This is a genomic window from Clostridium thermobutyricum DSM 4928 (genome assembly GCF_002050515.1).
GTDB classification, from domain to species: domain Bacteria; phylum Bacillota; class Clostridia; order Clostridiales; family Clostridiaceae; genus Clostridium; species Clostridium thermobutyricum.
Window position 1 is genome coordinate 1 of sequence record NZ_LTAY01000010.1, and the last position, 93,109, is coordinate 93,109.

A 93,109-nucleotide genomic window follows, 5' to 3' on the forward strand; every position below is an offset into this window, starting at 1 on the left:
ATATTATTTTGAGTTTTCAAAAAAAAGTATTTTCATAAGTTGTATTATTTTTTTGATTCTTAAAAAAATATGATTATGATTTAAATTTTTATTAAGTATTTGGAAAAAATACAATATTATGAATAAAATAATCTAACTCATTAATAATATAAGATATAAACAAAAGTTAGGGGTGATATAGATGAACGAAAAAATATTAAATCTTATAGATGAGTATAAAGATACAGAACAATGTTTAACTTTAGGATTACAACAATTGCCACATAATCAAAATGCTAGAGCAAAATTAGAAGTTTTAAGAATGGTAATAATGGATTTAGAAGAATCAATAAAGTAGTTAGATAAAATCTTATGAATTGACTAATAATTGGAATGATTTTATAATTATTATATAAGTAAAATTAGAAATTTTGGTATTCATAGGAGGAAGGATTTAATGATAGAAAAAATAAGCACAAATAAGGCACCACAAGCTATAGGACCATATTCACAAGCTATAAAATTTAATAATATGTTGTTTACATCAGGACAAATAGCTTTAGATCCAGAAACAATGGAAGTTGTTGAAGGTGATGTAAAAGTTCAAGCTGAAAGAGTAATGAAAAATTTACAAGCTGTTTTAGAAGAAGCTGGAGCAAATTTTGATCATGTAATAAAAACAACTTGTTTTTTAGCTGATATGGGAGATTTTGCAGCTTTTAATGAAGTATATGGAAAATACATAACTAATGCACCTGCAAGATCATGTGTAGCTGTTAAAGAATTACCTAAAAATGTGCTATGTGAAGTAGAGGTAATTGCATATCTATAAATTTAATTTAATTACTATATAAAAAGCAACCTTTTATAGGCTGCTTTTTTTGATATAATAATTTTGGGAAAAAATTATAATTATGTTAAAATTTAAATGATTTATGTTATAGTATAATTATATAAATTTTATTAAAAAATTAGGTGATACATATGAATAAAAAGATAATTAGAAAAAATATTTCAGAAAAAAGAGATAATTTAATAGAAAGAGAAACTTTAGATAGAAAAATAATTAAAAAATTTATTAATCTAAAAGAATATAAAGAAGCAGAAAATATATGTATTTATGTTAATTATAAATCAGAAATAAATACAAAAGAGATAATAAAAATAAGCTTAGAAAAAGGAAAAAGTGTTTTTGTTCCAAGAATTAAGAAAAATAGAGAAATGGATTTTATAAAGATAAATTCATTAGAAGATTTAGAAGAAAATAAAATGGGAATTTTAGAACCAAAAGATAATTTTAATAAAAAACCAGATAAAATAGATTTAATGATATTACCAGGGTTAGCATTTGATTTAAATGGTGGAAGAATAGGATATGGTGGCGGATATTATGATAGATATTTAATGAATAAAAATGAAGTTTTAAAAATATCTTTATGTTATGAAATTCAGATAATAGATAAAATACCAATGGAAGAACATGATATAGAATACGATTATTTAATTACAGAAAATAGGGCTTTAAAAAGAAAATAATATTTTATGGGGGCGGAATTTATGGGAAATTATAAGAGAGGAACAGTTTGTGTACAAGGAGGCTATGAACCTAAAGTTGGAGAACCAAGGGTTCTTCCTATTTATCAAACTACAACATATAAATATGATGATCCAGATCATTTAGAAAGACTTTTTAATTTAGAAGAAGAAGGACATTTATACACAAGAATATCAAATCCTACAGTAGAGGCTTTAGAAAAAAAATATGCTGAACTTGAAGGTGGAGTAGGGGCGGTTTCTACATCTTCAGGACAAGCTGCTATATTAAATGCTATTTTAAATATATGTAAAGCAGGAGAAAATATTATATCTACAACTACTTTGTATGGTGGAACAATTAATTTATTTACTGTAAATCTAAAAAATATTGGGATAGAAGTTAGATTTGTAAATCCAGATGCTAAAGAAGAGGAGATAGTTTCATTAGCAGATTCAAAAACTAAACTTATATATGGAGAAACTATAGGCAATCCAAGTTTAAATATACTTGATATAGATAAGTTTTCAAAAGTAGCAAAAAATATAGGAATTCCATTAATTGTAGATAATACAGTTGCAACTCCAATACATTGTAATCCAATAAAGCATGGAGCAAATATTGTTATTCACTCTACAACAAAGTATTCTGATGGACATGCCCAAGCTATAGGAGGAATTATAATAGATGGGGGGAATTTTAATTGGAATAATGGAAAATTTCCTGAACTTACAGAACCAGATCCAAGTTATCATGGAATGAGATATGTAGATACTTTTAAAGAGGCAGCTTATAGTGTCAAGCTTAGAGTAACACTTATTAGAGATTTAGGAAATGGACTTAATCCATTTAATGCTTATTTAACGAATTTAGGATTGGAAACATTACATTTAAGAATGGAAAGACATTCATATAATGCATTAAAGTTAGCAAAGTGGCTTAAAAATCATCCAAAAGTTAGTTTTGTAAATTATCCTTTTTTAGAAGATAGTAATGAATATTATAAAGCAACAAAATATTTAGAAAATGGAGCTAGTGGTATATTAAACTTTGGAATAAAAGGTGGAATAAAGGAAGCTAAAGAATTTATGAAAGGATTAAAATTAACTTCTTTAGTTGTACATTTAGGAGATTCAAGAACATCAATTCTTCATCCAGCAACAACAACACATAACCAACTTGATGAAAAAGCACAAATAGAAAGTGGTGTTACAAAGGATATGATGAGAGTTTCAGTTGGAATAGAAGATATAAACGACATAATTATAGATTTTGAGAATGCGTTTTTAAAAATATAGTTTATAAAAATTTTTATGTATTATATAAAATTTTTTTTTAATATATACGATAATAAACAAGGGTATTTTTTAGGAGGAAGTTAAAATGGAAGATGTATCAAGAAAACTAGAGGTTATGTTATCTAAGTTACAGAAAATGAATATAAATATGTTAAATTTATGGTTTCCACATTTAGATAAAGAAGAGATTTTAAAAGTATTAAGAGAATCAAATAAATTTAAATTTGAAGGTGAATATGTAAGAGTAAAAACTTATGAAGAGATATATGAAGAAGAACTTAAAAGAAAAATAGAGGATATAGAAAACGGTGATTTTAATGAAAATAAAAAAGTAGTTAAAAAAGAGAATGAAGAAAAAATAGAAGAGATAGAAAATAAAATTGAAGAGCCTATAGTAAATAAAAATGAAACTATTAAAAAAGAGTCAAAAGCAAAAAAAATAAATTTTGCTAATAACATAATAATTGAAGAACAATCTTTAGATATAAATAGAATAAATGGTGCTGAATTAGAATATGATGATATTTTAAGAATAATAAAAGAGTACAATGAAAATGTGGAATTTAGATTAGAAAAATTTGATGGGAATTCTTTTGATGCAAAGTTAAAATCGATTTTAGAGTTCTATGGAAATAAATATAACTTAGAAGAAGAAAAGATTGATGACAAAGACTTAGGAATATCTATGTATTCACTAACTAATAAGAAGAAAAATTTAGAGGCTGGATATGTTGTTATTTCACCTGTTTTAGATGAAAAAATAGTTGAATATATGTCAGATAATTATTCAGATGAAGTTATTTATTTCTGTCCTATAAATGGAACTACAAAAGAATTTGAGTTTGATTTAAATGAGTTTTTCGTAAAAGATACAAGTAAGATATTTAAAAAGTTTTTAAAGAAATGTGTGGTGTCAGAAGAAAAAGAGATAAAAATAAAAAAAGTGGATATTATAACTGGAATATAAAAAAGACAGCTTAAAATAAGCTGTCTTTTTATATTAAAATATTAATTATTTACACATTCTTTCAAGTAATGAGAGAATTAATCCACAAATTTATAAAATATTGTGGAAAGAAAAATTTCTTTTTCTATTAGATTTCTTTAGTTTCTATTTCTTTTAATAGTCTAGCTTTGAATTCTTCAAAATTCATTGATCCTTCATCACCATTTTTTCTACTTCTTACAGAAACTGATTTTTCATTAGCTTCTTTTTCACCAACAACTATGATATAAGGAGCTCTTTCAAGTCTAGCTTCTCTAATTTTATATCCGATTTTTTCAGCTCTGAAATCACCTTCAACTCTAACACCGCTATTTCTTAAGCTTCTTATTACTTCATCAGCGTAATCATTGTATTTATCTGAGATTGGAAGTAATTTAACTTGTACTGGTGCAAGCCAAGTTGGAAGTGCTCCAGCATATTTTTCAATAAGCATTGCAAGAGTTCTTTCATAACATCCAATTGAAGATCTGTGAATTATATAAGGTAATTTTTTATCTCCATTTTTATCTACATAAGTCATATTAAATCTTTCAGCAAGAGCAAAGTCTATTTGAACAGTGATTATTGTATCTTCTTTTCCATGAACATTCTTGAATTGGATATCAAGTTTTGGTCCGTAGAATGCAGCCTCATCATCAGCTTCAACATAGTTTATTCCTAAGTGATTTAATATATTTCTCATTATATCTTGAGTTGATTCCCAAGCTTCTGGATTATCAATATATTTTTCTTTATTTTTTGGATCCCATTTTGAGAATCTGTAAGTTATATCTTTTTCTATTCCTAGAGTAGTCATAACGTAGTCTATAAGATCTACAACCCCTCTAAATTCATCTTCTAATTGTTCTGGAGTAACAACTAAATGTCCATCAGCAAGAGTAAATTGTCTAACTCTTATAAGACCATGCATTTCACCTGAAGCTTCATTTCTAAATAGAGTAGAAGTTTCAGCATATCTTAATGGAAGATCTCTGTAGCTGTGTTGTTCAGCATTGTATATTGTGTATTGGAATGGACAAGTCATAGGTCTTAAAGCAAGAACTTCATCATCTTTTTCTTCATCACCTAAAACAAACATACCATCTTTATAGTGATCCCAGTGTCCTGAAACTTTGTAAAGATCACTTTTAGCCATTAGAGGAGTTTTAGTTAAAATATATCCTCTTTTTTCTTCTTCATCTTCAATCCATCTTTGAAGTACTTGAACTATTTTAGCTCCTTTTGGCATTAATAATGGAAGACCTTGACCTACTTTTTCATCAGTCATAAATAATTTTAATTCTCTTCCTAATTTATTGTGGTCTCTTTTTTTAGCTTCTTCTAAAGCTTCTAAGTGTTCTTCTAAGTCTTTAGCTTTTAAGAATGCAGTTCCATATATTCTTGAAAGCATTTTATTTTTTTCGTCACCTTTCCAGTAAGCACCAGCGCTTCTAAGAAGTTTAATAGCTTTAATTGGTTTTAAAGCCATTATGTGTGGACCAGCACAAAGATCAGTAAAATCACCTATTTTATAGAATGAAATTATTTCTCCTTCTGGTAAATCATTTATAAGCTCAACTTTATAAGGTTCATCTTTCATAAGCTCTAAAGCTTCATTTCTTGGAAGTTCAAATCTTTCAATTTGAGGATTTTCTTTTACTATTTTTTTCATTTCTGTTTCAATTTTTTCTAAATCTTCTGCAGAGAAAGCATTTTCTTTATCAAAATCATAGTAAAATCCATTTTCTATAGCAGGTCCTATAGCAATTTTAGCTTCTGGGAAAAGTCTTTTAACAGCATAAGCTAAAACATGTGAAGCTGTATGTCTTAAAGCATCTTTTCCTTCTTGAGAATCAAAAGTGCAGATAGCAACCTCTGCATCTTCATTTAAAATATATCTAAGGTCAACAACTTTATCATTAACCATTCCGCAAAGTGCATTTCTTGCTAATCCTTCGCTTATTCCTTTTGCTACGTCTAATATAGAAACTCCAGCTTCAAATTCTTTAACTGAACCGTCTTTTAAAGTAACTTTTATCATTTTTAAAACTCCTCTCGTTATATATTCTTAATTGATTTCAAAATAAAAAAACTTCGGCTCTATAGAAAACTATAGAGACGAAGTAATATCCGTGGTTCCACTCTAATTATTCATATAAAATTATATGAATCACTTTTATTATCGTAACGTGATAAAACCGGACTGTATTAAAGTCGCTCGGAGGTGGTTTTCTGTTATGCTCAAATAAAAATACTTTCAGCTAATGTATTTTCTCTCTGGAAGTGAGTTGTATAACATACTCTTTCTCGTCAATGCGTTAATTATTGATTTTGTATATATTATAGTAATTACAATTGTATATGTCAACATATAAACTGTAAATATAATTATTCTATTTTGTATATTTCATTACAAATATTTTGTAATTCTAAAGTTTGAAGTAAATCTTCAGGATAATAAGAATTTCCCATTATTGAAAAAATTATATGATCTTTTTTATATCCTTCTTTATAAAGTTTAAGATCTTTTGTAATTCGTTTAACAATATTTTTAGATGCATTTAAAATAGTCATTAATTCTTTAATTGAATAATAAGGCTTATTTAATATTTTATAAAGTTTCTTTTGAAGATTTATCTTATATTCTATATCTTTTTCAATATTATGATGTGGTCCATTTTTACCTCTATGATGTTCATTACACAAGTGCATATAGTTAATTTCTATATCAAAGCCACCTTCAGAGCGATGAACTATATGATGTATATCAGCTGGTTTTTTACAAATCTCGCAAAAGTACAATATATATCCTCCTTTATTATAAAATTATGTTTAATAACTTTATAGGAAAATTATAAATTAATAAACAGGAAGAATCAAATCCATTTATTATAAAAGAAGGCAAATTGCTTGTGATGATATTCCAAGTTCTTCACCAGTAAAACCAAGTTTTTCTTCAGTTGTAGCTTTTATATTTATTTGGTCTATATTTATATTTAAAGCATTTGATATATTTTCTCTCATAATTTGAATATGAGGAGCCATTTTAGGTTTTTGGGCTATTATTGTGGAGTCAATATTTCCAATTGTAAATCCATTATCATATAGAAGTTTTCCAACAGCCTCTAAAAGCTTTATACTAGAAATACCTTTATATTTTGGATCAGTATCAGGGAAATGCTTACCAATATCTCCAAGGGCTGAAGCACCTAATAAAGCATCCATTATTGCATGAATTAAAACATCAGCATCAGAATGACCTAAAAGTCCAAGAGTATGGTCTATTTTAACTCCACCTAATATTAAATCTCTATCTTTTACTAAACGATGAACATCATATCCAAGTCCAATACGCATAAAAATATCACCTCTTTAAAAAATCTTCTTTAATTTTAACATAAATATTTGTAACAAAGAAGAAAGGGTATGGTACTTTAGCTTTTTTGTATTTAAAATCTACATAAATCACGTTTTTTCTCCTCATAATTAATCCTGATAAAAATAATTTATAGTATAGTATATTAAAATAAGTATAATATTGATAACATATAGTTTTTTCTTAACTATATTAGTTAAAAATTTTTTATTTTTAGGGTATAATTGTAAATATATAAAAGAAGTATGAGGATGGGGTATTGTGATAAAATTTAAGAGGAATAAATATGCTTTTTCAAAAGCAGCAAGTTTATTATCTGTAGGAAAAGAATTTGATAAGAAGAGAGGGGAACAACTTTCTTTACTAAGAAAAGAAGTATATCTTTATGATGTGCACATAAAAGAATTATCAAAATTAAATCCAACATATGATGTAAGGAATTTAATGTTGAATTTAGCTTTTTTTATAATGAATGATGTAGAGCTTTTAGAAATTTTAAATGAAAGAAGAAAACTTAATATAAGTCTTCTTAGTAGAAAAACGAGAATAGGAAAAAATTTTATAGATAAATGGTCAAAGTACATAATTTTTTATACTATTTTATTTTCAAATCCAAACTATAAATTTATTCAGGATTATTTTAGAATAGTAGATTTAGAAAAAACAAATTCTTCACAAAATTTAAGTGTTATGGAAGAAGAGCAGAATAGCAAAGGACTAGTTATAAAGAAAAATGAGCATTCAATTAATCTTTTAACTAGTACAGGTGAAATTATAAAGACAAAAAAAGTAGATGTAGAAATAGGGCAAGAGCATTATAGCAGTGGTAAAAGCTTTTTTAAAAAGAATAAGTTAAAGCTTTTTTTAGGATTTATTATAATTATGGTACTAGTAGGAGGGTTCTTTTATCAGTATAATAAAAAAATAACAACTATAATGATTCACACAACATCTCAAATTAAAATGGAAACAAATAGATTTAATAAAGTTTTATATTCATATTCAAAAACTGAAAAGGGAGAAGCTTTATTAAATGAAATAAAACCTAATGGAGAAAATTTAGATACAGCAATTTTGGATACAATAAAATATGCGGAAAAAAATAAAATGATGCCTGAAAAGGGATTGTTAATAACTATAAATGGAACATCTGTTAATATAAAAACATTAAAGAAAACAGGTGAATATATTTATAAGAATAAGATAAATGTAGATATAAATAATAATGGTATACAACATAAGTTATACACAATAATAAAAAACCAAAAGGAAGAAGATTAATGAATAGAACTAGATATAAATATATAAACAAAAGAGGAAAAGAAAAGGAAACTAGCAAAAAGGTTAATCAAAAAGTTATAATTCATGATGATAGACCAGAAGAGATTAGATTAAATAAATATATAGCTGAAACTGGATATTGCTCAAGAAGAGAAGCAGATAAATTAGTTGAAGAAGGTAAAGTTTACGTTGACGGTGAAAAAGCCTTAATGGGTCAGAAAATAAAAAAGGGTCAAAAAGTAGAAGTTAATGGGAAGGTTGTTAGTAAAGAGGAAGAACTAGTTTATATAGCTTTAAATAAACCAGTTGGAATAACTTGTACTTCAGAAAAAAAAGTAAAAGGAAATATAGTTGATTTTGTAAATCATGAAAAAAGAATATATAATATTGGGCGATTAGATAAAGATTCACAAGGTCTTATATTAATGACTAATGATGGAGATATAGTAAATAAGATACTTAGAGCTGGTAATTATCATGAGAAAGAATATATAGTAACTGTAAATAAAAAGATAACTCAAGAATTCATAAATAGAATGAGCAATGGAGTTGAGATATTAGATACTATAACTAATAAATGTTTTGTAAAAAAAGAAGGTGAGAAAGTATTTAGAATAATACTTACTCAAGGATTAAATAGACAAATTAGAAGAATGTGTGAAGCCTTAGGATATGAAGTTACTAAATTAGAGAGAATTAGAATAATGAATATTAATTTAGGTAATTTGAAAATAGGGGAATGGAGAAATCTAACTTATAAAGAGCTTAGAGATTTAAATGAATTAATAAAAAATTCTAGAAAATAGGAATAATAAATAGTCTACAGATAAATAATATCTGTGGGCTATTTTTTTTAATAAATTATATAATTATCAAAAAAAGTATGTTAATACAAAAAATTACTAACAGTGTCCACAGGTGCCTGTGGATAACTTGTTACAAGTTTGTTGATATTCCTGTAGATAAAATGTTTTTTAGTGCAGAATAAGTGAAAAATATGAGATTCTATGTAAAAAAATATACAAAAGGAGAAAAATTAGTATGGTAAAAAGGGCTTATAGACTTAACTTAAAGAGTTTGTGGATAATAATTTTATTAACAGTTTCCACACAATGTATGTGGATAACTTCATATGCTCTAGAGGATGGAACTATAATTGATAAAAAAATAAATCAAAAAACTAAATGTTTAAATGTAAATATGAATATTCCATATATAAAGGGAAGCATAGGGATAATTGCAAATGAAATTATAGATAATAATACAAATGTTTATATAGAAGAAGCAAAAAGAGCTGAACAAGATGCACAAGCTGGAGGTAATACTTGTTCGAATTATGAATTAAGTTCAGTATATTCTAAAACAAGAGAAACAGAAAATATTATAAGTTTGTTTATAGATTATTATCAATATTTTGGCGGAGCTCATGGTATGACATATAGAAAAGCATATAATATAGATAAGAAAACTGGACAAATTTTAAATTTAAGTGATTTGTTTAACATTAATTATGATTATAAGAGTAAAATAGATAATATTATAAGAGAACAAATAGCAAGCAATAAAGATAAATATTTTGACAAAGGTTCAAAATTTAAAGGAATAGATAATAGCACATTATTTTATCTAGATTCTACAAACTTAATAATATATTATGGATTATATGAACTAGCTCCTTATGCAGGAGGAATAATTCAATTTAAAATAAATTTAAATGATTTAAAAGATGGTTTAAATTATAATAAATTTTAAAGAGATTAAATGAGGTGAAGAGATGGGGAATTTAAAAAAAGTATTTTTAGATCAAAAAGAATTTTTTAAGACAGGGAAGACAAAAAATATTGATTTTAGAATAGATGCATTAAAAAAATTAAAAAAAGCAATTAAAGAAAATGAAGAGGATTTTTTGATAGCTTTAAATAAAGATTTAGGGAAAAGTAAATTTGAAGGATATGCAACAGAAATAGGTATAGTATATGATGAAATAAATATACACCTAAAAAATTTAAGATATTGGGTAAGAAAGAAAAAAGTTAAGAGTTCAATTATATATTTTCCAAGCAAAAATTATATTTATAAGGAACCTTATGGAGTTGCTCTTATAATAGGACCATTTAATTATCCATTTCAATTAGTTATTGCTCCATTAATAGGTGCAATTAGTGCTGGAAATTGTGCAGTTATAAAGCCATCAGAAAGTTCTCTTAATACAGCCTTATTACTTGAGAAAGTAATTAATAAAATTTTTCAAGGAAATTATATAAAAGTAGTTGCCCCAACAGAAGGAAAAGAAGCAGTAACTGAACTTATAAATACACCTTATGATTATATATTCTTTACTGGAAGTGTAGGTGTAGGGAAGATAGTTATGGAAGCAGCAGCTAAAAATTTAACTCCATTAACACTTGAACTTGGAGGAAAAAGTCCATGTATAGTTGATAAAGATAGTAAAATAGAATTAGCTGCTAAAAGAATAGTTTGGGGAAAACTATTAAATGCTGGACAAACTTGTGTGGCTCCAGATTATTTAATGGTTCATAAAGATATAAAAGATGAACTTTTAAAGAAATTAGTTGAAGAGATAGAAAAACAATATGGAAAAGATATAAAAAATAATGAAGAGTATCCAAGAATAATAAGAGAGCGTGATACTGAAAAGTTAAAAGAATATTTTAATGATGGAAAAATATATTATGGTGGAGAGTATGATATAAGTGATAGATTTATACATCCAACTATACTTACAGATGTACAAGCTAATAGCCCTGTTATGGAAAATGAAATATTTGGACCAATATTACCAGTAATAGAGTTTTCAGATATTGATGAAGCTATTAATTTTGTGAATAGTAGACCAAAACCATTAGCTTTATATTACTTTTCAGAAAGTTCTAGTAATATAGAAAAAGTATTAAAAGATACAACTTCAGGAGGAGTTACTATAAATGATACTGTTATTCATGTAGCACAAACATCATTACCTTTTGGAGGAGTAGGAAATAGTGGAATGGGTGATTATCATGGAAAAGCAAGCTTTGAAACTTTTTCACATAGTAGATCAGTTGTAAAAAGAGGTACATTTATTGAATTTAATATAAGATTTGCACCTTTTAAAGATAAAATAAAATTACTTAAAAAAGTTATGAAGTAAAAGGAAATGGGGGAGTTTATATGAGAAAAATATTAGCATTTGATATTGGAGGAACTAATATAAAGTTTGGAGTATTAAATGAATTAGGTGAAATTTTAGAAAAAGGGAAAATAAAGACAAGAGTAGAATCAGAAGAAGTTTTTATAAATAGTTTAATAGAAATAATTGAAGAAAAGAAAAATGAAATTGAAGGTGTAGCTTTAAGTATGCCAGGATTCATAAATGTAGAAAAAGGGATGCCAACAGCTTGTTATGCTATTCAATGTATGGTAAATAAAAGTATAACTGAAATTATTAAAGATAGGACAGGCTTAAATGCAACTATAGAAAATGATGGAAAATGTGCAGCGCTTGCAGAAAAATTTAATGGAAATGCTGTAGAATGTGATAATTTTATTTGCATAACTGTTGGAACAGGAATTGGTGGAGGATTATTTGTAAATGGAAAAATAGTTCGTGGATATTCTTTTAGAGGTGGCGAATTTGGTTTTATGGTTTGTGAAGGGCTAGAAAAAGATGATGTAAATGACAGCATTATGAGTAAAAAAGCTTCTACTATAGCATTGATAGATAAATACAAAAAATATAAAGGAATAGATTCTAATGTAGAGATTGAAGGCAAAGAGGTATTTTTAGAAGGAGAAAAAGATACTAAAGTTAAAGAACTTATAGAGGAGTGGTATACTTCATTAGCAATTGGAATAGCAAATCTATCAGCTATAATTAATCCAGAAAAAATAATTATAGGTGGAGGAATAAGTGAAAGAGAAAACTTTTTAGAAGGTGTTGAAAAAGCATTAAATAAAATTCTTTGGTGGAATGATATTAATGCGAAAATAGAAGTTTGTAAACATAAAAATGATGCAGGACTTATTGGAGCTGTATATAATTATTTAAATTCTTAAAAAGTTACGATCTATAATATTAATTATAAAAATATGTAGAATTTTATAGCAGAGAGCATTTATGTTTTATATTTAATAAATGTTCTTGTTATTATAGAATTATTATTTTTATTTTATACATTATGTATATTAGAAATATTAAACCAATACACTAAAACTAATATATATTATATATTTATTATATTGAAAATGGACTAGTTATTTAAAACTAGTCCATTAATTTTACTCAATTAAAAATTTTTCTTTACCATTTTTAGATATGAATATTGCTAATATAAGACCTATTATACAGAAAGCTGCAGAAGCCATAAAAAGATTAGCATATCCTTTGTCAAGTGTGCTTTGGAAAGCAGTTGTTATAGAATCTTTTGCACCAGCTAATTGGCTTAAATAATGTGTTTTAAAATTTATAAATTGTGGGTTATTACCCATAAGCTTTCCAACATGATCTAATTTACCTACAACTAAATTATGAATTAAATCATAAATATTATTAGATGAAGCATTTTGGAATGTGTTACTAACACTTCCTCCACTCATCAAATTAGCGCCATGAGTCATAGATTCAGGTAATTTAGGCATAGCCTTAGCAATATTTTTTGGAACATTTTGTGCAGCTGTTGAAATAAAGTTAACTAAAAAGTTAGGGCCAACAGCAACTCCAATTGAACGAACAAGCGCAACGGTAGATTGTCCCATTGTAGCCTGAGATTCAGGAACAAGTTTTAACATTAAATAGTTAAGTGGAGTTGCAAAAGTGAATCCAAATCCAAATCCAAGAATTGCTATACCTATAAGTAAATTAGCTAATCCTGGATGGTTAGAAGTTACTAATGCAAAATACAGACATCCTGAAATTGAAATTATAAATCCTAATAAAAGAACTATTTTAGCTCCAATTTTATCTATTAATTTACCACTAACAACAGATGATATTCCCATAAATACTGCAAATATAGTAGAGAAATATCCACCAGTACCAGAAGGTAATTTAAGAACATTATCACTATATTGTGGTAAGAATACTAATGACATAAGTCCACAACCAACTATTAAACTTATAGTAAGAGTTATTACTATATCTTTATTTTTAAAATAATTTAAATTCAATACTGGATCTTGAGCTTTTTTTTCAACAAAAATAAATAGTGGTATGCAAATTACAAATATAATTAAGTAAGGAAGTACATCCTTAGAAGTTAATGATTTGTAGAAATTATCAAATTTTAAATTAGTTAGTGCATACATTATAGAAAGTATTAAAACTCCAAGAACTATTGAACCTTTAAGATCAAGCTTAGATTTTTCTGTATCTCCAATACTTTCCTCAAGTTTTAATCCTAAAATAATTACTATAATACTTATAGGGATATTTATAAAGAATAAAACCCCCCAATTTTTATCACTAAATATTTGTAATAATCCGGAACCTAAAGTTGGTCCAACAACTGTACATATTCCAAATATTGCTCCTATAAAACCAAGAGCTGAACCTCTTTTTTCTGGTGGAAAAGATGTTCCAATATAAGTAGTAGCAATTGGCATAATACCACCGCCACCAATAGCTTCAATAACTCTAAATAATAGAAGCATTGAATAGCTTTCGAATATGTTTGAAAGTCCACAAAGAAGTGAACCTACAGCAAATAGTATAATTGAGATCATATAAATTTTCTTTCTTCCAAATTTGTCTGAAAGTTTACCCATAACAGGCATTGCTACAGCATAAGCAAGAGTATAGATTGTAATCATCCAAATACTAGATGATTGACTTACATTTAAACCACTGGCAATTATGTTTCTAGCTGGAGATACTATCCCAGAATCTAGTGCTCCCATAGCAATACCTAGAAGGAAAACTATCATAGCGACTTTAGTTGATGCTTTTTTCATTTGTTTTCACTCCTAAAAATTTTTTCTTTTGTATAATCAAGTGTCACATTTGTTACTTTTGATAAACTAGATTATAATTAAATAAGAAAATATAGTCAATAGAATAGAACTAACTTACACAGAAGGGAAGTTTGTGTGACATGGGAGATTTTAACATAAGAAAAAAGAGTGATAGATCCGTGAAGTTAATTTGCAATTCTATGTTTGAATTATTAAAAGAAAAGAATTTTGAAGATATTTCAATAACAGAACTTTGCAACAAAGCAGAGCTTGCAAGAAAAACTTTTTATAGAAATTTTAAATCTAAAGAGGATGTTATTAAAAAAAGTATTGATATGATGTTTAGAGAATTTTCAAATGAAGTTCATATTGATAAAGATATTGAAGCCGAAAAATTGGCATATGAATATTTTAAATTTTGGTACAGGCGTAAAGAATTTTTAAATTTAATTTTTGAAAATAATCTATTTAATATAGTTAATTGTCAATACGACTTATATATGCGGGGATTTAGACTCATGATGAAAGGTGAGGAAGAAATGAGTAAAGATTTAGAGTACTTTATAATTTTTATTTCAGGTGGATATTGGAATATGCTTCAACATTGGGTTAGAAAAGGTTTCTCAGATAATCCAGAAGAATTAGCAAAGATATGGGGAAAGCATTTAAATAAAATAAAGTGTGATATATAAAATAAAAGATAAAGAGGCTTTTTAGTAAGAATATATAAAATATATGATTAATATAAAAATTAGTTTTAGATTTTGAATTTTATTTATAAAATAAAGGACTAATCTTTAAGATTAGTCCTTTTAAATTATTTATTTATACTTTCACGTATCATTTTAGAAATTTGAATTATAACTGTTGGTAAGAAAGCGAATAAGTATATTAATCCAACATTACTAGCACTAAGAGGTGCAACTTCGAATAAATCAGTAACTCCAGGAACAAATAAAACAATATTAACTAAAACTACACCAGTTATAAATGCATACCAACTATATTTATTAGTAAATAATCCAAGTTTAAATATAGATTGTTTGCCTCTACAGTTAAATCCGTGGAATAATCTTGCTAAACAAAGTGTTGAGAATGCCATTGTACTAGCAACTTCTTTTCCAGATTTAAGACCAATATAAAATGCAAAAAGAGTAAATATAGTAATTACAATACCTTCAAAAGCAATTTCTTTTATAAATCCTTTTGTAAGAATAGATTCTTTACTATCTCTTGGTTTTTCATTTAATATATCTTTTCTTCCTTTTTCAACTCCAATTGCAATAGCAGGTAAACTATCAGTTACAAGATTGATAAATAATAAGTGTACTGGAGCAAATGGAGCTGGAAGAGCAGCTAAAGATGCATAAAGTACAGCGATTATAGCAGAAGTATTACCTGATAAAAGGAATTTGATTGAATTCTTTATATTAGCATAAACATTTCTACCATTAGCAACAGATTTTACAATTGTAGCAAAGTTATCATCAGTTAATATCATTGAAGAAGCATCTTTAGAAACTTCAGTTCCTGTAATACCCATTGCTATACCAATATCTGCTTGCTTAAGAGCAGGAGCATCATTTACCCCATCACCAGTCATAGCTACAATTTTTCCTTTGTTTTGCCATGCATTAACTATTCTTATTTTGTGTTCTGGAGAAACTCTTGCATAAACTGAAATATGTTCAAGTTTTTCCATAAGTTCATCTTCAGACATTCTATTAAGTTCTAAACCTTCAATAGCCATGTCACCTTCTCTAAGTATACCAATTTGTTTTGCAATAGCGGATGCTGTTATTTTATGGTCACCAGTAATCATAATTGGCTTAATTCCAGCAGATATACAATCTTTAACAGCTTCAGCAGATTCAACTCTTGGTGGGTCAATCATTGAAATTAAACCTATAAATGTATATCCAAATTCATCTTCAATAGTAATATCTTTAACAGAAGGAAGTTCTTTATAAGCAAAAGCAAGAACTCTTAAACCATTTTGAGAAAGTTCCATATTAACATCTATAATATTTTGCTTATCTTCAGAAGTTATTTCTCTAACTCCAGAAGAAGTTTTAATATATTTTAATCTATCTAAAAGAACATCAAAAGCTCCTTTAGTAAATAAAGTTGTTTTATCATTAAAATCGTGAAGAGTACTCATAAGCTTTCTATCAGAATCAAATGGAATTTCTCTTAAACGCTCAATTTTTTCTCTAAATTCTATTTCTTTTATGTTATATATATGACCAAGATTTACAAGAGCAACTTCAGTTGGATCACCTATTTCATTTCCATCTACTGAAGTAGAATCATTACAAAGAATAGAGCTAGTTAATAAATAATTGTGTACTTCATTAGTTAAATCTAAATCTTCTGAATTAATAAGTTTTCCATCAACATAAAGTTGTTTAGTAGTCATTTTATTTTGAGTTAATGTACCAGTTTTATCAGAACATATAATTGATACAGAACCAAGACCTTCAACAGCCTTTAAAGATTTGATGATAGCATTTTCTTTAGCCATTTTTTGAGTTCCTATTGCAAGAACTATAGTAACAATAGAACTTAAAGCTTCAGGAATAGCAGCAACTGCAAGAGCAACAGCAAACATTAAAGATTCAATTATTGGCATTTTTCTATAAATACTTAATCCAAAAACAATAGCACATATAACAAGAATTATAATAGCTAATTTTTTAGAAAAATCATCAAGAGTAATTTGTAATGGAGTTTTCTTCTCTTGTGTTTGCTCCATTAAAGTAGCAATTTTACCAAGCTCGGTATTCATACCAGTAGCAGTAACAACTACTAAAGCACGTCCATAAGTTACCAATGAACTTGAGAAAACCATATTTTTTTGGTCACCAAGAGCAACTTCATCCTTATCAATTAAGTCAGATATTTTAGTAACACTTTCAGATTCACCAGTTAATGCACTTTCATTAACTTGTAAAGAATAATTTTCTATTATTCTACCATCAGCACAAACTAAGTCACCAGCTTCTAGAATTAAAATATCTCCAGGAACTACTTCAGAAGATGGAATTTCTAATTTTACTCCATCTCTCATAACTTTAGCATTTGGAGCAGAGAGTGCTTTTAAACTATTCAAAGACTGTTCAGCTTTTACATGTTGGATAGTACCAAGAATTGCATTTAAAATAATAACTGCAAATATAACAATAGTACTTTCAACATTTTTAGCAAACATAGAAACAATACCAGCAATGATAAGTATAATTACAAGTAAGTCTTTAAATTGTTCAAAGAAAACTTGAACTGTACTTTTCTTTTTCTTTTCATTTAAAATATTCTTTCCATATAAATCAGAATTTTTCTGTAATCCATCCTTTGATAGACCATTTTTTGTAGAATTAAAAAATTTTAATATATCTACAATAGATTTGTTAAAAAAATTATTCATAAAAAAAACTCCTTTCAAAATTAATATTTCCAATAAAAAAGACTTTTAATATAAATTACGAAAAAATTTCGGAATTTATATTAAAAGTCTCGTAACCTAATTATATAGGTATATAACACCAGACGTTTAGTCGAGATTGTTGATGCTATATTTAATACTACTCCCTCTTAACAAGATTGGATTAAATTTCTTATTAATATAATATTAATTTAAATTCATATAAATGTCAAGATTTATTAATAAAAGAAAAATATATTAAATTAAATTGTAATAATTGGAATATGAAATAGAGAGTCAAATATTATATAAGCAATGTTTAAATTCACAAAATTTATTAAAAAACATAGACTAAAATATAACGCTAAATGGAGTTGGAAATAATGATATACGGACTTATATTAGCTGGAGGAAAAGGGAGTAGATTATATCCATTATCAAGGATGAATCGCCCAAAACAATTCTTAGATGTTATAAATGAAAAAAGCTTTCTAGTAAATACTGTAGAAAGAATAGCTCCTTTAATAGAAAAGGATAATATGTATATTGTAACAAATAAGGATTATGAAGATCAGATAAAAGATGAATTAAAAGACATCAATAAAGAAAATATTATAACAGAACCTATGAATAAAGAAACTGCAACATGCATAGGCTTGTCTGCAGTAAAACTTTTAAAAAAAGATCAAGATGCTGTTATGATAGTATTGCCTTCAGATCATTACATTGAAGATGAAAAAGAATATGTAAATACTTTAGCCCAAGCTATAGAATTAGCAAATAGAAGAAAAGCTATAGTAACATTAGGGATAGAACCTACTAGACCAGAGATTGGTTATGGTTATATAGAAATGGGCGAGCAGGTTAGTGGGGATATAGCCACTTATAAGGTAGCAAGGTTTACAGAAAAGCCAAATCTAGATGTAGCGAAAGAATTTATTTTTACTGGAAACTACCTTTGGAATTCAGGGATGTTTGTATTTAGAGCAGATATAATTTTAAGAGAAATAGAAAAGTATCTTCCTAATGTATATAAATCTTTAATGGAAATATATAGACACATTGGGGCAGAAGATGAAGATGAGGTTATTTTAAAAGAATATGATAGTATAAATGGTATTTCTATTGATTTTGGAGTAATGCAAAGAACAAGAAAAGCTTATGTTATAAAATGTAATTTTCATTGGGATGATATTGGAAGTTTTACAGCTTTAAGCAGATTTTTAGATAGAAAGGAAAGTAATTTTATATCCAAAAATTCTTATTTAGATGATTGTGAAAATTGTGCAGTTTTTGGAGGAAAAAATTTAATTATAGGTCTTGGCGTGAAAGATTTAGTTATTGTAGATGCCGGAGATGTATTACTAGTTATGGATAAAAAGCGTGATCAAGAGATAAAACATTTACTTACAAAATTGGAATCAGAAGAAAAATATAAAAAATACTTATAGGATATAATTAAGCTATCTCTAATTTTTGAGGTAGCTTTTTAAATTAATTAAAAATTCAATAAATTTTTCCACATAAAAAACTTTATTATGAGGTATAATTATTAATAGGGTTTAGATATATAATTAAAAAAATAAGGATGTGACCTTAAGTGTTAATGAATACTCATAAGTTAGTAGCTAACATATTATACGATAATATAGATGATAATAAGAAATTTTTAATAAGTAAGAATAGATTTATATGGGGAACAATAAAGCCAGATTGTGCGTCAAAGTATAAATTTACAAAACACTATTTTGATGAAAGTAGTGATATGATATTAGAAATGATAGAAGATTTAGCAAATATGACTCCAGATGAGGTTATTCAAAATGGAACCGGTAAATTTAGTGCAGAACTTGGAGTTATATGTCATTTTTTATGTGATTACTATTGTATACCACATGCCCAAAGATGGGAATTTAAGAATTCAATGAGGCAACATGTTAATTATGAAAGAGAACTTGCCAAAATTGCAAAACATTATGATGTATCTTTAATGAGACTTGATAGGTTAGAAGTAAAAGATATTAGAGAATTTATAGATAAAACTCAGGAAATGTATAGGAAAAAAGAAAGTTTTTTAAATGATTTAAATTTTGCATATTATATATGTAACAGTATAGTGCATATGATATTGAAAACAATTATGTCTAACAGTGAAAATATAAACAACTTAAATAATAAAACAATAGTAAATTAATTAAAATAATTAAAAGACTAAGAGGCTTGAATTCATGAATTCAAGCCTCTTAGTCTTTATAAAAATATTTTTATTTTACAGTAATATTTATTAAGTATAGTAACATATTTATTTATAATGACGTATAAAAAAATTAAAAAAACAAATTTTAAAAATAAAGTTGACAAAAACACTTCACATTCATATAATGAACATATGAACAATTACTCATATGAAAGAGAGGATGAAAGATGGGGTCCAATGAAATAAAGATAGATAAATGCAATTGTACAATAATTCATGAGGATACAATAACAAAAGTTAAAGATAAATTGCCTAAAGAAGAAACACTATATGATTTGGCAGAGCTTTTTAAAGTATTTGGAGATACAACAAGAATAAAGATAATATGCGCTTTATATGAGTCAGAGATGTGTGTATGTGATTTAGCAGCACTTTTAAATATGACACAATCAGCTATATCACATCAACTTAGAACATTAAAAGTAAATAGATTAGTTAAGTTTAAGCGTGTAGGAAAAGTGGTTTATTATTCTCTAGATGATGAACATATAATGAGAATATTTAATGAAGGTCTTAACCACGTAAATGAATAGGAGGTGAAATTATGAGTAAAATTAAATTGTCACTTAAAGGACTAGATTGTGCACATTGTGCAGGAAAAATTGAAAATATAGTTTCAGAGTTTAAAGAAGTAAAAAGTTGTACTTTAAACTTTGCATTTAAATTACTAATAGTTGAATATAGTGATTTAAATGAAGAAGAAATGATAAATAAGATAAAAGAAACTGTAAATAAGTTAGAACCAAATGTAGTTGTTGAAAAATATTCAATGTCACGTGGAAAAAATACACAAAGAACAGAAAGTGGACATGGGAATAGTAATAAAATTAAATTATCACTTAAAGGATTAGACTGTGCACATTGTGCTGGGAAAATTGAAAATATAGTTTCAGAATTTGATGAAGTAAAAAGTTGTACTTTAAACTTTTCATTTAAATTATTAATAGTTGAATATAGTGGTTTAAATGAAGAGGAAATGATAAATAAAATAAAAGAAGCTGTAAATAAGTTAGAACCTAACGTAGTTGTTGAAAAATATTCAATGACAAGTGGAAATGATATGCAAAGAAGTGATAGTGGACATGGTTGTAAAGATGGATGTTGTACAGGACATGAGCATGGACACAGTCATAAAGAAGATGAGAAAAAAGAAAATAAATTTATGAATATGATACTTGAAAATATACAATTAATAGTAGGAATATTCATATACATTGTAGGGATTTTCTTAGGAGAAAAAAGTAATATTTCTATATACTTCTTTATAATTGCTTATTTATTAGTAGGATATAAAGTAATATGGATTGCAGTTAAAAATATATTTAAAGGAAACTTTTTTGATGAAAATTTCTTAATGACTATAGCAACATTAGGAGCATTCGCAGTTGGACAATACCCAGAAGGTGTTGCAGTTATGGTATTTTATGAAATAGGAGAAATGTTCCAAAGTTATGCAGTAAACAAATCAAGAAAATCTATAAGTTCTCTTATGGATATAAAAGCTGAATATGCGAATTTATTTGAAAATGGAAATATAACAAAAGTTAGTCCAGAAGAAGTTCAGATAGATCAAATAATTTTAGTTAAACCAGGTGAAAGAGTTCCTTTAGATGGAGAAATAATAGAAGGAAATACAAGTGTAGATACTTCAGCTTTAACTGGGGAATCAATTCCTATGGAAAAGAAAGTTGGAGAAGAACTTTTAGCTGGAAGTATAAATATAACTGGTACAATAAAGATTAGAGTAAAAAGTGAATTTGAAGAATCAACAGTTGCTAGAATATTAGAGTTAGTTCAAAATGCAAGTAGTAAAAAAGCAAAAACAGAAAAATTTATAACTAAGTTTTCAAGATACTATACTCCAGTAGTTGTTTTTTCAGCTATAGCTTTAGCTGTAATACCATCATTAGTATTACCAGATGCAAATATAAGACAATGGATTTCAAGAGCACTTATATTCTTGGTAGTATCTTGTCCATGTGCATTAGTAATTTCAGTTCCATTAGGACTATTTGCTGGAATAGGTAGTGCATCTAAAAAAGGTATATTAGTTAAAGGTGGAAACTATTTAGAAATATTAAAAGATCTAGATGCAGTTGTTTTTGATAAAACAGGAACTTTAACAGAAGGTGTATTTAGAGTTACTAAAATTGAAACAGTTGAAGAATTTAAAAAAGAGCAAGTTCTTCAATATGCAGCAGCTTGTGAGAAGTTTTCTAACCATCCAATAGGAAAATCAATTGTAGATGAATACAAATTAAGCAAACAAAAAGATATAGACGAAATAGAAGTTACAAATCATAAAGAAATCTCAGGAATGGGAATAAGCGGAGATATTGAAGGTAATAATGTGCTAGTAGGTAACTTTAAGCTTATGAAAGAAAATAATATAAAAGTAAATGAAATAGAAAGTTTAGGAACAATAGTATATGTAGCAGTTAATAATGTTTTTAAAGGTTATATAACTATATCAGATAAAATAAAGAAAGATTCAAAAGAAGCAATACAAGCTCTAAAAGAAATTGGTGTTAAGAAAGTTGTAATGCTAACTGGTGATAATAAAAAGGTTGGAGATGCAGTTGGTAAAGAACTTGGATTAGATGAAGTGCATTCAGAGCTTTTACCTGTAGATAAAGTTGAAAAACTAGAAAATATAATAGAATCTAAAGAAGTTAATCGTGTAGCATTTATAGGAGATGGAATAAATGATGCTCCAGTACTTGCTAGAGCTGACTTAGGAGTTGCTATGGGAGGAATAGGTTCAGATGCAGCTATAGAAGCAGCAGATGTAGTTTTAATGAAAGATAATCCTTTAGCATTAAAAGAAGCAATATTGCTTGCGAGAAAAACAAATAAAATTCTATGGCAAAATATAATTTTTTCATTAGGAATTAAATTTTTAGTTTTATTAATGGCAGTATTTGGACTTGCTAATATGTGGGAAGCAGTTTTTGCTGATGTAGGAGTTACTTTAATAGCAGTTTTAAATTCAATGAGAGCGCTTAAATAACAACTAATTCCATTGACAAAAGTTCATTAAGTAAGTATAATTCTAAATGAACTTTCAGGCGAGAGGGAAAAGGCATTAGAGAATAATTTTATTCTCATCTTATAAAGCTTAATGCTTTATTATAAAACTGGGATGAAGTTTATGTGTAAATATATTTATGCATAAACTTTATTTTTTCTTTAAATTTAGCAATACATATTAAATAATAAATACACATAGTAAAAAGTTAATAGAAAAAGTAATTTTAAAAAAATGGATTAAATACATATAAATATGGTAGAATAAAAAATAATAGTTAAAAATTTCACATCTCAAGATTTTGGGAGAGAATTAGTAGAGTAAGGAGACATAGAGATGGAAAAGAAAAAAAATATTTCTATGGCTGTTATAAAAAGATTGCCTAAATATCATAGATATTTAAATGAATTATTAAAAAATGATGTTGATAGAATATCTTCAAAAGAATTAGGGGAAAAGATAGGATTCACTGCATCACAAATAAGACAGGATTTAAATTGCTTTGGTGATTTTGGGCAACAAGGATACGGCTATAATGTAAGAGAATTAAGTAGTAAAATAAGTACTATTTTAGGATTGGATAATGTGCATAATGGAGTTATTGTTGGAGCTGGGAATATAGGTCAAGCAATTGCTAATTATACTAGATTTGGAAAAATGAGCTTTGATTTAAAGGGGATTTTTGATGCAAATCCAAAGCTTATAGGAATAAAAATAAGAGATATATCAATTGAAGATATTGATGAGTTAGATAAATTTTTAGCAAACAATAAAATAGATATTGGAGTTGTTTGTGTTCCAAGAATAAATGCACAAAAAGTTTGTGATGTACTTGTAGCAGGTGGAATTAAAGCTATTTGGAACTTTGCACCTGTAGATTTAGTAGTTCCAGATGATGTTATTGTTGAAAATGTACATTTAAGTGAAAGTTTACTTACACTTATTTATCTTTTACATAATAAATAAAAAAATATAAATTTAATTATTGATTGGATGAAGGTAAAAAAATTGTATAATTTTTCACAAAGGATATTGCAAAAAATTTAACGAAGTATTATAATTGTAATTGAAGTTGAAAGACTTCAATTATTTTTTTGCTTTTGTTTGTTATATTATTAACAAACAGATAAAATTTACTATAAAATGTTAACAATGAACAAGAAAGTATAAAATTTGCTATTTAAAATAAAGAGGGTTGTATTAAGGAGGACTTTAGTATGGAATTAAAAAATGTACTTCTTGAAAAAGAAGGAAACTTAGCTATTGTAACTATCAATAGACCAAAAGCATTAAATGCTTTAAATTCAGAAACTTTAAAAGATTTAAATACAGTAATTGATGATTTAGAAAAAGATAATAATATCTATGCTGTAATCTTAACAGGGGCTGGAGAAAAGTCATTTGTTGCAGGTGCAGATATATCAGAAATGAAAGATCTAAATGAAGAACAAGGAAGAGAATTTGGAATCTTAGGAAATAAAGTTTTCAGAAGATTAGAAACTTTGGACAAGCCTGTAATTGCTGCTATATCAGGATTTGCTTTAGGTGGGGGATGCGAACTTGCAATGAGTTGTGATATAAGAATAGCATCAGAAAAAGCTAAATTCGCTCAACCTGAATCAGGACTTGGAATAACACCAGGATTTGGTGGAACTCAAAGACTACCTAGAATAGTTGGTCTTGGAAAAGCTAAAGAACTTATTTATACAGGAGAAATTATAAAGGCAGATGAAGCTTTAAGAATAGGATTAGTTAATAAAGTAGTAGCTTTAGAAGAACTTATGAATGAAGCTAAAGCTATGGCAAACAAAATAATGGTTAATGCTCCAATAGCAGTTAGACTTTGTAAAGATGCAATTAACAGAGGAATGCAAGTTGGAATGGATGAAGCAATAATGATAGAAGCAGAAGATTTTGGAAAATGTTTCTCAACAGAAGATCAAACTGAAGGAATGACTGCTTTTATGGAGAGAAGAGAAAAGAATTTCCAAAATAAATAATTAGTAAATTAGATAATAAAAACAAAGATTATTTTATATAAAAAATCAGGGTGTAATGAATAGGAGGGCAATTTAAATGAATTTCCAATTAACTAGAGAACAAGAATTAGTAAGACAAATGGTTAGAGAATTCGCTATAAACGAAGTAAAGCCAATTGCAGCTGAAATCGATGAAACAGAAAGATTTCCAATGGAAAACGTTGAAAAAATGGCTAAATTAGGAATGATGGGTATTCCATTTCCTAAAGAATTCGGAGGAGCTGGCGGAGACACTCTTTCATATATATTAGCAGTAGAAGAATTATCAAAAGTATGTGGTACAACTGGAGTTATACTTTCAGCTCACACTTCTCTTTGTGCTTCACTTATCAACCAATTTGGTAATCCAGCACAAAAAGAAAAATACTTAAGAGACCTTGCAACAGGTAAAAAAATAGGTGCTTTCGGATTAACTGAACCAGGAGCTGGTACAGATGCAGCAGGTCAACAAACTACTGCAGTTTTAGAAGGAGATAATTATATCTTAAATGGATCAAAAATATTCATAACAAATGGTGGAGTTGCAGAAACTTTCGTTATATTTGCTATGACAGATAAGAGTAAAGGAACAAAAGGAATTTCAGCTTTCGTAGTTGAAAAATCATTCCCAGGTTTCTCAGTAGGTAAAGTAGAAGATAAATTAGGAATTAGAGCTTCATCAACTACAGAACTTATAATGGAAAACTGTGTAGTACCAAAAGAAAACTTAATTGGTAAAGAAGGAAAAGGATTTGCAATAGCAATGAAAACTCTTGATGGAGGAAGAATTGGTATAGCAGCTCAAGCTTTAGGAATTGCAGAAGGTGCATTAGAAGAAGCAGTAGCATACATGAAAGAAAGAAAACAGTTCAATAGACCATTAGCAGCATTCCAAGGATTACAATGGATGATTGCAGAAATGGATACTAAAGTTGAAGCAGCTAGACATTTAGTATATAAAGCAGCATTCTTAAAAGAAGCAGGTCTTCCATACACAGTAGATGCTGCAAGAGCTAAACTTTTCGCTGCAGATGTAGCAATGGAAGTTACTACTAAAGCAGTACAAATATTCGGTGGATATGGATACACTAAAGAGTACCCAGTAGAAAGAATGATGAGAGATGCTAAGATAACTGAAATTTATGAAGGTACTTCAGAAGTTCAAAAAATGGTTATCGCAGGAAGCAAGTTAAGATAAAAAGGGGAGGCTTAAAAATGAATATAGTAGTTTGTTTAAAACAAGTTCCAGATACAACAGCAGTAAAGATTGATCCTAAAACAGGGACACTTATAAGAGATGGAGTTCCATCAATAATTAACCCAGAAGATAAACATGCATTAGAAGCAGCTTTACAAATAAAAGAAAATAGTGGAGCAAAAGTAACAGTAATAAGTATGGGACCTCCACAAGCTAAAGAAGCTTTAAGAGAAGCTTTATGTATGGGAGCTGATGAAGCAATTCTTATAACTGATAGAGCATTTGCTGGAGCAGATACATTAGCTACTTCAAACGCTTTAGCAGGAGCTATAAGAAAATTAGAATATGATATTGTATTTGCTGGAAGACAAGCAATTGATGGAGATACTGCACAAGTAGGCCCAGAAATTGCTGAACATTTAAATATTCCTCAAGTAACTTATGTTCAAGATGTTAAAGTTGAAGCTGATGGATTATTAGTAAACAGAGCATTAGAAGACGGACACGAAATGATAAAAGTTCAAACTCCATGTCTTTTAACTGCAATTGAAGAATTAAATGCTCCAAGATATATGAATGTTGGATTAATCTTCGATACAAAAGACAAAGAAATCACTATTTGGTCAGCTGATGACATAGATGTAGATAAAGCAGTTCTTGGATTAAAAGGTTCACCTACAAAGGTTAAAAAATCAATGACTAAAGAAGCTAAAGGTGCCGGAGAATTAGTTAAAGAAGGACCTAAAGACGCTGCAGCATATGTTGTTGGAAAATTAAAAGAAAAGCACTACATCTAATAGGAATAGGGAGGTAACTTGAAATGAATTTAGCAGATTTTAAAGGCGTATGGGTATTCGCTGAACAAAGAGGCGGAGAACTACAAAAAGTATCATTAGAATTATTAGGCGAAGGTAGAAAAATTGCAGATAAATTAGGAGTTGAATTAACAGCTCTATTATTAGGACACAATGTAGAAGGATTAGCTACTACTTTAGGTGAGCACGGAGCTGATAAAGTTATATTAGCAGATCACGAAGAATTAGCTAATTACACTACTGATGGATATACAAAAGTAATTTGTGATTTAGCAACAGAAAGAAAGCCAGGAATATTATTCATAGGAGCAACTTTCATAGGAAGAGATTTAGGACCAAGAGTTGCAGCTAGATTAACAACTGGATTAACTGCTGATTGTACTCAATTAGATGTAGTTCCAGAAGAAAACGGGGCTCTTTTAGCTACAAGACCTGCATTTGGGGGAAACTTAATGGCAACAATTGCTTGTCCAGATCATAGACCACAAATGGCTACAGTAAGACCTGGAGTATTCTCAAAAGTAGAAGAAAAAAATGAAAAATTTGAAATAGAAAAAATTGAAGTAGCTTTAACAAGTGCTGATATAAGAACTAAAGTTATAGAAGTAGTTAAAGATGCTAAAGATGTAGTAGATATCGGTGAAGCTAAAGTTTTAGTTGCTGGTGGAAGAGGAATGGGAAGCCAAGAAAACTTTGATAAATTAAAAGAATTAGCTGAAGTTTTAGGTGGAACAGTAGCTGCATCAAGAGGAGCTATAGACAAAGGATGGATAGAAAGAGATTACCAAGTTGGTCAAACTGGTAAAACTGTAAGACCAAGTATTTATATTGCTTGTGGTATTTCAGGAGCTATTCAACATACAGCTGGTATGCAAGATTCAGATATGATTATAGCAATCAATAAAGATGAATCTGCTCCAATTATGAAAATTGCTGATTATGCAATAGTTGGTGATGTAAATAAAGTATTACCAGAATTAGTTGCACAATTTAAAGCAGTAGTAGAATAGAACTTAAAATTGTCAGGTGATGAAGAAATCATCACCTGAATTTAAAAAATGTATAGGTATAAATGAATTTAAATTGAAATTAGGAGGCGGACCATTATGAAAAAAGTATTTGTATTAGGTGCAGGAACAATGGGAGCTGGTATAGTTCAAGCTTTCGCACAAAAAGGATATGAAGTTATTGTTAGAGATATAAAAGACGAATTTGTTCAAAGAGGAATTGCTGGAATAGATAAAAGTCTTACTAGATTAGTTTCTAAAGGAAAAATGACTGAAGAAGTTAAAGAAGAAATATTAGGAAGAATTTCAGGAACAACTGACATGAATATGGCAGCTGATTGTGATTTAGTAGTAGAAGCAGCAGTTGAAAACATGAAAATTAAAAAAGAAATTTTCGCTGAGTTAGATAAAATCTGCAAACCAGAAACTATTTTAGCTTCAAACACTTCATCATTATCAATAACTGAAGTTGCTTCAGCTACATCAAGACCAGAAAAAGTTATAGGAATGCATTTCTTTAATCCAGCTCCAGTAATGAAGCTAGTTGAAATTATAAGAGGAATAGCTACAAGCCAAGAAACTTTTGATGTTGTAAAAGAATTATCAGTAGCAATTGGTAAAGAACCAGTAGAAGTTGCAGAAGCTCCAGGATTCGTAGTAAATAGAATCTTAATTCCAATGATTAATGAAGCTTCATTTATTCTTCAAGAAGGAATAGCTACAGTTGAAGATATTGACACAGCTATGAAATATGGAGCTAACCATCCAATGGGACCATTAGCTTTAGGAGACTTAATAGGATTAGATGTTTGTTTAGCAATCATGGATGTTTTATTCAATGAAACAGGAGATAATAAATATAGAGCTTCAAACATATTAAGAAAATATGTTAGAGCTGGATGGCTTGGAAGAAAAACAGGTAAAGGTTTCTACGATTACAGCAAGTAATCTTATAGATTTTATAGAACTGCCAATTTGGCAGTTCTTTTTATATAAAGAGGAATGAATTTATTTATTCACTCCTCTTTTATTAATAATAAACAGATTTTGGCGGTTTTCTTTTTTTAGCTAATCTTTTAGGTGGTTGATTTTTATTTTTAAATTTTTTAATTCCTATTTTTATACCTATGTAAGATAGTTTTATTGCTACATATATAAAGAATACATATATAAATCCATATAATCCCCAAAAAACATCTCCAAATTCGGCTTGACCTTGCCCAGTTAGTTTTTGTTGTATTTCTATAGAAACTGTTATAAAAATAAGTATAGTAAAAGTATAAATAAAAGAAACCGCAGTAAGAGAATATTTAGCGACTATTTTAAATAAAAAATGTGATAGGGCAAATATTATTATTCCTAAAGCACCAATAAAAATAAAGTGTAATTGTTTATCTGTAAAGCCATATCCATTAGAACCAAGAATTTCAATAGATTTATGATGAATTGAATTCATGATATCAACTAATATTTTTAAAACCTCTATCAAGAAAATTCCCCCTTTTATGATATTTTATAGTAATATTTTACCATAAATACAAAATAAAAGTTTTATAAATATTGTTATATTTAAAATTTTTAAGCATATACACAATATTGAACCTTTATTACAATAAATGGTATAATATATAAAAATAGGTTAAGGGTAAGAGGGGGATGTTTGTGTTTAAAATTATTGAGAAAAAAGTTTTAGCAGATAATTTATTTTTAATGGATATTGAAGCACCAAGAGTTGCAAAATCAGCAAAGCCAGGTCAATTTATAATAATAAAAAATGGTGAAAAGGGAGAAAGAATTCCACTAACAATAGCTGATTTTAATAAAAAAAAAGGAACTGTAACTATAGTGTTTCAAACTGTAGGTGAAGGAACAAAAGAACTTTCAGAACTTAATGTGGGAGAAAGTGTATCAGACTTTGTTGGTCCATTAGGAAGAGAAAGTGAATTTGTTTTAGAAGATATAAATGAACTTAAAAATAAAAAATTTATTTTTATTGCTGGTGGAGTTGGAGCAGCACCAGTTTATCCTCAAGTTAAATGGATGAAAGAACATGGAATAGATGTTGATGTAATAGTAGGAACTAGAACTAAAGAGCTTTTAATTTTTGAAGAAGAAATGAAAAAAGTAGCTAAAAACTATTATGTTTCTACAGATGATGGTTCATATGGATTCAATGGTAGAGTTACTGATTGTTTATCTGATTTAATAAAAAATAAAGGGAAAAAATATGATCATGCAATAGTTATAGGACCTATGATAATGATGAAATTTATGTGCATGTTAACAAAAGAACTTAATATTCCTACAACAGTTAGTTTAAATCCTATTATGGTTGATGGTACAGGAATGTGTGGAGCTTGTAGAGTAACTGTTGGAGATGAGGTTAAATTTGCTTGTGTTGATGGACCAGAGTTTGATGGTCATCTAGTTAATTTTGATGAAGCAATGAGAAGACAGCAAATTTATAAAACAGAGGAAGGTAGAGCTTTCTTAAAGAGAAAAGAAGGGGATTCACATCATGGAGGATGTGGCAATTGTGGGGGTGAAGAATAATGAATATGGAAGATAGAATGAAGAGAATACCTGTAAGAGAGCAAGAAGCAAGTATTAGAGCTAAGAATTTTGATGAAGTTTGTATTGGATATAATGAAGAAGAAGCAATTAGAGAAGCAAGTAGATGTTTAAATTGTAAAAATGCAAGATGTATTCAAAAATGTCCAGTAAGTATAAACATACCTAGTTTTATTAGTAAAGTAAAAGAAGGAAATTTTGAAGATGCAGCAAAAATTATTGCAGAATCTTCAGCTCTTCCAGCAGTTTGCGGAAGAGTATGTCCACAAGAAACACAATGTGAAGGTAATTGTGTTTTAGGAATTAAGGGAGATTCTGTTTCAATAGGAAAACTAGAGAGATTCGTAGCAGATTGGTCAAGAGAGCGTAATATAGATCTTTCTGAAAGAGAAGAACTAAATGGTAAAAAAGTTGCAGTTATAGGAAGTGGACCAGCTGGACTTACTTGTGCGGGAGATTTAGCTAAGCTTGGATATGATGTAACTATATTTGAAGCTCTTCATGAAGCAGGTGGAGTACTTGTTTATGGTATTCCTGAATTCAGACTTCCTAAAGATACAGTTGTTAAAAGTGAAGTAGAAAATGTAAAAAAATTAGGAGTTAAAATAGAAACTAATATAGTTATAGGTAAGACCGTTACTATAGATGAGCTTATAGAAGATGAAAAGTTTGATGCTGTATTCATAGGTTCAGGAGCAGGACTTCCAAGATTTATGGGGATAAAAGGAGAAAACTCAAATGGTGTATTCTCAGCAAATGAGATATTAACTAGAAGTAATTTAATGAAAGCCTTTAAAGATGGTTATAAAACTCCTATAAGAGCAGGTTCAAAAGTTGCAGTAGTAGGAGGAGGAAATGTTGCAATGGATGCAGCGAGAACTGCTTTAAGGCTTGGAGCAGAAACTCATATAGTTTATAGAAGAAGTGAAGCCGAACTTCCAGCAAGAGTAGAAGAAATTCATCATGCAAAAGAAGAAGGAGTAATTTTTGATATTTTAACAAATCCAACAGAAATATTAAGTGATGAAAATGGATGGGTTAAAGGAATGAAATGTATAAAAATGGAGCTTGGAGAACCTGATGAATCAGGAAGAAGAAGACCAGTAGAGATAAAAGGTTCAGAATTTATATTAGATGTAGATACTGTAATAATGTCTCTTGGTACTTCACCAAATCCACTTATAACTTCTACAACTAAGGGATTAGATAAAAATAAAAGAGGATGTATAATTGCTACAGAAGAGTTTGGAAAAACATCAAGAAATGGTGTTTTTGCTGGAGGAGATGCAGTAACAGGAGCTGCAACAGTAATTCTTGCAATGGGGGCTGGAAAAAAGGCAGCAAAAGGTATACATGAATATCTAAAAACAGTATAAAATTTAAAAAGTATTTTATAAATTTATTATAAAAACACTCATGAAAATTATAATTCATGAGTGTTTTATTTTGATATTTAAATATATAAGTGAATTAATAAATTATATGAAATAATAGTGCTCTCACTTAAAAATAAGAACGTAATAATTAAAAAAATAATAAGAGAAGAGTTGAAATATAGTTATAAATAATTAAGTGTGGTATAATTAACAAAAAACATTATTAAATAATTATTATTCTAAAGCATTATTAAAAAAGATATGGTTAAACTAAAATAAATAGTTTTTTAGAATGATAAAATATTTTAATAGATTGGAGAAAAAATATGGATTATAAAGATATAAAATATTTAGAAGATAAAGTAATTTTAGAAGGAGTTAAAAATTTTAATATAAAGCAAATATTAGAGTGTGGACAATGTTTTAGATGGGATAAAGTTGGAGAAATGAACTATATAATAGTTGCTTTTGGAAAAGTATTAGAAATTCTTCAAGAAGAAGATAAGGTTACATTCTTAAATACTAATAAAGAAGATTTTGAAACAATTTGGTTTAAGTATTTTGACTTAGAGAGAGATTATAATGCAATAAAAGTAGCTTTAAGTTTTGATGATACATTAAAAAGTAGTGTTGAGTATGGTTACGGAATAAGACTTATAAATCAAGAAGCTTTTGAATTATTAATAAGCTTTATAATATCAGCAAGAAATAGTATTCCTTCAATCAAAAAGACAATACTTAAAATAAGTCAAAAATGGGGAAATGAAATACAATATAAAGGAAACATATATTATACTTTCCCAACACCAGAAATGTTAAAGGATGCAACTGAAGATGAAATAAGAGCAACAGGGGCTTCTTTTAGAAGTAAATATATAGTTGATACTGTTAAAAATGTAAATGATGATTTAAATAATCCAGAGGGAACATATAATTTAGAAAGAATTATTAGTTTAAGTGATGATGAATGTCATACTGCACTTCAAGCTTTTAAAGGAGTAGGAGCTAAAGTTGCAGATTGTATAATGTTATTCTCAATGGGAAAACAATCAGCATTCCCAGTTGATGTATGGGTAAAAAGAGCAATGATGCATTTCTATAATGCAGAAGAAGGTTCATTAAATAAAATAAGAATTTTTGGTAGAACAAAATTCGGACAATATGCTGGATTTGCACAACAATATTTATTCTATTATGCAAGAGAAAATGGAATAAAGTTATAATAAAACAAATTATAGCATAGTAAATTAGAGTGTGATTTTTAAAATCATACTCTTTTTATTATATATTTTAATTTTTTAGTATTAATAATAAATAAAAATATATGTTTTATGTGACTAAATGTCTTATATGTGAAATATTAAGTAAATAAATGATTAAACGAGTATAGAAATTAGATGGGAAAATTTTTATGAGGGATATTATGGGGATAAAAGAAAAGTTTTTAGAGTTAAATAAAAGAAAATTTGATAATGCTGAGGTTATAAATATATTATTACATATCATTTTATGTGTAATGCCTTTAATATTGTCTAGTAAAGGAACTGATAGATATTATTATCCAAAAGCTTTATTTTTGTATGGAATAGGAATTTTAATATTTATATTAATGATAAAAGAAAGAACAAAATTAAATACAGAGACAGATAAAATATTTATTTTGTTTTTTGGATTACTTGTTTTATCTACTATAAATTCTATGGATATAAGTAGATCTATAACAGGAGGAACTTGGAGATATGAAGGGATAATAACTTTGTTTATGTATGGAATTATTTTTATAGCTGCAAGTAAATATTTTAAGTTAAGTAAATTAGGAATAAACTTATTTTTATTTAGTGGATTAATAGTTGCTATATATTATATAATTCAAAATTTAGGTTATGAACCTTTAAATTTTTTGCTTAAAAATGCAGAAAAAATGAACTCAACTATAGGAAATAGAAATTTTTTAAGTAGTTATTTACTTATATTTTTAGCTTTATCAATGTGGGGTTTTATTTTTTACAAAAATAAAAAATGCTTTATATATTCTTTAGTATATTTTTTAGCTCTTATATATTCTAAGACAAGAGGAGGTTGGGTAAGCTTAGGAATTTTTAGTTTACTAGGTTTATATTTCATAATAAAAGATAGAAATAGATTAAAGAGAGCAATAATAATAGTTATTTCGTTTACTCTAATATTTTTTGTAGCGAATTTATTTAATAGTGGAGAATTTATGGAAAGATTAGAAACTGTAAAAGAAGATGCAATAAATATAAAAGATTCTAGTGCAGGAAGTGGAAGAGTAGGAATATATAAAGGTGCTATAAATATGATAAAAGAAAGACCATTTTTAGGAACAGGAGTATCTTGCTTCTGGGAAGGCTTTCAATTAGATGCTCCAAAAGATGTTTTAGATTCATGGAAATCTCAAAATATTATGGTTGATAAAGCACATAATGAAATATTAAATTATGCTGCGACTAGTGGAGTTCCAGCAGCTATATTATATATAATTTTAATTTTTTTAGTTTTCTATAGGCTGTGGAAAAATAAAGAAGATGATAGGGTTAGAACTATACTAATAATTTTATTTGGATATGTAGTACAAGCTAATTTGAATATAAGTGTGGTACCAGTTGCACCATTATTTTGGATTATACTTGGGATAGGATCAAATATAGAAATTATTAAAAATTTAAAAATGGAAGATAAAGAGAAAAATGTTATAATGTAATGAGAATTAGAGTAATATAGAAATATATTATTCTAATTAATTATAAAAAGAAAAAATAAGGCAATAATATTTAAAGAAATATTTGAATTTAGTTTTTAGAAAAGCTATTATAATAATTAAGGATTAGCACTCAAATGGATAGAGTGCTAATAATGAGAAAATTAAATTTTTATATTAAATATTAAAAGGGAGGGTTTTATTATGATTAAACCATTAGGTGATAGAGTTGTTATTAAAAGATTAGAAGCTGAAGAAAAAACTAAAAGCGGAATTCTTTTAACAGGTACAGCTAAAGAAAGACCACAAGAAGCAGAGGTTGTAGCAGTAGGACCAGGAACAAATGAAGTGAAAATGGAAGTTAAAATAGGGGACAAAGTTCTTTATGCTAAATATACTGGAACAGAAGTTAAAGTAGATGGAGAAGAATTTATTATAGTTAAGCAAGAAGATATACTTGCTATTGTTGAGTAGGAGGGGATTTAAATGGCTAAAATTATTAAATTTGGTGAAGAATCAAGAAGAGCTATGCAAGTTGGGGTAGATAAGCTTGCTGATACAGTTAAAGTAACTTTAGGACCAAAAGGAAGAAATGTTATATTAGATAAGAAGTTTGGTTCACCTTTAATAACAAATGATGGTGTATCAATTGCAAGAGAAATAGAATTAGAAGATCCATATGAAAATATGGGAGCACAACTTGTAAAAGAAGTTGCAACTAAAACAAATGATGTAGCAGGAGACGGAACTACAACAGCTACACTTTTAGCTCAAGCAATTATAAGAGAAGGACTTAAGAACGTAACAGCTGGTACAAATCCTATGCTTATAAGACAAGGAATAAATATGGCTGTTGATAAAGCAGTAGAAGAAATAAAAAATATTTCTAAACAAGTAGAAGGAAAAGAAGACATAGCAAGAGTTGCAGCTATTTCAGCCGCAGATGAAAACATAGGAAAGCTTATTGCTGATGCTATGGAAAAAGTCGGAAATGAAGGTGTTATAACTGTAGAAGAATCAAAATCTATGGGAACTGAACTTGATGTAGTTGAAGGAATGCAGTTTGATAGAGGATATGTTTCTGCTTATATGGTTACTGATACAGAAAAAATGGAAGCAGTTCTTGATAATCCATATATACTTATAACTGATAAAAAAATATCTAATATACAAGAAATTCTTCCAATATTAGAGCAAATCGTTCAATCAGGAAGAAAGCTTCTTATAATAGCAGAAGATATTGAAGGAGAAGCAATGGGAACTCTTGTAGTTAATAAATTAAGAGGAACATTTACTTGTGTTGCAGTTAAAGCTCCTGGATTTGGTGATAGAAGAAAAGAAATGCTTAAAGATATTGCAGTTCTTACTGGTGGAGAAGTTATCTCTGAAGAACTTGGAAGAGATTTAAAAGAAGTTCAACTACAAGAACTTGGAGAAGCTGAAAGCGTAAAAATTACTAAAGACAATACAACTATTGTTAATGGTAAAGGAAATGCAGAAGATATAAAAGGAAGAATAAATCAAATAAAAGCTCAATTAGAAGAAACAACTTCAGAATTTGATTCAGAAAAACTTCAAGAAAGACTTGCTAAATTAGCTGGTGGAGTAGCAGTAGTAAAAGTTGGAGCAGCAACAGAAACAGAGCTTAAAGAAAGAAAGCTTAGAATAGAAGATGCTCTTGCAGCTACAAAAGCAGCAGTAGAAGAAGGTATAGTTCCAGGTGGTGGAACAGCTTATGTTAGCGTATTAAATAAAGTTGCTGACTTAACATCAGATGTTTATGATATAAAAGTTGGAATAGATATAATAGTTAGAGCTTTAGAAGAACCAATGAGACAAATTGCAACTAATGCAGGAGTGGAAGCTTCAGTAATTGTAGATAAAGTAAGAAATAGTGAAGAATTAATTGGTTATGATGCTTTAAAAGGAGAATACAAAAACATGATAAAAGCAGGGATTGTAGATCCAACTAAAGTTACAAGATCAGCTCTTCAAAATGCAGCATCAGTTGCATCAACTTTCTTAACAACTGAAGCAGCAGTAGTTGATCTTCCAGAGAAAGAAACTGCACAAATGCCAAGTGCACCAGGAATGGAAGGAATGTATTAATAAAAATAAGAAATATTCAATAATAAAATCAGACTTGTAGTAATACAGGTCTGATTTTTTTTATATAAAATAATATGACCAACATCTAAAAACTTTTTTTGATAAAAAATACTAATTTTGACAAAACGATATTTAAAATTTAAGGTAAATATTGTATAATTTAATTATGTAATATAGGAGGAAAACTATGGGGATAAAAAAGAGACTTGGGGATTTATTAATTCAAAATGGAAAAATTACAGAAAGTCAGCTTAGAACTGCACTTGCAAAACAAGCAATGTCAGGAAAGAGACTTGGAGAAATATTAATAGAAAATAAGTATATTACAGAAGAAGATATAATAACTACTCTTGAAATGCAACTTGGAATAAAAAGAGTTAACTTAGAGTTTATAGATATAGATATGGATATAATAAACAAAGTTCCAGAAACACTTTGTAAAAAACATCACATAATACCTCTACAAGCTGATGAGTATAATATTTGTATAGTTACATCAGATCCTTTAGATCTTTTTGCAGATGATGATATAAACATTGTTACAGGATTAAGTGTAGTAAAGGTCTTAGATACAAAGACTTCAATAGATTCAGCAATAGCTAAATATTATAGAACTCAGTATGCAAAAGAAGTTGCAAGAGATTTAGAAAATGAGCAAATAGTAGAAGATGATGCAGACAAACTTGAAAATTTAGAAGATGAAGCTCCAATAATAAAATTTGTTAATACAATAATACAAAATGCAATAAGAATGGAAGCTAGTGATATTCATATAGAGCCAATGGAAAAAGAAATAAGAGTTAGAGTTAGAATTGATGGTGAGCTTACAACTATGCTTACTGCACCAATTAAATCTAAATCAATGCTTATTACAAGAATAAAGATTTTAGCAAAATTAAATATAGCAGAAAAAAGAGTTCCACAAGATGGAAGAATACTTCAAGAAGTAGATGGAATAAGAGTAGATTTAAGAGTATCAACTCTCCCAACAGTGCATGGAGAAAAAGTAGTTATAAGAATTCTTAAAGCTTCAAATGAACTTAAAGATAAGAGTTCTTTAGGTATGGATGAAGAAGATATAAATAAGCTTATAAAAATACTTTCTAATACATATGGAATAGTTTTAGTAACTGGACCTACAGGAAGTGGAAAATCCACAACACTTTACTCTGTATTAGGAGAATTAAACAGTATAGATAAAAACATAATTACAGTAGAAGATCCAGTTGAGTTTACAGTAGATGGAATAAATCAAGTAAATGTAAATCCAAAGGCAGGAATGACTTTTGCATTAGGACTTAAGTCAATTTTAAGACAAGACCCTGACGTAATAATGATTGGGGAAATTAGAGATACAGAAACAGCAGAAATAGCAGCAAGAGCAGCTATAACTGGACATATTGTTTTAAGCACACTTCATACAAATGATGCAGCATCAACAATAGTTAGACTTATAGATATGGGAATAGAACCATATCTTATATCAACATCTCTTGTTGGAGTTATTGCACAAAGACTTGTAAGAAAAGTTTGCAAACGTTGTGCAAAAAAATATGAAGCAAGTGATTATGAAAAAAAATTATTGAATGTACAAAAAGAAGAAAAACTACTATTAAAAAAAGGAGAAGGATGTTCATATTGCAATAATACAGGTTATAAAGGTCGTACAGGAATATACGAAATATTGAATATAAACCGCGAGCTTAGAGAAAGTATTATAAATAACGAAGATTCTGATTCATTAAAAGAGATAGGAATAAAAAATGGAATGAAAACGCTTAACAAAGCCTGTATAGAAAAAGTTATACAAGGAGTAACAACTATAGATGAACTTATGAGAGTGGCATATTTAAGGGAGTAAAGAGGGGTTAAATTTATATGGCTATCTACAAATATAAAGCAAAAAATATGCAAGGTGATGTTATAGAAGGTTCTCTTGAAGTAGCTAGTAAAGAATTATTAATGGAAAATATAAGAAGTAAAGGTTATTTTCCAATAAAAATAGAAATAGAAAAAGGCAATGACTTAGAAATAGATTTATTTAAAAAGAAAATAAATTTAAAAGAGCTATCAATACTTGCTAGACAGCTAGGATTCTTAATGCGTTCTGGAGTATCAATAACAAAATCATTAGAAATTGCACACGACCAAAGTCAAAATAAAAGAATGAAAGAGATTTTGGCAAAGTGTTCTGAAGAGGTTAATAAAGGAAGAAGTTTATCAGAATGCTTAAGTGATGAAAAAGATTTTCCAAAGCTTATGATAAATCTTATAAAGGCAGGAGAAATATCAGGAAGATTAGACACAGTAATGCTAGAACTTTCTGAATACTATAAAAAATTATATAAACAAAAACAAAAAATTTCACAAGCAACAATATATCCAAAAATATTAGTTGGATTTTCAATATTAGTAGTAACATTCTTATTAGCATTTGTTGTGCCTGAATTTGTTAATAACTTAATTTCAGGTGTTGGAGAAATTCCAGTTGTAACAAAAGCACTTGTAGTTATAGGAGATTTTATAAAAAATAATATTATTTATATTTCAGGTTTTGTAGTAGGAATAGTGTTAGCAAAGAAATTTGTTTTAGATAAAAATGAAAACTTTAGAATTTTTATGGGGAAATTAGTTATAACTGCAAAAGGCTTTGGACCATTAAATAAACAAATAATAGCAGGAAGATTTGCAAGTACATTTTCAATACTTATGGCTTCAGGTGTAAGTGTTATTGAAACTATAGACATATTAGGACAAGTTCTTGAAAATGACTATGTTCAAAAAAAACTTGAAGAAGGAAGAGAAGAGATTCAAAAAGGTCAACCTATAGGAATTACAATTCAAGAATTAGATGTATTTCCACTAATGTTAACTCAAATGATAACAGTTGGAGAAGAAACTGGTGTCCTTGATGAAATAATGATAAAAACAGCAGAGTTTTATGAAAATGAAGTTGAAGTTGCTATAGAAAAACTTATTTCAATGATAGAGCCAATACTTATAATAAGTTTAGCGTTTGTAGTATTATTTATAGTTTTAGCTATAATGCTACCACTTATGAGTATGATAGATACTGTTATGGTATAGAAATTTAAAGATATAAAATAAAATTTTATATAAATAATAAAAATCAGGGGGTATGATTATGAGAAATCTAATCAAAAACAAAAAGAAAAAAGGGTTCACACTTATTGAAATGGTAGCAGTAGTAGCTATTATAGGTATACTTGCGGCTATTTTAGTTCCTAAGATAACAGGATATATGAAAGAAGCTAAGAAAACGGGCGTTGTAGATCAAGCAAGAAAGGTAAGTCAAGCTTACGAAACAGCAAAAATGAAAAATAAATTGTTTGAAAAGGATGGAACAACAGCTACTGATGAAAGTACATTAGTTTCAGCAATATCAAATCCAACTATGTTAAGTCTAATAGATGGAGCTGATTTATCAAAAATATTAGGAGTTTCATCTGATGGAAAAGATAGCAAAACTATATCTATAGGAGATTGTATTAATATAACGAATGGAGCAGAATTTAATGTTACATCAGAGGGTAAGCTTATAGTTGGTACAATTACAACAAAATAGGAGGTGTAAATAATGAAAGGGGTAATTAAAAATAAAAAGAAAAAAGGATTTACACTTATAGAAATGGTAGCAGTAGTAGCTATAATAGGAATATTAGCTGCTATATTAGTGCCAAAGATAACAGGATATATGAAAGAAGCTAAAAAAACAGGAGTAATAGATCAAGCAAGAAAAGTTAGTCAGGCTTATGAAACTGCTCAAATGAAGGATAAATTAGCTAAAGATGATAATGGAACGGTAACAGAGACTCCAGATAATATTAAAGTTGCTACTATAAGCAATGAAACAATGTTAAGTCTATTAGATATGAAAACAAGTGATTTATCAAAAGAATTAGAAAAAATAATAGGTGTAACTAAAGCTGATAATGCAGTTGTTGCTACAGATATAACTGTTAAAGACTGTATCGACATAACTAATGGAGCAGAGTTTGAGGTAACTAGTGACGGAAAACTAATTTCGGGAAGTATAACAACTAAATAAAATATAATAAAAAGCTCCTTTAAAGAGGAGCTTTTTTAAAAAAGAGGTATTAAAAATGATTTTTTTAGTTTTTTTTATGAGCTTTTTCATTATGAATATAGTAAATAAATGTATATTAAAAGAAAAAAATGTATTTTTAGCTTTAGGAATTTCAATTTTATCAATGGGAATATTTTTTAAGTTTGGTTTATCAATTGAATTTTTAAAATTTTCAACTTTGGCTTTAGTTTTAGCTATTATTGGATGGATTGATTTTAAAACTCAAGATGTTTATACACTTCATATAATAATTGGATGTTTAATAGGATTAATTTTTATAGGAATAGAATTTTTCATAAGTGAAGGAATTAGTTTAAATACTATATTATCTTTTACTTTACTTATTATTTCTATAATTATTATTGGTGTTTTTGATATTAGAGCTAATGAAGAAAAATTGATTTATATTTCTATGATATGTATTTATTTATTATATTTCGTCTTAAAAGGAGATCTAAATTTTATAAATATTTTTTCTGCCTGTATTATTCCAAGCTTAGTTATAGGTGCTCTTGCCTTAGCTGGTGGAATGGGATGGGGAGATGTAGAGATTATATTTATGTGCGGATTATTTTTAGATTTTAAAATGTCTCTAGTAAATCTTTTTATGGGGATTCTTTTAGGGGGATTATATTCTATTTATTTAATTATTTTTAAGAAAAAAAAGGGGAAAACATCAATTGCCTTTGGACCTTATATGGCACTTGGAACAGGGGTAACAGTTCTTTTTGGGGAACAAATTTTAAATTGGTATATTAATTTTATTTAAAAGGGGGAAATAGTTTTGTTTGATAAAGAAGCAGTTGCATTAGACATAAGTGAAGAGAACATAACTATATTAATAGGGTACAAGCATAACATTAGAGAAGGAGCAACGTTTAAGACTCCAAAAGGTTCTTTTAAAAATGATGATATTATTGACTTAGATGCTATTTTAGATGTCATTGAGCCTTATATAACAAAAAAGAAAAAGAAAGCTAAAGAAATTATGTTTTCTATAAGAGGTCAGGACATAATAATTAGACATTTAAGCGTACCTAATACTGATGAGAAGCTAATGAGAGAAAATGTATACTTTGAACTTAAGCAGTTTATAGGAGAAAAAATAGAAGAGTATTATAGTGATTTTGAAATACTAGGCTATGATAAAGTAGATAATAATGTTGCAAATGTAATGGTTGTTGGAGTTAAAAAAGGAAAAATTGATAAATATTTAGAAATAGCTGAAGAATTAAATCTTCAAGTTAAAGCTATTGATATTTTTGCAAATAATATTGGAAGAGTATTTAAGATGTTAAAAACAAGTACTAATCAAAGTGTTAGACTTGCAGGAGTTTTAAGTATAGAAGGTCATTCTAACTCAATGGTTATAACTGAACTTGGAAAAGTAGTTATAGAAAAATATCAAGGATATGGAATTTATGGTGCAAATGAGGAAGAACTTAAAAATGAGCATGAGTACAATAAATTTCTTGATAGTATAGATTTAAATAGAGAAGTTGATGAAGAAAATGAGAGAAAATATGATAGATTTTTTAAATCTCTTGTAACTCAATATAAACTTTTAATTCAGTTTTATTCAACAGGAAAGCTTAAAAAGAATTTAGATAAAATTTATTTAGTTGGAAGTGCTAATAGAATAAATGGTATTCATGATTATTTAGAAAATAATTTTGAAGTTAAAGTTGGGGAAGTTCCAAATTTTGATGATCTAAAGATAGTTGTTAAAAGACCAAAAGATATTAATTTAAAAGATTATCTATACACATATGGATTGTTATTAAGAAGGGAATAGAAGTATGAGTAAAATTAGAGAATTAAATTTAGTACCTCAACATATAAAGCATGAAAAAGAGAATAGAGAGAAATTATCTAAATATATAGCAAGCGGAGTTATTATTTGTTGTGCAGTAAGTGGAGTAGCCATTTATCTAAATACAAAGGTGTCAGATTTAGATAAACAAAAAGCACATCTTCAACAAGAAATACAAAAGACACAAGAGAGATTTAATGAAAATAGCGAAATGAACACTAAAATTCAAGAATTAGATTCTAAAATAAATAAAATTTATAGTCTTTCTGTTTTAAAACAAAAAGATACTAAAGAAGTCTTAACTAATCTTAGTAAAAAATTTCCTAGTGGAGTGAAATTAAAAACTTTAAATTTTGTAAATACAGAACAAGATGTAAAAGATGGATATTTAGGTAGCATAACTATGAGTGGTAGTTCAACTAAAAGAAATGAAATAGAAGAATTTTGGGCTAACTTAAGAGAAGATAAGAGATATTATATATCACATATTTCAGGTATTACGAAGACAGAAGATAAAGAGACAGGAACAAGTCTTTATAATTTTGATTTAACTATGAAAGTTAAGGAGAATTAATATTATGTTTAGTAAGAAAAAAGATAATAATAAATTAAAAGTTAAGAAAAGTTTGCCTAAATTTGAAGTAAGCAAAAATGAAAAAATTTTATTAGGATTAGTAGCTACCGGAGTTGTAGGATATGGAGTTTATGCTTTTTTATTTGAACCTATATCAGAAAAAATTAAGCCTTTAGAACAAGAAGTTAAATCTCTTCAAGCAACAGTAAATAGTAGAAAAAATATAGATGAGCAATTAATAGAAACAAAAAAAATTCTTTCAGAAAAAGAGAAAGAATATAAACAAGTAGTGATAAAAATTCCTGAAACAGATAAATATCCTGAAATTTCCAAGGATCTTCACACTTTAGCATTAAACAATAATATAGAAATAAATTCTGTAACATTTGGACAACCTACTGTTATAAATTATGGAGAAGCTACTGAAGCAAATGCATCACAGGCTTCAGGAGGAGAAAAAACAGAAAACTCAGAGGAAAATGTTAATAATGAGGAAAAATATAATAAACTTATACAAGCTAAAAATGGATTTTATAAGTATACAATAACAGTAAATTATGAAGGAGCATATAATCATGCTTTAAATTTTGTAAAAGCTATGGAAAGACAGGAACAAATTTTAGAGCTAACGAATATAACTTTAAGTGAGAAACAAGAGACTGAGGAAATGGATAAAGAAAAAGAAATTGATAGTTTAAATGAAGAAGTCGCTAAATTAACAGATAAGATAACTGATCTTATAGCAAAAAGAACAGTTGAACTTGATGCAATAAGAAAGGTTGAGTTACAAGGGGAAATTCAAACATATCAAGTTGAGAGAGAAAACTTGAAAGATAGGATTAAAAATATAAGAGAAGGAAATATAAGTGGACAAAAATATACTGTAACAGGCGGAACAATAACTTTTGATTACTACACTAGAGGAGAAATAAAACAAGAAAATCATAAATTTAATAATAATAAATATGGTAAAAATGATTTATTCAAGTAATTTTAAGAGGTAAATTATGAGAAAAAAAATAAAAAAGAAAAAAGGATTTACTCTTATAGAAGTAGTGGCAGGCTTAGCAATGTTTGCGATAGTATCATCAGTAATAATGAATATGATATTAGATGTTAATAAGTATAATGCGGAAAATAAAAATCAATTTGATACAAGTTCTATGTCTAGAGCTTTTAATGAAGCTATAAAAAATAAAAGACCAAAAGACAATCCTTATCCAACTACCTGGGATGGAACAACATCTAATGTTGATGGACCTAAAAAGACATATTATATAGGATTTAATACTATTGATGATTTAAATGATTCAATTAAAAATAAATTATTGGATAATGTTTTCATAAATGATAATAGTAAATCATCAGATGAAGAAGATGAAAATGGTATAAAGTATGTTATTAGAAAAACAAAAGAAAATGGAAATTTTTTAAATGAAATAGATAAAGTTGAAGAGTTATCTAAAGAATCTTATGCAACTAAGTATAAATATGGAATTAAAATAACAGTTCAAAAAAAAGATATAGAAAAAGTATATTTATTTGATACAGATACAATAGATGTAAAAGACGGAATAACAACAGTAACTACAAGAAAATTTGCAATATCAAGTATAGCATAAGGGAGGTAATAATGAAAAATAAAAAGAAAAAAGGATTTACTCTTGTTGAGTTGATGGCTGTGATAGCCATATTAGGTATTTTTTCAACTCTTATATTTTCATTATTTTCTTCATCTACATCAATGCTTGTAATGGCAGAAAATGATAATGTTATACAAAATGAGAGTAGAAATATAATAGATGTTCTTGAAGAAGATATTAGATATGGTTCAAAGATAAAACCAGGAACTTCTGGGACAGGAAATGTATTATCTTTAACTAGAAATGGTAAAAGATATGTTTATAAAATAGAAGGAACTGAGTTTAAAAAATATGAAGATAATACACCTGATAATGGAATTGATAATGCAGATAATTTTATAATTGCACCTTCAAAAAATGTAAAAGAGTTCGAAATATCAGAAAAAGAAGGGTTATATAAAATAAGATTTAAATTTGAGAATGGAAAAAGCAGTTATGATTATGAAAATAGTATATATCCTATGAATGGAAATTAAATATGAGAGGAGAGAGTTATGGTGAAAAATCGAAAAAAGAAAGGTAGCACACTCGTAACCGTTCTTGCAGTATCTCTAATATTTATGGCTTTAAGTGGGGTTATATTAAAATCTATATCAAGTACTATGAAATTAAATACAAATCAAAAAGAAATTGAAGATTTGAGATATGCTGCTGAATCAGGGTTAGAACTTGCTAGAAGTCATTTTGAATCAGGAAATATGTCTATAGATACCAGGGATTCAAGTTTAGCCAGTCAAGAAGAAAAAAATTTAGATAATATATTAAGTACAAAAGATTCAGGTGGTATAGTAGATAAAGTAGATATATATATGGATACTAAAAATGGTAAAGACATTATTAAAAGTGTAGCAAAACATGTAAATGGGACAACTACAGAATTAGCTATGATAAATTATAGAAAGATAGCTAGTGGACATAATACTGATATTTTTGATCATGGATTAGTTGCAGGTTCTGGAGGAGTTATTATAAATAATGGTGGAGTATTAAATGGGACAGCTTCTAGTATATCTACTGGTAAGCCATTAGTTAATGCAGGAACTGGAAATACACAACTTGGTTCTATAGAAGAAAACACAATAGGTTCTTTGAGCTTTCAAAATTGGAATAACAAAAAAGATACTATAACTTTAAGAGAAGATTGGAATTTTTATAATGGTAATTATGAAAATGGGCAAAAAATTAATATAACAAATGTTGAATTAACATTTAGTAATAATGAACTTAAAGTTGATGGAAGCAGTGAGGAGATTAAAACTTATATTAAAAATTTAGTAAAAGAACCAGTTGTTAAAATACAAATAAAAGGATTAAAAATAGAACATGAAATGACTATTTATTTAGTTAATGCAAATAATCTAAATATAAATTCAGCAGGATCAATGATGATAAATAATACTGCCATAATATGTGATGGAGAAATAAGTGTAACTGGTGCTAAAGCAACAAATGGAGTTTATTATGATGGAGCTTTACATTTATCTAATTCTACAATTTTTGGAGAAAAAGTTACGATTGACAAAGGATCATCAATTCATATGGCATATCAACCTTCAAAAGATAATGGGTTTGGACTTTTAGAGGAAGATGAAGAGAATTTGTTAAATGACATGTTAGGAACATTGCTTCCAAATTGGAGTTCTGGTGGACAAGAAGGGAATAATTCAGAAAAAATAGAATTTATAGAAAATACATTCAATAATGAGTAAATAAAAACAAAAATGGATTCATAAAATTGAATCCATTTTTAATATAAAAAACTAATGATTATAATATGAAATTTAAATCAGAAATAATTAATTAGGGGAAATGGTATGTGGAAAAATAAAAAGAATGGAAGTAGTATGGTTACAATTCTTGCAGTAACTTTAGTGCTGGTATTTTTAAGTGGAGTAATATTAAAATTTGCTATGGGGACTATGAAGTTAAATAAAAATCAAAAAGAGAGTGAGGATGTTCAATTTGCTGCTGAAGGTGGAATAGAACTTGGAAGAAGTTATATTCAAAGCAAAGCTTTATTATCAGGAACTTCAACATCTGAATTTGATTTTGATACTGAAACAGCTTCTACAGGAAGTGTATTAAGTACATTAACAAATGAACTTGAAAAGGACAAGATAGATAATGCAAATGTTAAATCTCAATATTTGGGTAATGATAAGATTCTTTTAACAAGTATTGCAAAAGATATTGATGGAAAAGAGAAAACTGTAAAATGTAAGTTAGAGGTTTCTCAAGCAAATGATAATGATATATTTGATTATGGAATTGTTGGAGGTCAAGGAAATGTTAATATAGAGAATATTGGTGGTGGAAGAACCAATATAAGTAGCAGCGTATCTAGTTCTAATATTTATGATGAGAATGGAAATGAATTAAATAAAATTCCTGTAAATGAAGATGGAAGTAAAGCTAAAATATCTAAAAATAAATTTGGTGATTTAACATTTTTAACTCAAGCTCAGCCTTTGTCTGAAATAACTGCTAAATATAGTGGAAGCCCTCATATAGCATTAAAGACAAGCAAATTTTATAATGGAAATTCTGAAACAATACCAACAAAAATAGAAGCTAATATAGATGATCCAAAAAATATAACTATTGATGGTAAAGAATATCCTATAAATTCCTTAGGAAATAAAAATAATATTCCATCAGGGTTAAAGCTAAAACATGTAATAATAATGACTATAAAAGGACATGGTATAAGAACTGAAGTTGAAATACTTATGACAAATACAAATCATATTAAACTAGAAGCAAAAGATATAGCTATAGATTTAAATAATGTTGTAATATTAAATAAAGGGACTATTGAATTTACTGGAACAGGTTCAGTGAAATTAGTAAATTCAACTGTTTATGGTGAAGATATAAAAGCAAATTTAAAAACATCTTTTGAAGTGATAGGATCATTAAAAAATGGATTAAGTGATGAAAAAGAAGATAATTTAAATAAAATTATAGAAGCTATAATGCCAGGATGGAATGATGTAACAAATCAATCAAAAGGTAGCGTAGATATTATTAAAGGTTCTTTTGAGTCTTAGAAATATTTCTTAAAAAATAAAAAAACTGAGACTTATTTAAAAAAAGACTATAAATTATAATTAATATATAATAGGACTTAAAAATTTTTAAGTCCTATTTTTATTAATGTAATTATTTTTTTTCAAAACTATTGATAAAGTTTTATTGACAATAGTTTTTTTGTAATTTATAATAGTGATAATTTAAAATTGAATTTGCACATTTATTACTCGTATATCCCCTGAATATGGCAGGGAGTATCTACCGGAAACCTTAAATTTCTGACTATGAGTGAATATAATATAGATTATTTCTATAAATACATACTTATAGTATTTTTTATTGTAGATTTAAGCATATTATCTTCACTTATTGAAGCTAATGTGCTTTTTTTGTACTTTTTTATGGGGTTTACTTGATAAAACTTACAATATAATGCATTTGTTGTAATAGAAAATACATAAAATAAATTTACTTTATTTATTAAAAGGACAAGTAGAGTAATAAATATTCAAATAATTACACAATCTATAAATAATAATTTTTTTGAAGAGGGGAGACATTTTTAAAATGGCAAAAATATTAAAGCAAGCTTATACATTCGACGACGTACTTTTAGTTCCAAACAAATCTGAAATCTTACCAAATCAGGTATCTTTAAAAACACATGTAACAAAGAAAATTCAATTAAATATTCCTTTAATCAGTGCAAGTATGGATACTGTAACTGATTCTAAAATGGCTATCGCTATGGCAAGAGAAGGTGGACTTGGAATAATTCACAAAAACATGACTATTGAGCAACAAGCTAAAGAAGTTGATAAAGTTAAAAGACAAGAAAATGGTGTTATAACAGATCCAATATTCTTATCACCAGAACATACTTTAAATGATGCTGAAGAGTTAATGGGACAATATAGAATTTCAGGTGTGCCAATAACTGTTGATGGAAAATTAGTTGGTATATTAACTAATAGAGATGTTACTTTTGAAAATGATTATTCAAAGAAAATTGGTGAAGTAATGACTAAAGAAAATTTAGTAACTGCGCCAGAAAATACTTCAATTGAAGAAGCAAAAGAGTTATTAAAAACTCACAAAATAGAAAAATTACCACTTGTTGATAGCGAAGGAAATTTAAAAGGACTTATCACTATAAAGGATATAGAAAAAGCAAGAATTTATCCAAATGCTGCAAAAGATTCAAAAGGAAGACTTTTATGTGGAGCAGCAGTAGGTGTAACTGCTGATATGATGGATAGAGTTGATGCTCTTGTAAACTCAAAAGTAGATATAATAACTATTGATACAGCGCACGGACATTCTAGAGGAGTACTAGAAGCTGTTAAAAAAGTTAAAGAAAAATATCCAGAACTTCAAGTTATAGCAGGAAATGTTGCAACAGCAGCTGCTACTGAAGATTTAATAAAAGCTGGAGCAGATTGTGTTAAAGTTGGTATAGGACCTGGTTCAATTTGTACTACAAGAGTTGTTGCTGGAGTTGGGGTTCCTCAATTAACTGCTGTTATGGATTGTGTAGAAATAGGTAAAAAATATGGAATTCCTGTTATTGCTGATGGAGGAATCAAGTATTCAGGAGATGTTGTTAAAGCTTTAGCTGCTGGAGCTTGTGCTGCTATGATGGGGTCATTATTTGCGGGATGTGAAGAAGCACCAGGAGAAATAGAAATATTCCAAGGAAGAAGCTACAAAGTATATAGAGGAATGGGTTCACTTGGAGCTATGGCAAATGGTTCTAAAGATAGATACTTCCAAGATGGAAATAAAAAATTAGTTCCAGAAGGAGTAGAAGGAAGAATTGCATTTAAAGGATCTGTTACTGATACTATATTCCAAATGCTTGGAGGAATAAGAGCTGGTATGGGATACTTAGGGTCAAAAGATTTAGATACTTTATATGAAACAGCAACATTTGTTGTTCAAACATCAGCAGGACTTAGAGAAAGTCATCCACATGATATAAATATAACTAAAGAAGCTCCAAACTATAGCATAACAAAATAGTTTGATTAGTTTTAAATAAGAGAGGAAATTTTCCTCTCTTTGTATGTTATAATTTACTATGTAAAATAAAGGAATAATTATCTAGGAGGAAACCATGAAAAAAGATTTAGTTTTAATTGTTGACTTTGGTGGACAGTATAACCAACTTATAGCAAGAAGAGTTAGAGAATGTGGAGTATATTGCGAAATAATTCCTTACTCATATTCAATAGAAAAAATAAAAGAAAAAAATCCAAGAGGAATAATATTTACAGGTGGACCTAATAGTGTTTATGGTGAAAATACTCCAAAGGTTTCAAAAGAAATATTTGAATTAGGAGTTCCTGTACTTGGAATATGTTATGGAGTTCAACTTATGTCACATCTTTTAGGTGGAAAAGTTGCAACTGCACCAGTTAGAGAATACGGAAAAACAGAATTAAACATAGATAATACTTCAAGATTATTTGAAGGTATAGAAAGCAAAGACATTTGTTGGATGAGTCATACAGATTACATATCTGAGTCACCAGAAGGATTTAAAGTTATAGCACATTCAGAAGTTTGTCCTGTTGCTGCTATAGAAAATACAGATAAAAATCTTTATGGAGTTCAATTCCACCCAGAAGTTGAACATACACCATTTGGTCAAAAAATGTTACAAAACTTCTTATATAATGTTTGTAAATTAGAAAAAACATGGACTATGGCTTCCTTTGCAGAAGATAAAATAAAAGAAATTAAAAATTTAGTTGGAGATAAAAAAGTACTTTGTGCTTTATCAGGTGGAGTTGATTCATCAGTTGCAGCTATGATAGTACACAAAGCTATAGGACATAACTTAACTTGTATATTCGTAGACCATGGTCTTTTAAGAAAAGATGAAGGGGATACAGTTGAAAGAGTATTCAAAAAAGAATTTGATATGAACATTATAAGAGTTAATGCCCAAGATAGATTCTTAGGAAAACTTAAAGGTGTATCTGATCCAGAAACTAAGAGAAAAATTATTGGTGAAGAATTCATAAGAGTATTTGAAGAAGAAGCTAAAAAAGTTGGAGAAATAGATTACTTAGTTCAAGGAACTATTTATCCAGATATCGTTGAAAGTGGAACAGATACTTCAGCAGTAATTAAATCACACCATAACGTTGGAGGACTTCCAGAAGATATGGAATTTGATTTAATAGAACCTTTAAGAGAATTATTTAAAGATGAAGTTAGAGCAGTTGGAGAAGAGCTTGGAATTCCTCATAAATTAGTATGGAGACAGCCATTCCCAGGACCAGGACTTGCAATTAGAGTTCTTGGAGAAATAACTGAAGAAAAACTTCACATAACAAGAGAAGCTGATGCAATATTTAGAGAAGAAATTGCTAATGCAAATCTTGATGAAACTATATGGCAATACTTTGCTTGCCTTCCAAACATAAAATCAGTTGGAGTTATGGGAGATGAAAGAACTTACTGTCATACAATTGCACTTAGAGCAGTTACTTCAAGTGATGCTATGACTTCAGAATGGGCAAGAATTCCTTATGAAGTATTAGATTTAGTATCAAGAAGAATAGTTAATGAGGTTCCAGGAGTAAACAGAATTGTTTATGATATAACTTCTAAGCCACCAGCAACTATTGAATGGGAATAGAGTTTTAGTTATTTAAATTAATATATAAATTAAAAGTTCTTGTGATAAGAATAAAACTTATCATGAGAACTTTTATTTTATATAAATGCGTTAAAAAGAATTTTTAGTAATATAATATATAATTCATTAATTAATGAAGAAGAAGACTATAAAATTGAAATAAAAATAAAATTTAATATATATAATAAAAAGTAGTTATTAAAGTAATAACTACTTTTTTATTTAATTTAAAAATTTAAAATTGTTAAGTTTTTGGTGGATTTATATGTTTCTTAAAAACGTTTAATATAATACTAAAAAACTTTGATAAAACTACTTATTTTTATGAGTATAAATCCTTCGTTGAAACCTTTCAATAGTTAGTTAAATGTTGTACAATAACTGTATGGATAAATTTTTATCAATAAAGAATAAAGTATTATTTAAATTTATTAATGAAAATTTATATCAGGTTATAAATAAAGATTATATAGCATAATATAAGGTTATGTTAATTAAACTAATTGATTAATTAAAGGAGGAGTTTAGTATGAGCAAAGGATTATCATTAGACTTATCAAAAGCAGCACCATATTTAAGCATGGAAGAAATTGATTTCTTAGGAGATTTAACTCTTTCAGCTCACAAAAAATTACATGAAAAAACAGGTGCTGGAAATGACTTTTTAGGATGGATTGATTTACCAGTTAATTATGATAAAGATGAATTTGCTAGAATTAAAGAAGCAGCTGAAAAAATAAAAAATGATTCTGATGTATTAATAGTAATAGGTATTGGAGGATCATACTTAGGTGCTAGAGCTGCTATAGAAATGTTAAACAACAATTTCTATAATGTTTTATCAAAAGAAGAAAGAAAAGCACCACAAATATTCTATGTAGGAAATAATATTAGTTCAACATATATGCACCAACTTGTAAATGCTGTTAAAGATAAAGAAATATCAGTAAATGTTATATCAAAATCAGGAACTACAACTGAACCTGCTATAGCATTTAGAATCTTTAAAGATTTATTAGAAAAGAAATATGGAAAAGAAGAAGCTAAAAAGAGAATATATGCAACTACTGATAAAGCAAGAGGAGCATTAAAATCATTAGCAGATGCAGAAGGATATGAAACTTTTGTAATTCCTGATGATGTTGGTGGAAGATTCTCAGTTTTAACTCCAGTTGGATTACTTCCAATTGCGGCTTCTGGAATAAACATTGATGAAATGATGCAAGGTGCAGCTGATGCAAGAGATGAATTTGCAAATGAAAATATAAAAGAAAACATTTGTTATCAATATGCTGCAGCTAGAAATGCTCTTTACAATAAAGGTAAAGCTATAGAAATATTAGTTAACTATGAACCACAATTACACTTCTTCGGTGAATGGTGGAAACAATTATATGGAGAATCAGAAGGAAAAGATAATAAAGGATTATTCCCAGCAGCTGTTGATTTCTCAACAGATCTTCACTCAATGGGTCAATACATCCAAGAAGGAAGAAGAGATCTTTTCGAAACTGTAATTAATGTAAAAACTCCACAAGAATCTGTAATAATTGAATCAACAGAAGACAATCTTGATGGATTAAACTTCTTAGCAGGAAAAGATATGGACTTTGTTAACCACAAAGCATTTGAAGGAACTTTACTTGCACACAATGATGGAGGAGTTCCAAACTTAATAGTTAATGTACCAGAATTAACTCCATACTACTTTGGACAATTAGTTTATTTCTTTGAAAAAGCATGTGGTATAAGTGGATACCTTTTAGGAGTAAATCCATTTAACCAACCAGGTGTTGAAGCTTACAAGAAAAACATGTTTGCTCTTCTTGGAAAACCAGGATATGAAGACATGAAAGCTGATCTTGAAAAGAGACTTTAATTAAATATATGAAAATAATAATTGATGGAGATGCTTGCCCAAGCATCTCCAAAATTGAATTAATAGGTAAAAAGTATGGAATACCAGTAGAAATATTTTGTGATATAAATCATTATATAGTTAGCGATTATGCAAAAGTAAGTGTTGTAGATAGTGGTTTTCAAAGTGTTGATATGTATGTTATAAATAATACAAAAAAAGATGATATTGTTGTAACTCAAGATTTTGGTGTAGCTGCACTTTGCCTTCCTAAAGGAGCAAAGGTTGTTAATACAAATGGACAAATTTATACTAATGATAATATCGATATGCTTTTAGAGAAAAGACATATGTCGCAAAAAATACGAAGAGCTGGAGGTAGAATGAAAGGTCCTAAAAAAAGAAAATCTTCAGATGATAAAAAGTTTTTAGAAAATATAGAGGAAATTATAAAGAAATCTAACAGTTACTAAAATATAAAAAGACTGTTAGATTTTTTTTAGTGTACTTTAAGATAAAATTAAATTAATAATTGTTAAAAAATGTATTAAATGTAAGCGCATTTTACTGTATAATAGAATAAATGGTTGAATAAATAGTTATTTAGGAAAAAAGGGTGAATTAAATGGTCAAAAGTGCAGTTAAAATGAATATTTTATTTAGTAAAAAAAGCCCTCAAAGGGTTGATTCTAAAATATTAATAAATATAGATTCAGATATTATAATGGATTATAAAGTTTTAGTTGGGAATGATGGGATATGGAATATAGTTAAAGATTTTTCAGATGCAGGAGACTGTATTTGGAATCCAAAAGAAGAAGGGAATTACATAGTTATGGTACAAGGAAAAAGCAGAAATTCTGAAAAGCCATATGACGTTTTGGAAAGAGAAGAGTATGTTATAACAAATGAAAAAAAAGAAGAAAATTTATTAAAAGATATAGAAATAAATAAAAATGAATATACAGAAGGTGATAAAGTAGAAGTTACTGGAATTGTACAAGAAGATAATCTTCTTTTTAGATTTTGGAAAAAGGGTTCAGCAGGTTGGGAAATTTTAAGAGATTATAGAAAAGAAAATAAAATAGAATATACAGCACTTAATGCTGGGCAAGAAGAACTTTTAATTGAATGTAAAAGAATTGATTCAAAAGAAAATTTTGATGACTATAAAACTATAAAGTTTAACATAAAAAAAATGGGCAAGCTAGAGATTACAGGATTTAAGTGTTTAACAGAAGAAAGATTAATTAATGAAGAATTAGTTTTTAAAGTTGAATCATCTCAAAGTAATACTAGAACGCTTCTTTATAAATTTGTGAAAATAGATGATGAAGGTCATTCTATTTGTTTGCAAGATTTTTCATCAAGACAAATAGTAACTTATCAAGAAAATACTCCTGGAGAATATAAACTTCTTTGTCTTATGAAAGATATTCTTTCAAATAGAGAATATGATGATAGAGCTGTTATGTATTATAAGGTTAGACCTTATAATCAAATAAGAATAAATAAGTTTGAGCCTGATGTAAAATCTCCACAAAAAACAGAAACAGATATAACATTTAAGTTAGAAGTAGAAGGTGGAAGAGAAAAAATTTATAGATATATTATAGATGGACCTGTTTGTGATGATTCTTGTTATACAAGAAGTGATGAATATGTTTGGAGACCTAAAGAGGAAGGAAAATATAAGATAACAGCATATGCAAAAGATTCTTCTTTTAGAGGAGATTTTGAAGATAAGAAAACTATAATATTTGAAGTAGATAAAAAGGGAGAATTACCAGTAAGAATAACTGATATAATAACAGATGTAAAAAAAGAAACAGTTATAAATAAACCTGTTAATTTAAGAGTTATAGCAGAAGGTGGAACAGTTTTATTATATTCCTTTACAATATATAAGGATGGTAAAGTTTTAGATAAAATATCATTTAATAAATCTAACTATATAAACTTTACTCCAAAAGAAAAGGGAAAATATGAAATAGATATAAAAATAAAAGATAAATATACTAGAGCAGAATATGATATTCAAACTAGTTATTATTTAACTGTAAGAGAATATATGCCTGGAACTATTGAGCATATATTAATTCCAAAGAGAGAACATTATCTTGTGAATGAACCTATTGATATAGAAACAATAGTTCAAGACACTAGAAATACACTTATAAATATTGTAACTAAGATAAATGGAAATGTAGTTGAAGAAACAGACTTTATGACTAATAAAAAGATATGTATAAAACCAAAATGTTCAGGAAAATATGGTTTTGAAATATACGCAAAAAATATTAAATGTGAAGAAGAATTTGATAGTAAAAAAGAAATAACTATATTTGTAGAAGAAGCAACTCCTGTAATAGGAACAAAGGTTAACATAAGTGAAAATAAAATTGGTGACAATAAAGAAATAACTTTTAAGGCTAGAAGTACAGGTGGAAAAGATGTTTGTTACGAATTTTATTTAATGGAAAAAGGAAATTGGGTTAAGGCACAAAGTTATAGTAAGAAAAATTATTACACATTTATACCTTATTCAGAAGGAACTTTTAGAGTTTTAGTTCTTGCAAAAAGCTATTATAAAAGAGTTAATTATGAAGATTACTGTGAAGTTGAATTTACAGTTTAATATGGGGGAATATTAGGGTGAAATTAAATGAGATAAATTCAGATCTAATTATGAAAATGGGTCTTATGAATAACATTGTTAAAAAGCAATCAGGAGATGGAATTGAATTTCAAATTATGCTTCAAACAATGTTAGAATCTATGGGAAAAGTAGAAGATGACAAAATTAATAATAAAATAATGACTACTTCAGTTGGTGAAAAATTAGAAAATTTAAAATTAGTTTTAAATAATGAGGAATCATATAATAATAAATATTGGAATTCAAATTTAGAGACAAGCTCTAACAATAAAGAAACTACAAAAGTTGAAAATACTAATAAAGTTGATTATAGTAATATGATAGATGTAAAAAAAGAGATATATAAATCTGTTGATAAATATTCAAAAATGTATGGAGTAGATAAAAATTTAGTTCTTGCAGTAATAAAAGCAGAATCTAATTTTAATTCTAAATGTACTTCAAGTGCAGGAGCAATGGGAGTTATGCAGCTTCTTATGCCTGTAACAGCTAAAGAAGAAGGTGTTACAGACCCTTATAATATAGATCAAAATATTAGAGGTGGAGTTTCACAGCTTAGAAAGCATTTAAAAAGATATAATGGAAATGTTGAAATGGCACTTATGGGGTATAATGCAGGAGATGGAACAGTACAAAGAAGAGGTGTAAAAACACCTTCTGACATTTATAAAATGCCTAAGGAAACTCAAAATTATGTTCCAAAGGTTTTAAAATATTATAGAGAATTTAAAGGATAATTATTAAAGCTATGTAAGAAAATTATTATATAAGTTTTTTACATAGCTTATTTATTTAATAAAGTTGATACTATAATTCTTTTAGGTTAAAATGAACTGAGAAAAAGTACGGAGGTGCTACAATGGAAAGATTAGATAAAATTATTTCTAATTTAGGGTATGGAAGTAGAAAAGAAGTTAAATCACTTGTAAAAAAGGGTTTTGTTGAAGTAGATGGTGAAATAGTTAAAGATAGTAATATGAAAATTGATCCAGACACTTCAATTATAAAAGTTAATGGAGAAGAATTATATTATAGAGAATATATTTATTTAATGATGAATAAACCAGATGGAGTTATTTCAGCTACATATGATAATAGAGACATGACAGTAATTGATCTTTTACATGTGGATTATCAAGCATTTGAGCCATTTCCTGTTGGAAGATTAGATAAAGATACAGTAGGATTATTACTTTTAACAAATGATGGAGAGTTAAATCATAGACTTATATCTCCTAAATGGCATGTTGATAAAGTATATTTTGCTAAAATAGACAAGAAAGTAACAGAAGAAGATGTTAAAGCTTTTAAAGAAGGAATAACTTTAGATGATGGTTATGTGTGTAAAGAAGCAAAGCTTGAAATTTTATCAGCTACTGATGAAGGTTCAGAAATTAATGTAACTATTCAAGAAGGAAAATTCCATCAAGTTAAGAGAATGTTTGAAGCTAGAGATAAAAAAGTTGTTTATCTTCAAAGAATAGAATTTGGAGGACTTCCTTTAGATAGAGATTTAGAAGAAGGGGAGTACAGAGAATTAACAGATGAAGAAATAGAACATCTTAAAAAATTCTAATAATTGTTAATAAATTGTAAATATCAATAAGGTTTAAAAATATAAATAACAAAAATTATCAAAGTAAATTTTGCAAATTAATAATAAATAAGTTAACATATTGCAAATGTAAATTTGTTAACATATAATAGTATCCGAGGATAAATAAAAGGATATATAGCCCCCTTTTTATTTATTGCTTATTGCTAGCACAACCTGGCCCCAAGGGTTGTGCTTTATTATTTGAATTTTAAATGATAAAAAAGATATTAAATTATATAATTTAATATCTTTTTTATCTATATAGCTATTTTAAACAGAACTAAATCTGTATTTACAATACTATTATTAATGATGTATAATTACCTAAGATAAATTAATATTAAAATGCAATGAAAAAGAAGAGTATATGGCAACTTATTTTAAAGAGAGTTCTTCATTTGCTGAGAGAAGAATATTTAAGATCATAGAAAGAAGCTTTGGAGTATAAGATTGAAATTATTTTATAAGTAGTAAATCTTAGGTATAATCTCACCTTATAGAGATGTTAAGAGAGCTAAAAATTTAGCTAAATTAGGTGGTACCGCGTGAAGTTAGTCTTTTCGTCCTAAATATGGATGATAGGGCTTTTTTTATTTTAATAATTTCTAAAAAATAGGGTATAATTAATCCCATAATATATAAAGAAAGGTGTTAAAGATGAAAGAAAGATTAGCAAATTTAATATTTCCAAATGTGGATAAGACAGTAGAAGAATACATCAATACTTATAAGCCAAGAGATTTAAAAGAAGGAGCACATGTTGTAAGATATGCTCCAAGTCCAACTGGTTTCCAACATATTGGAGGAGTATATGCAGCTTTAATAAATGAAAGATTAGCACATCAAAGTGAAGGAATTTTCTATTTAAGAATAGAAGATACTGACCAAAAAAGAGAAGTAAAAGGTGCAATAGAAGATACTATTCAAACTATGTACAACTTTGGTATGGAATTTGATGAAGGGATGATAGGAGAAGAAGAGTCAAAAGGTGCTTATGGACCTTATAGACAAAGCTTAAGAAAAGAAATATATCATACTTTTGCAAAAGATTTAATATTAAAAGGTCTTGCATATCCATGTTTCTGTACTGCTGAAGAATTAAATGAAATAAGAGAAAAACAAATGGCAGAAAAAATTACTCCAGGTTACTATGGAAAATATGCAGTTTATAGAAATCTTTCAGATGAAGAAGCTATAAAGAAAATTGAAGCTGGAGAAGAATATATTTTAAGATTAAAATCACCAGGAAAAGAAGAAAATAGAGTAGAAATAGTTGATTTAATAAAAGGTGAATTATCATTACCTGAAAATGTTCAAGACATAGTTTTAATAAAATCAGATGGACTTCCAACTTATCATTTTGCTCATGCTATAGATGATGCTTTAATGCACACAACAGATGTAATAAGAGGAGAAGAATGGCTTTCATCATTACCAATTCACCTTCAATTATTTGATGTTTTAGGATTTAAGAGACCAAACTATGCTCATGTTCCTACTATAATGAAATCAGAAAATGGTTCAAAAAGAAAACTTTCAAAAAGAAAAGACCCTGAAAGTGCAGTAAGCTACTATAGAGAAGAAGGATATCCACAAGTTTGTGTTATAGAATATCTATTAAACATAATCAATTCAAGCTTTGAAGAGTGGAGAGCAGAAAATCCAGATGTAGATTACCATGAGTTTAAAGTATCATTAGAAAAAATGAGTAAATCAGGAGCACTTTTTGATATAGTTAAGTTACATGACGTAAGTAAAAACTTAATTTGTAAAATGAAAGCTGATGAAGTTTATTCAAGATATACAGAATGGGCTAAAGAATTTGATCCAGAAATGTACGCTTTAGTAACAGCTAAAGAAGATATGATGAAACAAGTATTTAATATAGATAAAGAAGGACCAAAACCAAGAAAAGACTTTGGTAAATGGAATGAAGTTAAAGCTAAAATATTCTACTTCTTTGATGAAGAGTTTGATAAAGAAGGAAAAGAAGATATAGAATTACCAAAAACTTTAACATTAGAAGCAGCTAAAGAAGTTATAGAAAGCTATTCAAAAGCTTATAATCATAATTTAGAAAGTCAAGAAGCTTGGTTTGAACACTTAAAAGCATTAGCAATAGAACTTGGTTATGCAACAAATAGAAAAGAATTTAAAGCAGAACCAGAAAAATTCAAAGGAATGGTATCAGATGTTGCAGGAGCAGTTAGAGCTGCAATAACTCACAGAGCTAACACACCAGATCTTTATACAATAATGCAAATTTTAGGTGAAGATGTAGTTAGAGAAAGATTCCAAAAATTTATGAGCTTATAATTAGAATAATATAAATTACTTTTATTATTTAAACAAAAATGACTTTTCAAATTTTGAAAAGTCATTTTTTATATGTAGAAATAATTATTTATTGAAATAAAATTTTAAGCATATAGAAATTTATTACTTTATTTTATAGGGTAAAATTTAGATAAGAATAAAATTTTGAAAGGATACTAGTATGAAAAAACAAGCTATAATTTTGGCAATTAGTTGTTTAGTAGTTATAGGAGTAATAGCATTTGGTATTTTTGAATGGAGTAAACTTTTTGATGGACTTAGCATTGTTAGCAAAGTACAAGTTGGAAATAACATTAATAAAGATACAAATACATATAATACAAAATTAAATGAATTGAACCAAAAAGAAAATAATATTTCAAAAATTGAAGATCTTACAAAGGAACCTAAAAAATAATTGAAGCCACCTTATTAATAAGGTGGCATTAAATTTTTTATTTATTTACAGGAATATTTGAAATATGTCTTAAGCAAGCAGGTAGAACATTAGTCTTAGAATGTCTTGCAACACATTTACAACAGATACCTCTATTTTCACATTTTAAATTTTTACATGGACATTCAATAGTATTATTACAGCTCATAAAAAACTCCTTTTTATTTATCTTTAGTAAAATATATTAATAAATTTATTTGTTTATCAAAGATTAAAATACTCCACAATAAAAAATTATTATGGAGTATTAGTCACAAAATTTGTGGATTATTTTTGTAATTTAAATGATGATTTTAATGGAACGATTCTATTAAATACTAATTTTTCATCAGTAGTATTTTTAGTATCTATTGAGAAGAATCCATTTCTAACTAATTGTAGTTTATCTAGTGGTTTAAGACCAGGTACTGCATTTGGTTCTATAAATCCTTGGAAAATTTCCATTGAGTGTGGATTTATTTGTTCTAAGAAATGTTTTCCTTCATTTTCAGGAGCATCATCTAAAATTAAAGGTTCATATAATCTAAATTCTGCTGGAACTGAAGAATTTGCATCAACCCAGTGGATTGTTCCTTTAACTTTTCTTCCTGTAAATCCTGAACCACTCTTAGTTTCTGGATCATAAGTACAGTGAAGTTCAATAACTTCTCCATTTTCATCTTTTATAACTTCATTACATTTAATGAAGTAAGCTCCTCTAAGTCTAACTTCGTTACCAGGGAATAATCTAAAATATTTTTTAGCTGGAACTTCCATGAAGTCATCTCTTTCAACATAGATTTCTCTTGAGAAAGTTATTTCTCTCTTACCAAATGATTCATCTTTAGGATGAATATCTAGAGAAAGTGTTTCACTTTGGCCTTCTGGGTAGTTTGTTATAACTACTTTTAATGGATTAATTACTGCCATAGCTGTAGGAACTTTTGGTTGAAGATCCTCTCTTAAGAAGTAATCAAGCATTTGAGAATCTACAGTAGAGTTTGATTTTGCAACACCTATAGCAGAGCAGAAGTTTCTAATAGCTTCTGGAGTATATCCTCTTCTTCTAAGACCTGATATAGTTGGCATTCTTGGGTCATCCCAACCATCAACTACACCTTCATCAACTAATTGTTTAAGCTTTCTTTTACTCATAACTGTATTAGTCATGTTAAGTCTAGCAAATTCTATTTGTCTTGGAGTAGCCTCCATTTCACATTCACGAACAAACCAATCATAAAGAGGTCTGTGGTCTGCAAACTCAAGAGTACAAATTGAATGAGTTATATGTTCAATTGCATCTTCTAATGGATGAGCAAAATCATACATTGGATAGATACACCATTTATCTCCAGTATTATGGTGTTCTGAATGAGCAATTCTATAGATTATAGGATCTCTCATATTAAGATTTGGAGAAGACATATCTATTTTAGCTCTAAGAACTTTTTCTCCATCTTTGAATTCACCATTTTTCATTTTTTCGAATAATTCAAGGTTTTCTTCAACAGTTCTATTTCTATAAGGACTTTCCTTACCAGGAGCTGTTAAACTTCCTCTATATTCTTTAATTTCATCTGGAGTTAAATCACACACGTATGCTAAGCCTTTTTTTATTAATAGTAGAGCTTTTTCATACATTGTATCAAAGTAATTTGATGCAAAGTGAAGCTCATTCCACTGACAGCCAAGCCATTTAACATCCTCTTCTATAGACTGAACGTATTCAGTATCCTCTTTAGTTGGATTTGTATCATCAAATCTAAGATTTGTTCTACCTTTAAACTCTTCTGATAATCCGAAGTTTAAAAGTATAGATTTCGCATGACCAATGTGTAAGTATCCGTTTGGCTCTGGTGGAAATCTTGTTATTATACTATCGTGCTTTCCTGTTTCTAAGTCTTCTTTAATAATATTTCTAATGAAGTTAGATGAAATATTTTCATTTGACATAAAAGCTTACACCTCCTGTTAAAATTTATGTTTATATAATACACAATTACCTTTAATTTTAATCCAATATAACAAAAAAATCTAGAGAAAAAAGGCATTTAAAAAGACTCTTAAAGGTGAATAAGCTAATAAAAATAGCATATTTCACTTTTAAGAGTCATAATTTTACGTTATTTATTAAATTAACTAACAGTTTTTAGCTGAATTAAATCTATCTTCAACTACATTCCAATCAATAATTTCATAGTAATTATTGATATATTCAGGTCTTCTATTTTGATATTTTAAATAATAAGCATGTTCCCAAACATCCATAGTAAGAAGAGGAATATTATTTTCTGATATAGGACAAATTTGATTTGGTGTGTTAATTACTTGAAGTTCATTTTGTTCATCAAGTATTAGCCAAGCCCATCCTGAACCAAATTGACTTGTTCCAGCTTTAGTAAATTCAGTTTTAAAGTTTTCAAAAGAACCAAAACGTTTGTTTATTGCATCTAAAACATTTCCATGTGGAGAAGTACTATTTGGTTTATTAAGTCCATCCCAATAAAATTCATGATTAAAAACTCCACCACCATTATTAATAACAGGAAGTCTTTTATCTTCTGGAAGTTCGTCTAAATTTTTTAAAATATCAACTAAACTAGCATTTTTTAAAGGACCAGTATAATCCTTTAAAGCATTATTTAAATTATCAGTATAAGTTTGTTGATGTTTATCATGATGAATAGTAACTGTTGCCTTATCTATTACAGGTTCTAATGCATCATAAGCAAATTTTAATGGTTTAAGTTTAAATTCTGTCATATTTATCACCTCAGAATTTAGTATATAAATAAAGTGATAAAAAGATACATAAAAACGTTATTTTTTTAGACCTTGAAAATTAAAATCAGGTACAAAATCAGTTGTACTTGAACCACTATCTTGAATAAAAGCATTTGTAATTCCCAGTTCAGCAGCATAACTAATTAATGAATCATACATTTTAGGATTTAAAGGCTTAGAAATTTCTTTATATTCAAAAGCTTTAAACATTGGAGTATATTGATTCATAATACTTATATAAACATTATCACCAAACATAGAATATATACAGTCAATTACTTTTTTTGAATCAAAAAGAAGTCCAGGAAGCATAAGATGTCTTACTATAATTCCTTTAATCATTCTTCCATTAGAATCAAATTTATTTTTTCCAACTTGCTTGAACATTTCTTTTAAAATTTCAATTACATTATCTTTATAACCTTTAGCATTTGAATATTTTATAGCATATTTATCATCAAAATATTTAAAGTCAGGAAGATAAACATCTATAAATCCATCTAACATTTTTATTGTTTCTAAAGAATCATATCCATTTGTATTATAGAGTATTGGAAGAGTTAAACCATTAGCTTTAGCTTTTTTTATTGCTTCTATTATTTTAGGAACATAATGAGTAGGAGTAACAAGATTTATATTATTAGCTCCTTTGTCTTGAAGTTCTAAAAATATTTCATAAAGTCTATCTGTAGTTATTTCAATTCCTTTATGCTCTTGACTTATTTCATGGTTTTGGCAAAATACACATTTTAAATTGCAATTAGAAAAGAAAACTGTACCAGAACCTGTTTCTAAAGAAATAGGAGGTTCTTCCCAAAAGTGAAGTTCAGCTCGAGCAGCAGTTATTTTATCAGAAGAGTTACAAGCTCCAATCTTTCCTTTTGTTCTATCTATATTACATCTTCGTATACAAAGATTACATTTTTCAAAAGCTTTATAATAGTCCATTATACTACGACCTTTCTATATGTTTTTATAAATTATATATCTAATTATAAAATAGAGCAATTTATAATGATAAATGTGGAAAAAAATGAGAGTAAGAGGTACAATAGTAGGATAAAATAATAAAAAGAGAGTGGGTTAGCTTATGGAAAGTAATTTTAATGAATTAGAGTATAATGGTGAAGTTTTTAATAAGATAGAAGGCAGAAACAACGAATTTAGTGATTTAGTTTTTGAAAATTGCACTTTTAATAGATGCGATTTTACGGGAGCGAGTTTTATAGAAGCAACTTTTGATGGATGTACTTTTAAAGAATGTAATTTTACACTTGCTAAATTAGATAATTCAAAACTTAGAGGAGCTTTATTTAATGATTGTAAAATAGTTGGAGTAGATTTTACTAAATGCGATACTTTTATATTAGATTTTGAATTTAAAAATTCTTTAGTTCAAAGTTGTAATTTTACTGGTCTTAAAATTCCAAAAACAAAATTTATAAGCTGTAATATTGCAGGTTCAGATTTTATGAATTGTGATTTGAGAGAAGCGAAATTTACTAAATCATCTTTAGAGGAATCAATTTTTGAAAATACTAATTTAACAAAGGCGGACTTTTCAGAAGCAATAGATTATACAATTAATCCAGAAAGAAATAAAATAAAAAAAGCAAAATTTTCTATGCCAGAGGTTTTAGGACTTTTAAAGGAATTTAATATTATAGTAAAGTAGGTAACAAATTATGAGTAGATTAGAAGAAATAATTAATAATAGTAATGACGTAATTACAAAGTCATTTTTAGTAAAAGAATTTAAAAGAATAGGATTAAAAGCAGGAGATAAAATACTTGTTCATTCAAAATTAAGCTCTTTTGGATTTGTTTGCGGTGGGGAAAGAACAGTTGTAGAAGCATTAATGGAAGTTATAACAGAAGAAGGAACTATTTCTATGCCAGCTCATAGTGGGGACATTTGTGACCCAATATTTTGGGGAAATCCTCCTGTACCAAAAGAATGGTTTGAAAAGATAAGAGAAGAAATGCCTGCATTTGATAGAGAAAATACAAAAACATATGGTATGGGATTAATAGCTGAAAACTTTAGAACAAGATTAGATGTTTTAAGAAGTTATCATCCAACTGTTTCTTTTACTTCATGGGGAAAAGAATCAGAAGAAATAACAAAAGAACATACATTAGAGAATTCTTTAGGAGAAGGAAGCCCACTTAGAAAAATGTATGATTTAGATTTTAAGGTTTTATTATTAGGGGTTGATTATGACGTAAATACTATGTTCCATTTAAGTGAATATAGAGCAGGAAATGCAGAAAAAACAATAAATGCTTCTCCAATAATTGAAAATGGAGAAAGAGTATTTAAGTCTTATGAAGATATTGAATTTAAAACAGAATTATTTATGTTTGCAGGTGAAAGCTTTGAAGAAAAACATAATGTAATAAAAGATAAAATAGGACTTTCAAATATAAAATTATTTTCTGCAAGAGAATGTGTTGATTTTGGAGTTGAATATTTTAAAAACGTAAATATTTATTAGAATGTATGTTTGTATTAGATATTAAATATGCTATACTTTAAAATAAGAAAAATAAAGCTTGTAATTAATTATAGGTTTATATAATAAAAAATTTATTTAGTATGAGTCTAGGAAATTATCCTGGGCTTTTACCTTTCTTAATTATAAGAGAAACCTTGAAGGGAGGATTTAAATTTGGATTTAAAATCACTTTTAAATAAAGAGCAATACGAGGGAGCAAGTACAGTAGAAGGGCAAGTACTTATTCTTGCAGGAGCGGGTTCAGGAAAAACTAGAGTTTTAACTTATAGAATGGCACATATGATAGATGATTTAGGAATATTCCCATGGAAGATATTAGCTATTACATTTACAAATAAAGCAGCAAAAGAAATGAGAGATAGAGTACGTTCAATAATTGGAGAAAAAGCAGACTCAATGTGGATATCAACTTTCCATTCAACTTGCGTTCGTATATTAAGAAGAGATATAGAAAAATTAGGTTATAAATCAAGTTTTACTATTTATGATACATCAGATCAAAAAGTTCTTTTAAAAGAATGTATGAAAGCACTTAATATAAATGAAAAAGATATAACACTTCAAGAGGTTATGGGTAAAATAGGAAGAGCAAAAGATACTATGCAAACACCTGCAAGCTTTATGAGAGAACATGAGCAAAATTTTAGAGAAAAGAAAATAGCAGATGTTTATCAAATGTATCAAAAGAGATTAAAAGAAAATAATGCTTTAGATTTTGATGATTTAATATTTAAAACAGTTGAACTATTTAAAACAAGTGAAGAAACATTAGAGTTTTATCAAAATAAATTCCAATATATTATGGTAGATGAGTACCAAGATACGAATGGTGCTCAATATGAATTAGTTAAAATGTTAGCTAAGAAATATAAGAATATTTGTGTTGTTGGAGATGATGACCAATGTATTTACCAATGGAGAGGTGCAGATATTCAAAATATACTTGATTTTGAAAAGGATTATCCTGATTGTAAGGTTATAAAACTTGAACAAAATTATCGTTCAAAAGGAAATATATTAGATGCTGCAAATGAGGTTATAGTTAACAACTCTAGAAGAAAAGATAAAGCATTAAGAACAGAACAAGAATCAGGAAGTAAAATAAAAATATATAGAGCTTTTTCAGATAAAGAAGAAGGAGATTTTGCTGCTAGAGAAATAAAGGATATTATCTCAAAAGAAGAAGATGCAAATTATAGAGATTTTGCAGTACTTTACAGAACAAATGCTCAATCGCGTACATTTGAGGAATGTTTTAGAAGAAGAGGGATACCATATAAAATTATTGGTGGAACTAAATTCTATGACAGAAAAGAAATAAAGGATATGCTTGCATATTTAAAAGTATTAGTTAACCCTCAAGATGATGTAAGTATAAAGAGAATAATAAATGTTCCAAAGAGAAGTATAGGAGCAGCAACAATTGATAAAGTGCAAACTTTTGCTGAAGAGTTTGGATTAAATCTTTGGGATGCATTAAGTGAAGTTAGAACAATTAGCACTTTAACAGCTAGAAATTGTACTTCAATTGAAAAGTTTACTAGCCTTATGGATAATTTTATGATTCTTGCAGAAACTATGCCACCATCAATGTTAATAGAAAACATATTAAAAGAAAGTGGATATTTAGCAGAATTAGAAAAATCAAATGAAATAGAAGATAAGAGTAGAATAGAAAACCTTAAAGAACTTGTATCAGATGCTGTTGATTTTGAAAAGAGTAATCCAGAAAATAATACACTTGCAGATTACTTAGAGCAAGTGGCACTTGTTCAAGATGCGGATAAAGCTGATGAAGAGGCAGATAGTGTTGTTTTAATGACTCTTCATAGTGCAAAAGGATTAGAATTTCCATATGTATTTATGGTTGGAATGGAAAATGGATTATTCCCAAGTGCAAGTGATATAAATGATCCAAGTCAAATGGAAGAATCAAGAAGACTTTGTTATGTTGGAATAACAAGAGCAAAAGAAGTTCTTTATATGACTTCAGCTGAAAAAAGACTTCTTTTTGGTAGAATAACTTCATATAGTCAATCAGATTTTATAAATGAAATAAGATTTGATTTAAAAGAATTCGTTAATGGAAGAAGTATAACTGGTGGAAGTACAGGGGAAAATTATTATAATTCGCCTACAAAATTAAATTCAAATCCACATAGCTTAAGAAATCAAATAATGGGAAGAAATCAAAATACTATTGGAAGAAAAACAAGTATACCATCTAGCACTTCAAGTTCTAATAGCAAAGGAAATTTAGCAAATGCTAATAATATTTCATTGGGGAAAAAAGTTAGACATGAAAAGTTTGGAACTGGAACTGTAGTTTCTGTATCTGAATCTAATGGAGATAAAAAGCTTACAATAGCATTTGATAAACAAGGAGTTAAGAATTTAATGTTATCAATGGCTAAATTAGAATTAATTTAATAAAAATATTCTTATAAATAATAATATAAAAATGTATAATAAATTTATAGGATTATAAAGTGGAGGTAATTAGCTTTGGATAAAAGAGAATTAATGGAAGCTCTAGTAGAAGAGTTGAATAGATATGCATATGAATATTATTCCTTAGATAATCCAACTGTTAGTGATAAAGAATATGATTTAAAATATGATGAATTAGTAAGTCTTGAAAAAGAGATAGGAATAGTTTTACCATATTCTCCGACAGTGAGAGTAGGAGATACAATCTTAGAAGGATTTTCGAAATATACTCACAAAGCTAAACTTTGGAGTTTAGATAAAGCTCAAAGTATTGAAGGTATAGTAGAATGGCATAATAGAAATTTAAAATTCGTAAATGAAATGAGAGCTAAAGGTGAAGATTTACCAGATTTAAAATATATAGTTACTAAGAAATTTGATGGACTTACAGTAAATCTTACTTATAATGAAGAAGGAATATTAGAAATAGGAGCAACAAGAGGAACAGGAGCAGTTGGAGAAAATGTAACAGCTCAAGTTAAAACTATAAAAAGTATTCCATTAAAAATAAATTCAAATGATGTTTTTGAAATCCACGGTGAAGCTGTTATGACAACAGAAGCTTTTGAAAAGTATAATGAAACAGCTACTACTCCATTGAAAAATCTTAGAAATGGGGCAGCAGGAGCATTAAGAAATCTTAATGTTAAAGAAACTGCTAGAAGAAATCTTTCAGCATTCTTTTATGATATAGGCTACAAAGAAGGTGAACCTTTTAAAACTTATGTTGAAATGTTAGATTTTATAAGAGAAAAAGGATTTCCAATAGATGATTATGTTGTTGAATGCTCAACAATTGAAGATATTCAAAAAGAAATTGATTATATAAAAGATATAAGATTTTCTTTAAACTATGATATTGATGGTCTTGTAATAGCAATTGATGATATAAGGACAAGAGAACTTTTAGGATATACAGTGAAATTTCCTAAATGGGCAATTGCATATAAATTTGAAGCACAAGAAGCAACTACAGAACTATTAGATGTTGAATGGAATGTTGGAAGAAGTGGTAGAGTTTCACCTACTGCAATATTAGAACCAGTAGAACTTGCAGGAGTTACTGTAAAGAGAGCTACTCTTAATAATATGGATGACATAAAGAAAAAGGGAGTAAGAATTGGTTCAAAAGTATTTGTAAGAAGATCTAATGATGTTATTCCTGAAATAATGGGGACAGTTCAAGATAGTATAGATGGATCAAAGGAAATATTACCACCTGAAACTTGTCCAGCTTGTGGAAGTCATTTAAGTTTAATAGGAGCACATTATTTCTGTGAAAATACTTTATCTTGTAAACCTCAAATGGTTAAAACAATAGTTCATTATGGTTCAAGAGAAGCAATGAATATAGCAGGCTTTTCAGAAAGGACAGCAGAACAATTATTTGAAAAATTAGATATAAAATCAATATGTGACCTTTATAAATTAAATAAAGAAGATTTAATAGGATTAGAAAAGTTTGGTCCTAAAAAAGCACAAAATCTTTTAGACGCAATAGAAAATAGTAAAGATTGTTCATTAGAAGCATTTATATATTCCTTAGGAATACAAAATGTAGGAGCTAAAACAGCAAGGGATTTAGTAAATACATTTAAATCAATAGAAGGATTAAAAAATGCTAAATTTGAAGATTTAGTTCTTGTACCTGATATAGGAGATATAGTAGCACAAAATGTTATGGACTTCTTTAGAGAAGAAAAAGTAATTCAAACAATTGATGAGCTTTTAGCACTTGGTGTAAATCCTCATTTTGAAGAGAAAGAAATAACAGAGAGTGCATTCTCAGGAAAGACTGTAGTAGTTACAGGTACTATGGAGAAATATTCAAGAAAAGAAATAAAAGAAAAATTAGAATCATTAGGAGCAAAAGTTGCTGGAAGCGTAAGCAAGAAAACAGATTTTGTTGTTTATGGAGCAGAAGCAGGCTCAAAATTAACTAAAGCAGAAGAATTAGGAGTAAAAACTATTTCAGAAGAAGAATTTGAAAACATGATTTAGGAGATTGAAGGATGAAGAAATTAGTAAATGCATTAGGAATTGCTATGAGTATAGTATCAGGAGTAGTAATAATATGCACATTTTTAACTTCATATCAATTTATATATTTAGGAGATATGTTTACTACCTACTTTACATTACAAGTATGTCTAGGAATAACCATGGGATTATGGGCAATAAAATTTTGGCTAGAGGAACTTGGAACTAAAAAATATATATATCCACTTATTTGCTTAGGAATAAGCTTTTCTTCAGTATTTTTTATATTAAGTGCTGTTAGATAATAAAAGAGAGCTACGTTTAATTAACGTGGCTCTCTTTTTTCAAAATCTTGAATATTTTCAAATTCTGAAATATCTAAAAGTTCTGCTACATCTTCTACAAAATCATTTTCTTCTCTATGTTTTTTTGAATTAGCAATTATGCTTAATTTTTGATTTATCTTTTCAAGTATGTAATTCTTATATCTTAATTGATTGTATGATTTTAATGCAACTATGAAAAGCCAGATGCCAATAAACATAAATGTTAGCATAAACACTATACCTATAATTGCAATTGTGACTACTAAAAAAGTCATTGTTAGACCTCCCCTATGTGATAATTAATTATATCATAAATATTATATAACTTTAACAAAATAAATCTATATTATTCACCTATATGTTTACAATTTTAGAAAAATGTTAATAATCATAATAATTAAGAAGAGTGAGGAGATATTATGATAAAAAAGATAATATTAACAGTTTTGGGGTCAACAATAGTAGGACTAGTTTTGTTAAGTTTTATAGATGTATATCAAGAGCAAGATACAAAAGAAGTAAGTGCATTTACATATGCTTTAGGCAATATAAATAATGATTTAAGAGATGTTACAAACCTTTCTATGAGAGAAAAAGATATTATAACAGCCACAAGTAAATCATTAGTAAGTAAAAATAGTGACGGAAAAATAGAAAATGAACTTTCACAAGAAGTTAAAGTAAAAGATGATAATATTGAGTATGAATTTATTCTTAAAGATGATATTAAATGGAGTGATGGTACTCAAATACTCCCAGTTCAAATAATAGATTTTTTTAAGGAATTATTAATATCAGAGGAAGAAAAAAATATAGAACCTATTTTAAATATATATGGAGCAAGAGAATTTAGAGAGTCTAATGGAAATGATACTAGTAAACTTGCTTTAATTGAAGGAGATAACTCTATAATAATTAGATTGAATTCTAAAGATAAAGATTTTTTAGAGAAACTTACAAATCCTGTATATAAATTAAGAAAAAACTTAGATATGTGGAAAGATATAAAATCATATCATGATAATATAGCTTATTCAGGAGATTATGTAATAGATACTGTTTCAGATGAAGAGATAATACTAAAAAGAGTAAATTATTTAAATGAGAATATTCCACAAGAAATTAATATTATAAGGAATATGAGTGAAGAGGTTTCAATGGCAAAGTTTGAAACAGGAGAAGTTGATGTTGTTGTTAATCCACCATCTAAGCAGTTAAATAGGTTAGAAGCAGAAGGAAGATTAAAAACCTTTAATGCTAATAAAGGAAAATATATATATTTAAATTCAAATGATAAAGGATTAGACTTTGAATCAAGAAAAGCAGTTTATAAGACTTTAAATAATGTTATAGAAACTTATCATAAAGAAAATGAGCATTATATTGAAGTAGCAGAATATAGTTACTTTTTAGAAGATAAAAAGAATTTAAATAGTATACAAGAGAGAAAAGTTCAAACCACAAAGATAAATAAAGAATTACCTAAAATAGTTACTTTATTAGCATTAGATACTCAAGAAAATAGAAGCTTATGCTCATATATAGGAGAATGGTTTAAAAATAATACTAAAACATCATTAAGGTATACGTTAGTAAATGAAGATGAATATAAAAATATAGCTTTGAGAGATAGATATGATATAACTTTAATAGATATAGATTTATCAGCTAATAATAGAGAAAAAACATTTTCTGATTTAGAATATTGGTATAATGATAATGAAAAAAAGTTATTTGAAAAAGAAAATAATAAAAATAATTCAGAGTTTAGAGAGTTAGAAAATACTTTATTTTCGAATTATAGGATATTACCTTTGTTTTTCGAAAATAAAAATGTAGCTATATCAAATAAAGTAAAAGAAATAAACTTTGACTATTATGGCAATATTCAATTTACGAAATTAAAAAATAAATAAAAAAACCACAGAAAAAACTGTGGTTTTTTTTTAATTAGGAATAGTTTCTGTAACTATTTCAGCATTAACGTATTCAGTTTCATCTTCGTCAGTGACAGGTTCACTTGATACTTGACTTTCTTCTTCATTTAAAGATAAACAATCATAGAAATTATCTTTTAACATAAATAAGAATAAGAATAATATAAACATATTTTTGCTACTATCAAATGTTTTTTTAGGTATTTCAAATTTATCTTTTTTAGGAGAGTAAGTGATTCCTTTTAAAATGATAGAAGCAATTCCATTTTCCTCAGGACTAGTTAAATTTGGCATAGAGAAAAATGTTTCATCTAACATATCCTTAGAAAGAGTTGTAAATTTCTTATATCGCTCTTTGTCATCTAAAGTTGGAGCTTTTGGCCAACTAGTTATAATTCCAGAGTTTAATATATATTTTTTATAAATGTTTGAAATCATATTTTTATATTCTTTTGACTTGTCAGTTTTAGTTGAATATAAAACAATAGCTAAGAAATAAAATGTTATATCAAAAGAAGAATATTTTATTTCTTTTTTGTCAGTAAGCTTTTGGATTATATTTTCTTCTTCATTATAAAGAGATATAAGTTTTTCCATTATTTCATCACATTTTTCTTTAAACATAAATAATCCAGTATGTTCATAGGAATACATTAAATTAATTGCAAAAATACAGCAAGAATCAAATGAATTAACATAATAATCTTTTTCATTAAACTTATTTGTTAAAAACTCACATAAATCAGTTATTAAAGGAATTATAGTTTGATTATTAGAGTATGAAAAGAAAATATTAAAAGCTATTAAAGTTTTACAACCTTCATCAAATGATAAATCATATAAAGCATCTTTATAGTCAATAAACATTTGCAATATTTGATTTGAAAAGTTTTCGTAATCTTTTTTAGTTTCATCATCTGAAGTAACCAATGAATGCATATAATAAGCAGTCATCATAAATGCTTGGTCACTAAAAACAAATTTTCTATCTTTATCTATTAAATTTGCATCTTTATTACTAGTTGAAAAAATATTTTTTTTCGTAACAAAAATACCTTCATTATTTCTAAGATTGTTATAATAGAATTCTAATTGTTCTTTAGATATGTTTTTAAAGAATTTATCTAAAGCTTTCTCATTTGAGTCATCACTAAATCTTGAATAATAATCTGAAAGCTCTAATAGTGACATAGTCATTAAAGCATTAGTTGAAGGATTTATTTCTCTTTTAAAAGAAGAAGAATCAAATCCTTGAGAAGCTTTATTGTGTATAAAAACTGGTGAAGCTTTTTTATAGATACATAAAAGTGGAGAATACTTTTGTATGCCTAATTTTTCTAAAGAAGAATCTTTTTTTGAATTTCTAAGAGGAGATATACATCCACATCTAGAATTTAAAACAAGACTTTTTATTGATTCTTTAGAAAAATGAAAAAGCTGTCCACAGATTTCTTCTTGGGATAGACTATTCATTCTAAAAAATGGTCCTATATATTTCAAAACATTTCACCTCGTATATAATTCTCATATTAATAATATGAAATAAAATTTCAAAATGTGAATTAATTTAAAAAATAATTAGTGTTAAATTATAGGAGATATATACATAATCTTTTGTAGAAGTGATATCATATAAGATATTAGGCAGAAAATAATAAAAGATATAGATTAGGATGGTGAATTTAGTGCGAATTGATGGAAGAAAAAATGAGCAAATAAGAAATGTAAAAGTAACTAGAGGATACACTAAGTATGCTGAAGGTTCTGTATATATAGAAGTTGGAGATACAAAGGTATTATGTAATGTATCAATAGAAGATAAAGTCCCACCATTTTTAAAAGGAAAAGGTGAAGGATGGATAACAGCAGAATATAATATGCTTCCAAGATCTACAGGAGTAAGAAAAGTAAGAGATATTGCAAGACTTAAAATAGATGGAAGAACAATGGAAATACAAAGACTTATAGGAAGAGCTTTAAGATCAGTAGTAAATTTAAAAGCTTTAGGAGAAAAAACATTATGGGTTGACTGTGATGTAATACAAGCAGATGGAGGAACAAGAACTACTTCAATTTCAGGAGCTTTTATAGCATTAGTTGATGCAGTAAATAAGATTCACAAAGAAAAACCATTTAAAGTTTATCCAATAAGAAATTTTGTTGCAGCAACAAGTGTAGGAATAGTTAATGATGAAAAAGTTATTGATCTATGTTATGAAGAAGATTCAACAGCAAAAGTTGATATGAATATAATTGGAACTGAAGATGGTGAATTTGTTGAAATTCAAGGAACTGGAGAAGAAAGTCCAATGACAAGACAAGAACTAAATGAACTTTTAGATTTAGGAGAAAAAGGATTAAAGCAAATGATTACTATACAAAAAAATGCATTAAAGATGGATGCATTATGGATAGGAACAGGAGAGTAGTAATGAAAAAATTAATATTAGCTAGTAATAATAAAAAAAAGATAGAAGAAATAAAAGGAATATTAGAAGATTTAAATTTAGAGGTTAAATCTTTAAAAGATGAAGGTATAAATATAGAAGTAGAAGAAGATGGGAAGACATTTAAAGAAAATTCATTCAAAAAAGCAAATGAAATAAAGGAATACTTATTAAAAAAAGGTGAAAAAGATTTTATAGTAATGGCTGATGATTCAGGATTAGAAGTAGATTATTTAAATGGAGAACCAGGAGTATATTCAGCAAGATATGCAGGAGAGCATGGAAATGATGATAAAAATAATAAAAAGCTTTTAAAAGTACTAGAAGGAGTAGAAGACAAAGATAGGGGAGCAAGATTTGTTTGTCATATAACATTAATAAATGATTTAGGTAAATCCACAGATTTTGCGGGAACAGTAAATGGAAGAATAATAAAAGCGTTAAATGGGAAAGGTGGATTTGGATATGATCCATTATTTTTTAACGAAGAAATAAATAAAACTTTTGGAGAAGCTACTAAAGAAGAAAAAAATAAGGTAAGTCATAGAGGAAAAGCTTTAAAAATATTAAAAGAAGAAATACAAAAAGTTTTGTAAGAGGTAGAGGAGGTGAATAACCTTAAAGTAAATATACTTTAAGGGAAAGGATGTTAATAGGAGTAGTTAGTGATACACATTGTATAAATAAATACATACAATTAGCAGTAGAGAAAATAAAGAATGTAGATATATTAATACATTTAGGGGATAATTCTAGTGATATAGAACAATTTAAAAAGGTTTTTAATGGAGAAATATATGTTGTAGATGGAAATTGTGATTATAGAGGAGAATACCCTAAAGAATTAATTATAGATGTGAATAGTAAAAAAATATTTTTAACTCATGGAGATCTCTATGGAGTTAAGAGTGGATTAAATAATATATTCTATAAGGGTAAAGAATTAGGAGCAGATATAGTTTTATATGGACATAGCCACATAGAGGGTATAGAAAGAGTAGAGGATATACTTATAATGAACCCAGGTAGTACATCTATTCCAAAAGGGAAAGGTCATTCAATTGGCTTTATAGAAATAGATGATAGTGGAAATATAGATGCTAAAATTGAATACCTGTTGAAATAAAATAACGCACAATAATTATATATATTAAAATAAAGTTTATTAGTAAAATTAAAGTTTATTAGTAAAATGAAAATTAAATAATAGATAAAAAGTCTCTAATAAAAAAATTATTATTTTTTATTAGAGACTTTTATTTAAATAAAATAAATCAAAAAATAGATTCATTTAGAATAGAATTGAGTATTAATTAATTTGTTATGTAGTTTATTTTTATGAAAATTTTCAATAAATACAGAATAAATTAAAAGTATATATAATATAGAATAAAAGTAGTGTTAATAAATTAATAAATAATGACAATGTATTATGATTAAATTGTTAAAAAGAAAAGTTGAAGAGTGATAAAGAGTAAAACAAAATAAAAAATATAAAAAAATACAAAAAAACTATTGACTCTTATCAAATGATAATGTAGAATAGTCCTTGTCGTTGAGGGAACGAAACGATGAAATGAAAACGGGGTGTGGCGCAGATGGTAGCGCGCATGGTTTGGGACCATGAGGTCGCAGGTTCGAGACCTGTCACCCCGACCATTTAAATTAACTTCTTTTAAAAAAGAGGTTGACAAAAAAATAAAAGGTTGTATAATTAATAAGGCAGACAACTTCAAATGATATTGTTAAAGACATGTGCGGGTATCGTATATCGGTAATACTCCAGCCTTCCAAGCTGGAAAGGTGGGTTCGATTCCCACTACCCGCTCCATATCAATTTAATATTGATAAGACAATATACTTAACAGAATAATATGCGGGTATCGTATATCGGTAATACTCCAGCCTTCCAAGCTGGAAAGGTGGGTTCGATTCCCACTACCCGCTCCACACGCGTCTTTAGCTCAGCTGGATAGAGCAACGCCCTTCTAAGGCGTGGGCCAGGAGTTCGAATCTCTTAAGACGCACCATTTCGGGGTGTGGCGCAGATGGTAGCGCGCATGGTTTGGGACCATGAGGTCGCAGGTTCGAGACCTGTCACCCCGACCATTTAAAAATAAATATAATATGCGGGTATCGTATATCGGTAATACTCCAGCCTTCCAAGCTGGAAAGGTGGGTTCGATTCCCACTACCCGCTCCATATGCGTCTTTAGCTCAGCTGGATAGAGCAACGCCCTTCTAAGGCGTGGGCCAGGAGTTCGAATCTCTTAAGACGCACCATTTGGTGGACGTAGTTCAGTTGGTAGAGCGCCAGATTGTGGTTCTGGTTGTCGTGGGTTCGAGTCCCATCGTCCACCCCATTTAGGGATATCGCCAAGCGGTAAGGCACCACACTTTGACTGTGGCACTCGTAGGTTCAAATCCTGCTATCCCTGCCAAATATGGTTCACTAGCTCAGTCGGTAGAGCACATGACTTTTAATCATGGTGTCCGGGGTTCGATTCCCCGGTGAGCCACCATTAATTATGAATATGCAGATGTGGCGGAATTGGCAGACGCACTAGACTTAGGATCTAGCGCCTTTGGCGTGGGGGTTCGACTCCCTTCATCTGCACCATAATTAATCTTTAATAAAATTAAAAGAAAATATGCAAAAGTGGCTCAATGGTAGAGCGCCACCTTGCCAAGGTGGACGTTGCGGGTTCGAGTCCCGTCTTTTGCTCCAAGTATGCGGGTATCGTATATCGGTAATACTCCAGCCTTCCAAGCTGGAAAGGTGGGTTCGATTCCCACTACCCGCTCCACACGCGTCTTTAGCTCAGCTGGATAGAGCAACGCCCTTCTAAGGCGTGGGCCAGGAGTTCGAATCTCTTAAGACGCACCATTTAATTGGTCTCGTTAGCTCAGTTGGTAGAGCACCTGACTCTTAATCAGGGTGTCTAGGGTTCGATCCCCTAACGAGGCACCAAATCGAGGTGGACGTAGTTCAGTTGGTAGAGCGCCAGATTGTGGTTCTGGTTGTCGTGGGTTCGAGTCCCATCGTCCACCCCACTTAGGGATATCGCCAAGCGGTAAGGCACCACACTTTGACTGTGGCACTCGTAGGTTCAAATCCTGCTATCCCTGCCAAATACGGTTCACTAGCTCAGTCGGTAGAGCACATGACTTTTAATCATGGTGTCCGGGGTTCGATTCCCCGGTGAGCCACCATTAATTATGAATATGCAGATGTGGCGGAATTGGCAGACGCACTAGACTTAGGATCTAGCGCCTTTGGCGTGGGGGTTCGACTCCCTTCATCTGCACCATAATTAATCTTATAAATATGCGGGTATCGTATATCGGTAATACTCCAGCCTTCCAAGCTGGAAAGGTGGGTTCGATTCCCACTACCCGCTCCATTAAAACAACTTATAATATGTAAGTTGTTTTTTTATTCGCTTTTTACTGTAAATAAAAGATAAATATTCACAAAAATTGAAAATTGTCCACAGAATACAATAAAAAAATGAAGTTTAATCACTAAAACTGTGGATAAATTTGTTTAATTCCATAAGCATCTATAGCTCAGCTGGATAGAGCGATGGACTTCGAATCCACAGGTCGTGAGTTCGAATCTCACTAGATGTACCAATACCAAGGGGTAAAGGAAGTAGGGTAATAAATTTACCCCTTTTTTTACCCCTTATAGTTTTTTTATAGATATTTTTACAATAAATTTTGGTAAAATAATAATAAAAAAGAGCGTTTAATTTTTTAATTAACGCTCATTGATAAATATAAATCATTCAATTTATTTGAAACAATTTCTTTAGTATTAGAAAGAACGTGAGTATAAGTATCTAATGTGGTAGATATATTACTATGACCTAATAGTGTTTGAACAGTTTTAGGATTTTCTCCAAGTTCAAATAATCTAGTTGCAAAAGTATGTCTTAGGTCATGAAATTTTCTAATTGGCAAATTATTTTTTTCTAATACTTTTTTAAATTTTTTTCTTACCATACTACTATCTAAATAATTACCATATGTATTACAAAATACAAGGTTATTATTATGATAAAGATTTGCGAGTAAAAGTCTATTTTTAGATTGATTTATTTTATATTCTTTTAATTTATCTTTTAAAAATAAAGGAAGAGGAATAGTTCTAATACTATTAACTGTTTTAGGTGTTTGAACTGAAACAAATCCTTTTCCTCTTCCATTAGTATCTACAGGAGCTATATACTTGACAGTTTTATTTATTGAAATGGTATTATTCTCGAAATCTATATCATTCCAAGTTAAAGCCAATAATTCTCCTTGCCTCATTCCAGTATTGAGGGCAGTGAGGAATAATATTTCTAAATCATTTCCTATTATAGAATTTATAAATTTATTTTGTTCATCTATTGTAAAAGGATTAATTTTATTTTTACTATTCAATTTATCTTCTTCTTTTTTAGTTGGTAATATTATAGCTTTTGTAAAGTCTTTAATAATTAAATTATTATTATAAGCATATCTAATGCTAGGAGCTATAATTTTATTTAATTGAGTAATAGTAGTTACTGAAATACCTTTTTTTATTAGTGAATTATAGTATTTTTGAATATCTGTTTGTGATATATCTTTAATTTTTAGTTTTGATAATTCACTATTTTTTATATAATTTCTATAAAGACCTTCATACCTTTCTTTGGTAGAAGGTTTTTTATTTATAAAATTTACTTCAAATAGCCAGTTTACAAAAAAATTCTCAAAACTTTCTTTTTCATCTTTTATATTATGGTCAAGTTCATAAGTAATATCTTTAATTTTCTTATTTAATTCTTTTACTGTGGTACCATATAAATCTTTGGGAGATTTTAAATTTTTATGTCTTAATCTAAAAAAGTAATATTCTTTATTATTAATTATTCTTTTTCTAAAAGTTGTTTTAGCCATTAATTACACCTTCTAACAAATTAAAGTGATTTTTTATTATTTAATATTTTAAATACTTCAAATTCAAAAAAGTCAGCTATCTTATAAATGATATCCTCTTTTTCTTCATCTGTAATGTTTTTTGTATCTATATTTTTAGAAGTTGAAGATATTATAAACTTTGATATATTATCAAATAAACATTTTGAATTTAAATGAGAATTACAAGAAAATTCGTTATTATTACTATTAATATTTTTAATGTCAATAGTTAATTGTTTATTATCTGGAATATTAAAAATTTCAAAATCATTTAAAAGTGCTTCAGTGTTTCTTTTTCTAATAGCTTTAGATATGTCATTATTGTTTTTAACAAAGTCTTTAATACTATAAATAATAGATAAAGAGGATATTATGATTTGTAAATCTTCATCTGAAAAAACTTTATTAAATGTATCTAAATTGGGGTAAATAATATCTCTAATAGAGTTTAAATTTGTTAAGCTATTTGTTTTAATCTGATTTATTAGCATATAAAGTACCTCAAGAGAATTAATACTATTTATTTTTTTTAATTCTTGAGAGGGGTTTTTATTGAATATATTAAAAATTTGTTCAAGAGTTTCTAGTTTAGGAACTCTTTTACCACGTTCATATTGCGAAATCGCTTGTTCTGTTAAATTTAATTTATCTGACAATTCTTTAATTGTCATATTAGATTGTTTTCTTAGATTGCGAATAGAATCACCGATAGTATTATACAATTTAATCACCTCTATACTTATTATACATAACAAAAGAATTATTTAAACAGTAAATGTTAAAATTTTAGATAAAAATGTTGACAATTAAACATTATATGTTTAATATAAAGTTATAACTTAACACTAAGTGATTAAAAAATACTATTAATTCTAAAATATACAAATTTTTTTTATTAATTTAACAGAATATGATTAGGAGGAGTGCTTATGAATTTAAATATAAAGATGACAAGAATAAAAAGGGGAATTAAACAAGAAGAATTAAGCAAAATGATTGGAGTTAGTAGAAGTAAATTATCTATGTTAGAAAATGGAAACTTTAGTAATTTAACATATCCATTAATGTTTAAAATATCAAAAGCTTTAGGTGTTAGTGTTCAAGAGTTATTTTTTGATAAAGAAAATTAAGATTACGAGGAGAGAAGATAAATGAATATACAAGAGAAAATATTAATTACACCAAAAGAAGCAAAGGGACTTTTAGGAATTGGAACAAATGCTATATATGATTTATGCAAAGATAAGAATTTTCCAAGTGTATATATAGGAGGAAGAATTTATATAAATAAAGATAAATTGCAAGAATGGGCTGATAAAATGTGCAGCTAAAATGGACAAGCATTAGAATGAATAAAAATTATATTAAATAAAACTAATGATTAAAAGGAGAGTAAAAATGAGTTTAAAACTATTTGAAAAATATATAAAGATATGTAAGGAATTAAATAAAAAACCAACGTTAAAAGGTGCTAATGAATTTAAAAATATATTTAGATAGGAATTAACGAGTGAAGATAATATAAAAAAACACATTGGATAAGTTGCAGTCCCAATGTGTTTAAATTTAGAAATTTTTTAAATTTGAAATAGAGGAATAAACCTCTTTACATAATGTTATCTTCTTTCAATTAAAAAGTCAATATTATGATGATTTTAGGGCTTTGAAGTCCTTGTAATAGGTATTAACTTAAGAACCATATTAAATAACTAATGAATAGAAAGAAAGGTAAGAGGTTAGAAAAGTATGATATATAGAGAGAAAAAAATATATAGTGGAGATATGTTTGAGGCAGAAATATATCCAATAACTATATATGAAAGAAATCAAAGCAGAAGAAAAAAGAATAAGATAAGTTCTAAGGAGCAAAAGAATTTAAATGGGAAAAATGCAACTAAGAAGTTAATAAGATTAATAAATACCAATTTTACAAATAAAGACTTATTCGCTACTTATACATACGATAAAGAACACTTACCAAATTCATTAGAACAAGCTAAGAGAGATATAAAAAATCATATAAGAAGTATAAGAAGATACCTAAAGAAAAATAACTTGCCGGAGTTAAAATATATAGCAGTTATTGAGCATAAAGAAGGTAAACAAGCTATAAGAATACATCACCATATGGTATTGAGTGGTGATATAGATAGAGATACTTTAGAGAAACTATGGAAGAAAGGAAGGTGTAACACTCATAGGCTACAATCAAATGAATTTGGATATGAAGGGTTGGCAAGATATATAGCAAAAGACCCAAAAGGGGCTAAAAGGTGGATACCTTCAAGAAATTTAAAGAAACCTAAAATAAGTATAAATGATTTTAAATATAGTAAAAGAAAAGTGGAAAATATATCAAAGAGCCAAGGAGAGAGAGAGTTGTTTGAAAGTTTATATAAAGGATATATATTTAGAGATTATAAAGTTGAGGTAAATGACGTTATGGGAACAATATCAATTTATATAAAAATGCAAAAGATAAAAAAATGAATTTAAGTTAAAAAAATAAATAGATTAATTATTATAAATGTAATATTCGGTTGGATATATCTTTGATAATTAGAGGAGGAATTTAAAAATGAACAATAATATTGAAAATTTAGATAAGGGAATTGAATTACTAAAATTACTTAAAGAATTAGAAAAATATAGTCCTGAAAGTATAAAAAAAATACTCAAATTACTTAAACAATAAAAATTAGATAGGTTAATTATATGACTAAAGATGAAGTTAAAAATTAGTGTATATCTTAAAGTAATACTATATTTAGTTGGATATACCTTTGATAATTAGAGGAGGAATTTAAAAATGAACAATAGTATTAAAAATTTAGACAAGGAAAGTGAAAAAATAATATTAGATATGAAATATTTAAAAGATAATAATCCAAAAGAATTTAATAAAATAAAATCTTTTGTAATAGAGCAATACAATAAAAAATTGAAATAGGTGTATTATATGACTAAAGATGAAGTTAAAAATATAGAGAAAAAAATTAAGGCTTATTTTAAAAATAGTAATGTAATAGATTATAAGAAAAGAATAGAGAAGTTAAAACGAGATATAGAAAAAATAGATAGAAAGATAGTTAACCTTGACTTTAATTTTGAAGAAGAGGGGTTTGAGAGAAAATTTTCAGAAGTTAAAAATACAAATATTTATGGTAGCAAAGTAGAAAGAGAAATGATAAAGAAAATAGATGAACTAGAAGGATATAAGAAGTATTTTAAAATAAGAATTATTGAGTTTGAGAGTTTAATAACAAAAATAGAATTAGAAAATACAATTATAGAAAATATATTATCTAGGTTATCAGATATGGAAATAAGTATAGTTAAATTAAAGTATAAAAAGGGTAAATCTAATAGATTTATAGCGATTGAGTTATATTTAACAGAACCTACACTTTGTAGAAAAATAAAGAATATTTTAAGTAAAATAAATGAGGAGTATAAAGAATATGACAAGAATGACAATAAAGTATGATAACTTTGAAGAAGTAGAAACTATTATATGTATATTACAAGATAAAGTTGAAATAAAAAAGATAAGCAAGGAATATGAAAAAGGTAAACATAAAAAGGTTTACATTGATGTAGTGAAATCTATTTGAATAAGAAAAAAAGATATGATATAATAAATAAAAATGAATAAATAAAGTAAGTACCCTATTATAGAAATATAATGGACGGCATATAAGCCACGGGAAACAATTAATTAGTGTAAATACTAATATTGTTTCCTGTGGCTTTTTTTATTATTAGGAGGTTTTTAAGTGAATGATAAAGCAAAAGAAAAAAGAAAAGAGTATTACAGAAAATGGCGTAAAAAAAATAAAGAAAAAATAAGGAAATATAATTCTAATTATTGGGAACGCAAAGCAATTAAAGAAAATAGAGATAAAAAAGGAGAATAAAGAATGAAAAGAAAAATTTTAAGAGAAGAAATAGTAGAATTAACTTCAGAGTTAAGAGGTTTTGTAGATAATAAAGAGGTAGAAAAAGCAAAAGAAATAAGAGAAAAAATAATTAAGAAAAAAGAAGAATTAAGGAGAGAAGAAGAAATAGCAGAGATAGAAAAACAAAAATTAATAGCACAAGCAAGGGGAGTAAAATTAGAAGAGGGAAGAATGTTAAATACTGATAGTATTAAACTTATAGAAAAAAGACAGAGTTTTTATGATAATGTAATAAAAAGAAATGAGAATACAAAAAGATTAAGTATAGGAAAATATGTAAAAGGAATGTTAATGGGGGATTGGGACGGAGCAAAAGATGAGATGATTGCATATAGGTCATTAAATACGACAACTGGTGCTACGATTATACCTAATACGTTATCAGCTAATATAATTGATTTAGCCAGACCTAAAATGGCTTTAGGCGATATACCTATAATACCAATGGATACAAATAATATTACTATAGCAAAGATAAAAGAAGACCCAAAGTTTGGATTTAAGGCAGAATTACAGAGTGTAGAAAGTAGTGCAATGACATTTGAGCCGATAGAATTAAAATCAAAAATGGTATATGGATTAATGCAAATATCTTTAGAATTATTAGAGAGTGCACAAAATATAGATAGTATTATTCAAGAAGCAATGTCAAATGCTATAGCACAGGCTATAGATGAAAAAGGGTTATATGGGAAAGGGGTTCAAGGAAATTTAACTACAGTAGATTTAGGAGATGAACAAAAAGTTATAACAAATGAACCAAAAGGAATATTAACATATGATACTATAAATACAATAGAAAGTGATAATATAAATAGTACTAAGTATGTATCATTTATAAAAGGAATAGGGGAGATAACTAAAGCAAATGGAACACCAAATATAATAACATATAATAGTAATATAGATACAGAAATTAGCTTATTAACTGATTCAACTGGACAACCCTTAAATGCTCCGAAAAAAATGGAAACAATGAATTATGTAATTAGTAATAATATTCAAGATAATCAAGCATTAATATATGATAGTAATGCTATTGTTATGGGTATACAAAATAGAATACTGTTAGAGGTGTCTAGAGATAAAGGGTTTAGTGATGGTTCAGTGTGGTTTAGAGCCTATGCAATGGTTGACTTTGCAGTATTAAAACCTAAGCATATAACAAAAATAACTTATAAAGAATAATCAATTATTAAATATAGAAATTAAGAGAGCTTTTATTACAAAGGCTCTTTTATTTTTTTATATGTTGGGTTTATAGTGGGGGGTACAAAAAGTTTTTTTTTAAGCGAAAACGTCGCAGTGTTTAAGTTTCCACAATATTTTTTGCATTTTTTTAGGGTAGGGGGGGCTATTTTTATTATAAATCTTAGTTATTTATTTTAAATTAAGCATATATGTATTAAAAAATTTTTTATTGGTAATAATTGAAATTAATAAGGTAGATACTAAATAAAATTATAAAAAGTATCAGAAGCTGCTATTTAAATATTTTATTAAAATAATTAAATAGCAAATACTTATAATATGAATACATTATAAGTATATATAATTTTTTTTTTGAATATATACATTATATTTGAAATATAATAAAATAAGATAAAAAATTATAAATAAAAAAATAAAAGTTAAGCTTGTTAAAAATTGTAAAAAACATTATAATTAAATTAACTAATTATTATAGTTAGTTTTAGGAGGGAATGTAAATGAGGGAATATAGGAGAAATAAGAAAAGTATTTTAAAAAAAATTCTTATGGAAAAAGTTCCTGTTGATACAAAAGGTAGAGTAATGACAACTGTTGATGATGAGTGGAGACAGGAAAGTGAATGGGACACATTTTTTTATGAACTAAAACCTAAAAGATAAGAGGTGTAACTATAAAGGGGGAGAGAGAATGAGTACGGATAAAAATCAACATCCAAACCGAGGGGAAGTATGGTTTGTAGAATTTCCGAGAGAAGAAGATAATAGAATAATTGATAATAGACCAGTAATTGTATTAGAAGATTCAGATGATGAATTAGAGGTATTGTCAGTAAAAGTTACTAAACATAAACCAAGAGATGAATGGGACTATAACATTGTATATTGGCAAGAGGCTTCTTTAAAATTTGAGTCTACAGCTAGAATATCTAAATCATTATATTTAAAAGAAGATAGTTTTTTATTTAAAATAGGAGATTTAAGAAAAGAAGATTTAAGCAAAATTGATAATTTATTCGATAAGTATACAGAGAATCTCTACAAATAAAAGTACATTTTATTAAAGAAAGCATTAACAAGTTAAACTGTTAATGCTTTTAATTATTAATATAGTATATAAGTATAGTTTTTTATAATTTAATGTTTTAATAAGAGTTTTACCCCTTTTTTTACCCCTTATAGAATAAAAAAGTTTAATTGAAAATAATTAAATATAACTAATAAATGGCTATATAACAGGGGGTGTGTGTTATATAAAAAATAATAAAAAAATATCTTTCGTTTCCACAGGTCGCGAGTTCGAATCTTGCTAGGTGCACCAATTTAAAGGGTTAAGAAGAATCTTAGCTCTTATTTTTTTGCTAAATTGTGCAATAGGTGTGCAATAGAAAATAAAACTTAAAAAAATCCTCTTCTGTTTACTTTAATAAATTAAAATAATAAAGTGAATTTACATAAAAAAACTAGAGTAATAAAATTACTCTAGTTTAAATAAATAATCTATTTTATCCATAGATTTGTCTTTAGTAGCTTTCATTACATGATTATAAATATTTAATGTGGTAGATATATAACTATGACCTAAAATTGATTGTACTGTTTTAGGAGCTATTCCATTTTCAAATAATTTAGTTTCGAAAATATGTCTTAAATCATGTATACAAATTTATTTTAGATTATATTTTTTCATTCAGATAATTAATTCCAAGATGTGAGAGTTTTAAGACCTTAATCTATATTATACAATTAGTATTAAAATTGATAAGGAAGATATAACATAAGAACTAATAAAAATAATGCTTATTGGTAACTGTGATATTTAATACACATGTTCTGATTTTATAGATATTAATTTTAATGGCAATTTTATTGCATTAAGTATAGAGTATTTAGTTGGTTGGATTAATAATAAACCAACAAGTGATTATAAGGTTGATATAGATAATTTAATAAAATACAGAAATCAATTATATAAATTTACGGAAGTTACTATTTAGGATAAATTTATATGATTTCTGATGACTTATTATATTATTAATTGTAAAAAGAATTAGAACCTATTTTGTTTAGGTTCTAATTCTTTTTATTTTAAAAACTTTATAAAAATAAGTAATAGAATAAACATAATAATAAAAAATTCAATTCCAGTTACAATAATTTTAGTTATATTTGAAAGATCGTTAATATTCATACATAGTGCAAACATTATAGATGCTAAGAAGCTTGTTAAAAATATATAAAATATGTTTGATTTTCTGGCTATAAATTTCATATTAAACCACCTTTTTAATTAAAAATAATTTTAATAAATAGAATATTTTATATCCTTATTTCTTGATTTAATTATAACTATGAACCTCTTTATAGGACAATTTATTAATTCTTTTTAAATGTATTATTTAAATAGTCTATAGCTTGTTGATAATTCATTGATAATGTAAAAAAACTAATCATAGGGACCTCAAAACCATTACTTTAAATTTGATAATAGATAAATCTACGAAATAGATGGAAGCCTAATTGTTTTTTAAATTCTTTATAATTTTTAGGGTAAATATTTACAAAATTTATTCCGTTAAATTCAACAAATTTATAATTTTCAAATAAATTAATATCTAAAGAGTATGATCCGAATATAGAACACGAAGTTATTTTTTCTTCATCAAATATTAAACAAGGCTTATTATTAATAAAGACTAATATACTTTTTATTGAATAATATATAAAAAATAAGAAAATTAAAAATAAAAAAATTGAAAAATAAATATTAAAATTTATAGTATTTAAAGTATAGTATATATCAATTAGTAATACTATTATAGCTATTGGGAAAATGGAATATATAAAAAATTTAAGTCTATTTTTATCATAATGTATTTCAACTTTATTCATTTTTGACTCCTTCCTAAAGAAATAGTATTAATATAAAGATTTCATTATAAATTTATAATAAGAGATTTATTTTTACTTTTAATTCATTATATGATATTTAATTAAAATATCAAATTTTATTTTATTAATATATTTGGTGTAGAGTTTATTACAAAATACTTATTTACTTATTCTAAATAAAACTATGTATATTAATCTGAATTCTTTAAATTTTCAAATAAACTTACAAATGTATAAGCATCTGGAACAGGAGTACCTATCATTGCTTGAATTGAAGGTGTAAGATAACCATAAATAATTGCATTAAGTATTGGATTATCTAATCTTAATTTATTATAAAGGTTATTTATATTATTTAGTTTTTTATCAAATTCATCGAGTGAAATTTCATCAGAAATATATTTTTTTGTTGAAGTTTTTAATATTTCTATTAAATCATCTAATTTTTTTAAGAGAATTTGTTTATTGACTATATCTTCCTCTTCTAATAAAGGATATTTTTTTCAGTTGTTGATTTTAGTAATTTAAAATAATAAAAAAGTTTTTCAGCTTTTTTTATTATTTTTTTATGTGTTAATTTTTTTTTGAACATAGTTACTCATATCCTCTACAATATTAAAATTTAAAGAATCTACACCATATTCTAATGGAGTAGCAGTTAGGCATCTAACAGCAAAAGCAGCTGTTTCAAGTGCGCTTAATACTATACTATCTAACTTATAAAGTGTGTTCATTAATAATTCACTATTAATATTCTCTAATTTTTTCATTAGAATTTCTCCTTTTTTAGTAGATTTAAAATTTATATTAATCTTGTAAAAATGATATTATATGGAAGTTAAAGTATCAAATTATATATAATAATAGTTAAATGATTTGATTTATGTAAAGTTTAATTATATTGAATTTAAGAATATATAAAACTAAATAATATATATTTAAAAGTAAATAGGTTTATTAAATAAATAAAAATAAGGAAAAAAACAAGTATTGTTTTATTGTAATTTAAATTTAAAATTGAATATAAATGGATTAGGATATATTTAATATTTAAATGTAAGGACATTTAATATAACTATGTGCGAATAATCAGAGTAAAAAAGCAAATAGAAGGAATTTAAAAAATATATAAAAATTATAGTAAAATTTATTGGAATTAAAGATTTATTATAAAGTCAATAGATTATTACAAACATATAAAGCTAGAAAAGTTAAGATAATGAATTTAAGGCAAGAAAGAAATGCTTTTAATTATGATGAGGAAAGAGTTAAATTGATAACTAAAGAAGTCAATAATCTTAACTATTATCAACAGAAAATTAAGAATGGACTACTAATATTAAATGAATCAGAAAGAGAAATAATATATAAGAGATATATGGATTTAGATTATATATTTAAAGGTATGTTGGGATTGGGAATAGATTTAAATAAGAGCTATGCACTATTAAGCAAAGAATATAAAAATGCAATGTCCAAATTAAAAAGTTGGGAAGATGGTAAAGAGTTATATTAAAAATTGAATAACTAATAAACTATTGTAAAAGCATAATCATAATTAAATTGAGGAATAATAAAATTACTTTAATTTAAGGAGGAATTTACAATGGTTAATCAAGAAGTTATAAACAGTGGTGAAATTTGTACAATGAGTGGAATATGGAGAAGTAAAAATGATGCACATACAGCTATAAGAATATTAGAAGGAGAAGTTATGCCTCAATTTAGAGACATGGATACTTCATGGGAAATGATACAACATTTACCTAAATAAACTGATTCGATATTATAATAGTGAGTACTATTTAAATATAGTACTCACTATTTATATAGTTAAATTTAGTATTTCTATTAAAATTATTTATAGAATTCAAACTCAAGAACACAGAATTAAAAAAGTATAACTCAAATGAATTAAGAGTTTTTTTTAGGGAATAACTAAATTTGTATAGATTATTTAAAAAAGGAGTGTTAATATGAGTTTTAATCCATTTAAAGAAAAGGTAGTTGATATAGAGTCAACAATTCAAAGTTGGGGTGAATTATATCCTAAACATTATAATAAAAATGAAGTAGATCCATATACTAAAACACGTATAATTCTTATGAATGGAGCAGAGTTTGAATCAAACTGGTTTTCACATCAATTTTCAAGACATTGTACTGATAATGAGTTAAGAAGAGAAATAGCTGCTATTAGAAGAATTGAAAAACAACAACAGATGAAAATAAGTAATTTACGCCCATTAGATGAAACAATTTTGGAAACAACCATTAGTTATGAACAATTGGCAGTAGATTTAACATGTGCATTAGCAAAAAGTGAAAAAGATAAAAATGTTAAAGCTTCTTTAGATTTTGCACTTCTTGAAGATTTTGATCATTTATATAGATATGCAGATTTATTAGAAATGGATCAAGGAGTAAAAGCAGAAAATTTAGTAGGACATTACACTGAAATAATGCCAGGACGTCCAACTATTGCTCACCATAGATGTCCACATGATACTATAAAAAAATTTACAGATTTCAATACAGCTGATTTAAGAACAAAATTAAACATAAATATAATAACAGCAGCTGAACAACAGACTATGAACTACTATATGAATGTAAGTTCTTTATATAAAAATGATATAGGAAGAAAACTTTATTTAGAAATAGGAATGGTAGAAGAAGAGCACGTAACACAATATGCAAGCTTAAAAGATCCAAGATGTACTTGGTTAGAAGATCTTTTAATGCATGATTATACAGAAGCATATTTATATTATTCTTGTTACATGACCGAAAAAGATGAAAATATTAAAAAGATTTGGGAATATAGTTTATCACAAGAAATAGCTCAATTACATAAAGATGTTGAACTACTTAAAAAATATGAAAAGAAAGATTGGGAACAAGTAATACCAAACGGTGAATTCCCTGAAATTTTAGAATTAAAATCAAATAAAGAATATTTAAGAGAAGTATTAAAAACAGCAAATATAACATCTGATAAAGATGGATACGTGGATGTATCTAAATTAGGAAAAGATAGTGGATTCTATAAATATCAAGAAAAAGTCAATAAAAATCTAGATGAAGTTGTTAGTCATACTGTTATAGAGGACTATATAGATAAAAATGGAGAAGATTATAGATATCAAGAATCTCCTCATCCATTTCCAGAATTAGATGATAAAAAATCAGATAATACTACAGTTGGTAGAGTTAAATAAAAATACGAAATAATATAATAATTTTATTAAAAACAATTAAAAGCGTTAAGTAAATTTACTTAATGCTTTTTAATTTTATAAATTATCTGATTGCATTGTAAAATTAAATATTATACTTAATTATTAAGAAATAGTTTGTTAGATGAAAATGTATATAAATCGTAGTATAATATATCAGAAAAGGAGAGGATAGGGTGAATTCAAGAGATAAACAATGGAGAAAATTCGTATTTCAAGGAAGTCGGAAATTAATTTTAGAAGATAAGTTAGGATTTTTCTGGAAAATAATATTTTTTTTAATTGCAATGATATCAGTAAAAATTATTTCAAAATTTGTTATAGGAATTGCTGGAATATATGTTGGATTATTAATTGGAGTTTTAATTGGAGTAATGATTAATATATTATTTGATAAATTCCTTTTGAATTCAGAAGAAATAGAGAGATCAGCAGCAATTAATAGTAGCAATGTAAGCTTTAAAGTTTATATAAATTGTTTGATATGGAATGTTATATCAGGATTTATAAGATTAATTCCTGTTATATTTATATTTGATAAAGTAGCTTTATTAATATTATCTAAAATTCAGGGAGCTCAAATTTCATTAGAAAAAATATTAGCATTAACTTTTACAAATTTACTTATTACAATAATAATGAGTTTTATAATAAAAATATTATTTTTACCCGTTGATTATTTATTAATCCAAGAAAAAGAGACTAATTTTATTAAAGCTATTATAACATCTTTAAAAATGGTTAAAGAGAAATTTTTATCAACTATTTTGGTTATAATAATTTCAAATATACAAGTTTGGATTATTGGGATAATAGCCTTTATAGGATTAATATTAAGTGGATTTGGATTAATAACAATATTAGCATTTTTATTTGTAGTGGCAGCTTTAACTGCTTATTACAAATTTATAGAAATTAAATGGTATAAATTTTTATATGGAAGTTATATAAATAAAAAAGATAGAGAAGAATAAATTTAAAAGCTAAATCTAAACTAAAATTTAGATTTAGCTTTTTTGAAAGGTGGAAATTATAGTGGACAGAAGAGTTATATATACTATAGGACATTCAAATTATAGCTTAGAAACTTTAAATGGAATGATTAAAAAATATAATATTGATGTAATAGTTGATGTAAGAGGAACTCCATACTCTAAGTATAATATACAATATAATTTAAACGTGATAAGAGAAAATTTAAAACAATTTGGATTAAGTTATATTTATATGGGAAAAGAGTTTGGAGCTCAAAGAGGAAAAAGAGAATATTACATAAATGAAGGTTATGCAGATTTTAAAAAAGTAGTGAAAGATGATATGTTTAAAAAGGGAATAGAAAGATTAAAAGATGGTTGTGATAAAGGGTATAAAATTTGTCTTTTAGGAGCAAAGCAAAATCCAATTGAATGCCATAGATTTGCATTAGTAGCATTAGCATTAGAAAAAGAAGGATTTGAAGTTAAAAATATAGTACATAGTGGAGAGATAAAAAGTAATTATGAATTGGAAGAAGAACTTATAGATAGATACTTTGATAGAAATGATATAAATTTTTATTCTATTTTAGATGGAGAAAAATCTAGAGAAGAGTATTTGAATGAATCAATAGAAAAAATGAATAGAGAAATAGGATTTAGACTTGAAAAACTTAAAGAAAAAGGATATAAATTATAAAATTAATAGGTATGATTTATAGATAAAGTTTAATTATTAAATAAATAGGTTTATAAAAATATTTTAGTATTAATAGCTATAAGTTATATTTAAT

89 protein-coding genes, 21 tRNA genes, 1 riboswitch and 2 other annotated features are annotated in these 93,109 nt (G+C 27.2%); of the genes, 93 read left to right on the plus strand and 17 right to left on the minus strand.

Annotated elements, in window-relative coordinates; all coding sequences use genetic code 11:
* The first annotated feature begins 181 nt into the window (after window positions 1-181).
* The 5 genes from CLTHE_RS16845 (at window position 182) to CLTHE_RS00575 (ending at window position 3,778) form a co-directional block, all read left to right on the plus strand.
* The gene (locus CLTHE_RS16845; protein ID WP_169840769.1) at window positions 182-337 is read left to right on the plus strand and encodes a hypothetical protein; all 156 of its coding nucleotides are present in this window, start codon (window positions 182-184) and stop codon (window positions 335-337) included.
* 99 nt (window positions 338-436) lie between these two features.
* Window positions 437-811 (plus strand): RidA family protein, encoded by a 375-nt coding sequence (locus CLTHE_RS00560; RefSeq protein ID WP_080021533.1) that lies wholly within the window; start codon window positions 437-439, stop codon window positions 809-811.
* 152 nt (window positions 812-963) lie between these two features.
* Window positions 964-1,515 (plus strand): 5-formyltetrahydrofolate cyclo-ligase, encoded by a 552-nt coding sequence (locus CLTHE_RS00565; RefSeq protein ID WP_080021534.1) that lies wholly within the window; start codon window positions 964-966, stop codon window positions 1,513-1,515.
* Window positions 1,516-1,536: 21 nt separating this feature from the next.
* Complete coding sequence (locus tag CLTHE_RS00570) at window positions 1,537-2,811, plus strand: O-acetylhomoserine aminocarboxypropyltransferase/cysteine synthase family protein (protein WP_080021535.1); 1,275 nt, start codon at window positions 1,537-1,539, stop codon at window positions 2,809-2,811.
* An 85-nt stretch (window positions 2,812-2,896) separates the two neighbouring features.
* Complete coding sequence (locus CLTHE_RS00575; protein ID WP_080021536.1) at window positions 2,897-3,778, plus strand: hypothetical protein; 882 nt, start codon at window positions 2,897-2,899, stop codon at window positions 3,776-3,778.
* Window positions 3,779-3,905: 127 nt separating this feature from the next.
* Here CLTHE_RS00575 and thrS read toward each other — a convergent pair whose 3' ends face one another.
* From thrS to ispF, 3 genes are all read right to left on the minus strand, one after another.
* Window positions 3,906-5,837: a threonine--tRNA ligase gene (gene thrS / locus CLTHE_RS00580; protein ID WP_080021537.1), complete on the minus strand. Its 1,932-nt coding sequence runs from the start codon at window positions 5,835-5,837 to the stop codon at window positions 3,906-3,908.
* A gap of 70 nt (window positions 5,838-5,907) precedes the next feature.
* Window positions 5,908-6,119, minus strand: a binding site (T-box leader).
* A 65-nt stretch (window positions 6,120-6,184) separates the two neighbouring features.
* Window positions 6,185-6,598, minus strand: a complete 414-nt coding sequence (locus CLTHE_RS00585; protein ID WP_002598794.1) for an HNH endonuclease signature motif containing protein — start codon at window positions 6,596-6,598, stop codon at window positions 6,185-6,187.
* Between the two features lie 87 nt (window positions 6,599-6,685).
* The gene (gene ispF, locus CLTHE_RS00590) at window positions 6,686-7,153 is read right to left on the minus strand and encodes a 2-C-methyl-D-erythritol 2,4-cyclodiphosphate synthase (RefSeq protein ID WP_002598793.1); all 468 of its coding nucleotides are present in this window, start codon (window positions 7,151-7,153) and stop codon (window positions 6,686-6,688) included.
* A gap of 280 nt (window positions 7,154-7,433) precedes the next feature.
* On the opposite strand from ispF, the gene CLTHE_RS00595 reads away from it, so the two are divergent.
* The 5 genes from CLTHE_RS00595 (at window position 7,434) to CLTHE_RS00615 (ending at window position 12,509) form a co-directional block, all read left to right on the plus strand.
* Window positions 7,434-8,453, plus strand: a complete 1,020-nt coding sequence (locus CLTHE_RS00595) for an anti-sigma-I factor RsgI family protein (RefSeq protein ID WP_080021538.1) — start codon at window positions 7,434-7,436, stop codon at window positions 8,451-8,453.
* Window positions 8,453-9,259 carry a 23S rRNA pseudouridine(2604) synthase RluF gene (gene rluF, locus CLTHE_RS00600; protein WP_080021539.1) on the plus strand — a complete coding sequence of 269 codons (807 nt, stop codon included), beginning with the start codon at window positions 8,453-8,455 and terminating at the stop codon, window positions 9,257-9,259. Before CLTHE_RS00595 ends, rluF begins: the two co-directional genes overlap by 1 nt.
* 235 nt (window positions 9,260-9,494) lie before the next feature.
* Complete coding sequence (locus tag CLTHE_RS00605; protein WP_080021540.1) at window positions 9,495-10,205, plus strand: DUF3298 and DUF4163 domain-containing protein; 711 nt, start codon at window positions 9,495-9,497, stop codon at window positions 10,203-10,205.
* A 22-nt stretch (window positions 10,206-10,227) separates the two neighbouring features.
* Entirely contained in the window at window positions 10,228-11,604 is a 1,377-nt protein-coding gene (locus CLTHE_RS00610) for an aldehyde dehydrogenase (protein WP_080021541.1), read from the plus strand.
* Window positions 11,605-11,624: 20 nt separating this feature from the next.
* The gene (locus tag CLTHE_RS00615; protein ID WP_080021542.1) at window positions 11,625-12,509 is read left to right on the plus strand and encodes an ROK family protein; all 885 of its coding nucleotides are present in this window, start codon (window positions 11,625-11,627) and stop codon (window positions 12,507-12,509) included.
* Between the two features lie 222 nt (window positions 12,510-12,731).
* On the opposite strand, the gene CLTHE_RS00620 is transcribed toward CLTHE_RS00615, so the two are convergent.
* Window positions 12,732-14,402: an MFS transporter gene (locus tag CLTHE_RS00620; RefSeq protein ID WP_080021543.1), complete on the minus strand. Its 1,671-nt coding sequence runs from the start codon at window positions 14,400-14,402 to the stop codon at window positions 12,732-12,734.
* A gap of 200 nt (window positions 14,403-14,602) precedes the next feature.
* Between CLTHE_RS00620 and CLTHE_RS00625 the strand changes: the two genes are divergently transcribed.
* Window positions 14,603-15,094: a TetR/AcrR family transcriptional regulator gene (locus CLTHE_RS00625; protein WP_158082636.1), complete on the plus strand. Its 492-nt coding sequence runs from the start codon at window positions 14,603-14,605 to the stop codon at window positions 15,092-15,094.
* A 125-nt stretch (window positions 15,095-15,219) separates the two neighbouring features.
* Here the strand turns inward: CLTHE_RS00625 and CLTHE_RS00630 are convergent, their stop codons facing one another.
* Complete coding sequence (locus tag CLTHE_RS00630) at window positions 15,220-17,826, minus strand: cation-translocating P-type ATPase (RefSeq protein WP_080021545.1); 2,607 nt, start codon at window positions 17,824-17,826, stop codon at window positions 15,220-15,222.
* A 380-nt stretch (window positions 17,827-18,206) separates the two neighbouring features.
* Here CLTHE_RS00630 and CLTHE_RS00635 point away from each other — a divergent pair, with 380 nt between their 5' ends.
* From CLTHE_RS00635 to CLTHE_RS00680, 10 genes are all read left to right on the plus strand, one after another.
* Complete coding sequence (locus CLTHE_RS00635) at window positions 18,207-19,274, plus strand: mannose-1-phosphate guanylyltransferase (protein WP_002598786.1); 1,068 nt, start codon at window positions 18,207-18,209, stop codon at window positions 19,272-19,274.
* Between the two features lie 155 nt (window positions 19,275-19,429).
* Window positions 19,430-20,017, plus strand: coding sequence for a zinc dependent phospholipase C family protein (locus tag CLTHE_RS00640; protein WP_158082630.1), 588 nt, complete (start codon window positions 19,430-19,432; stop codon window positions 20,015-20,017).
* Between the two features lie 230 nt (window positions 20,018-20,247).
* Window positions 20,248-20,613 carry an ArsR/SmtB family transcription factor gene (locus tag CLTHE_RS00645; protein WP_002598784.1) on the plus strand — a complete coding sequence of 122 codons (366 nt, stop codon included), beginning with the start codon at window positions 20,248-20,250 and terminating at the stop codon, window positions 20,611-20,613.
* A gap of 11 nt (window positions 20,614-20,624) precedes the next feature.
* Window positions 20,625-23,090, plus strand: a complete 2,466-nt coding sequence (locus CLTHE_RS00650) for a heavy metal translocating P-type ATPase (protein ID WP_080021547.1) — start codon at window positions 20,625-20,627, stop codon at window positions 23,088-23,090.
* 354 nt (window positions 23,091-23,444) lie between these two features.
* Window positions 23,445-24,074 carry a redox-sensing transcriptional repressor Rex gene (locus CLTHE_RS00655; RefSeq protein ID WP_080021548.1) on the plus strand — a complete coding sequence of 210 codons (630 nt, stop codon included), beginning with the start codon at window positions 23,445-23,447 and terminating at the stop codon, window positions 24,072-24,074.
* A gap of 251 nt (window positions 24,075-24,325) precedes the next feature.
* A complete protein-coding gene (locus tag CLTHE_RS00660) occupies window positions 24,326-25,108 on the plus strand; it encodes a short-chain-enoyl-CoA hydratase (protein ID WP_002598781.1) in 783 nt (260 codons plus the stop codon).
* A 76-nt stretch (window positions 25,109-25,184) separates the two neighbouring features.
* Window positions 25,185-26,324 carry an acyl-CoA dehydrogenase gene (locus CLTHE_RS00665; RefSeq protein ID WP_080021549.1) on the plus strand — a complete coding sequence of 380 codons (1,140 nt, stop codon included), beginning with the start codon at window positions 25,185-25,187 and terminating at the stop codon, window positions 26,322-26,324.
* A 17-nt stretch (window positions 26,325-26,341) separates the two neighbouring features.
* Window positions 26,342-27,121: an electron transfer flavoprotein subunit beta/FixA family protein gene (locus tag CLTHE_RS00670; protein ID WP_080021550.1), complete on the plus strand. Its 780-nt coding sequence runs from the start codon at window positions 26,342-26,344 to the stop codon at window positions 27,119-27,121.
* A 23-nt stretch (window positions 27,122-27,144) separates the two neighbouring features.
* A complete protein-coding gene (locus CLTHE_RS00675; RefSeq protein ID WP_080021551.1) occupies window positions 27,145-28,149 on the plus strand; it encodes an electron transfer flavoprotein subunit alpha/FixB family protein in 1,005 nt (334 codons plus the stop codon).
* Window positions 28,150-28,245: 96 nt separating this feature from the next.
* Window positions 28,246-29,094 (plus strand): 3-hydroxybutyryl-CoA dehydrogenase, encoded by an 849-nt coding sequence (locus CLTHE_RS00680; RefSeq protein WP_080021552.1) that lies wholly within the window; start codon window positions 28,246-28,248, stop codon window positions 29,092-29,094.
* A gap of 82 nt (window positions 29,095-29,176) precedes the next feature.
* On the opposite strand, the gene CLTHE_RS00685 is transcribed toward CLTHE_RS00680, so the two are convergent.
* Complete coding sequence (locus tag CLTHE_RS00685) at window positions 29,177-29,635, minus strand: hypothetical protein (protein ID WP_080021553.1); 459 nt, start codon at window positions 29,633-29,635, stop codon at window positions 29,177-29,179.
* Between the two features lie 173 nt (window positions 29,636-29,808).
* Between CLTHE_RS00685 and CLTHE_RS00690 the strand changes: the two genes are divergently transcribed.
* The 27 genes from CLTHE_RS00690 (at window position 29,809) to CLTHE_RS00820 (ending at window position 60,589) form a co-directional block, all read left to right on the plus strand.
* A complete protein-coding gene (locus CLTHE_RS00690) occupies window positions 29,809-30,699 on the plus strand; it encodes a sulfide/dihydroorotate dehydrogenase-like FAD/NAD-binding protein (protein ID WP_080021554.1) in 891 nt (296 codons plus the stop codon).
* Window positions 30,699-32,093: an NADPH-dependent glutamate synthase gene (gene gltA, locus CLTHE_RS00695; protein WP_080021555.1), complete on the plus strand. Its 1,395-nt coding sequence runs from the start codon at window positions 30,699-30,701 to the stop codon at window positions 32,091-32,093. The genes CLTHE_RS00690 and gltA overlap by 1 nt, the downstream gene beginning before the upstream one ends.
* A gap of 326 nt (window positions 32,094-32,419) precedes the next feature.
* The gene (locus CLTHE_RS00700; RefSeq protein ID WP_080021556.1) at window positions 32,420-33,316 is read left to right on the plus strand and encodes a DNA-3-methyladenine glycosylase family protein; all 897 of its coding nucleotides are present in this window, start codon (window positions 32,420-32,422) and stop codon (window positions 33,314-33,316) included.
* A gap of 200 nt (window positions 33,317-33,516) precedes the next feature.
* The gene (locus CLTHE_RS00705) at window positions 33,517-34,815 is read left to right on the plus strand and encodes an O-antigen ligase family protein (RefSeq protein ID WP_158082631.1); all 1,299 of its coding nucleotides are present in this window, start codon (window positions 33,517-33,519) and stop codon (window positions 34,813-34,815) included.
* Window positions 34,816-35,013: 198 nt separating this feature from the next.
* The gene (locus CLTHE_RS00710) at window positions 35,014-35,286 is read left to right on the plus strand and encodes a co-chaperone GroES (protein WP_040413706.1); all 273 of its coding nucleotides are present in this window, start codon (window positions 35,014-35,016) and stop codon (window positions 35,284-35,286) included.
* Window positions 35,287-35,298: 12 nt separating this feature from the next.
* The gene (gene groL / locus CLTHE_RS00715) at window positions 35,299-36,921 is read left to right on the plus strand and encodes a chaperonin GroEL (protein WP_080021558.1); all 1,623 of its coding nucleotides are present in this window, start codon (window positions 35,299-35,301) and stop codon (window positions 36,919-36,921) included.
* A gap of 187 nt (window positions 36,922-37,108) precedes the next feature.
* Window positions 37,109-38,782 carry a GspE/PulE family protein gene (locus CLTHE_RS00720; RefSeq protein WP_080021559.1) on the plus strand — a complete coding sequence of 558 codons (1,674 nt, stop codon included), beginning with the start codon at window positions 37,109-37,111 and terminating at the stop codon, window positions 38,780-38,782.
* Between the two features lie 17 nt (window positions 38,783-38,799).
* Complete coding sequence (locus tag CLTHE_RS00725; RefSeq protein ID WP_080021560.1) at window positions 38,800-40,008, plus strand: type II secretion system F family protein; 1,209 nt, start codon at window positions 38,800-38,802, stop codon at window positions 40,006-40,008.
* Between the two features lie 58 nt (window positions 40,009-40,066).
* On the plus strand, window positions 40,067-40,507 hold the full coding sequence (locus tag CLTHE_RS17095; RefSeq protein ID WP_080021561.1) for a type II secretion system protein: 441 nt from the start codon (window positions 40,067-40,069) through the stop codon (window positions 40,505-40,507).
* A 12-nt stretch (window positions 40,508-40,519) separates the two neighbouring features.
* On the plus strand, window positions 40,520-40,990 hold the full coding sequence (locus tag CLTHE_RS00735; protein WP_080021562.1) for a type II secretion system protein: 471 nt from the start codon (window positions 40,520-40,522) through the stop codon (window positions 40,988-40,990).
* Window positions 40,991-41,045: 55 nt separating this feature from the next.
* Window positions 41,046-41,798 (plus strand): prepilin peptidase, encoded by a 753-nt coding sequence (locus tag CLTHE_RS00740; RefSeq protein WP_080021563.1) that lies wholly within the window; start codon window positions 41,046-41,048, stop codon window positions 41,796-41,798.
* A gap of 15 nt (window positions 41,799-41,813) precedes the next feature.
* Window positions 41,814-42,824 (plus strand): pilus assembly protein PilM, encoded by a 1,011-nt coding sequence (gene pilM / locus CLTHE_RS00745; RefSeq protein ID WP_158082632.1) that lies wholly within the window; start codon window positions 41,814-41,816, stop codon window positions 42,822-42,824.
* A 4-nt stretch (window positions 42,825-42,828) separates the two neighbouring features.
* On the plus strand, window positions 42,829-43,416 hold the full coding sequence (locus tag CLTHE_RS00750) for a PilN domain-containing protein (RefSeq protein ID WP_080021565.1): 588 nt from the start codon (window positions 42,829-42,831) through the stop codon (window positions 43,414-43,416).
* A 4-nt stretch (window positions 43,417-43,420) separates the two neighbouring features.
* A complete protein-coding gene (gene pilO, locus CLTHE_RS00755) occupies window positions 43,421-44,407 on the plus strand; it encodes a type 4a pilus biogenesis protein PilO (RefSeq protein WP_080021566.1) in 987 nt (328 codons plus the stop codon).
* Between the two features lie 16 nt (window positions 44,408-44,423).
* Complete coding sequence (locus tag CLTHE_RS00760) at window positions 44,424-45,038, plus strand: type II secretion system protein (RefSeq protein WP_080021567.1); 615 nt, start codon at window positions 44,424-44,426, stop codon at window positions 45,036-45,038.
* Between the two features lie 11 nt (window positions 45,039-45,049).
* Window positions 45,050-45,535, plus strand: coding sequence for a PilW family protein (locus CLTHE_RS00765; RefSeq protein ID WP_080021568.1), 486 nt, complete (start codon window positions 45,050-45,052; stop codon window positions 45,533-45,535).
* Window positions 45,536-45,556: 21 nt separating this feature from the next.
* Window positions 45,557-46,768: a hypothetical protein gene (locus CLTHE_RS00770; protein WP_080021569.1), complete on the plus strand. Its 1,212-nt coding sequence runs from the start codon at window positions 45,557-45,559 to the stop codon at window positions 46,766-46,768.
* Between the two features lie 105 nt (window positions 46,769-46,873).
* Window positions 46,874-48,109, plus strand: a complete 1,236-nt coding sequence (locus CLTHE_RS00775) for a hypothetical protein (protein ID WP_080021570.1) — start codon at window positions 46,874-46,876, stop codon at window positions 48,107-48,109.
* 190 nt (window positions 48,110-48,299) lie between these two features.
* Window positions 48,300-48,397, plus strand: a riboswitch (purine riboswitch).
* A 262-nt stretch (window positions 48,398-48,659) separates the two neighbouring features.
* Entirely contained in the window at window positions 48,660-50,114 is a 1,455-nt protein-coding gene (gene guaB / locus CLTHE_RS00780; RefSeq protein ID WP_080021571.1) for an IMP dehydrogenase, read from the plus strand.
* Window positions 50,115-50,208: 94 nt separating this feature from the next.
* Window positions 50,209-51,741: a glutamine-hydrolyzing GMP synthase gene (guaA, locus tag CLTHE_RS00785; protein WP_080021572.1), complete on the plus strand. Its 1,533-nt coding sequence runs from the start codon at window positions 50,209-50,211 to the stop codon at window positions 51,739-51,741.
* 529 nt (window positions 51,742-52,270) lie between these two features.
* On the plus strand, window positions 52,271-53,620 hold the full coding sequence (locus CLTHE_RS00790) for a glucose-6-phosphate isomerase (RefSeq protein ID WP_080021573.1): 1,350 nt from the start codon (window positions 52,271-52,273) through the stop codon (window positions 53,618-53,620).
* 8 nt (window positions 53,621-53,628) lie between these two features.
* Window positions 53,629-54,072 carry a YaiI/YqxD family protein gene (locus CLTHE_RS00795; protein ID WP_080021574.1) on the plus strand — a complete coding sequence of 148 codons (444 nt, stop codon included), beginning with the start codon at window positions 53,629-53,631 and terminating at the stop codon, window positions 54,070-54,072.
* Window positions 54,073-54,224: 152 nt separating this feature from the next.
* The gene (locus CLTHE_RS00800) at window positions 54,225-56,237 is read left to right on the plus strand and encodes a triple tyrosine motif-containing protein (RefSeq protein WP_080021575.1); all 2,013 of its coding nucleotides are present in this window, start codon (window positions 54,225-54,227) and stop codon (window positions 56,235-56,237) included.
* Between the two features lie 17 nt (window positions 56,238-56,254).
* The gene (locus CLTHE_RS00805) at window positions 56,255-56,995 is read left to right on the plus strand and encodes a lytic transglycosylase domain-containing protein (RefSeq protein ID WP_080021576.1); all 741 of its coding nucleotides are present in this window, start codon (window positions 56,255-56,257) and stop codon (window positions 56,993-56,995) included.
* A gap of 122 nt (window positions 56,996-57,117) precedes the next feature.
* Window positions 57,118-57,834: a pseudouridine synthase gene (locus tag CLTHE_RS00810; protein ID WP_002598749.1), complete on the plus strand. Its 717-nt coding sequence runs from the start codon at window positions 57,118-57,120 to the stop codon at window positions 57,832-57,834.
* 362 nt (window positions 57,835-58,196) lie between these two features.
* Window positions 58,197-58,426 (plus strand) — a binding site (T-box leader).
* A gap of 86 nt (window positions 58,427-58,512) precedes the next feature.
* Window positions 58,513-60,171: a glutamate--tRNA ligase gene (gene gltX / locus CLTHE_RS00815; RefSeq protein WP_080021577.1), complete on the plus strand. Its 1,659-nt coding sequence runs from the start codon at window positions 58,513-58,515 to the stop codon at window positions 60,169-60,171.
* A 181-nt stretch (window positions 60,172-60,352) separates the two neighbouring features.
* Window positions 60,353-60,589 carry a hypothetical protein gene (locus CLTHE_RS00820; RefSeq protein WP_080021578.1) on the plus strand — a complete coding sequence of 79 codons (237 nt, stop codon included), beginning with the start codon at window positions 60,353-60,355 and terminating at the stop codon, window positions 60,587-60,589.
* A gap of 37 nt (window positions 60,590-60,626) precedes the next feature.
* On the opposite strand, the gene CLTHE_RS16585 is transcribed toward CLTHE_RS00820, so the two are convergent.
* From CLTHE_RS16585 to CLTHE_RS00835, 4 genes are all read right to left on the minus strand, one after another.
* Entirely contained in the window at window positions 60,627-60,776 is a 150-nt protein-coding gene (locus CLTHE_RS16585) for a hypothetical protein (protein ID WP_158082633.1), read from the minus strand.
* Window positions 60,777-60,895: 119 nt separating this feature from the next.
* Window positions 60,896-62,560, minus strand: coding sequence for a glutamine--tRNA ligase/YqeY domain fusion protein (locus tag CLTHE_RS00825; protein ID WP_080021579.1), 1,665 nt, complete (start codon window positions 62,558-62,560; stop codon window positions 60,896-60,898).
* A 186-nt stretch (window positions 62,561-62,746) separates the two neighbouring features.
* Window positions 62,747-63,370, minus strand: a complete 624-nt coding sequence (locus CLTHE_RS00830; RefSeq protein ID WP_080021580.1) for a superoxide dismutase — start codon at window positions 63,368-63,370, stop codon at window positions 62,747-62,749.
* Window positions 63,371-63,427: 57 nt separating this feature from the next.
* Complete coding sequence (locus tag CLTHE_RS00835) at window positions 63,428-64,339, minus strand: radical SAM protein (RefSeq protein ID WP_080021581.1); 912 nt, start codon at window positions 64,337-64,339, stop codon at window positions 63,428-63,430.
* Between the two features lie 142 nt (window positions 64,340-64,481).
* Here CLTHE_RS00835 and CLTHE_RS00840 point away from each other — a divergent pair, with 142 nt between their 5' ends.
* From CLTHE_RS00840 to CLTHE_RS00860, 5 genes are all read left to right on the plus strand, one after another.
* Window positions 64,482-65,066: a pentapeptide repeat-containing protein gene (locus tag CLTHE_RS00840; RefSeq protein WP_080021582.1), complete on the plus strand. Its 585-nt coding sequence runs from the start codon at window positions 64,482-64,484 to the stop codon at window positions 65,064-65,066.
* Window positions 65,067-65,076: 10 nt separating this feature from the next.
* Window positions 65,077-65,889, plus strand: coding sequence for an AAC(3) family N-acetyltransferase (locus CLTHE_RS00845; RefSeq protein WP_080021583.1), 813 nt, complete (start codon window positions 65,077-65,079; stop codon window positions 65,887-65,889).
* Window positions 65,890-66,063: 174 nt separating this feature from the next.
* Entirely contained in the window at window positions 66,064-68,340 is a 2,277-nt protein-coding gene (pcrA, locus tag CLTHE_RS00850; RefSeq protein WP_080021584.1) for a DNA helicase PcrA, read from the plus strand.
* Window positions 68,341-68,433: 93 nt separating this feature from the next.
* Complete coding sequence (ligA, locus tag CLTHE_RS00855) at window positions 68,434-70,401, plus strand: NAD-dependent DNA ligase LigA (protein ID WP_207651182.1); 1,968 nt, start codon at window positions 68,434-68,436, stop codon at window positions 70,399-70,401.
* Window positions 70,402-70,412: 11 nt separating this feature from the next.
* Complete coding sequence (locus CLTHE_RS00860) at window positions 70,413-70,685, plus strand: hypothetical protein (protein WP_080021586.1); 273 nt, start codon at window positions 70,413-70,415, stop codon at window positions 70,683-70,685.
* Window positions 70,686-70,705: 20 nt separating this feature from the next.
* Here CLTHE_RS00860 and CLTHE_RS00865 read toward each other — a convergent pair whose 3' ends face one another.
* Window positions 70,706-70,981, minus strand: coding sequence for a hypothetical protein (locus CLTHE_RS00865; RefSeq protein WP_080021587.1), 276 nt, complete (start codon window positions 70,979-70,981; stop codon window positions 70,706-70,708).
* Window positions 70,982-71,125: 144 nt separating this feature from the next.
* Between CLTHE_RS00865 and CLTHE_RS00870 the strand changes: the two genes are divergently transcribed.
* Window positions 71,126-72,622 carry an ABC transporter substrate-binding protein gene (locus CLTHE_RS00870; RefSeq protein ID WP_080021588.1) on the plus strand — a complete coding sequence of 499 codons (1,497 nt, stop codon included), beginning with the start codon at window positions 71,126-71,128 and terminating at the stop codon, window positions 72,620-72,622.
* 30 nt (window positions 72,623-72,652) lie between these two features.
* Here the strand turns inward: CLTHE_RS00870 and CLTHE_RS00875 are convergent, their stop codons facing one another.
* Window positions 72,653-74,143 carry a hypothetical protein gene (locus tag CLTHE_RS00875; protein ID WP_080021589.1) on the minus strand — a complete coding sequence of 497 codons (1,491 nt, stop codon included), beginning with the start codon at window positions 74,141-74,143 and terminating at the stop codon, window positions 72,653-72,655.
* Between the two features lie 185 nt (window positions 74,144-74,328).
* On the opposite strand from CLTHE_RS00875, the gene rph reads away from it, so the two are divergent.
* The 24 genes from rph to CLTHE_RS00995 all read left to right on the plus strand — a co-directional run bounded on the left by rph (window position 74,329) and on the right by CLTHE_RS00995 (window position 78,726).
* Window positions 74,329-75,072 carry a ribonuclease PH gene (rph, locus tag CLTHE_RS00880; RefSeq protein ID WP_080021590.1) on the plus strand — a complete coding sequence of 248 codons (744 nt, stop codon included), beginning with the start codon at window positions 74,329-74,331 and terminating at the stop codon, window positions 75,070-75,072.
* Window positions 75,073-75,074: 2 nt separating this feature from the next.
* Entirely contained in the window at window positions 75,075-75,686 is a 612-nt protein-coding gene (locus CLTHE_RS00885) for an XTP/dITP diphosphatase (protein WP_080021591.1), read from the plus strand.
* A 50-nt stretch (window positions 75,687-75,736) separates the two neighbouring features.
* On the plus strand, window positions 75,737-76,216 hold the full coding sequence (locus tag CLTHE_RS00890) for a metallophosphoesterase (RefSeq protein ID WP_080021592.1): 480 nt from the start codon (window positions 75,737-75,739) through the stop codon (window positions 76,214-76,216).
* A 457-nt stretch (window positions 76,217-76,673) separates the two neighbouring features.
* Window positions 76,674-76,749, plus strand: a tRNA-Pro gene (locus CLTHE_RS00895).
* A 98-nt stretch (window positions 76,750-76,847) separates the two neighbouring features.
* A tRNA-Gly gene (locus CLTHE_RS00900) sits at window positions 76,848-76,921 on the plus strand.
* Window positions 76,922-76,966: 45 nt separating this feature from the next.
* Window positions 76,967-77,040: transfer RNA gene (locus CLTHE_RS00905), tRNA-Gly, on the plus strand.
* Window positions 77,041-77,043: 3 nt separating this feature from the next.
* Window positions 77,044-77,120, plus strand: a tRNA-Arg gene (locus tag CLTHE_RS00910).
* Between the two features lie 3 nt (window positions 77,121-77,123).
* A tRNA-Pro gene (locus CLTHE_RS00915) sits at window positions 77,124-77,199 on the plus strand.
* Window positions 77,200-77,219: 20 nt separating this feature from the next.
* Window positions 77,220-77,293 (plus strand) — tRNA-Gly (locus CLTHE_RS00920).
* A 3-nt stretch (window positions 77,294-77,296) separates the two neighbouring features.
* A tRNA-Arg gene (locus tag CLTHE_RS00925) sits at window positions 77,297-77,373 on the plus strand.
* A 4-nt stretch (window positions 77,374-77,377) separates the two neighbouring features.
* Window positions 77,378-77,453: transfer RNA gene (locus CLTHE_RS00930), tRNA-His, on the plus strand.
* A gap of 3 nt (window positions 77,454-77,456) precedes the next feature.
* Window positions 77,457-77,531, plus strand: a tRNA-Gln gene (locus tag CLTHE_RS00935).
* Window positions 77,532-77,536: 5 nt separating this feature from the next.
* Window positions 77,537-77,612: transfer RNA gene (locus CLTHE_RS00940), tRNA-Lys, on the plus strand.
* Between the two features lie 14 nt (window positions 77,613-77,626).
* A tRNA-Leu gene (locus tag CLTHE_RS00945) sits at window positions 77,627-77,710 on the plus strand.
* 33 nt (window positions 77,711-77,743) lie between these two features.
* Window positions 77,744-77,818: transfer RNA gene (locus CLTHE_RS00950), tRNA-Gly, on the plus strand.
* Window positions 77,819-77,823: 5 nt separating this feature from the next.
* Window positions 77,824-77,897: transfer RNA gene (locus CLTHE_RS00955), tRNA-Gly, on the plus strand.
* Between the two features lie 3 nt (window positions 77,898-77,900).
* Window positions 77,901-77,977: transfer RNA gene (locus tag CLTHE_RS00960), tRNA-Arg, on the plus strand.
* An 8-nt stretch (window positions 77,978-77,985) separates the two neighbouring features.
* Window positions 77,986-78,061 (plus strand) — tRNA-Lys (locus CLTHE_RS00965).
* Between the two features lie 7 nt (window positions 78,062-78,068).
* A tRNA-His gene (locus CLTHE_RS00970) sits at window positions 78,069-78,144 on the plus strand.
* 3 nt (window positions 78,145-78,147) lie between these two features.
* Window positions 78,148-78,222: transfer RNA gene (locus CLTHE_RS00975), tRNA-Gln, on the plus strand.
* A 5-nt stretch (window positions 78,223-78,227) separates the two neighbouring features.
* Window positions 78,228-78,303: transfer RNA gene (locus tag CLTHE_RS00980), tRNA-Lys, on the plus strand.
* Window positions 78,304-78,317: 14 nt separating this feature from the next.
* Window positions 78,318-78,401, plus strand: a tRNA-Leu gene (locus CLTHE_RS00985).
* 19 nt (window positions 78,402-78,420) lie between these two features.
* Window positions 78,421-78,494 (plus strand) — tRNA-Gly (locus tag CLTHE_RS00990).
* Between the two features lie 155 nt (window positions 78,495-78,649).
* Window positions 78,650-78,726: transfer RNA gene (locus CLTHE_RS00995), tRNA-Arg, on the plus strand.
* Between the two features lie 123 nt (window positions 78,727-78,849).
* Here the strand turns inward: CLTHE_RS00995 and CLTHE_RS01000 are convergent.
* A complete protein-coding gene (locus CLTHE_RS01000; protein ID WP_080021593.1) occupies window positions 78,850-80,022 on the minus strand; it encodes a tyrosine-type recombinase/integrase in 1,173 nt (390 codons plus the stop codon).
* Window positions 80,023-80,042: 20 nt separating this feature from the next.
* Complete coding sequence (locus CLTHE_RS01005; RefSeq protein WP_143324003.1) at window positions 80,043-80,765, minus strand: helix-turn-helix domain-containing protein; 723 nt, start codon at window positions 80,763-80,765, stop codon at window positions 80,043-80,045.
* Window positions 80,766-80,972: 207 nt separating this feature from the next.
* Between CLTHE_RS01005 and CLTHE_RS01010 the strand changes: the two genes are divergently transcribed.
* The 10 genes from CLTHE_RS01010 to CLTHE_RS01035 all read left to right on the plus strand — a co-directional run bounded on the left by CLTHE_RS01010 (window position 80,973) and on the right by CLTHE_RS01035 (window position 86,258).
* A complete protein-coding gene (locus tag CLTHE_RS01010; RefSeq protein WP_080021595.1) occupies window positions 80,973-81,173 on the plus strand; it encodes a helix-turn-helix transcriptional regulator in 201 nt (66 codons plus the stop codon).
* Between the two features lie 21 nt (window positions 81,174-81,194).
* A complete protein-coding gene (locus CLTHE_RS01015) occupies window positions 81,195-81,374 on the plus strand; it encodes a helix-turn-helix domain-containing protein (protein WP_080021596.1) in 180 nt (59 codons plus the stop codon).
* Between the two features lie 415 nt (window positions 81,375-81,789).
* Window positions 81,790-82,533 (plus strand): rolling circle replication-associated protein, encoded by a 744-nt coding sequence (locus CLTHE_RS01020; protein WP_080021597.1) that lies wholly within the window; start codon window positions 81,790-81,792, stop codon window positions 82,531-82,533.
* A 319-nt stretch (window positions 82,534-82,852) separates the two neighbouring features.
* Window positions 82,853-82,993: a hypothetical protein gene (locus CLTHE_RS16590; RefSeq protein ID WP_158082634.1), complete on the plus strand. Its 141-nt coding sequence runs from the start codon at window positions 82,853-82,855 to the stop codon at window positions 82,991-82,993.
* Between the two features lie 9 nt (window positions 82,994-83,002).
* Entirely contained in the window at window positions 83,003-83,530 is a 528-nt protein-coding gene (locus CLTHE_RS01025; RefSeq protein WP_080021598.1) for a helix-turn-helix domain-containing protein, read from the plus strand.
* Complete coding sequence (locus tag CLTHE_RS16850) at window positions 83,505-83,657, plus strand: hypothetical protein (protein WP_169840771.1); 153 nt, start codon at window positions 83,505-83,507, stop codon at window positions 83,655-83,657. Before CLTHE_RS01025 ends, CLTHE_RS16850 begins: the two co-directional genes overlap by 26 nt.
* Before the next feature lie 162 nt (window positions 83,658-83,819).
* Complete coding sequence (locus CLTHE_RS16855) at window positions 83,820-83,960, plus strand: hypothetical protein (RefSeq protein ID WP_169840773.1); 141 nt, start codon at window positions 83,820-83,822, stop codon at window positions 83,958-83,960.
* A gap of 3 nt (window positions 83,961-83,963) precedes the next feature.
* The gene (locus CLTHE_RS01030) at window positions 83,964-85,190 is read left to right on the plus strand and encodes a phage major capsid protein (protein ID WP_080021599.1); all 1,227 of its coding nucleotides are present in this window, start codon (window positions 83,964-83,966) and stop codon (window positions 85,188-85,190) included.
* 521 nt (window positions 85,191-85,711) lie between these two features.
* Complete coding sequence (locus CLTHE_RS16595) at window positions 85,712-85,873, plus strand: hypothetical protein (protein WP_158082635.1); 162 nt, start codon at window positions 85,712-85,714, stop codon at window positions 85,871-85,873.
* A gap of 28 nt (window positions 85,874-85,901) precedes the next feature.
* Complete coding sequence (locus CLTHE_RS01035; RefSeq protein WP_080021600.1) at window positions 85,902-86,258, plus strand: type II toxin-antitoxin system PemK/MazF family toxin; 357 nt, start codon at window positions 85,902-85,904, stop codon at window positions 86,256-86,258.
* A gap of 429 nt (window positions 86,259-86,687) precedes the next feature.
* Here CLTHE_RS01035 and CLTHE_RS16985 read toward each other — a convergent pair whose 3' ends face one another.
* The 3 genes from CLTHE_RS16985 to CLTHE_RS01055 all read right to left on the minus strand — a co-directional run bounded on the left by CLTHE_RS16985 (window position 86,688) and on the right by CLTHE_RS01055 (window position 88,872).
* Window positions 86,688-86,876, minus strand: coding sequence for a tyrosine-type recombinase/integrase (locus CLTHE_RS16985; RefSeq protein ID WP_080021606.1), 189 nt, complete (start codon window positions 86,874-86,876; stop codon window positions 86,688-86,690).
* A 417-nt stretch (window positions 86,877-87,293) separates the two neighbouring features.
* On the minus strand, window positions 87,294-87,482 hold the full coding sequence (locus tag CLTHE_RS01045; protein ID WP_080021601.1) for a hypothetical protein: 189 nt from the start codon (window positions 87,480-87,482) through the stop codon (window positions 87,294-87,296).
* Between the two features lie 1,186 nt (window positions 87,483-88,668).
* Window positions 88,669-88,872 (minus strand): hypothetical protein, encoded by a 204-nt coding sequence (locus CLTHE_RS01055; RefSeq protein ID WP_080021603.1) that lies wholly within the window; start codon window positions 88,870-88,872, stop codon window positions 88,669-88,671.
* Between the two features lie 380 nt (window positions 88,873-89,252).
* Between CLTHE_RS01055 and CLTHE_RS01060 the strand changes: the two genes are divergently transcribed.
* From CLTHE_RS01060 to CLTHE_RS01075, 5 genes are all read left to right on the plus strand, one after another.
* Window positions 89,253-89,618, plus strand: a complete 366-nt coding sequence (locus tag CLTHE_RS01060) for a hypothetical protein (protein ID WP_242945600.1) — start codon at window positions 89,253-89,255, stop codon at window positions 89,616-89,618.
* 90 nt (window positions 89,619-89,708) lie between these two features.
* On the plus strand, window positions 89,709-89,876 hold the full coding sequence (locus tag CLTHE_RS16600) for a hypothetical protein (protein WP_002598727.1): 168 nt from the start codon (window positions 89,709-89,711) through the stop codon (window positions 89,874-89,876).
* 202 nt (window positions 89,877-90,078) lie between these two features.
* A complete protein-coding gene (locus tag CLTHE_RS01065) occupies window positions 90,079-91,323 on the plus strand; it encodes a hypothetical protein (RefSeq protein ID WP_080021604.1) in 1,245 nt (414 codons plus the stop codon).
* A 194-nt stretch (window positions 91,324-91,517) separates the two neighbouring features.
* Window positions 91,518-92,315 (plus strand): hypothetical protein, encoded by a 798-nt coding sequence (locus tag CLTHE_RS01070; RefSeq protein ID WP_080021605.1) that lies wholly within the window; start codon window positions 91,518-91,520, stop codon window positions 92,313-92,315.
* A 61-nt stretch (window positions 92,316-92,376) separates the two neighbouring features.
* Entirely contained in the window at window positions 92,377-93,015 is a 639-nt protein-coding gene (locus CLTHE_RS01075) for a DUF488 domain-containing protein (protein ID WP_143324004.1), read from the plus strand.
* Window positions 93,016-93,109 lie beyond the last annotated feature (94 nt).

Excerpts from the sequence above, each read along its gene's own strand:
- CLTHE_RS00670 (WP_080021550.1), top strand. The coding sequence starts at position 26,342 with ATGAATATAGTAGTTTGTTTAAAACAAGTTCCAGATACAACAGCAGTA.
- gltX (WP_080021577.1), top strand. The coding sequence starts at position 58,513 with ATGAAAGAAAGATTAGCAAATTTAATATTTCCAAATGTGGATAAGACA.
- CLTHE_RS00760 (WP_080021567.1), top strand. The coding sequence starts at position 44,424 with ATGAGAAAAAAAATAAAAAAGAAAAAAGGATTTACTCTTATAGAAGTA.
- CLTHE_RS01020 (WP_080021597.1), top strand. The coding sequence starts at position 81,790 with ATGATATATAGAGAGAAAAAAATATATAGTGGAGATATGTTTGAGGCA.
- CLTHE_RS01065 (WP_080021604.1), top strand. The coding sequence starts at position 90,079 with ATGAGTTTTAATCCATTTAAAGAAAAGGTAGTTGATATAGAGTCAACA.
- CLTHE_RS01045 (WP_080021601.1), bottom strand. The coding sequence starts at position 87,482 with ATGAAATTTATAGCCAGAAAATCAAACATATTTTATATATTTTTAACA.
- CLTHE_RS00765 (WP_080021568.1), top strand. The coding sequence starts at position 45,050 with ATGAAAAATAAAAAGAAAAAAGGATTTACTCTTGTTGAGTTGATGGCT.
- CLTHE_RS00630 (WP_080021545.1), bottom strand. The coding sequence starts at position 17,826 with ATGAATAATTTTTTTAACAAATCTATTGTAGATATATTAAAATTTTTT.
- CLTHE_RS00840 (WP_080021582.1), top strand. The coding sequence starts at position 64,482 with ATGGAAAGTAATTTTAATGAATTAGAGTATAATGGTGAAGTTTTTAAT.
- CLTHE_RS00655 (WP_080021548.1), top strand. The coding sequence starts at position 23,445 with ATGGAAAAGAAAAAAAATATTTCTATGGCTGTTATAAAAAGATTGCCT.
- CLTHE_RS16850 (WP_169840771.1), top strand. The coding sequence starts at position 83,505 with ATGACAAGAATGACAATAAAGTATGATAACTTTGAAGAAGTAGAAACT.
- CLTHE_RS00570 (WP_080021535.1), top strand. The coding sequence starts at position 1,537 with ATGGGAAATTATAAGAGAGGAACAGTTTGTGTACAAGGAGGCTATGAA.
- CLTHE_RS00645 (WP_002598784.1), top strand. The coding sequence starts at position 20,248 with ATGGGGTCCAATGAAATAAAGATAGATAAATGCAATTGTACAATAATT.
- CLTHE_RS00700 (WP_080021556.1), top strand. The coding sequence starts at position 32,420 with ATGGATTATAAAGATATAAAATATTTAGAAGATAAAGTAATTTTAGAA.
- CLTHE_RS00750 (WP_080021565.1), top strand. The coding sequence starts at position 42,829 with ATGAGTAAAATTAGAGAATTAAATTTAGTACCTCAACATATAAAGCAT.
- CLTHE_RS00820 (WP_080021578.1), top strand. The coding sequence starts at position 60,353 with ATGAAAAAACAAGCTATAATTTTGGCAATTAGTTGTTTAGTAGTTATA.
- rluF (WP_080021539.1), top strand. The coding sequence starts at position 8,453 with ATGAATAGAACTAGATATAAATATATAAACAAAAGAGGAAAAGAAAAG.
- CLTHE_RS17095 (WP_080021561.1), top strand. The coding sequence starts at position 40,067 with ATGAGAAATCTAATCAAAAACAAAAAGAAAAAAGGGTTCACACTTATT.
- CLTHE_RS16590 (WP_158082634.1), top strand. The coding sequence starts at position 82,853 with ATGAACAATAGTATTAAAAATTTAGACAAGGAAAGTGAAAAAATAATA.
- CLTHE_RS00650 (WP_080021547.1), top strand. The coding sequence starts at position 20,625 with ATGAGTAAAATTAAATTGTCACTTAAAGGACTAGATTGTGCACATTGT.
- CLTHE_RS00795 (WP_080021574.1), top strand. The coding sequence starts at position 53,629 with ATGAAAATAATAATTGATGGAGATGCTTGCCCAAGCATCTCCAAAATT.
- CLTHE_RS16845 (WP_169840769.1), top strand. The coding sequence starts at position 182 with ATGAACGAAAAAATATTAAATCTTATAGATGAGTATAAAGATACAGAA.
- CLTHE_RS01000 (WP_080021593.1), bottom strand. The coding sequence starts at position 80,022 with ATGGCTAAAACAACTTTTAGAAAAAGAATAATTAATAATAAAGAATAT.
- CLTHE_RS01030 (WP_080021599.1), top strand. The coding sequence starts at position 83,964 with ATGAAAAGAAAAATTTTAAGAGAAGAAATAGTAGAATTAACTTCAGAG.
- CLTHE_RS00575 (WP_080021536.1), top strand. The coding sequence starts at position 2,897 with ATGGAAGATGTATCAAGAAAACTAGAGGTTATGTTATCTAAGTTACAG.
- pilO (WP_080021566.1), top strand. The coding sequence starts at position 43,421 with ATGTTTAGTAAGAAAAAAGATAATAATAAATTAAAAGTTAAGAAAAGT.
- CLTHE_RS00635 (WP_002598786.1), top strand. The coding sequence starts at position 18,207 with ATGATATACGGACTTATATTAGCTGGAGGAAAAGGGAGTAGATTATAT.
- CLTHE_RS00800 (WP_080021575.1), top strand. The coding sequence starts at position 54,225 with ATGGTCAAAAGTGCAGTTAAAATGAATATTTTATTTAGTAAAAAAAGC.
- CLTHE_RS00675 (WP_080021551.1), top strand. The coding sequence starts at position 27,145 with ATGAATTTAGCAGATTTTAAAGGCGTATGGGTATTCGCTGAACAAAGA.
- CLTHE_RS00705 (WP_158082631.1), top strand. The coding sequence starts at position 33,517 with ATGGGGATAAAAGAAAAGTTTTTAGAGTTAAATAAAAGAAAATTTGAT.
- CLTHE_RS00845 (WP_080021583.1), top strand. The coding sequence starts at position 65,077 with ATGAGTAGATTAGAAGAAATAATTAATAATAGTAATGACGTAATTACA.
- CLTHE_RS00665 (WP_080021549.1), top strand. The coding sequence starts at position 25,185 with ATGAATTTCCAATTAACTAGAGAACAAGAATTAGTAAGACAAATGGTT.
- CLTHE_RS00615 (WP_080021542.1), top strand. The coding sequence starts at position 11,625 with ATGAGAAAAATATTAGCATTTGATATTGGAGGAACTAATATAAAGTTT.
- CLTHE_RS00825 (WP_080021579.1), bottom strand. The coding sequence starts at position 62,560 with ATGTCAAATGAAAATATTTCATCTAACTTCATTAGAAATATTATTAAA.
- thrS (WP_080021537.1), bottom strand. The coding sequence starts at position 5,837 with ATGATAAAAGTTACTTTAAAAGACGGTTCAGTTAAAGAATTTGAAGCT.
- CLTHE_RS00680 (WP_080021552.1), top strand. The coding sequence starts at position 28,246 with ATGAAAAAAGTATTTGTATTAGGTGCAGGAACAATGGGAGCTGGTATA.
- CLTHE_RS00565 (WP_080021534.1), top strand. The coding sequence starts at position 964 with ATGAATAAAAAGATAATTAGAAAAAATATTTCAGAAAAAAGAGATAAT.
- CLTHE_RS01010 (WP_080021595.1), top strand. The coding sequence starts at position 80,973 with ATGAATTTAAATATAAAGATGACAAGAATAAAAAGGGGAATTAAACAA.
- guaA (WP_080021572.1), top strand. The coding sequence starts at position 50,209 with ATGAAAAAAGATTTAGTTTTAATTGTTGACTTTGGTGGACAGTATAAC.
- CLTHE_RS00790 (WP_080021573.1), top strand. The coding sequence starts at position 52,271 with ATGAGCAAAGGATTATCATTAGACTTATCAAAAGCAGCACCATATTTA.
- CLTHE_RS01025 (WP_080021598.1), top strand. The coding sequence starts at position 83,003 with ATGACTAAAGATGAAGTTAAAAATATAGAGAAAAAAATTAAGGCTTAT.
- CLTHE_RS00860 (WP_080021586.1), top strand. The coding sequence starts at position 70,413 with ATGAAGAAATTAGTAAATGCATTAGGAATTGCTATGAGTATAGTATCA.
- CLTHE_RS01015 (WP_080021596.1), top strand. The coding sequence starts at position 81,195 with ATGAATATACAAGAGAAAATATTAATTACACCAAAAGAAGCAAAGGGA.
- CLTHE_RS00885 (WP_080021591.1), top strand. The coding sequence starts at position 75,075 with ATGAAAAAATTAATATTAGCTAGTAATAATAAAAAAAAGATAGAAGAA.
- CLTHE_RS00890 (WP_080021592.1), top strand. The coding sequence starts at position 75,737 with ATGTTAATAGGAGTAGTTAGTGATACACATTGTATAAATAAATACATA.
- guaB (WP_080021571.1), top strand. The coding sequence starts at position 48,660 with ATGGCAAAAATATTAAAGCAAGCTTATACATTCGACGACGTACTTTTA.
- groL (WP_080021558.1), top strand. The coding sequence starts at position 35,299 with ATGGCTAAAATTATTAAATTTGGTGAAGAATCAAGAAGAGCTATGCAA.
- CLTHE_RS00620 (WP_080021543.1), bottom strand. The coding sequence starts at position 14,402 with ATGAAAAAAGCATCAACTAAAGTCGCTATGATAGTTTTCCTTCTAGGT.
- CLTHE_RS16595 (WP_158082635.1), top strand. The coding sequence starts at position 85,712 with ATGAGGGAATATAGGAGAAATAAGAAAAGTATTTTAAAAAAAATTCTT.
- ligA (WP_207651182.1), top strand. The coding sequence starts at position 68,434 with ATGGAAGCTCTAGTAGAAGAGTTGAATAGATATGCATATGAATATTAT.
- CLTHE_RS00720 (WP_080021559.1), top strand. The coding sequence starts at position 37,109 with ATGGGGATAAAAAAGAGACTTGGGGATTTATTAATTCAAAATGGAAAA.
- CLTHE_RS00560 (WP_080021533.1), top strand. The coding sequence starts at position 437 with ATGATAGAAAAAATAAGCACAAATAAGGCACCACAAGCTATAGGACCA.
- CLTHE_RS01035 (WP_080021600.1), top strand. The coding sequence starts at position 85,902 with ATGAGTACGGATAAAAATCAACATCCAAACCGAGGGGAAGTATGGTTT.
- CLTHE_RS00865 (WP_080021587.1), bottom strand. The coding sequence starts at position 70,981 with ATGACTTTTTTAGTAGTCACAATTGCAATTATAGGTATAGTGTTTATG.
- CLTHE_RS00605 (WP_080021540.1), top strand. The coding sequence starts at position 9,495 with ATGGTAAAAAGGGCTTATAGACTTAACTTAAAGAGTTTGTGGATAATA.
- ispF (WP_002598793.1), bottom strand. The coding sequence starts at position 7,153 with ATGCGTATTGGACTTGGATATGATGTTCATCGTTTAGTAAAAGATAGA.
- CLTHE_RS00640 (WP_158082630.1), top strand. The coding sequence starts at position 19,430 with ATGAATACTCATAAGTTAGTAGCTAACATATTATACGATAATATAGAT.
- CLTHE_RS16600 (WP_002598727.1), top strand. The coding sequence starts at position 89,709 with ATGGTTAATCAAGAAGTTATAAACAGTGGTGAAATTTGTACAATGAGT.
- CLTHE_RS00610 (WP_080021541.1), top strand. The coding sequence starts at position 10,228 with ATGGGGAATTTAAAAAAAGTATTTTTAGATCAAAAAGAATTTTTTAAG.
- CLTHE_RS00835 (WP_080021581.1), bottom strand. The coding sequence starts at position 64,339 with ATGGACTATTATAAAGCTTTTGAAAAATGTAATCTTTGTATACGAAGA.
- CLTHE_RS00625 (WP_158082636.1), top strand. The coding sequence starts at position 14,603 with ATGTTTGAATTATTAAAAGAAAAGAATTTTGAAGATATTTCAATAACA.
- gltA (WP_080021555.1), top strand. The coding sequence starts at position 30,699 with ATGAATATGGAAGATAGAATGAAGAGAATACCTGTAAGAGAGCAAGAA.
- CLTHE_RS00660 (WP_002598781.1), top strand. The coding sequence starts at position 24,326 with ATGGAATTAAAAAATGTACTTCTTGAAAAAGAAGGAAACTTAGCTATT.
- CLTHE_RS00870 (WP_080021588.1), top strand. The coding sequence starts at position 71,126 with ATGATAAAAAAGATAATATTAACAGTTTTGGGGTCAACAATAGTAGGA.
- CLTHE_RS01055 (WP_080021603.1), bottom strand. The coding sequence starts at position 88,872 with ATGAAAAAATTAGAGAATATTAATAGTGAATTATTAATGAACACACTT.
- CLTHE_RS00740 (WP_080021563.1), top strand. The coding sequence starts at position 41,046 with ATGATTTTTTTAGTTTTTTTTATGAGCTTTTTCATTATGAATATAGTA.
- CLTHE_RS00830 (WP_080021580.1), bottom strand. The coding sequence starts at position 63,370 with ATGACAGAATTTAAACTTAAACCATTAAAATTTGCTTATGATGCATTA.
- CLTHE_RS00725 (WP_080021560.1), top strand. The coding sequence starts at position 38,800 with ATGGCTATCTACAAATATAAAGCAAAAAATATGCAAGGTGATGTTATA.
- CLTHE_RS16585 (WP_158082633.1), bottom strand. The coding sequence starts at position 60,776 with ATGAGCTGTAATAATACTATTGAATGTCCATGTAAAAATTTAAAATGT.
- CLTHE_RS00735 (WP_080021562.1), top strand. The coding sequence starts at position 40,520 with ATGAAAGGGGTAATTAAAAATAAAAAGAAAAAAGGATTTACACTTATA.
- CLTHE_RS00775 (WP_080021570.1), top strand. The coding sequence starts at position 46,874 with ATGTGGAAAAATAAAAAGAATGGAAGTAGTATGGTTACAATTCTTGCA.
- CLTHE_RS00810 (WP_002598749.1), top strand. The coding sequence starts at position 57,118 with ATGGAAAGATTAGATAAAATTATTTCTAATTTAGGGTATGGAAGTAGA.